This window comes from Vibrio sp. 10N.222.55.C7 (assembly GCF_041473335.1).
Taxonomy (GTDB): Bacteria; Pseudomonadota; Gammaproteobacteria; order Enterobacterales; family Vibrionaceae; genus Vibrio; species Vibrio crassostreae_C.
Genome location: NZ_JBFRSC010000021.1, coordinates 76,319 through 191,661 on the forward strand (window position 1 = coordinate 76,319; position 115,343 = coordinate 191,661).

Sequence of the window (115,343 nt, forward strand, 5' to 3'; positions counted from 1 at the left end):
ACGAGATACGAGATACGAAGGTATAGAGTGCCTCTAAATTTGTTCTTCAGTATCCATAAATGAGAAAGGTTGACGAATATCGTCAACCTTTTTTGTTTTCATCTGTTGTAGAAGATCCCCAAGTCGCTCGTTCCTCGCTCTTGAGGATGACGACTTTTTAAAATCACGCTCTATATCATTAGTTGGTTAGATAAAATTGCGTGTTCCGCCATTCCCTAGACTGACGAAGGAAGGAGTAGGGATCTCTAACAAAGAGAGCGTATCCGTTATAGTACACCCATTCCTTGCGCTTCTAACATATCGACTAGATCGATCAGCGGTAAGCCGATCAAAGTATTTGGGTCTTTCCCTTCCATCTGTTTAAACAACGCGATGCCTAACCCTTCACACATAAAGCTACCTGCGCAGTAATAAGGCTGCTCTTTCTCAACATAACTCATGATCTGTTGCTTAGTTAAATCGCGGAAATGCACTACAAAGGTGTCGAGACGCGTGTCAGCTTCATTGGTTTCGTTGTTCCAAACCGAAAGCCCAGTATAAAAAGTAATGTTCTTGCCGCTTTGACGAGATAACTGCTCGATCGCTTTTTCTCGAGTGTGAGGCTTACCAATGATCTCTCCATCAATTACGCAAACCTGATCAGAACCAATGACTAAGCTAGGTTGCTCCACAACACAAGACTTAGCTTTGGTCTCAGCAAGGCGCATCACCAACTGTTGTGGTGTCTCTTCTGGAAGCGGCGTTTCATCGCAGTCTGGCTTGGCTGTAATGAAGCTTAACTGTAGTTTTTTGAGGATCTCTTGCCTAAATGGTGATGTAGAGGCTAAAACTAGTTGGTAATTTCTCATTTTAATTTACAATTCAAGGAAGCATTTATCTCAGGATAACGTAACTTGTCCTGCTATTCATAATGCTCTGAATAGGAAAGGCAGGAAAGTACATTTTTTTTGCCATTTCCTTTGACTAAACACGATTTGGAAGATAAGATTCGCGCCCTATGCAAAAGGAAAAAATACCGCGTACAGTTGATCCGGCAAGAACGGCTCAAAAACGACTCGATATGGATGGTATCATCCAGGTCAGTCTTTTGAAGCGTTTAACTGAAGCAACTGAAGGCGTAAAACGTGACGCGCAAGTCTCAATGTCATTTGGGCTTGATGAACAACGATTAGTCGTTATCTCTGGTAAAGCTAACGTCGAAGTCGATTTAGAGTGTCAACGTTGTAATGAGGTTTTCGCACATGAGTGCGATGTCCAATTTACTTATACTCCTGTTTACAGTGAGAAAAGTGAAGAGGAAGCACCGGAAGAGTACGATTTGGTAGATCTGAACGAGTACGGTGAGTTAGACCTGATTCAATTAGTTGAAGACGAGTTCATCCTTGGATTGCCACAAATAGCAATGCACGACGATGCGAAATGTAGCGTTAACTCAAATAACTTGGTGTTTGGTGAACTTCCTGAAGAAATTGAGGAAGACAAAAAGCCGAATCCATTTGATGTTTTAAAAAGCTTAAAGAAGTAATTGCTTCTTTAAGAATTTACATAGGAGTAGGGTCAATGGCCGTACAAAAGAGCAAGAAATCACGTTCAATGCGTGGCATGCGTCGTTCACACGATGCGCTAACTACAGCTGCACTTTCTGTAGACGCAACTTCAGGTGAAACTCACCTACGTCACAACGTGACTGCCGAAGGTTTCTACCGCGGCAAAAAGGTTATCAACAAGTAAGGTTGACCTTTGCAAAATCTAACCGTTGCGCTTGATGCAATGGGCGGGGACTTCGGTCCTCGTGTAACAGTGCCTGCCGCCGTGCAGGCACTGTCGTATTTCCCAGAGCTAAAAGTCATTCTAATAGGTGATCGAAACGCGATCACATCTCAATTATCTTCATTAGGTCGAATGCCTGATTCTCGTTTGAGTATCCAGCATTGTGATCGAGTCATTTCCAATTCTGAAAAACCTTCACTAGCCTTACGTAATAGTCAGGGTAGCTCTATGCGTGCCGCTATCGATCTGGTTGCCGAATCACAGGCTGATGCTTGTGTGAGTGGTGGTAACACTGGCGCATTGATGGCTTTATCCCGTTTCAGACTCAAGCTTCTTCCCGGTATTGATAGGCCTGCATTGGTTTCAGCTTTGCCTACTGCATCCGGAAATCGCACATGGATGCTTGATTTAGGGGCGAACGTTTCTAGTGACGCAGATTCACTGTTTCAGTTTGCTGTCATGGGCAGTGCATTAGCAGAACAACATTTAGGTCGCGCACCACGTGTCGCTATCTTGAATATCGGTGCAGAAGAAATTAAAGGCAATGACCTTGTAAAACGATGCGCTGAAATGTTGTCTAATACTCAGTCTGTGAACTTCATAGGCTATATTGAAGGTAATCAATTACTTCAAGATGCTGCTGATGTCGTCGTATGTGATGGTTTTGTGGGCAATGTTTGCTTAAAAACGTGCGAAGGTACGGCTCAGCTCTTTATTGATAAGCTAAAAACGCGCATGATGGCTTCAACAATAAAGGGTTGGATAGCCAGAATGCTGTTTTCTGAGCTATTTACTGAATTAAAAACCTTGAACCCCGACCAGTATAACGGCGCAAGTTTGTTAGGATTGCGCGGCATTGTCATTAAAAGTCATGGAAGTGCTGATGTGTCTGCAGTCGTCAACGCGATTGGTGAAGCAGTACACGAGGTCAAACGACAAGTCCCCAGCCGCATTAGCGATCGTTTGGAAGCGGTTTTACTCGAGAGGCATTATTAGTCTTCATGTATAGCAAAATTTTAGGTACTGGCAGCTACTTGCCATCTCAGGTGCGTACTAACGCAGACTTAGAGAAAATGGTAGAGACTAGCGATGAGTGGATCGTTGCTAGAACTGGTATTAAAGAGCGTCGTATTTCAGCGGAAAACGAAACCGTTGCTGATATGGCGTTTTACGCTGCTGAAAATGCCATTGAAATGGCAGGTATCGACAAAGAAGAGATTGATTTAATCATCGTTGCGACAACCAGCAGTAGCCACACATTCCCGTCTTCGGCATGTCAGGTACAAGGCAAGCTTGGTATCAAAGGCTGCCCTGCGTTTGATTTGGCTGCAGCGTGTTCTGGTTTTGTCTACGCACTGTCTGTTGCTGATCAACACATCAAGACTGGCATGTGTAAGAACGTTTTGGTAATTGGTGCTGATGCACTGTCAAAAACCTGTGATCCGACTGACCGCTCTACTATCATCCTATTTGGTGATGCAGCAGGCGCGGTGGTTGTAGGCGCAAGCGAAGAGCCAGGTATTTTGTCTACTCATATTTACTCTGATGGTAAATACGGTGAGCTTCTAAGCCTAGAAGTACCAGAGCGCGGCGGTGATGCAGACAAATGGCTGCACATGGCGGGCAACGAAGTATTTAAAGTGGCGGTAACTCAGCTTTCTAAGCTAGTTAAAGACACCTTAGCGGCGAACAATATGGATAAGTCAGAGCTTGATTGGTTAGTTCCACACCAAGCGAACTACCGTATTATCTCGGCAACCGCTAAAAAGCTGACGATGTCGCTTGATCAAGTAGTGATTACTCTTGATAAGCACGGCAACACGTCAGCAGCTACCGTACCAACGGCCCTAGATGAGGCTGTTCGCGACGGGCGAATTAAACGTGGTCAAACGCTTCTACTTGAAGCATTTGGCGGCGGCTTCACTTGGGGTTCTGCGTTAGTTAAATTCTAACCCTAAGCGATAATCAACAAACAAGGCACATAACTTATGTGCCTTATTCAATTTTTTGCTTTGCTTAAAGGAAAATTACAATGAGCAAATTTGCTATCGTATTCCCAGGCCAAGGCTCTCAAGCTATCGGTATGCTTGCTGACCTAGGCGAACAGTATGATGTTGTTAAAAAGACATTTGCTGAAGCTTCAGAAGCACTTGGTTACGATCTATGGGCATTGGTTCAAGATGGTCCTGTAGAAAATCTAAATGAAACTTTTCGCACTCAACCGGCTCTATTAACAGCGTCTGTTGCAATTTGGCGTGTATGGCAAGAGCTTGGCCTAGAGCAACCTGTAAATCTAGCAGGTCACAGCCTAGGTGAATATTCTGCTCTTGTATGTGCCGGCGTTATCGACTTTAAAGAAGCGATCAAGCTGGTTGAACTACGTGGTCAACTGATGCAAGAAGCGGTTCCTGCAGGTGTTGGTGCAATGTACGCAATCATCGGTCTAGACGATGAAGCGATTGCTAAAGCGTGTGAAGAAGCTGCGCAAGACGAAGTTGTGTCTCCAGTTAACTTTAACTCTCCTGGCCAAGTTGTTATCGCGGGTAACAAAGCTGCAGTAGAGCGTGCTGGTGCACTTTGTAAAGAAGCGGGCGCTAAGCGTGCACTTCCGTTACCTGTTTCTGTGCCGTCTCACTGTGCACTGATGAAGCCAGCAGCAGATAAGCTAGCAGTGGCTCTAGAAGCTCTAGAGTTCAACACGCCAGCATTGCCTGTTATCAATAACGTTGATGTTATTGCTGAAACAGACCCTGCAAAAATTAAAGACGCACTTGTTCGTCAGCTATACAGCCCAGTTCGTTGGACTGAAGGTGTACAAGCGATGAATGAGCAAGGCGTTGAGAAGCTACTTGAATTAGGCCCTGGTAAAGTTCTTACTGGTCTAACAAAACGAATCGTAAAAACTATGACAGCTGCTGCAGTTAATGATACTGCATCACTAGAAGCTGCTAAGTAAATAACCACTTAATAGAGAAGTTATGATGAATTTAGAAGGCAAAGTTGCACTAGTTACAGGCGCAAGCCGTGGCATCGGTCGTGCAATCGCTGAACTTTTAGTTGAGCGTGGTGCTAAAGTTATCGGTACTGCGACATCTGAAGGCGGCGCAGCTGCAATCAGCGAGTACCTTGGTGAGAACGGTAAAGGTCTTGCTCTTAATGTAACGGATACTGACTCAATTGCTGCTACACTGAAAACCATCAACGATGAATTCGGTGCGATTGACATTCTAGTTAACAACGCAGGTATCACTCGTGATAACCTACTGATGCGTATGAAAGACGACGAATGGAATGACATCATCGATACTAACCTAACTCCTATCTTCCGCATGTCTAAAGCTGTATTGCGTGGCATGATGAAGAAGCGTCAAGGTCGTATAGTAAACGTTGGTTCTGTAGTAGGTACAATGGGTAACGCTGGTCAAGCTAACTACGCAGCTGCAAAAGCAGGCGTAATTGGTTTTACTAAATCAATGGCTCGTGAAGTTGCGTCTCGTGGCGTTACAGTGAACACTGTAGCTCCTGGTTTCATCGAAACTGACATGACTAAAGCGCTAAATGATGACCAACGTGCAGCAACTTTGGCGAATGTACCAGCAGGTCGACTAGGTGACCCTCGCGAAATCGCTGAAGCTGTGGTATTTTTGGCGTCACCTGCGGCAGCTTATATCACAGGTGAAACACTTCACGTCAATGGCGGTATGTACATGGTGTAAATTATGTGCAACATTTGTGCATGATTTAAGTCAAGATCATACGTAATTTCGGTTAAAATCGTGAAAATTGTGGTTTGACCAGAAAAGTTGACCTTGCAACTTTCAATAGATTGAATAAACTACGGAAAACATCGCATAAAGCGAACTCTGTAAAGGAAAAGAAAAAATGAGCAACCTCGAAGAACGCGTAAAGAAAATCATTGTTGAACAGCTAGGTGTAGACGAAGCTGAAGTTAAAAACGAAGCTTCTTTCGTTGATGACCTAGGTGCAGATTCTCTAGACACAGTAGAGCTAGTAATGGCTCTAGAAGAAGAATTCGACACTGAAATCCCAGATGAAGAAGCTGAGAAAATTACTACTGTTCAAGCAGCTATCGATTACGTAACTAGCGCTCAGTAATAATCTCTCCCAGGCGGTCACCTCGACCGCCTGTGTTTTATCTAACTCATCTATCCTCATCTTAAATCACCTCAATCCCCGGAGTGTAAAATCGTGTCCAAGCGTCGTGTAGTTGTCACTGGCATGGGTATGTTGTCACCGGTAGGCAACACTGTAGAATCTTCTTGGAAAGCCCTGCTAGCTGGTCAAAGTGGTATCGTTAATATCGATCATTTTGATGCAACCAATTTCTCAACTCGTTTTGCAGGTCTAGTTAAAGACTTTAACTGCGAAGAGTATATGACTAAAAAAGATGCTCGTAAGATGGACTTGTTCATCCAGTACGGCGTCGCAGCAGGTATTCAAGCTTTAGATGATTCAGCCCTAACTATTACTGAAGAAAACGCTCCACGTGTGGGTGTTGCTATCGGTTCTGGTATTGGTGGTCTTGGTTTGATCGAAGCCGGTCACCAAGCTCTAACTGAAAAAGGCCCTCGTAAGATCAGCCCGTTCTTCGTACCGTCGACGATCGTGAATATGATTGCTGGTCACATGTCTATCATGCGTGGCCTACGCGGTCCAAACATCGCGATTTCTACTGCATGTACGACTGGCCTACATAACATTGGTCACGCGGCTCGTATGATTGCATACGGCGATGCAGACGCAATGCTAGCGGGTGGTGCTGAAAAAGCATCAACTCCACTAGGTATGGGCGGTTTTGGTGCGGCTAAAGCACTTTCTACTCGTAACGATGAGCCTCAAAAAGCTTCTCGTCCATGGGACAAAGGCCGTGATGGCTTCGTTCTTGGCGACGGTGCAGGCATGATGGTTCTTGAAGAGTACGAACATGCGAAAGCTCGTGGCGCTAAGATTTACTGTGAGCTAGTTGGCTTCGGTATGTCGGGTGACGCTTACCACATGACATCTCCAAGTGAAGATGGCTCTGGTGGCGCACTAGCAATGGAAGCGGCTATGCGTGATGCTGGCATTACTGGTGAACAAATCGGTTATGTAAACGCACACGGTACTTCGACTCCTGCAGGTGACGTAGCGGAAGTTAAGGGCATCAAGCGTGCTCTTGGCGAAGCAGGCAGCAAGCAAGTATTGGTTTCTTCTACGAAATCAATGACAGGCCACCTTCTAGGTGCTGCTGGTTCTGCTGAAGCTATTATCACGGCAATGTCTCTGGTTGACCAAATTGTTCCACCAACAATCAACCTAGATGATCCTGAAGAAGGCTTAGATATTGACTTAGTACCTCACACTGCGCGTGAAGTTAGCAACATGGAATATGCTGCATGTAACTCATTCGGTTTCGGTGGTACAAACGGCTGTTTGATCTTCAAAAAGATTTAATCATCTTATTAAAGACGTAAACACTCGTAGATAGTCACAATTAGACTTGTTTTTAAACGGCTTGATGCTTTAGCATTGAGCCGTTTCTTTTTATGGGGAAAAACATGTTTTGGGTTGATGGAGAAAGCCAGCAAACTATCGATATTTTGGATCGCTCGTTTCAGTACGGAGACGGCTGTTTTACGACAATGCTCGTGAGTGATGGTGAGATACAACATCTTCACGATCATCAGCACCGTGTCGACGAGTGCCTTAAAGCGCTACGCATTTCTGCTCTTGATTGGGATGTTGTTAGTCTTTGGCTCGATACTGCGCTTCAACACATCCAACATAACGCTCTTCATGGCACAAAGAGCCTTGATGGTTCAAAGAAGCTCCATAACGCCAACAAGCCTCATAATCAAAAAGCAGGGATCAAGCTGCACGTTAGTCGTGGAGCGGGTGGGCGTGGCTACAGTACCAAGAATATCGCCAAGCCGACAATCACCATCAGTACCTTTGATTACCCAAGCCATTATTCAGCGTGGCAAGACTCCGGTGTTGAACTCGGTATCTGCCATCAAGCGCTAGGTTTGAGCCCACTACTGGCTGGCCATAAGCACAATAATCGCCTTGAGCAGATTTTGATGAAAGATGAAATGGATCAAGCTAATGAAGTGGATGGTGTGGTTCTTGATATATCGGGCAATGTGATTGAAACCACCATGGCCAATCTGTTCTGGCGCAAAGGTCAGTCGATATACACACCTCAACTCACTCAAAGTGGTGTCGCGGGGGTTATGCGTAAGCAAGTGTTAACCGCGCTGAATCAGGCTGAACTTTCCGTTACAATTAGTGACTACTGCTTATCTCAACTCATGCAAGCTGATGAGGTTTTCATGACAAACTCCATTTTAGGGGTTGCCCCAGTTACCCGTATTAGTGATACCCAATTTAACATTGGAACCGTTACTCGTAGCCTTCAAGGACAACTAAACTCGTGATCAAAAAGTTATTTATTTTTATTATCTTGTGCTTAATTGCAGCCGGTGCTGCTGGTTTTTATGTTTACAACCAAGCGCAAGATAACCTGAAACAAGTTATTCAATTAGAAAAACCACAAGTCGTGACTGTTGCTTCAGGTAGCAGCTTTAACCGCGTTCTAGCCCAGTTGATTAACGAGGGGCTGTTTGAGGCTTCTCCTTACGAGAAATTAATCCGTAAGTTACATCCTGAGCTTGTAGACGTAAAAGCGGGTACTTTCCTGCTTGAACCGGGTTTAACCTTAGAGCAAGCGCTACAGGTGCTTGTAGAAGGGAAAGAACACCAGTTTACTATTACCTTTGTTGAAGGCAGTCGTTTTGACGAATGGCTTGTTCAGCTAAAAGACAACGAATTCATTCAACAGACATTGGATGGCGTTTCTGAAAAAGAGATCGCTGAAAAGTTGGGTATTGAAAACGAAAAGCTAGAAGGTCTCTTCTTAGCAGAAACGTATCACTACACCTACGGCACCACTGATTTAGATTTGTTGAAGCGCGCGCATCGAGACCTAATGAGCGTGGTGAATGAAGAGTGGGAAAATCGAGCGGATAAGCTGCCTCTTAAATCGCCATACGAAGCGTTAATTCTTGCATCTATCATTGAGAAAGAGACCGCTGTTGCGTCAGAACGTGAGCGTGTTTCTTCTGTGTTTGTTAACCGTCTAAACAAGCGTATGCGTTTGCAAACTGACCCAACGGTTATCTATGGCATGGGTGACAGCTACGATGGCAACATCCGTAAGAAAGACTTACGCACGCCAACGCCTTACAACACCTATACAATGAGTGGCTTGCCACCGACACCTATCGCTATGGCAGGCAAAGCGTCTATCAACGCGGCGTTGAATCCAGAGAAGAGCAACTACTTGTATTTCGTTGCGAGTGGAACAGGTGGGCACGTATTTTCAAAGAGTTTGACTGAGCATAACCGTGCAGTGCGAGCTTACTTAAAGCAATTAAGAAAAAACAGATAAAGAAATAATTATGAATCAGTCGAAATTTATCGTGGTTGAAGGCCTTGAAGGCGCTGGCAAAAGCACAGCAATCAATGCCATCGTTGAGACATTAAAAGCATCGGGTGTTGAAGATATTGTTAATACTCGCGAGCCGGGTGGTACTGTCTTAGCTGAAAAGATGCGTTCATTGGTTAAAGAAGAGCACGAAGGCGAGAAGCTTCAAGACATGACTGAATTGCTGTTGATGTATGCAGCACGTGTTCAATTAGTCGAGAACGTCATCAAGCCGGCACTCGCCAATGGTCAATGGGTATTGGGTGATCGTCATGATATGTCTTCACAGGCATACCAAGGTGGTGGTCGCCAGATCGCGCGCACGACTATGGAATCACTGAAAGCAACCACGCTAGGCGGCTTTAAACCCGATCTAACGCTATATTTGGACCTAGACCCTAGAGTAGGGCTAGAGCGTGCTAGAGGCCGTGGTGAGCTTGATAGAATTGAAAAGATGGACATCTCATTTTTCGACCGCACGCGTGAGCGCTATCTAGAAATTGCAGAACAAGATGATTCTGTACTTGTGATTAACGCGCAGCAAGAAATTGAGCAAGTAGCCGCTGATATTAAAGTCGCGCTAACTGCTTGGCTCGACAAACAGTAGGTAGTCATGGCTGAAGTGTATTCTTGGCTCACACCGGTATGGAGTGAGTGGAAAAAAAGTCTCGATGCGGAGCGTTTTCCTAACTCTGTGATTGTTAATGCACCGGAAGGGCTCGGCGTTGATGCTTTGATTAGCCAACTTACCGACGCATTGATGTGCACGAACTATGAAAGCGAGTCGTGCGGGTTTTGCCACAGCTGTGAGTTAATGAAGTCGGGCAGTCATCCTGATTTTCATGTGATCTCACCCGAGAAAGAAGGTAAGTCGATCACGGTTGATCAAGTGCGTGCCAGTAACCGCTGGGCTCAAGAGTCTTCTCAGTTAGGTGGTTTGCGCGTTATTTTGCTTAACCCTGCTGAAGCAATGAACGAATCGGCTTCCAACGCACTATTGAAAACTCTGGAAGAGCCATCAAGCAAGTGCATCTTCATTCTGTCTACTCGTAACAGTAATCGCTTAATGCCGACTATTATTAGCCGTTGTCAGCAATTCAATGTGGTTAGTCCGCAGTTAGAGACAGCATCAGCGTGGTTAGATGGTGAAGTGGGCAAAGCGGTACCGCAGTATATTTTAGCACTCAATGACAACGCGCCTTTAAAAGCAAAAGCGATGTTTGAGCAAGGTGGCGTTGAAGCTTCAACAAAAGCGCTCGATGGCTTTGTGAATGTGATAAAAGGCACTCAACCTGACATGCTAAAGTTCTCTACAGAGCTTAGCAAAGACCCTTTGATTCAACTTGGCTGGCTTTGGCATCTATTGTCAGATGTACAGAAGCTGCATTTTGGTTTGGCGAATCAGGCTTTCACTCCGAGTGCGAAAGCACTGTGTGAGGCGATGTCTTATCAAAGTGCTTATGCAGCATCGAATAAACTGCTGACATTGATTGAGCAGTTAAAGCAACACCCTGGGCTCAATACGGAGCTACTCATAATGAATTGGCTGATAGCCACTTGCGAGGAAACATGTTCGTAGATTCCCACTGTCATTTAGACAAACTGGATTACCAAGATTTACACACCAGCGTAGAAGATGTGGTTAACAAGGCGAAGGCTGCTAACGTAGACCAATTGCTTTCTGTCGGTGTGACACTCGATTCGTTTGAAAATATGCTCGAGATGATCTCGCCGTTTGATAACGTTAAAGCCTCTTGTGGCGTTCACCCTCTCGATGTTGAAAGTGATTTCAGCCTAGAGACAATGCGTGAATACGCGAGCAACCCTAAGGTTGTGGCGATTGGAGAGACAGGTTTAGATTATCACTACCAACCAGAGACGGCGGAGCTGCAACAGCTACGATTTAAGCAGCATGTTGAGTTAGCCGTTGAGCTGAATAAACCTTTGATCATTCACACTCGTAACGCACGTGAAGACACATTAGCTATTTTACGTGATGGCGGAGCTGAGAAGTGTGGTGGTGTGATTCACTGCTTTACCGAAGATCAAGCGTTCGCTGAAGCAGCAATGGAACTAGGTTTCTATATCTCAATTTCAGGCATTGTGACCTTTAAGCAGGCTACAGAACTTAAAGAAGTTGTTAAGAACCTACCGCTAGACAGGTTGCTGATCGAGACAGATTCTCCATATTTGGCGCCCATTCCATATCGTGGGAAGCAGAATCAGCCTGCATATGTCGTCGAAGTGGCGGCCTACATTGGGCAATTAAAAGGTGTGTCGATGAAAGAGGTTGCCGAACAAACGACCAAAAATTACCAAAAACTTTTTTTGCGATAAAAATCTAAGTAAACAAATAAAAGGGAGCGAAAGCTCCCTTTTTGTGTTTTTGATCACTAAAAATACGTTTTTTTTTAATGTTTACGAATTATGTTGAACTTGAGAGCGCTAATTATAACATTTGTAATTTTGTTACTAAAAATAACATTCGCTCCTATTTTATTTACTCAGTAAAATAATAGGACTATTGAAAAATACTTATATATTTCAATTGATTAAATGCTTGTAAAGGATTGCATTTCTAGATTTGACATGTGATCCAAGACGTGTTTTGAAACTAAATTTCGTAAGTGACTAGAAAGTTAGTTCCCCATCAATATATATTTAGCGGCAGAAAATATAATGCAATACATGGTTACATTTTCGCAGGGTGCTAACATATAGGCTACGGGGGTGTGCCGTTAGAACCCAATATAATTATTTTATCTTTATCAGGAGCATAAACATGTTTAAGAACCTTTTTGCTAGCCTGCAGAAAGTTGGTAAGTCTCTGATGCTTCCAGTATCAGTTTTACCAGTTGCGGGTATTTTGCTAGGTGTCGGTGCAGCAGATCTTCCTTTCATTCCAGAAATCGTTTCAAACTTAATGGAACAAGCTGGTGGTTCAGTATTCGGTCAAATGGCACTACTGTTCGCAGTAGGTGTTGCACTTGGCTTTACTAACAACGATGGTGTAGCGGGTCTAGCTGCTATCGTTGGTTACGGCATCATGACTGCTACACTTGGCGTAATGGCTGGTGTAATGGGCGTTGATAAAATCGATACTGGTGTACTAGGTGGTATCCTAGTCGGTGGTGTTGCTGCTTGGGCATTCAACCGTTTCTTCCGTATTCAACTACCAGAGTACCTTGGCTTCTTCGCTGGTAAGCGTGCTGTGCCAATCATCACAGGTTTCTCTGCGATTGGTCTAGCAATCCTACTATCTGTAGTATGGCCACCAGTTGGCGGCGCTATCTCTGCGTTCTCTGATTGGGCTGCTCACCAAAACCCACAAGTGGCGTTTGGTATCTACGGTATCGTTGAGCGTTCTCTAATTCCATTTGGTCTTCACCACGTTTGGAACGTACCTTTCTTCTTTGAAGCTGGTACTTGTGTAAACGCTGCTGGCGAAACTCAAAACGGTGTTCTTACTTGTTACTTAGTTGCTGATGACGCATCTCGTGCAGCGGGCAATGGCTTCGGTCAGCTAGCTGGTGGTTACATGTTCAAGATGTTCGGTCTACCTGCTGCTGCAATCGCGATTGCACACTCAGCTAAGCCTGAAAACCGCGCTAAAGTAATGGGCATCATGGCTTCTGCTGCGTTGACTTCATTCCTAACGGGTATCACTGAACCAATCGAATTCTCTTTCCTATTCGTTGCTCCAGTACTGTACGCAATCCACGCTCTACTAGCTGGTTCTGCATACGTTCTTGCGAACACTCTAGGTTTTGTACACGGTACATCTTTCTCACACGGTCTAATCGACTTCCTAGTTCTATCTGGCAACGCGTCTAAGATGGGCCTAATGGTTGTATGTGGTATTGCTTACGCTGCAATTTACTACATCGTATTCCGCACTGTGATTAAAGCTCTAGACCTTAAAACTCCAGGCCGTGAAGACGAGACTGAAGAAGAGTCAGTTGCGACTGGTTCTGAACTTGCTGGTGAGCTAGTTGCTGCATTCGGTGGTAAAGCGAACATCACTGGTCTTGACGCTTGTATTACTCGTCTACGTGTTGCAGTAGCTGATACAGCTCTTGTTGACCAAGACAAGCTGAAGAAACTAGGCGCTGCAGGTGTTGTAGTAGTAGCGGGTGGCGTACAAGCTATCTTCGGTACTAAGTCTGACAACCTTAAGACAGACATGGATGAGTGGATCCGTAACAACGGTTAATTCTCTGATTCAATAAATTGAAAGGAGGCCGAAAGGCCTCCTTTTTTGTTTTCTGCTCTATGAAAGATCTATTGTGCTTAATCTCCATTAACTCAGATACTTATCATTCAACTCGATCAGTTGATGGTTGCTCTTAAATTTTTCGTGTCTTTTATCTTTTACCCAGCGATGACACCTTTTGCTGAGATTCCAGTAGACTTCCGTTTTTTAAATACAGTCTGAGAATATTATGAAACATCGTTGCTTGATCGGCCTTATGTGCTGCAGCGGAGCCTCGTTTGCTCAAGCTTCTGAAGCTCCAGCTTTGGAAGTTGGACTCGCCATTGACCAAGACCTGAGTGTCGTTGTGGAATTTGATCAGAAATACCGTGCTACGATTGGCAATGACGGCGCTGCCTTTGATTACATTTTGAAGCGTGGTCAGTTCGAGACTGAAGCTCCGTTGAGCTGGTACGTCGGTGCTGGTGCTTGGGCTGAATGGAATGACGACTTTGGCTTACGCTTGCCGTTAGGCGTGAAAGTGAATTTCTACGAAGGTTGGAATGCTTACGCTCAAGTTCACCCTGAACTCGATATGTATAAAGGTGTTGAGTTGCAAGTGGGCGGCGCTTTAGGTGTTACCTATAAGTTCTAACCTGAACTAAAACCGTTTTAATAATGAAAAAACCAGCATTTAGCTGGTTTTTTAGTTTGGGCCGATCTTATATTTTTGCTTCATTGAGCCGCTTAGAAAGTAAAACTCAGTCCGACATTGGCTTGGAATTGGTTCATCCAGTCGGTATCAAAGCGAATGATGCACTCTTGCCCGTTATTTGGGATATTACAAACACCGGAGGTATCGTTGTCGACAACCGTGCCTAACCAACGTACTTGTGTGTTCAACGCTAGTCGGTCACTAAATTTGTACTCTAAGCCACCAAAGATAGAAGTTGAGAATCCATACTTATCTTTTGCCCAGTCTACATCGACGTAAGAAGCACCCAGGCCTAGCCCTAGATAACCCGACAACACAGGCGAAGCAGGGTAGTAGATGCTGCTTTGAAGGTGCAGGTATTGGATGGAGGAGCTTAGGTTAAGCGTTTCTAATTCCGAGCTCTGATTGGAGTAGAAGAAGCCGATGCGTCCTTTTTCAAGTGGCGTTTCAATGGCAAAGGTGTAATTTTCAGAGCCTTTCATGTCATAGGTTTTACCGTCCTGGTCTTCGACACTGCCACCGCCGGTATAACCTACCATAGGTGTAATGATGATCTCCGGCGAAGCATACGCGCTTGAAACGGAGAGAAGCGTAATCAGTGCCATCATATTTGCTTTGTTATTCATGAGTATATCCTTATCCATACACTTACTAATTGTGATGGTTACATCAATATTGTGCGACTAATTTCGACGATTCTTGAAGATACTTCACACACCTGATAGTACTTAAATAGAGACTCGACAAATTAATAATAAACCAGAGGTGTCTATGGACCATAATCTGAAAAATGCCCTACAAATTACCGTGTTTATCTACATGATCATTCTTTCATTTGGCTTTATTGCGATTGGTAGTTAATACCATCTATTGCGAGGCTGAGTTTTGATACTCAGGGAATAATGAATAGTGGGATTATAACCAATATTGATACAGCAATAGACTTGGATTATTACGCTAAGTTTATTGCTGGAAAAACAGCACTGGTCGCTCAAGGTGGCGGACAGAGAAGTATTTTTACTTCTGGAGTGCTGGATGCCTTTCTTCTCTCAAATTTTGACCCCTTCGACGAATTTTTTGGTACCTCAGCAGGTGCTCTAAACTTATGTGCTTATCTGTGCCGTGATAAAGGCCTTGGACGTTCTTTTGTTCTCGACCTCACAACCTCACCAGAGTTCTTCAATCTCTTTTCCTATATACGACACAGAAAGAACCTAGGATTAGAATGGGCGCTAGAACAAATCATGGCTTACCCATATAAGCTCGATCTGGATTTAGGGCGACAAACGCTAGGCGATCGCCACTTCTATGCGGCTGTAACGGATTCCAAAGACTTACGAGACCACTACTTCCCATTATTGGGCGAAGATTGGTACAAGGTGATGATTGCGACCTGTGCTATTCCTCGCTTGTACAATGACGAAGTCTTTATTGGTGACAGTGCTTATGTGGACGGTGGTGTATCGGCGTGTATCCCAGTTCAGGAAGCGTGGCGAAGACAAGCTCGTTCTATTGTGGTGATTCGTACTGAGCCAGTGGTGGAGGAAGGTAATACCCATTTGGTTGAAGCACCAGTTAAGGGATCTTCAGTCAAAGCGCCTAAACCTATATCTGCAGAAGAACTGGAGTGGTTCCGCGAATCTTTCGACAGTGTTCAAGGCCATTGGCAACAGAAAGTGGAACAGTGGAAAACCGACTGGACCTCTTTCTTCCAACAACAAATTATGCGCTCAAAAGAGCAGAAGCGTGACCGTGGGCATTTAGACCTGCTGAACGGTGGTCGCTGGCTATTTGGTGCAGATGATATTTATCGCTTAAGTCATTTAATCGGAGATAAGTTTGATTCAGGGTTGGCTGACATGCTGATGGTGCATTATCAGACCTACTCATTGACTCAGGATTTTTTGAATTCGCCACCAGACGACGCGTTTGTGGTTCAGATAGCACCTAGTCAAACGCTTAAATCGAGCTCATTAATGAGTCATAAAGATGATTTACTGCATGATTACGAATTGGGTTTAGAAGCCGGTTACCGATTTGTGGAGACCTATACCTCAACGGAAAACGCTCGCAACTCGCATATGCCACAGTTAGCCACCATTGCTGCGGGTAACTAATTCCCGAAGTTGATGAGCTAGCATGCTGTGAGCTCGTTATGCTGTTTAAGCAGATTTTAGTGAGTCGTGTTCTGAAATGAAAAAGGGTTATTGAACTTGGTTCGATAACCCTTTTAAGTTTTTGAGATTAGGCGAATCGTTTCGCCTTAAGGTCAAATATTAGGTGACAGGCAAGATTCTCATACAGTTGGTTGACCCTGCTACATCCATAATGTCGCCTTGAGTGACGATCACTAGGTCACCAAACTTAAGGTGTCCTTTCTCTTTCAAGCAAGTGAGTGTAGATAGTGCAATGTCAAAGCTGTCTTCGGCTTCTGTCTCGAAGTAGATTGGTGTCACACCTCGGTATAAGGTACAGCGATTAAGCGTTCCTTCGTTACGAGACAGCGCGTAGATCGGCATGTCGGCACTCAGGCGAGACATCATCAGTGCGGTGCGGCCTGACTCGGTGAGAGTGACAACGCCTTTAATGCCTTCCATATGGTTTGCAGAGTAGATGGTCGCCATCGAAACGGTTTCTTCGGCAGTAACAAAGGTGCGGTCAATACGGTAATTGGATTGGTTATTAATGCCTGCCATTTTTTCCGCACCAATACAGACTTCAGCCATCGATTTTACGGTCTCGACTGGGTAGTCACCAGCTGCAGTTTCACCAGACAACATCACAGCATCGGTGCCATCGAGTACGGCGTTGGCAACATCCATAACTTCGGCACGGGTTGGCATTGGCGCAGAAATCATTGATTCCATCATCTGAGTTGCGGTGATGACAGTTCGGTTAAGCGCTCTGGCACGGCGTATAAGCTGTTTTTGTACTCCGACTAACTCAGGGTCGCCAATTTCCACTCCGAGGTCACCACGAGCCACCATGACCACATCTGAGGCCATTATGATGTCATCCATGTTCTCAACTGTAGCTACTGTCTCTGCTCGCTCCACTTTTGCGACGAGGTGAGCTTCTAAGCCGGCTTCTCGTGCAAGCTGACGAGCATAGTGCATGTCTTCACCATTACGAGGGAAAGACACCGCTAGGTAATCCACTTTGATTTGTGCGGCGGTGACGATGTCGCGCTTGTCTTTTTCTGTTAGCGCTTCTGCGGAAAGGCCACCCCCTTTTTTGTTGATGCCTTTGTTATTTGAGAGTGGGCCGCCAATGATGACTTCGGTATGAACGCGACAGCCTTCCACTTTGGTTACTTTGAGTTGAACACGACCATCGTCAAGCAACAGTATATCGCCGGCGGATACGTCGTTAGGCAGTTCTTTGTAATCAAGGCCAACGGCTTCTTGATTGCCTTCACCTAAACCTAGGCTGCTATCGAGAGTGAACAGGTCGCCTACGGCAAGTTGGATTTTGCCATCTTTGAATGTCGACACACGAATCTTGGGACCTTGTAAGTCTCCGAGAATGGCGATTTGAGTACCGTGTCTTTTTGCTATTGCTCTGACTTTTTCTGCGCGTTGTATATGGTCGTCGCTGGTGCCGTGAGAGAAGTTCATACGAACAATATTGGCACCGGCTTTGATGATCTCTTCAAGCACGTTACCTTTATCAGTAGAAGGGCCTAGCGTTGTGACGATTTTCGTTTTTCTTAATTCGGCTGTCATGAATACTCCTAGAGTGAGGCCAAGTAATCTTTTAAAAGACTGAATTAAGTATATGCATTAATTGATAATTTATTGGGAGCTAGGAGGATATTTCTTGATTTGCCTTTAATTATTGAATTCAGGGCTCAAATGCGATGTTTTATTCTGAAAATTAAGTCGCAAATTATCGATGTGGGTGTTAATTTTCCTCGAACTATTTGACTCGATACACAAAGATTCATGTATATACGTGATACTGGTCACGGCGATATACCAAGTGACTTCACAATTACTTCGCAAAGTAAAAAAATTACCTCGTTGATGATTTCTGGAGCGTAAAATGTACATGGCTCAACCGGGCCATATTGATCATATCAAACAGGTCAATGCTGGTCGTGTATATAAACTAATTGACCTTAAAGGTCCTATTTCTCGTATCGATCTGTCCAAGCAAAGTGAGTTGGCTCCGGCGAGTATTACTAAAATTACCCGTGAACTCATTGAAGCTCACCTTATTCACGAAACGACGGTTCAAGAAGCCACGACTCGTGGGCGTCCTGCTGTCGGTCTGCAAACCAATAACGAAGGTTGGCAATTTTTGTCGATGCGCCTTGGTCGCGGATACTTGACGATCGCGCTCCATGAATTGGGCGGCGACGTGCTTATCGATACCAAGATTGATATCCATGAACGTGATCAAGACGATGTGCTTGCGCGTCTTCTCCATGAAATCGATGAGTTCTTCCAAACCTATGCCGAGCAACTCGACAGGGTGACGAGTATCGCTATCACACTGCCAGGTCTGGTGAATTCAGAGCAAGGTATTGTGTTGCAGATGCCGCACTATAACGTTGAAAACTTAGCGTTGGGGCCGGAGATCTACAAAGAAACCGGTTTGCCAGTTTTTATTGCCAATGATACCCGAGCGTGGGCATTAGCAGAAAAGCTGTTTGGTAACTCACAAGACAACGACAACTCTGTTCTTATATCGATTCACCACGGTTTAGGTGCCGGGATCATTCTTGATGGTCGCGTTCTGCAAGGACGTCACGGTAACATCGGTGAGTTGGGGCATATCCAGATCGACAAGGAAGGCAAGCTTTGCCACTGTGGTAATCGAGGCTGTTTAGAAACGGTGGCGAGTTCTCAGGCAATCCGTGAGCAAGTCAAAGAGCGATTGGTAAATGGTGAAGAATCAACGCTAACGGTGTTTGAAGACGTCACTATTGAACAGATCTGTGCTGCCGCTGCTAATGGGGATCCGCTGGCTGTCGAAGTGATTGAACAGTTAGGCCGTTATCTAGGTTCTGCGATTGCGATTGTGATTAACCTGTTCAACCCAGAGAAAATCTTGGTGGGTGGTGTTATCAATCAGGCGAAGAGCGTGTTATACCCGGCGATTCAAAAGTGTATCGAAGAGCAGAGTCTATCGGTTTACCATAAAGACTTAGAGCTGGTGGAATCTCGTTTTTATAAGCAGGCAACCATGCCAGGTGCTGCGCTCATCAAGCAGGCCTTATACGATGGCCAACTGTTAATGAAAGTTATTGAAGGTTAACCCCTTTTTCTCGTCTTGTAGCCTTACCTTGAACCTTTCCATGTACTTAAGCTTTGTATAACATCATTTGTTGTACTTAGTTTAAGCATTCTGTGCATTGGCGCTTTGCTTTAACCTATTGAAGTAGGCTATTGTAGCCACAGTTATTATTTGTCACTAAGGTGTTGTATGTCTGGCGTTTTAAATTCGGTTGATCAGAGAACCAAACTGGTCGGTGAAAACCGTCTGGAACTCTTGTTATTCAGCTTAAATAGTCGTCAACTATTTGCGATTAACGTATTTAAAGTGAAAGAAGTCCTCAAAGTGCCAGTACTCACTCGCTTACCGGGCTCTCATCATCATATTACGGGTGTTGCGTCTTTACGTGGTGAATCGGTGCCTGTTATCGATTTACGCAGTGCCATTGGCTTTCCGCCATCTCGTGCGGAGTCTCAAGAGAGCAACCTGATTATTACGGAATACAACCGAACCGTACAAGGTTTCTTGGTTGGGCAAGTTCGTAATATCGTGAACACGACATGGACAGAAATCCAGCCGCCGCCAAAGACAACAGGCCGTGCAAACTACCTAACCGCTATTACGCATATTCAAGAAGAAGAGCAGCACAAGATCGTCGAGATCATCGATGTTGAGAAAGTGTTGGCTGAGATCATTGATTACGATGTCTCGATCTCTGAAGGCGTTTTAGATGAACAATTAGCTCAGGAGATGATAGGACGCAATGTGCTTATCGTTGATGACTCTTCAACAGCGCGTAACCAGATCAAAGGCACCTTGTCGCAGTTGGGTTTGAACATTATTGAGTGTTGTGATGGCTTAGAAGCACTGACCTTACTTAAGGGCTGGTGTGATGAAGGCAAAGACATCAATCAAGAAATATTGTTGATGATCACCGATGCTGAAATGCCTGAAATGGACGGCTACAAGCTGACACACGAAGTACGTACTGACCCAAGAATGCATGACCTATTCATCACGCTAAATACTTCATTAAGTGGAAGTTTTAATGAAGCTATGGTTGAGAAAGTAGGGTGTAACCGCTTTATTTCTAAGTTCCAGCCAGACCTCTTGGTTGAAGTGACTCAAGAGCGAATGCGTCAGATTTTATAATTAATGCTGCTGTACGGTTTGTTTTGAGTGACCTTATAGAAAACGCTTGCTAATATTCACGCAGCATATTTTTCTTAACGAAATATGCTCAACTACTAGCGTAATTTTTCACACACAATCTAAGGTAGTTCCTCTTAATGATATGGTTAACGTCTAAAGTCGTCATGACTTTGAGCTTATTACTGTATAGGGAATTTAAGAAAAGACGTACGGAAGCTGAAGTTGAGTCATAACTCAACAACTGGAATTGAAGGGAAGCGGATGCTTCCCTTTTTCGTTTTTCTTTCTCTCTTTTCTTTAGCCAATGATCGATTGAGAACAGTTGGTACTTCGCTAATGAAAATCCCGAGATTTGGTTTTCAAGCCAACAATTTCATCGGTAATATCGATAAGTTTTCCCGCGATAACATGCACGACTTCACCTTCTTTTTCTAATATCCCTTGTACTTTTAACGCCTTGGCTGTGAGATAAGCTTGCTGTTGAGCGCGTGCGGTTGCTCCCCATACCACGACATTAATATTGCCAGTGCTATCTTCCAGCGTAACAAAGGTGACACCTGCCGCGGTGCCGGGAGATTGTTTACCTGTGACTAATCCGACAACGGTGACCATAGATTTGTGTCTTTGCTGTATTAAATCTTTCATGTGTGTGAATCGACCTAATCGTCCTGCTTCTTCGAGCAAAGTGATGGGGTGCTTGTTCAATGAAATTCCGACACTGGTGAAGTCTTCGAGTAGATCTTGCATCTCATTGGGCTTGTGCAGTACATGTTCGTCATGTCCTGCCTCAGCATCGTCATAGGCTTGGCTAAACAGAGGTAAATCCGACGCCGAGTCCATGATCGCCCAGCGAGTCTGGAAGCGGTCTCCAGAAACGTTATGTAGCGCATTGGCCGATGCCAGTAGCTCGATATCTTTCTTATTCATCGATAACTGTTTCACCTGACTAGGGTGGCGATAACCGGATGGTGGACGATTGGCGAGCACGCTTTGAATTCCATGCTCGCTGAATCCTTTGATTTGTCGCAGCCCTAAGCGAATCGCTAGACCATTCTGATGAGGGGCAACCGTGTGGTCGTTTTGAGAAGCGTTCACACATACCGGAAGTATCACCACATTGTGTCGTTGTGCGTCTTGTACCAACTGTGAAGGGCTATAAAACCCCATCGGTTGGCTATTCAACAGAGAAGCGTAGAAGCACTCTGGGTAGTAGCATTTCAACCAAGCGGAGCAATACGCTAACACCGCAAACGAAGCGGAGTGGCTTTCAGGAAAACCGTACTCGCCAAAGCCGCATATCTGTTTAAAGATCTGCTCAGCAAACTCTGTCTCATAGCCGCGCTTTTGCATTCCTTCGATGAGTTTGTTTTTAAACTTAAAGACGTTGCCATTTTTCTTCCAAGCGGCCATTGCCCGTCTGAGTTGATCTGCTTCTCCGCCTGTGAACCCTGCAGCGACCATCGCGAGTTTGATCACTTGCTCTTGGAATATCGGTACACCTAAGGTGCGCGACAGTACTGATTCCACGTCTTTAGATGGATAACTGATTGGCTCAATGCCATCTCGACGCTTTAAGAACGGATGCACCATATCACCCTGAATAGGACCTGGGCGTACGATAGCGATTTGAATCACCAAGTCGTAATAAGTCTTCGGTTTAAGCCTTGGCAGCATGCTCATTTGCGCGCGTGACTCAATTTGGAATATCCCGACTGTGTCTGCTCGCTGAATCATGCCGTAAACCTGAGGATCGTCCTTAAGGCGAGTGATCTCAGCAATGGTCAGTGATCGCCCGTGAATACGTTTGATCAGGTCGAAACATTTACGAATCGCAGAGAGCATACCCAACGCGAGCACATCAACTTTCAGCAAGCCTAAGGTTTCTAGATCATCCTTATCCCATTGGATAATGGTTCGATCGTGCATCGCTGCATTTTCGACGGGAACCAGCTCATACAAAGGCCCTGAGGATATGACAAAGCCACCGACATGTTGAGATAAGTGACGTGGGAAGCCGATAATCTCATTAACCAAGTGGATAAACTGCTGCCCCTTCAAAGAATCAGGTTGTAGCCCTAATTGAGTGAGCTGAGCCTGCCAACCTAAGCTTTTGTCCCTGCGATTGGTGTTCTTGATGAAGTAGTCGAGCTGAGTTTCTTGTAGCCCTAATGCTTTCCCCACATCTCTCACCGCACTTTTGAAGCGATAAGAGATGACTGTTGCAGCAAGTGCAGCCCGTTCTCTACCGTATTTTTTATAGATGTATTGGATGACTTCTTCACGACGTTCGTGTTCAAAATCGACATCAATATCAGGCGGCTCATCGCGCTCTTTACTGATGAAACGCTCAAACAGCACCGAGATCTGTCTTGGGTCGACAGAGGTGATTTCTAAGCAGTAACAGACCACGGAATTGGCCGCTGAACCTCGACCTTGGTAAAGAATGCCTTGGCTTTTGGCAAACATCACGATGTCGTGAATGGTGAGAAAAAAGAAAGGGTAGTCAAGCTCGTCAATTAATCCCAATTCTTTATCTATGATTTGTTGGATGTCGTCAGGTACACCTTGTGGGAAGCGAGCTCGTTTTCCTTTTTCGACCAACATGCGCAGATAACTCATGGGTGTCTCCCCTTGAGGAATCAGCTCACTGGGATATTCGTATCGCAAGCTATTTAAATCAAATTCACACAGCTCAGCGATACGGTTGCTCTCTTCTAGCCACTCCGCTTTGAAGATATGAGAGAGCTTATTGATACTCCGTAAACAGCGCTCGGCATTAGCGAGTAAGTGACTGCCCACTTCGGTAATGGGCTTTTGGTACTTTATCGCAGTGAGTGAGTGCTGTAAGGGTAAGCGGTTAGCATTGTGCATTAGCACGCCACCACAAGCTGTTATCGGCAGTTGATGATGTTGTGACAGCTCAACGCAGTAATCTGTGTACTGCTGGTCGGTTTGCTTTAGGTGTCTTTGTAAGCCGATCCAAAGCCGACCTGAATGGTGCTGAGATAGCCATTGCCCCCAGTGCGCGTCTTCATTTTTCTGTTGAGGAAGCCAAAGAATAAAGCAGTGCTTAGCCGACATGATATCCCACTCAGAGAGCTGATAATGTCCCTTACTGCTACGACGTCTCGCGTTGGTAATTATACGGCACAGCTCGGCGTAGGCTTGTCTGTTTGGGCATATCAAGATCACTTGGCACTCTTCATTTAACCAAAACATGCTCCCGACAATTTGCTTGAGTGACAGTTTATGTTGCTTGATTGCAGAGTGAACCTTAACGATGCCCGCGACTGAGCACTCATCAGTAACCGCGAGTGCTTTGTAACGTAAGAAGTCGGCCTGTAAAACAAGCTCTTCCGCATGCGAAGCTCCCTCTAGAAAGGAGTAATTACTTTGACAGAAAAGCTCTGAGTATTGCTGAGACATAATGTGATCTCACTTAACCATTGCGAGTGAACATGATTGAAAAGGGACGCTGAAATTGAATAAGTAGAACGGAGGAGCTAACAAAGTTTCTTGCTGACTTACGTTCTTACCGACTAGCTAAATAAGCCGTGCAAAAACCACTGTTTATCTGGCGTTTTAAATATCCAGAGCCACCGACCGTTTTCGCTGTGAGCAATAAAGTAGTCACGAATGACCTTCTCTCCGTCCCACCAGCCAGACACAATGCGCTCTGGGCCTTGAGATAAGGTGACGCTTTCGGTTAAGGCTTCGGGCTCTGGCAGTAAAATACTGGGCCTGAGCCGCTGTTGAACGACGCTGAGAGCTGTGGTTTGTTGCTCGCTCCTTGAGGGCGCTTGCCTTTTTGTCACAGACTTACTCAGTGTTGGGAGCGAATACTGATTGGCCTTTTCTGGCCTTGGGTCGTGCTGTATTTTTGGTGTTTGAATACAGGCTTGTCCAAGCTTTGCTTGCAGTAGTGAGAGCAAATCTAACGCGGCAAGTGTTCCGGTATTACCATCAAAAAGATCATGGTAGGCCATTTGGGGTTCTCCATGACGAACCAAGCTGAGGGTCAGTCCTTGAACCGGTGCGGTGAGCTTGAGTGACTCTAAGGTGAGATGAGTAAGGTTCGCCCATTTTTCAGCAAGGTAATCACCTTGTGCCGAATAAAAAGAGACAGGGTGATCGTCTTTATCTCTTAGGTGTAAAGTCAGAGTTAACTCGAAAGCCACTCGATCGCGTAGCTTCAAAAAACATTCGAGTTGATTCAGTAATTTCAGCAACGGCTTTTCGATAAATAGGATGTTTTCAATATCAAACAATAGCTCCAAATATTGCTGGAAATTCTCTGGTGGATGATAGAAATCAATCGGGTGCTTGAACTGGCCGTTAAGGCGACCGACATAATTCACCAAGTCGATATCAAAGCGGCGTGCGACCTCTTGCAAAGGCAGCTTTAATAAGTCTTCAACGGTATTGATACCGACACGGTTCAGGCGTTCCACTTGCTTGGTCGGTAGCTCACTGGAAATTAATGCTTGTTGATTGACCCAAGTTTTCATCTGCTCAATATTGTTTGTTGCTTGGTTGATCGCTTGCTTACCCAAAAGGATCGCAGAAAGCGGCGAATAACCCGTAGCGAAGCTGAACTGGATATTGAGCGTTTCTAAGTGGCTTTTGAGCTCATGCCAGTAGTTATCTAGCCCGTCGTAAAGTGACAGCATGTTAGAGGCTTTAATCAACAAACCATTAGGTGGCAATAACGCCATGTCGGAAGTGACCAGATACGCCCATTGAGCGATCTCTTTAAGCTTACTTTTCTCCAGTTCAATACTGTAAGGGTGGACGTGTAAGTTGTGGCACAAAGCTGCTGCAGACCCTAAGCCCATACCAAGCGAAATTCCCGATTGCAGCGCAGCTGGGTTTGCTTGCAGTACATGGTGATCTTTTTCATCCACGATGATAATAGGTTGTTCGCGTGAGTCTTCGCTCGAACCCAATTCATTAGAGTTAAACAAGGTATCCAACTGCAGAGATGGAAAGTGCAGATAAAGCCACAACATACGTTAGCCTTGCTTCGCAATAGGAAAAGCCAGCACAGTGTTACCAGACAAAGCGCGGTCTGAATTGTCTTCATAAACGACTTTCTCTGTGAGTAACGGCCAGTAGTGTGTCATGTCTAGAATAAAGCTGCCATACGACCAGCTGCCTTTTCTCTTAGTCACTTCAACCTTTAATCCCTGCGCGTGAGAAGAGAGTTTCATGCTTAAGGAAACGGGCAGGGATAATTGATTATGGCTGGTGGCTTTAAAGTGAAACTGCAGGCACTTACCGGTTTCACTGGCTGCTTGTAGGCGCTTTGTTTGGTGTATTTCTAGATCGGCTCCCCATAGCAATACAGAGTGACAAGCGCCGCTTTTGAGGCACTGCTCAGCTGCCCACAACGCATCGAGATCGCGTTGAGGCTGGATAACGAGAATGTTTTCTAATTCAATGCCTTGGCTGTTAAAAAACTCAGCACAGATCTTCCCTGGCGGGTTAATGAATATGGCCAGTTTTTGCGAGTTTTGTTGAGATAAATAGGGCGTCAGTAGGCGAAGCTCGCCGATCCCTTGTTGTGATTCAACTTCAATAACGCCGTGCGTCGGGAAGCCGCCATCAAGCTGTTTATCCAGTTGAGGATAGCCTGTTGAAGTGGTGCTTCCTTGCGTTGTTGATTGTAACCCTTTCCAGATTAGCTGGCGGTCTTGTAAGTTTTTTATTAGTTCATGCATAATTAAATACCTGTATATTTATACAGTATATTTAACAATGAAAAAGATGCAAAGAGAAATGATGAAAATTAGCGGCAGTAATAGTTGATTGATTTAGATACAAAAAAAGCCGCTATGGAAGCGACTTTTTACTATTGGTCAATGATATCAGTTACTTAGGTTGAGCATCGATACATTGGCCATTAATGTCTGTCACACTTGGGTTCATTAAGTGTAGGTACAGTGGGATGATGTCGAGTGGCGTTTTCAGCTTGTTCGCATCTTCACCTGGGTACGCTTTTGCACGCATACGTGTTTGAGTACCGCCTGGGTTGATCGCATTAACACGGATGTTTGTGTCTTCAAGCTCATCCGCTAAGATCTGCATCATCCCTTCGGTAGCAAACTTAGAAATCGCGTAAGTGCCCCAGAATGCACGGCCAGAGTGACCAACGGTAGAAGAGGTGAATACGATACGACCTGCTTCTGCTTTTTTAAGTGCAGGTAGCAGAGCTTGAGTCATCAAGAACTCAGACTTCACATTGATCTGCATAACATCATCAAAGGTTTCTTCATCAATCTGCTCAAACGGGCTCAGAGTGCCAAGAACGCCAGCATTATGAAGTAGGCCGTCTAAACGACCGAACTGTGATTGAATGGTTTCAGCCATATCAACGTAGTTCTGCTTTGTCGCACCTTTTAAATCCAATGGGATAATCGCAGGTTGTGGGTAACCAGCGCTTTCGATTTCATCGTAAATGAATTCAAGGTTTTTAACATTGCGGCCTAACAGAATGACAGTTGCACCATGTTGAGCGAAGCTTAGTGCTGCTTGGCGACCAATGCCAGCACCGGCACCTGTAACCAAAATTACTTTATCTTTGAGGGCATCTGTAGAGATTGGGTAATCCACTGTGCTTATCCTTCTTTCTTTTATTATGTTCGTCATTCCATTGATGTTTAATCACACAGATAACCGCAGGAATGATGAGAAATTCTTGGTAATCGTGACAAGATGGTTACAATACACTAATTCATACAATAGGGGATATGACATTGGAATTTTTGTTGGACTACGGCTTGTTTTTAGCCAAGATTGCGACCGTTGTAATCGCCATCATCGCAATTTTAGTGATTGCTAAATCTGTGGGTGGGAAATCAAGCGCGATTAAAGGTGAGCTGGAAATCACGAACCTATCTGAACATCATAAACAGACGATTGAACAACTAGAGCACCATCTACATGATGATGCTTTCATCAAAGCCCGTGATAAAGCAGAAAAGAAAGCGGAAAAAGAGAAAGTAAAATCACGCGGTAAAGAAGTGAAGAAAGCAGCGAAAGAGGGTGAGCTTGATAGTAAGCGTGAACCACATCTATTCGTTCTTGATTTTAACGGCAGCATTGATGCGAAAGAAGTGGCTTCATTACGTGAAGAGGTAACGGCGGTTCTGGCTGTGGCTCGTGAAGGTGATGAAGTATTGCTGAAACTTGAGTCTGGCGGTGGCATGGTTCACGGCTATGGTTTAGCGTCTTCTCAACTTGATCGTATCAAAGCGGCAGGTTTGCCTCTGACTATCTCGGTAGACAAAGTGGCGGCAAGCGGCGGTTACATGATGGCATGTATCGCAGACAAAATTGTATCTGCACCGTTTGCTATTGTTGGCTCTATTGGTGTTATCGCTCAACTGCCAAACTTCAACAAACTACTTAAAAAGCACGATATTGAGTTCGAGCAGCTAACGGCGGGTGAGTACAAACGCACGCTTACTATGTTTGGTGAGAACAGCGATAAAGCACGTGAGAAGTTTAAAGAAGAGCTAGAAGAGACACATGGCCTATTCAAAGACTTCATCCGTGACCATCGTCCTGCGTTAGATCTTGAAAAAGTAGCAACGGGTGAACACTGGTTTGGTACACAAGCACATGAACTTGGACTGGTGGATGAGATCAGCACTTCTGATGACTTAGTCGTAGCGGCATGTAAGGACAAAACGGTTCTAGCGATCCACTACGTACAGAAGAAAAAGCTTTCAGACAAACTAGCGGGCGTGGCAGGTAAATCTGCAGACAGCGTGTTGATGAAGCTGATTGAACGCGGTCAAAAGCCGATTGTTTAAGCTTATTGAGTTCTAGTTCTAGTTCTAGTTCTAGTTCTAGTTCTAGGCTTGGTGCCTTACGTTCATTTACAGACGTTTGAGCCTTAAAAAGAAAGCGCATAAGTCATCAGACTTATGCGTTTTTTTATTGCTCCACTTCCGAGCGGGTGACCACTATGTTGTAGGGGGAGCGGAGTTTTATACCAAACACTGACTTACTGTGATTGATATTAAATCTTGGCTCCATAATCATTACGTTTTGGACAAGTAGTCAGAATCTCTCTATGACCCGTATCTTTGAGCTCTTCCAAAATCACATCAAAGCCCCACAAGCGATAGAGATGCTTCATCACTTCGTCGTAGCCTTTATCAAGCGGGATGCGGTCGTGAGGCACATATTGCAGTGTCATTGAGCGGTCACCACGAACATCGACATTAAACACCTGAATGTTTGGTTCAAGGTTACTTAGGTTGTATTGCGCCGCAAGCTTCTCACGAATCAGGCGATAGCCCGGATCATCATGAATAGCACTCACCTCAATGGTATTTTTACGGTCGTCGTCGAGTACAGAGAACAGCTTAAAGTCTCGAATGATTTTTGGAGAAAGGTATTGGCTGATGAAACTTTCATCTTTGAAGTTGTGCATCGCAAAGTGCACCGCTTCTAACCAATCACTTCCGGCTAACTCAGGGAACCACTCTCTATCTTCATCGGTTGGCTCTTCACAGATGCGTCGGATGTCTCTAAACATCGCAAAGCCAAGCGCATAAGGGTTTATTCCGCTGAAATAAGGGCTGTTGTAGGCGGGTTGTGCGACGACACTGGTATGGCTGTGTAGGAATTCTAAGATGAACTTATCACTCACCAAGCCTTCGTCGTAAAGGTGGTTAAGAATGGTGTAATGCCAGAAGGTTGCCCAGCCTTCGTTCATCACTTGAGTTTGTTTTTGAGGGTAGAAGTATTGGCTCACTTTGCGAACGATGCGAACACACTCTCGTTGCCAAGGTTCAAGCAGTGGTGCGTTCTTCTCGATAAAGTAGAGAATGTTTTCTTGAGGTTCGCTAGGAAAGCGAATTTTGGTCTCTTTTTCCTTGTCTTGATTTTTAGGCACAGTTCTCCACAGCTCATTGACTTGAGATTGCAGATACGCTTCACGTTCTTCTTGCCTTGCTGTCTCTTCAGCTATGGAAATCTTCTCAGGACGTTTGTATCTGTCTACGCCGTAATTCATGAGAGCATGACAAGAGTCGAGAAGTTGTTCGACTTCGGCAACACCATATTTTTCTTCACAATCGGTAATGTATTTTTTAGCGAATAATAGGTAGTCGATGATGGAACTGGCATCGGTCCAGGTTTGGAATAGGTAGTTGCCCTTAAAGAAAGAGTTATGGCCGTAACAAGCATGAGCCATTACGAGCGCCTGCATCGTGACCGTGTTCTCTTCCATCAGATATGCGATACAAGGATCTGAATTGATCACGATTTCGTACGCTAATCCCATCTGACCATGCTTGTAGTTTTGCTCGGTTTGAATGAATTTTTTGCCAAATGACCAGTGATTGTAATTGATCGGCATACCGATGCTCGAGTATGCATCCATCATCTGCTCAGAAGTAATCACTTCAATTTGGTTCTGGTAAGTATCTAAACGGTAATGCTGCGCCACACGCTTAATTTCTACGTGATATTGTTCCAAGAGGTTGAATGTCCAATCTGGACCATCAGGCAGCATCTTGTCGTTTTTCTTTTTTGCAGCTTTGTTTTTCTCTGCAACGTTTGATTTCGCTGTCATGGCAAACTCCCTTACGCTGTCTCTTTCTGGAACAGTTCTCTAAACACAGGAAAAATATCATCCACCGTTTTAATGTTTTTCATGGCGAAGTTGTCAAAGCTACTCTCGAGTTTTTCGTATTCGTGCCAAAGTGTTTGATGAGAGCGGCGTGTTATTTCGATGTAAGAGTAATATTGGCAAGTTGGCAGAAGCGTATTGACCAGTAACTCTTTACAGCGAGGAGAGTCATCAGCCCAGTTATCGCCATCAGAGGCTTGTGCTGCATAGATGTTCCACTCATTAGCAGGGTAGCGGTCTGCGACAATTTCCTTCATCAGTTTCAGTGCGCTCGAAACAATGGTGCCACCCGTTTCTTGTGAGTAGAAAAACTCATGTTCGTCGACCTCTTTAGCCTGAGTATGGTGACGAATAAACACAACATCGACGTTTTCGTAGGTGCGATTTAAGAACAGATACAGAAGAACATAAAAGCGCTTCGCAATATCTTTTGTGGCCTGATCCATAGAGCCCGATACATCCATTAGACAGAACATCACGGCTTGGCTAGATGGAATAGGGCGCTTCTCGTAGTTTTTAAAACGTAAGTCGAAGGTGTCAATGAACGGCACGCTTTCAATCTTTTTACGTAACTCGGCAATCTCTTCTTTGAGGCGACCTTCCTCAAAAGGTTGTGCCGGCTCCGTCATTTTAACTTGGTCAAGCTGTTCCATCAGTAGGTTAAGCTCGCGCTTTTTACCTGCTGTCATCGCGGTTCTACGAGCCAGAGATTGCTGTAGTGAACGAACGATAGCGATGTTGGATGGAATCCCCGCGCTTTGGTAACCAGAGCGGTGAGTTTTCCATTCGGTGATTTTGTTGACCTGATTTTTCTCTAGATTAGGTAGAGCTAAATCTTCAAAGAGAATATCAAGATACTCATCTTTTGAAATTTGGAAGGTAAATTCATCTTGGCCTTCGCCATCAGGGCTTGCGTCGCCTTGGCCTGAGCCACCACCTTGACCACCACCTTTAGGGCGTTCGATTTTATCGCCAGTGATGAACTGATCATTACCTGGGTGAACGCGCTCTCTTACGCCGCCTTGACCTTGGTGAAAGTTCGGCTCTTTGATGTCTTTATGGGGAATAGTGACGTCTTCACCTGTTTCTGTATTGGTGATTGAGCGTCGGTTAACTGCATCGGCCACAGATTCTTTGATTTGCTCTTTATGGCGTCGTAAGAAACGCTGTCTATTCACAGCACTCTTATTTTTGCCATTGAGCCTCCGATCGATAAATTGTGCCATAAGAACTCCCTCTCAGCTGATGTCGCGATCCTACTTTTTATTCGGGTATAAGAGTTATTGATTTACTAAGGTATAAAAGTTATTGGTTTATACGAGCTGCTCAGTTGAGCAGCTCAATACCGTTTAGTTATGAGGATTTACGAACTCTTAGATACCACTCAGATAGCAGTCTCACTTGTTTCTCGGTGTAGCCTTTTTCCATCATACGAGCAACGAAGTCGTCATGTTTTTTCTGATCATCCGTTGAGGTCTTAGCATTGAACGAAATAACAGGAAGTAGCTCTTCTGTGTTAGAGAACATTTTCTTCTCAATCACAGTGCGCAGTTTCTCGTAGCTCGTCCACACTGGGTTTTGACCGTTATTGTTGGCTTTGGCACGAAGCACAAAGTTCACAATCTCATTTCGGAAGTCTTTAGGGTTACTGATACCGGCGGTTTTCTCGATTTTCTCTAGCTCACCATTCAGAGAAGCACGGTCAAATAGCTGGCCTGTTTCTGGATCGCGGTACTCTTGGTCTTGAATCCAGAAGTCTGCGTAGGTGACATAGCGGTCGAAGATATTCTGACCGTACTCAGAGTAAGACTCTAGGTAAGCGGTTTGAATTTCTTTACCGATGAACTCTACGTAGCGTGGCACTAGGTATCCTTTCAAGAACTCTAGATACTTCTCGGCGGTCTCTTGAGGGAACTGCTCCCGTTCGATTTGCTGCTCAATAACGTAGAACAGGTGCACTGGGTTCGCGGCCACTTCGGCTTGGTCGAAGTTAAACACACGAGATAGGATCTTAAAGGCGAAACGCGTTGATAGCCCAGACATGCCTTCGTCAACGCCAGCATAATCTCGGTACTCTTGGTAGCTCTTCGCTTTTGGATCGGTGTCTTTTAGAGTCTCACCATCGTAAACACGCATCTTAGAGAATAGAGATGAGTTTTCAGGCTCTTTTAGTCTCGAAAGAATGCTGAATTGCGATAGCAGATCGAGTGTGCTTGGTGAGCAAGGCGCTTGGGATAGCTCACTGTGCTCAAGCAGTTTCTTGTAGATCTTAACTTCTTCAGACACACGCAGACAGTAAGGGACTTTTACAATGTACACACGGTCGAGGAATGCTTCGTTGTTTTTGTTGTTACGGAAGGTCTGCCACTCAGATTCGTTCGAGTGAGCGAGAATCATACCGTCAAATGGCAGTGCAGAAAGCCCTTCGGTACCGTTGAAGTTACCTTCTTGTGTTGCCGTAAGTAGAGGGTGTAATACTTTGATTGGCGCTTTGAACATCTCCACGAATTCCATCACACCTTGGTTGGCTTTACAAAGCGCACCAGAGTAGCTGTAGGCATCAGGATCATCTTGAGAGAAGTGTTCAAGTTTACGAATATCAACTTTACCAACCAGAGACGAGATATCTTGGTTGTTTTCATCACCTGGCTCCGTTTTCGCGATCGCAACTTGATCGAGAATAGAAGGGCGCAGTTTGATGACTTTGAATTTGGAAATATCACCGCCAAAATCGTGTAGACGTTTCGCTGCCCACGGAGACATAATTGAGCGAAGATAGCGTTTCTCAATGCCATATTCGTTCTTCAATAAGTCGCCGTCTTCGTTAACGTCGAATAGACAGAATGGGTGATCGTTTACTGGGCTTCGTTCACCGTCAGCAGACAATACATAGATTGGTAGTTTCTGCATCAGGGCTTTGAGTTTTTCAGCGAGAGAAGATTTACCACCGCCCACAGGGCCAAGTAGGTAAAGGATTTGTTTACGTTCTTCTAAACCTTGCGCAGCATGTTTTAAGTAAGAAACAATCTGTTCAATCGCATCTTCCATACCGTAGAAATCTTTAAATTCGCTGTAGCGTGAGATGACACGGTTCGAGAAAATACGACTCAGTTGAGGGTCTTGAGCAGTGTCAATAACCTCTGGTTCGCCAATGGCTAGTAATAAGCGCTCGGCAGCATTAGCGTAAGCACTTTTATCGTCTTTACACAGCCCTAAGAACTCTTGCAATGTCAGCTCTTCTTCCTTGGCTGCTTCATAACGTGATTGATAGTGGTCAAAGATACTCATAGTCACATTCCCCTTGTTAACCAGTCAAAACTGACGAGCGATTGAAAAATAGGCTCTCCCTACATTTTAAGGTTAGACCCGCTTCCACAATTTTGCTTAACAATTATGTATTTATTTACAATTTTGCGTGTGAAAAACGTGGCGAGCGCAATAGGCAACTTGAGGCGCGTAGAATCAAATTATTTTCCATTCGAGGGGATCTGGTCGTTTGTTTTGAGATTTTAGGTTGCTTAATAATACCCGTGCTGGATTTATGTATGTTAGATACATAGCCGAGCCTTATTGATAATCTTGCATGATGAACGGTCTAATGCGCTTGGCTATCAGAAAATAACAAGAGAATGTGAGAATGGTTTATCAAAAAAGTCGTTATTGATTCTCATTATGTTTGAAATGGTAAATTGATACTCTAGAAGGTTACTGCGTTATTTGACGCTGCTTGCGTTTTCTAGTTGCTTTGGTTTTTCTCTTTGTGTGCGAACATTAAAAAAAGGGTTACTCATGATGAGTAACCCTTTTTCTTGAAACTTTTTAAAAGTTATCGCTGATCTATTAACGAATTAAGCGCTAAAGATTTGAGATAGCTCTGTCGCACATAGGTGGTACTGACGAGGGCAGTTGCGCCATGTTGTTAGCATGCGACGGTACTTCTCTAGCATTGGCATCTGGCTATTGAAGTGGTGATCGGCTTTGTCGAATTGAGGGTAAAGACCTTCAGAATCAACAAGGAAACGCACGTAGTGTACGATCTGCGCTTCAGAAGCGATATCAAAACCTAAGAACTGCAGGCGACGTTGGTCTACTTCAGCACGCTCTTGCTCTGCAAGCATTTTGTTCGACTCTTGCATTGCATGGTACATCTCCATGATGTCGATAATTTCGCGACATTCTGCTTCAGTCAAACAACCAAACTCTTTGTTAAGCTCACGCATTTGGAGTTCGTAACCACGTTCTACAATCGTTTGTAGACGTTGGTATTTAGCGGAGTTCTCAGGATCCATTTGAGACATTAGGTAGTATTGATTTGATAGAATTAGACGCTGAGCATTGGTCATTTCCATGGGAGGAGCCTCACTAAAAAACTAAATGTTGTATTCTTTTGTTGCAGTAAGAGTAACAGCATTCCTACGAGTGGAAACATGATCTCAACACGGATTTAATATGATTTTTTGAATTGATAAACAAAAGTTGTAAAGAAAAGTGAAAGGATTGTTTGGCTCGAAAAGAAAACGCCCCAATCGAAATTGAGGCGCTTGAAATCACTATGAACGTCAGTCTAGATTAGTATTTTACGTTTGAATGGTACTGGCTAAGAACAGCAACAATCTCATCCATTTTCTCTTTGCTTGGCGGATTTGTACCTTCAAGAGGGTAGTCAAAACCAAGTGCTTCCCACTTATGTGCACCCAGCTTATGGTATGGAAGCAGCTCTACTTTCTCGATGTTATCCATGTCTTTGATGAATTCGCCTAGCAGATGAGCATCTTCAGGTGTGTCCGTGTAGCCAGGGACAATCACATAACGAATCCACGTCTTCTTACCGATTTTGTGTAAGTAGCGTGCGAAATCCAGAGTACGTCTGTTTGATACACCAATGAAATCGTGGTGAATCTCATCTCGCATGTGCTTAAGATCCAACATAACTAGATCAGAGGCTTCTAGGACTTCATCAACCACTTCAGTGTGCTTACGAATGTAGCCATTAGTATCAAGACAAGTGTGGATGCCTTCAGCTTGAGCTGCGCGGAAAAAGTCACGAACAAACTCAGGTTGTAGCATCGCTTCACCACCAGAACAGGTGATACCACCGCCCGATGCTTTCATGAAATGACGGTATGATTTTGCTTCGTTGATGATCTCTTCGACCGTTACTTCCTTTCCGTCATGAAGATCCCATGTATCACGGTTATGACAGTACATACAACGCATTAAGCAGCCTTGAAGAAACACAATAAAGCGGATACCAGGGCCATCGACAGTACCACAAGATTCGAATGAGTGAATGCGACCAGTTGTAGACATGAGCTATTCTCGTAGAGGAATTTATACCGTTTATTTTATTACAAAAACGGTACATAAAATAGGGTCAAATGGTAACGAGACCTTTAAAAATAAAGGCAACCACCTGTGAAGATGATTGCCTTTATTAAACTTGAAAAGTAAAGGACGAAAGCCCTTACTGGTGGCTAGAAGAAAGCAAACATTGTGATACCGCCAGTGGTGTACACTGACTCTTTCGCTTCTTCGTAATCCGGTGTTTTTGCGGTTAGCGCTAAAGAGGCACCAACGTATCGGTTATACCAAGCGACACCCAATACAGCAGTTGCTTGAATGTTCTCTAAAGTCACATCGTAGATCGCTGGATCTTCGTTGTTTTTATTAGCGTACTCATCAACACCTGAGCGATCGCCTTCGATAGTCAGGTCGTTGAATCGGTAGCGACCTTCGAGGCCTGCATAGGTAAACCAACCAGCGTTTGATGCGCCGATCATGCCCGGTTTGAATGGGTTTTCTGTGGTGATGTTAGCTGCACCAAAGTTACCGCCTAAGTCTGTACCCCAACGAAACATGAAGCCCGTTGAAATGTCACTTCTAAAGTTACCGACGTTGATTTCAGAAACGTTAGAGATTTCGTAGTCAGTATTCGCAAGAGCTTGATTACGCATTAGGTTGAAATGGCTTAGGTAACCAACGCTTCCCGCCCATTCATCATCGACTTGGTATTCCCAACCCATCGGCTCATCCGACTTAGTGATTGAGTGAACCAGCTTTTGAGCATCTTCAGACAGTGCACGTTCGCCCGTAGTACCAAACGTGATATTAAAACGCTGGGCTTGCTGTGGGTTTAAGCTGATGTAATTGAATTCAGTGTGAAGGTAACCTGCGTATGGGCGATCATTAGGCGATGGCGTTTCTAACTCAATGTCAGAAGGCGTATACATCTTGTGGCCAATGGTGATTTCCCACTTGTCTAGAGAGCTTGCGCCCCAGTAGGAAAGACTCAATGGTTTTACCCAGTTATATGGCGTAATACTTGATGATGTGTAACCCAGAAATAAGCCGTTGGTATAGTCTTGGTCGACACCAAAAATACCATCATTATCTAAAGCAAAAGTTAACGTAGAACGCTCAGAGGCTAAAGATGAGAAAGAGAGAAGAATCAGGGGTAAACAACGCAGGTATTTCATGGAGCAGTTACTCTTAAATTATGAACCGCGATATTACCGTAATTTGACAGAATTTGTGGAAAAAAAGTGAATGGCAGGGTGCTTTTTTGCTCAACCTAACATTTCGCGGGATAGGTGAGTGTAGTGCGATTTATTTCAGATATAAAAAAGCCCCGCACATTGGCGAGGCTAATATTATTTACTGTCTATTGAGCGTGAGCTTATAGAGACTCAGTAAATGTACGTGCGATTACGTCAGCTTGTTGCTCTGCAGTTAGAGAGTTAAAGCGAACAGCGTAACCAGATACACGGATTGTTAGCTGAGGGTATTTCTCAGGGTGCTTAACTGCGTCTTCAAGAGTTTCGCGGTTAAGAACGTTAACGTTAAGGTGTTGACCACCTTCAATGCCAGCTTCGTGGTGGAAGTAACCATCCATTAGGCCTGCAAGGTTAGCACGTTGGCTGTCTTGTTCTTTACCTAGTGCGTTTGGCACGATAGAGAACGTGTAAGAGATACCATCTTGTGCGTCAGCAAACGGTAGTTTACCTACAGACGTTAGTGAAGCTACAGCGCCTTTCTCATCACGACCGTGCATTGGGTTTGCACCAGGAGCGAAAGGAGCGCCAGCACGACGACCGTCTGGAGTGTTACCTGTTTTCTTACCGTAAACCACGTTAGACGTGATAGTAAGAACTGACTGTGTAGGGATAGAGTTACGGTAAGTCTTAAGCTTACGGATCTTGTTCATGAACGTAGAAACTAGTTCACAAGCAATATCATCTACACGAGAGTCGTTATTACCGTATTTAGGGTAATCGCCTTCAATTTCGAAGTCAGTTGCAATGCCATCTTCGTCGCGGATTGGTTTAACAGTCGCGAACTTGATTGCAGACAGTGAGTCAGCTGCAACAGATAGACCAGCAATACCACAAGCCATTGTACGACGAACGTCACGGTCATGAAGAGCCATTAGAGACGCTTCGTAGCTGTACTTGTCGTGCATGTAGTGAATGCTGTTTAGTGCAGTCACGTATTGCTTAGCTAGCCAGTCCATGAAGTGATCTAGACGGTCCATTACTTTATCGTAATCAAGAACAGCGTCAGTCATTGGAGCTTCTTTAGGACCAACTTGCATCTTAAGTTTTTCGTCCACACCGCCGTTGATTGCGTAAAGCATTGTTTTCGCAAGGTTAGCACGAGCACCGAAGAACTGCATTTGCTTACCAACGATCATTGGAGATACACAACAAGCGATAGCGTAATCATCAGACTCAAGGTCAGGACGCATTAGGTCATCATTTTCGTACTGGATAGAAGAAGTATCGATAGATACCTTCGCACAGAAACGTTTGAAGCCGTCAGGTAGTTGCTCAGACCAAAGAACAGTGATGTTTGGCTCTGGAGAAGGACCCATAGTGTATAGAGAGTTTAGGAAACGGAAGTTCGAACGCGTTACTAGCGTACGACCGTCGATACCCATACCACCCATAGACTCTGTTGCCCAGATTGGATCGCCAGAGAACAGCTCATCGTACTCAGGAGTACGTAGGAAACGAACCATACGCAGTTTCATTACGAAGTGGTCGATCATTTCTTGTGCTTGTTCTTCAGTGATCTTGCCAGCAGCGATATCACGCTCGATGTAGATGTCTAGGAAAGTCGAAGTACGACCTAGAGACATTGCAGCACCGTTTTGAGATTTAACAGCAGCTAGGTAGCCGAAGTAAGTCCACTGGATAGCTTCTTGAGCTGTTTGAGCTGGCTCAGAGATATCGAAACCGTATTTCTCAGCCATTTGCTTGATTTGACCTAGAGCACGATGTTGCTCAGAGATCTCTTCACGCAGTTGCATTGTTTCTGCTAGGTTTTCACCGTTTTCGAATTGCTCTTGAAGAGAAGCAAATTGAGCTTGCTTGTCTTTCATTAGGAAATCAATACCGTAAAGTGCAACACGACGGTAGTCACCAATGATACGACCACGGCCGTAAGCATCAGGAAGACCAGTCAGAACACCAGACTTACGACATTTTAGGATATCAGGAGTGTAGATATCGAAAACGCCAGCATTGTGTGTTTTGCGGTATTCTGAGTAGATTTTTGAAACCATTGGGTCAAGAGTTTCACCGTATGCTTTACAAGAACCTTCAACCATACGTACACCACCGTTAGGGATGATTGCACGTTTTAGTGGCTTCTCAGTTTGTAGACCAACGATAGTCTCAAGATCTTTCTCAATGTAACCTGCATCGTGAGCAGTAATGGTAGAGATAACAGAAGTATCGAAATCTACAGGTGCTTTAGTTGCGTTTTCCTGTTTGATACCTTCCATTACCGAAGACCAAAGCTTGTTAGTTGCTTCAGTACCCTCAGAAACTAGGAAAGACTCGTCGCCTTCATACGGCGTGTAGTTCTTTTGAATGAAATCACGAACGTTTACTTCGCTTTGCCACTCACCTGCAGCAAAATCTTCCCAAGCTTTAGCAAATTGCTCTGCCATGACATACCTACCTTTTTAGTAGAAAAAATACGTACATTAACACTGTTGAGCCAGCGCCCCTCGTAAGGGTAGTACACTCTTATTAATAACAATATATATGAGCATATAAGCATCATATGGTTATATATATTGTCACTACCTTTTATATGTTGTCTTTACTCTATGTATTCAAGACTACGCTAAAAAATTTCTGCAAACCTTAAACTAAATCAATAAATGCCAAAAAAAGTTGAAAAAATTTGAGTGGCAGGGGTTGCCACCCAAACTTTTTTTTAATCCTAATACTACTTTTGTGTAGTAAGGACTATTATAGCCAAGCTTTTAGACCATACTGACCTTCTAGCATACCAACTGCAAGCATTGCCACTAGACAGATAACTAAAACGCCAACAGGGATAACAATCTTATCTACAAATGATAGACGCTTTGCACGCTCTTTATCACCAATTAGACCATTATTATCAAGAAGCATAGTTAGTGCCCATGCTAATACTGGGTTAACAACCGCTGAACCAAAGATACAGATACCAGCCGCTTGAGAATCTTTTGAATCCTTAACCATTTGCATACCTGCTTCAAGTAGAGGTAGAGATACACCTACAAGTAGCGCAACACGCATCACTGGTGGCCATACTGCTACGTCCATCGGGAAACCAAGAATCGCAACAATAATACATAGAGAACCAAGCAAGATTGCGCCGCCAGGAATTGGACGTTTCGCGATTGCTGCTGGGATCATGTAAGTACCCCAAGAAGATGTGATGTTACCACCACCAACTGCAGTACCTACCATTTGACGAACAGAACACATAGTCATTGTGTCATCAACATCCATCAGAACTTTTTCAGAGCGTTTAGGGTAGTTCAGTTCTTGGAAGATACGGTGACCTAGGAAGTCAGGAGACCACATTGCTACAGCAAGGATTGCAAATGGTAGAGATGCGATGAAGTGTTCAACGTTTGGCAAGCCAAGCATCCAACCTTCAGAAGTAGAACCCCACCAGTAAACTGGGTTTAGGTTTGGAATACCCATTTCAGTTTCGAATACGATGTCGAAACCAGCACCTAGAACTAATGCAATAGCAAGGCCTGTGAATGCACAAACAGGGATAGCTAACCAACGCTTGTTCACTTTTGCTAAGAAAGCGTAGATAGCAATAGTAATAGCAAGAACGATTAAACCAACGTAACCCATGCTGCCCGCTTCAACGGTAGAAGATTGAAGACCAACCGCCCACTCTTGAATTGAGTTGATTTGGCTCATGGTACCGGTTAAGCCTAAGAATATGAGCAAGCCACCTGCTGTACCTTCAGAAGTTAGGTTAACAAGTTTAGATCCGCCTTTTAGGAAACTTAGGATGAGACCGAACACACCGATCAGGATGGCCAATGCAAGAGGGTGAGCACCAGCGAGAGCGATGGTACCGATAAGAGGGATCATTGGGCCGTGGTTGCCGGCAAGGTTTGCTTTAGGGTTAAAGAAACCAGAAGCAAGGATACAAAACAGTAGTGCAGGAATAAGCATTTCTACACGAGCGACTTCAATTGCGAAGTCTTTACCTAGGTTTACGTGATCCCAAGCTTGAGTTAGGCCATCAGCCCACGACATCATTACTGCAGAGTACATCGCAATGATACCAATAGTACCAGCAAGTGCAGGAACAAGATCTTCAAGTTCAAAGCGGAAGTCACGACCTGGAAGGTTTAAACCGAAGCGGCGAGGCTTCATGATTTGAAGTTCGTGATCTAGATAATCTGAGCGGCTCTCAAATTCAGAAGCAGGACGGTGTAGCTCTTTATAGCTTTTCTCTTCTACTTCAGAGTTCGCATTATTGACAACGTCTGACATAGATTCCTCATATTTTTTGTTAGTAATTCTAAAATTGAATTCTATAAGTTCGCGTAATTGCGTAATTGCGTTATTTCTTAGTTATAACTCATTAACATTATGTTGCACGGTTTTGCTGTGCTTTATGCAGCTAAGTTAAAAGAAATGTTTGGCATTTTTAATGCCTTATTCTTTGCTGAGGAGTCTAACAAGCTTACCCTTTAGGGTGATTGATCTTGATCACTTTATGAGTATATGTGAAAGAAAGCTACAAAACGCAGCGATTCATTAACTTCCCATTGATGAATCGTGTAATTAGTTTTCACAAATTGACGTTTACCTATCTTCTTCGAGCCTTTGTCGTCATGGCTCGAGTTCAATACTCAATTCTTACTGAGTTATTTCACTATTACTTGCTTCCCAACTGTTCCGAGTAAAATACTCACAATGTAATAACCTTAAAATAATTGTGTCTTATGGTGAGGTTGGTGTGCTGAATGCATGCGCTATATTTTGTCGACAGTAATGTTTATAAGTTCACAAAACGTGTTTTTCTTGTGAGACATCCAGCTACGAGAATCTCATTTTGATTAACTTTATTTAAACAATGCAAGGGGTGTAATTACAGCTTATTGATAGAACCCATTCATTAAATTGAGGCGAAAACGCTACCTTTTGCATAATAAGTCAGAGTGAATCGCTATTTATTCCAAATTATTAGGTTAATAATTTGTTGCATGTTATTCCGTGTGGTGCTAGTTTGTATCGCATGAAAAGGTCGGAGTACCTTGCATTTTCACAAACTTGGGAGAGAAAGCGCATGAAAGATGTACCAGCGCTGGACATAAAGGATCTACACAAAACGTTTGGTCAAAATGAAGTTTTAAAGGGAATTTCACTTTCTGCGCATAAAGGCGATGTAGTATCGATTATCGGATCTTCAGGGTCGGGTAAGAGTACTTTCCTTAGATGTATCAATCTTTTAGAGACACCTACTGCAGGCGAGATTTGGGTTAATGGCGAATTAATTCAAATGAAAAACAACCGCCAAGGTGTTTCTGTTCCTGCCAATGAAAAACAAGTACAGCGAATCCGCTCTCGTCTGGCGATGGTTTTTCAGGGTTTCAATCTGTGGTCTCACCTGACCGTTCTTGAAAATGTTATCGAAGCGCCTGTTCACGTCTTAGGTGTACCTAAAGCACAAGCGATTGAAAATGCAGAGCTACTACTGAAGAAAGTCGGCCTGTATGAGCGTAAAGATTACTACCCGGGTCATTTGTCTGGCGGCCAACAACAGCGTGCTGCTATTGCGCGAGCGCTAGCGGTTGATCCTGAAGTTATGTTGTTTGATGAACCTACATCAGCATTAGACCCTGAGTTAGTAGGCGAAGTGCTTGGCGTAATGCGCGATCTAGCAGAAGAGGGCAGAACCATGCTCGTGGTAACGCACGAAATGGCTTTTGCTCGTGACGTATCTAACCATGTGATGTTCTTGCATCAGGGGTTAGTGGAAGAACAGGGCGATCCAGCTAAACTGTTTACGGAACCTGAATCTGAGCGTTTACAACAATTTATCTCATCGATTTACTAATCAGAATTGAAATGCCGTTGCCAAGGTAAACAGCGACGGTGTGAACAATAAAACACAACAAGTAAGTTAATAAGTAGCAACAAACACAATATTAAAACTAGCAAAACATAAAAACCTAAATCACAGGAGTAGGGATATGAAAAAGTGGTTATTAGTCGCGGCACTTGCTGCAACTGCTGCAACGGGCGTAGCTCAAGCAAAAGAATGGAAAACAGTACGTTTCGGTATTGAAGGTGCTTACCCTCCATTTAGCTGGACAGAAGCTGACGGTTCACTGAAAGGCTTCGATGTCGATATGGCTAACGCGCTTTGTACTGAAATGCAGGTGCAGTGTAAGATCGTTGCACAAGATTGGGATGGTATTATTCCTTCTCTACTTGCTCGTAAATATGATGCGATCATCGCGGCAATGTCTATCACGGAAGAGCGTAAGAAAAAGATCGACTTCACTGGTAAATACGCACTTATCCCAAACAACTTCATCGCTAAGAAAGGTGCAGACCTTAACTTTGATGACCTAAGTGGTAAAAAGATCGCCGTTCAACGTGCAACAACGCACGATAAGTACCTAACAGACAACTACGGTGACACTGTAGAAATCGTTCGTTACGGTTCATTCGATGAAGCTTACCTTGATCTAGCTAACGGTCGTGTTGCTGCTGTACTGGGCGATGCATCTGCTCTAGAAGAAGGCGTACTAAACAAAGCTGGTGGTGAAGACTACGAGTTTGTTGGTCCATCACTAACAGATCCTAAGTGGTTCGGTGAAGGTTTTGGTATTGCTCTACGTAAGCAAGACAAAGATCTGACTAAGCAATTAGATGCTGCAATCCTTTCACTACGTGAAAAAGGCATCTACCAAGAGATCGCTGCTAAATACTTCAACTACGACGTATACGGTGAGTAATCTCTAGCATCACTTCTTAAGGGAGAGGTTCTCCTCTCCCTGTCTTACCAACTTTTTCGCAGTTCTGTTGGAATCCATTATGTTTGATTTACAAGGATATGAAGCGTCGATCCTGAAAGGGGCGGTGCTCACAATCGAAGTTGCCTTGCTGTCGCTAATTTTAGCTATGGTTCTTGGTATGCTAGGTGCCTTAGCAAAACTCGCGCCTTATCGCTGGGCTCGTGCTATTGCAACCCTCTACACAACCGTCATTCGAGGCATTCCAGATCTCGTACTGATGATGTTGATTTTCTTTGGTGGACAAATCCTTTTAAACAACAGTTTGTATTCCATCAACGAGTGGCTCAACGAGTGGTTTGCATCCAGTGATCCTAACCACGAATGGACCGCTTACTTACCTGATTATATTGATGTCAGCCCATTTGTTGCTGGTGTCTTAACCATAGGCTTTATTTTCGGTGCCTATATGGCAGAAACGTTCCGTGGTGCCATCATGGCTGTCGACAGCGGTGAAATGGAAGCGGCAAAAGCTTATGGTATGAGCCCTGTAAAGGCGTTTCACCGCATACTGCTACCGCAGATGATTCGTCACGCATTACCGGGTTTTGGGAATAACTGGCTGGTATTACTTAAAACCACTGCGCTGGTTTCGATTATTGGCCTAGAAGACATGGTACGTGTTAGTGCACTGGCGGCGGGTTCAACCAAAATGCCATTCACTTTCTACATGACTGTGGCGATTATCTTCTTATTCTTCACCAGTGTTTCAACGGGCTTACTTAAGCTGGTTGAACGTAAATTCAGTATCCACGCGAGGTAGTTATGGACTTTTCATTGATAATTGAAAGCCTGCCGATTTACCTTGGTGGTTTATGGACAACGGCTTGGATGGTTTGCGTTGCTTTGATCATTGGCTTATTCGTCGCCATACCACTAGCTATCGCTCGTAACAGTCCAAATATGCTGATTAATGCTCCGGCTTGGTCATTCATCTATTTCTTCCGTGGTACGCCATTACTGGTTCAGCTGTACCTGATTTACTACGGTATGGACCAATTCTTCCCAGTGAAAGACACATTATGGGAAAACGCGTGGTTCTGTGCTTTGGTGGCATTCATTCTTAACACGTCAGCTTATACTGCTGAGATCATTCGCGGTGCGATTAATGGCTTACCGAAAGGTGAAGTGGAAGCAGCAAAAGCTTACGGCATGAGCACACCTAAGACTTACCGTCGTATCATCTTACCAAGTGCTCTACGTCGTGCATTACCGGCTTACAGTAACGAAGTTATCTTCATGCTTCACGGCTCTGCGGTAGCTGGTATCGTAACCATTATGGATCTAACCGGTGCAGCTCGTTTGGTTAACTCTCGTTACTATGCCCCATTCGAGTCTTTCCTAACGGCAGGTCTGTTTTACATGGGGTTGACGTTTATCATCATTGCGATTTTCAAATTCGCAGAGAAGCGTTTCCTTGCTTATCTAAGACCCCTTAGCTAATTGCACGGTATTCACACAGTTAACAAAACGGCGCTCATTGAGCGCCGTTCTTATTTAGGGTTTGTATAGGAATTAGTTGAGTAGCTCTTTGAAGCAAAAAGGACTTATTACACAAGCAATAAGTCCTTTAACTTTGTTTCTAATTTACTAGTTCAAAAAGCAATTAAACTTCATTAACGCCAATGAAATCACCATCAAAGGATGCATCAGTGTAGATGATGACTTCTTTGCCTCCTTTGGTGAAGCTATAAGCGGTAATCGTTTCAGTTCCATCGAGTCCAAGTTTATCTTGCATATCTTGGTCTAGCGTCACTGATGTTGCGGTTTGGTATTGGAATCCTTGAAGATGACTTGCGTCGATATCTTCAATTCCTAAAGCAAAGAATTCAGCAACTTGGTCGTCGTTCTTTGCTCTATTACCATCAAGGTCATGGTTTTGATTGAAGGTTTTACCTAGAGAAATAGTCAGTTTGTCATTAGCTGAGTCTCCCCCTATGACTGCTTCAAACCCATTGATGTTTGACCCCTTCGACATGTCGATATCGACACCACCAGGGTCATTGGCGACCAGTACATCGAACCCTTTACCACCATGAATTAGAGTATCCTCTGCATCAAAGGCTACTGTATCGTTGCCTTTACCAGCACGGATTTCGTCTGCACCACCACCACCAATGATGATGTCATCGCCTTTACCGCCTTTGATATGGTCGATTCCGTCTCCGCCATCAAGCCAATCATCGCCTTTACCACCAAACAATTGCTCTGGTTGGTCGTCGATTTCAACGGTGGTTACCACATCATCGAAGTCACCATCACCGCCAGGGTTGTCATTCCAGAACTGATTTCCGAGTTCTGTACCCGGATTGAAGTTGTTAATGCCGCTAACATCTAAGGTAAGGTTGCCGTTACTACCGACTAAATCTTGTACGCCCAGCAAGAAGGGGTGGTCACTATTGTTAGAGCTGGTCGCTTGTTGAGTGTTTAAGTCAATTGCGATACTTTCGCCTGAGACGAAACCGTCATTCCCGCCATCTGGGATAATGAAGAACCCGAGCGTATCAACGCAATCATCACAGTGCCCCAAATCGAGACTAAAGCTGTTGCCAGCTTCAGAGTTTGGAAGGTGATCTTTCACATTCCCCCAAATGACTTCAGCGTTTACATTGCCTTCACTGTCTTTTGTGAAGTAACCAAACGAATTTTCGAAGCCCGCTTCGGTGCCTTCCATAGTGACGTCAATAGTCCCTCTGAAGCTACTTACATCGTAGTAACCCGTCTCAGGATCGAGTTCAGGTATGCCACCTTTGGCGTTGTCACCACCAAGAATGACATCGTCCCCACGACCACCGCGCAATATATCGGTTCCGTCACCCGTTAGGCCATCGGTGGTAACAGAAGTGACGTAGTAGTCACTTGAATCGGCATTAGCGTTTCCGTTTTTGTCAAATGCAGGACCAACGGCAGTAAACTGAAGTTCATCAAAGGCTTTAAAGCCAGTGTCATCAGGACCGATGTTTAGATAACCGTTGTTGTTATTGCCATCCGCTAAATCGCTCGCAATGAAATCGCCCTCAGCGACCAGAATACCTTCCCGATATGCTGCCCAATGGCCTGCCTCATCTACGCCATTGTCGCCTTCATTTAAGTAGAGGTTGGAAATGCCGACTTTAGCAATCATTGTATGTTCGTCTAAGCTGACGGAAAACATCTCTGATGCACCTTCACCGGTAACGCCGTCGTAGCTGAAGCCAATTTGAGCAAGCACGCCAGCCTCTGCTGCGCCATCTACCCCATAACCTGTACCGCCAGAGCTTGCATTACCTGTATCAACGGTGCCGACAGAACCATCAGCGTTGTAGGCGGTTGAATTTGCTGATAGGTCGACGGATGTCGTTGGATCTGCTAATTCAAACTCGCCGGTTCCTTCGTTAAACGACAGCGCTTCAAAGTTATCGCCGATAATTACGTCATTCCCTTTACCGCCTCGAATCAAATCGTTCCCAGCAGCGCCTTCATTTGCAGCGTCTGGTCCGTTATCACCAATGAGCACATCGTTATGCAGTACTTGCTTCAATGACACATTGTCAATCAGAGCCCCAAAGGTATCTTCTGCACCGTCGGCAATAAAATTGAGTGAGTAATTTCCTGAAGAGAGATCGACATCTTCGCTAAACAGATCCCAATCATCATCTACGCCGTCAATGTCTTGGAAAGACTTTTCGAATACAACGTCGGTGCCTGCCATTATTTGAACTGTGAAAGGAGCAGTGGTGCTATCGCCTCCTTTATTACGAAAAGCGTAGGAAAAATCGAGTTGATATATACCGTCGTCATCGACCGTAAATGTTTGGGAGACGGTTGAATTTGAATTCGCGCCATGCGAGTCTAATTCTAGGAAGTGACCACTGGCGATATCAGTCCCGTAACCATCAGCTGGGACACCGCCATGCAGTTGTTCTTGAATCTCGATACTGCCAAACTCGGCGTTCCATGCACCGGCGCTTGGCGCTGTTCCCCACGTATTGCCAAGGTCAAAAGCTTCAAAGTCACCATCGCTGATTAGGTTTTCGCCAAATTCTGCACCAGCGCCTCTGTCACCATAAATAATGTCATTGTTCGCACCGCCTTCAACGTAATCATCACCGGCACCTGCAACCACAATGTCGTCAACACACTCTTCTCCTAGCGCTTCTAAATCTTTATCGCGTGCCGCGCTTAAATCGCGGTTAACGCCGGCTTCATCACCAGCATTGAGCGAATGATTCCAAGCTTCAACCACATCGTTTCCGGCTCCAGCTTTAATTGTGTCCGATCCACGTCCAGCAGCGATAAAGTCATCGCCGCTGCCGGCATGCACAATGTCGTCGCCTTTACCGGCTCGTACTTCGAGGTTATCGCCGCTGAGGTTAGAAAGGTCATTGTTGACATCTCTAGATTCTGGGGTGGGGAGGTTAGGACCATCTACTAGTATATTGGTATCATTGCTACCATTACTTTTCAGTCCTGCTGCTGTATTGGTTACTTCTGCCATCGTTTTTTCCTCACATATCATTCGATACATAGAGGCAGCCCAGCCATCTCGCTTCATCCTTGAGATCTGCGGCTTTCCGTCCTCACCTCACGATGAGTTTGGCTTTTTCTTCTCGCGCTTGGTTAAATTTCTCTCATTGCCTTATAGGCGCTCACAGAGAGTGGATTGAGTAGATACTCGAGCGGTGTTTGTTGCTCAAGTAAAATCATCACTTCTGCGGGCATGCCCGGATACAATGAGATGTTTTCTAATGCTTCTAGCTCAGACTTATCTAACGATACTCTCGCTAAGTAAGCAGAAGATCCTGTGGCTTGATCACTAATGCGGTCAGCCGAAATATGGACTAACTTTCCACGAATCGGTGGTGTTTTACGGAAACTGTATGCGGTCAGTCTTACTTGGGTATCCAACCCAATTCGTAAGGCTTCAATGTCTTCTGGCTTGACTAACGCTTCTACAATCAACTCGTCATTTTGCGGAACCAATTCCATTAAGGTTTCACCGGGTGGAACAATGGCATTTTCGGAGACCACATTAAGTCCAACCACCACACCACTTTGAGGTGCTCTTATTTCAACCCGGGTAAGAATATCTTGAGCATTGACCATAGCTTCTCTGGTTTCATTCAGCTTTCGTTCTAAATCTTGTATCTCTTCGCCGAGCGTTTTGGCGTAAGTATAATCCGCGTTGATCAGCTCTAATTTCGCTTCGGCGATGGTGCGCTTGGCGTGTCCGATTCTAGCTTTGAGGTCAGCAACGTTACCTTGTAATTGAGAGCGTTCTCGCTGTAAATCCAATAAGCGAGATTTGGATGTGTTACCGGAAACAAGCAAATCTTGGTGCATTTGTACCTGTTCTTCTAAATACTTCAGGCTTCGATTTCCGGCTAAGAATCGTTGTTGGAAGCCTTGCAGATCAAGTTTTGATTGCTCGACTTTTTGCTGTAACACATCGGATTCACCGGATTTTAACGATTGTCTTTTGCTGAAAAGTTTACTCTGCGTATCAAGTAAGCTTGATACGTTTGGGTCACTCATAAGGGAGAGTAATCTCATATCAAATTGAATTTCTTGATGACTCGCTAACTCTGATTGTAAGCGGTTCAGCCGCGCTAAATCACTTTGCCACTGAGCTCTTAGCCTTAGAAGCGATGCTTGAGCTTGTGTGTGACTTAACGTGATGAGCAGTTCGTCTTTTTGAACATGGTCGCCGTCAGAAACATGGACGATTTCTACAATCCCGCCTTCTAAGTGCTGAATGGGTTTTCGCTTTGATTCTACGATAATCACGCCTGGCGCAATGGCAGCAGAAGAAAGCGGGGCTAGGTATGCCCAAGCAGCAAAGCCACCAAGAGTAGTCACAAGAACTAACCAGATGAACACCTGTATTTTGAATGTAGAAAAGATCAGTTTTCTACCATCGTCGAAGTGAATACCTTTATCGTCATGATGAATACTAGCCATTCGACACCTCCGAGGAAGCGACATTGAAGAGCGACCGAACCACTTTACTCGCTTCGCCTGCTTGTGTTATCTGGCCGTTTTTCAATTCAACAACCCAATCGACATGTCTGAGTAAGCTTGGGTTATGCGTTACCATCACGACAGAAATGGATTTCTCTTTCGCCAATTGTAATAGCGAAACAAGAAACTCTTCGCCTTCTTTGTCGAGATGGGAATCAGGCTCATCAAGCACGAGTAGCTTAGGTGAGAAAACCAATGCTCTTGCGATGGCAAGTTTCTGGGCTTGTCCACCAGATAACTGATGACCAAAAGAACCTATAATCGTTTCATATCCATTCGGTAAGGCGACAACAGCGTCATGCACACCGGCTTGAATAGCGGATCTGACGATTTGGCTATCCGTAACGTTGGAATCAAATCGGGCGATATTTTGTTTGACAGTGCCATGCAAAAAGTCGATGTGCTGAGGAACATAACCGACGGTGTGTTTGAACTGATTCTGATTCCACAACTCGACATTGAGTCCATCGATAGAAATGCCACCTTTTGAGGGTGATATGCCGTTAGTGATCATTTTGCAGATGGAAGACTTGCCTGACCCGCTAGGGCCTATCAATGCAACTCGGTTTCCAGATTCCAGTCTTAGCTTCAAACCATTAAGAGTCGGCTTGTTAAGGTTTTCAGAGGCGAACCATGTGACGTTGTCGATGACCAGATCACCTTTAATGGTTTCTAACTCGGTTCGCTCGGTATGTTTAGTATGAGAAGCAAATTCCTTAGCTAAGCGTTTGTTTGCATCCAAACCAGTTTTCCATGCTTGAATACCACTAGAGAGCATCTCAATTGGCTGAAGTGCTCTCGCCATTAGGATCGATCCCGCAATCATTCCACCAGCAGACATGGCATTTTGAATGACTAGACTTGCTCCGACAGCCATGATGATGAGTTGAAGGACCATACGTATGTAACGAGAAAATGCACTCAGTGAGCAGGTGGATTGATCTAAATGGCTTCGAGACCAGCTCTTTTCCGCCAATATTTCTTGGTAGGTCTGACTTAGACCTTGTTGTTGATGTTGGCTAAAAATCGTGGCGTGTTTTTGAAAGCACTCGTCGTTTTTTCTTTGTGTTGCGAGCTGGCTTAAATAAGTGGTCTTAAAGTGCTTAGATTTAACCCAATGAGAAAGTAATGTTGTCATGAGAATAAAAACAACGGCACCCACACCGACTAACCCTATATATGGATGAATCGCAAACATAATGATAAGAAACAGGGGAGTGAACGGCAGATCAAACATGACAAAGTAGGCTGGAGAAGAGAGTAGGCTCTTTACCTCGCTGATATCATTGAACAGATGCTTTTCTTTTGATTTCGATGAGAAGGAGGTTTGCTCAAAGAGCTGCTGAGACGCGATAAATTCAAATTTGATCGCTTTCTTTTGTGCATACTTGGCTCTAGACGCGTCAAGGAACGCTTGGGCTGTAAGTAGGAACACAGCAATGAAAGCCAAGAATAGAAGCGTATCTAAACTTTGGCTTGAGAGGACTCGATCAAACACTTGAAGGCTGAATAAGGGAACGACTAACATCAATACGCTGATCGCTCCGCTGACCACCATCATCGGAAGTAAACTACGCAGATTAATTGGATTTATACCGGCCCAAGGCTTTGCGTCCATACAAAACTCTCTCCATTGGTTGTCCAAATAGTATAGATGGGCAGAGGCGAGAATGTGAACTATCTCAAGCTTTTTGAGTGGATTTGAGCTAAGTAAAAAAAATGCACAAGCTAAACAAAAGCTTGTGCATTTTTGATTTGAAATTTAATTTGGATTTTATTTAAACGTTGACCAAATCGGAGCGTGATCTGACGGTTTTTCAATGCCGCGTAGCTCGTAATCGATGCCAGCTTCAGTACACTTATCAGCAAGCTTTTGAGTCGCTAGGACTACATCAATACGCAGGCCGCGGTTGTCTACGAAGCCTTTTGAGCGGTAATCAAACCACGAGTATTGATCATTCACTTCAGGGTGCAGCAAGCGGAAGCTGTCTACAAAGCCCCAATCCATCAATGTTTTCAACCATTCGCGCTCTTCTGGTTGGAAAGAACATTTACCAGTTTTTAACCAACGTTTCGCATTAGGTTCACCAATGCCGATGTCTGCGTCGATAGGGCTGATATTAATGTCGCCCATCACTATCACTTGCTCATCTTTGTTGTGATAATCGTTTAAGTAAGTCATTAAGTCTTTATAGAACTGGCGTTTGTACGGGTATTTTGTTTCATGCTTGATGTTATCCCCTTGAGGGAAGTAGCCATTTAGCACGGTAACCTTTTCACCATTTTCATCTTCAAACGTCGCCATGATCATGCGTTTTTGATGGTCTTCATTATCTGTTGGGAAACCCTTCTGCACAGAGATAGGCTCTTGCTTACACAACATTGCCACACCGTAGTGGGCTTTTTGACCGTGGAAGTAAACCTTATAGCCCATTGCTTCAACATCAGCAATTGGGAAGGCTTCATCGTGCACTTTTATCTCTTGCAGACCAATCACGTCGGGTTGGTGTTTGTCGATAATAGCTTGCAGTTGGTGAAGGCGGGCTCTAAGACCGTTGATGTTGAAGCTAATTACTTTCATTTGTTTTTATACCTCTCGTAAACCTTTGTCACTACTTGTTTTTAAAGGTTTTTGATTTGGTGGATTTCATGGTTCATCGTATTTAACCATGCTTAATAATTTCTGTCGCCACTTTGTAGAGACAAAATGGCGACATTAAATGATGTGAATACTTACAGTTACGTAGAATCTATTGAGTCTTAAGTAAATCCAAAAAGAACGCGTATTCAAGTGCGTCTTCTTTTAATCGTTTAAATCGGCCAGAAGCGCCACCGTGACCGGCTTCCATATCGGTTTTGAACAGCAATACGTTGTTGTCTGTTTTCATTTCACGCAGCTTCGCAACCCATTTCATTGGCTCAAAGTACTGCACCTGTGAGTCATGCAGGCCTGTCGTTACCAACATGTTCGGGTAGTTTTGTACCTTAATGTTGTCGTACGGTGAGTACCCCAGCATGTAATCGTAGTAGGCTTTATCGTTCGGGTTACCCCATTCGTCATACTCATTGGTGGTTAGAGGGATCGATTCATCGAGCATGGTTGTCACAATGTCTACAAACGGAACATGTGCACCAATACCACGGTACAGTTCTGGTGCTTGGTTGATGATTGCTCCCATCAATAGACCGCCAGCAGACCCCCCAACGGCGAACACTTTATCTTTCGCGCCGTAGCCTTCTTCAACAAGCTCTTTGGTTACATCAATAAAGTCGTTGAACGTGTTTTGTTTGGTCAGTTTTTTGCCATCTTCATACCAAGGGCGACCAAGCATTTCTGAACCGCGGACATGTGCGATGGCATAAACAAAACCTCTATCCAGTAGGCTTAGGCGAGTTGAGCTGAAGGTAGGTTCAATCGTAGAGCCGTAAGACCCATAGCCGTATTGGTAGATTGGGTTAGTGCCGTCTTTCTTAAATAAGTCTTTACGATAAACCAAAGAGACAGGAACTTGCTTACCATCGCGAGCCGTAACCATGATTCGCTCTGATTGGTAGTTATCCGCTTCGAAATCACCTAATACGGGTGTTTGCTTCATGAGCTCGAATTCACCTGTACTTAGGTCGAAATCATAGTAAGTACCTGGCGTGGTTAAGCTGCTGTAATAGATACGAACTTTTGCGTTATCTAATTCATAGTTACTCGTTAGGTAAGCGGCAAATGCGGTGTCGTTAAATTCAAGTGGAAACTCGTGGCCTGTTGAGAGTTGGCGAACTTTCACTGTAGACAAGCCATCCGCGCGTTGCTCGTAGACAAGATGGTCATCAAACAACTCGAAATCTACAAGCTGAGTATTATCGTCCGCTGGGATGACATCGACCCATTTTGAGCGATCATGCATCTCTTCGGTTGTGACTTTCATTAAACGGAAGTTGACCGCTTGGTAGTTGGTGTAGATGTAATACAAATCACCTAGCTTAGCGATGCTGTACTCTATGCCGCTCTCTTTTGGGTAGAAAGCCTCAGCTGTAGCCTTTGGGTTGTTGGCATCGATGACTGAGACACCGCTGGTTTCTGTGCTCGAATGCCAAATGTAGACCTGTTCTCCATCTTTGCTTTTACTCAAAGAGGTGTAGTAAGCGCTATCGGCTTCTTCGTAGATTAACTGATCGCTTGCCTGAGCTGTGCCTAACACGTGGCGGTAAACTTGATAACCCAGCAATGTTTGTGGATCTTTTTTGATGTAGTAGAAGGCTTGGTTGTCGTTTTGCCACGCGATAGCACTTGAAGCGCCTTCAATTTCATCTTTTAGGTATTCACCTGTTGTGAGGTCTTTGATCTTGATGGTGTAAATGCGGCGGCTTAGCGTATCTTCGCCATAGGCCAACAAGTTTTCGTCTGGGCTGATCGTTAAGCCACCAATACTGAAGAATTCATGCTCTTTTGCTAGCTCGTTTACATCTAAGATGACTTGCTTGTCTGTGCCTAAAAAGTTTTTTTCACGCAGGTGAACTGGGTATTCGTTGTCGCCTGTGACCTTATTCGAGTAGTAGTAACTGCCTTTGCGAACCGGTACCGAATTGTCGTCTTTCGCGATTCGGCCTTTAATCTCTTCAAATAATTGTTTTTGTGCTGCTTCTGTATGTTTCAACACCGTATCTGCGTACTGATTCTCTTGCTCAAGTTGTTGCAATATCTCTGGATCTTGGCGTGCATCATCGCGCATCCAATAGTAATCATCGATTCGGGTTTCACCATGAATCGTCATTGCGTGAGGGACTTTCTTAGCAACGGGTGCTTGGGTTTGTTGAGCGACGAGTTGTGATTGAGAGTAGTGGTTCATGGTTGAGATTCCTTGATTGCTGCATCCGGCGAAAAGCGCTATTGATACGGCTAATGTGGTTAAAGCGATACGCATCTATATATCCTTAGTGTGCACCTTACTCTTTTTGATGCCAGCATCCTTTGTTGGTTGGGTATCTTCCAGTGATATTATTTATAATTGGATTCTGGATATGCACCTTCATCGTAAGTGTCTGTTATTGTTTTCAAAAAATCAAAGTAATGTTAAATGAAATTACTGATACGTGAGAGTGGAAGGAATAAATGTGCAACAAAAAGGGACACACTTTTCAGTATGTCCCTTTCCTTTGTTTAGCAAGATTCGAGTTTTACGTTAAATAGCCAATGGCATTTCGTTTGAGTGGTCAGGTTTACGATTAACCCAACGTAAACCAAGCATAGCGATGAATGACATAGCAATCATCAGGCAACCGAGTGGCAGTTGGTCTTGAGCTGGGAAGAACGATGCCAATAGTGTTGCGATGCCAGCACCTAGATTTTGCATACCACCTAAAATCGCACCTCCAGTACCAGCGTGGTACGGGAATGGCGAAAGTGCCCCTGTTGTTGCTGCTGGGAATAATATGCCAGCGCCCAAGAAGTAAATTGTGGCACCGCCAATCAAAGTTAATGCTGTTGTTTGACCAAACAGACCCGGTATCAATACCACTGTTGAGCCTACCAATATCGCAACCAGACCAACATTCAATGCACGGCGCTCAGAGCGACGTTGTGCGATGTAACTAGATAAGCCTGCACCGACTAAGTAACCTGGAATAGGCAAGACAAACAGCAAGCTTACTGTGGTTGCCGGTAAGCCAAGTACGCCACCAAGCAACACACCTGCCGCTGCTTCAAATACGGCTACACCAGCAAAGGTTGCGACTAATACCAATAAGAAACCTTGGAAACGTTTATCAGACAGAACGAACTTGTAGCTGTTGGCAACCGATTCATGCTTGCGTCGTTCTTTCGGCAGTGTTTCCATCATGCTCGTCATCATAGTGATCACAACAGCAATACCAAACAGCGCAAGGAATAAGTAGCTAGAACGCCAGCCGAAAACTTCTGTTAGGTAACCACCCAGTACAGGAGCCATCAATGGTGAGAAAATCACACACATGCTAATCAAGCTGTTTGCACGGTGCAGCTCTGCGCCTTCAAAACAGTCGCGAGTCAATGTACGAGACATCGCACCACCACAACCGATGCCCAAACCTTGGATAAAGCTGCCCGCTAAGAACCATTCATATTCGTGAGCGAACAATGCCACCAAAGTACCGATGATGTAGATGATCAAACCAATCACGATGATCGGTTTACGACCTAGGCGATCTGAAAGTGGGCCGTAAACAAATTGCGACAGACCATAAGGGATCAAGTAACACGCCATCACTGCCTGCAGTGAAGATGCCGAAACTAAGAACTCACCTGCCATATGACCGATAGAAGGCACGTACATCGTTTGAGTCATTTGACCTACGGCAGTCAGAATAGCGATTAAAAAGGTAAGTTTCGCTAATGGAAACGAGGCGGACATTTGCGTATCTCTCCAAAAATTAAGACGTAAAAAGCCTTAGCGCTCCATTAAAGGAGAGCCAAATGAATAAAGTGTTCAGGGAATCTAGGCGCGAGATATTAGAGCTTGATTGCGGGCTTAGCAATCAAAAAGTGTGAAGTTGAGTAAGATAAAAATCTATGACTTGGATTATAAAAACTAATCCGAAATTGCTGCATTTTAAAGAGGGAGAGGGTGGAGTGGGCTTCCTTTAAATATCGATGTTCTGGCTATGTCCAAAGCGCTAAAACCTAAGCAACACAGCCAATGATTATATGAGTACATCATTTTAAATCACAGAAAAAAGGAAGAAAACACGCTCTATTAACATTTGTATAAACTTTCGTTTTATATGTAAGCAATTTGTGCTGTAATTATCCGCTAAGCTATTCGTCTAACTTGTTTACATTTTGTACAGCAATTCGTTGTCGATGTGATAGTTATGGTTATGGAAGTCTTTTGGCTTAAATAAGGATATTAAATGCGCTCTCTATCGGTACAGTGGAAAATAACCCTCTTAGCAGGTTGTTGTTTAATCATTACGTCACTGTCTCTTATTGGTTTCTCGATCTACAACGCGACGAGCAATCAACAAGTCATCAAATCTCAAAGTTCAGAATCAGTTATCAATAAAACTCAGCAGTTGCTGGCGTCTGTTTCTCAGCTTAATGCTCAAGAAACTCAACGTTATGTAGACGAAGCTATTTACCGCGCAGAAATGCTTGCGGCCAGTGCTCAGTTTCTAAAAAACAATGCAGACGAAAACTTTACACCAAGTGAAGAGCTTCGTACCGCCTTGGATGAAATGGTTCGTCGCTCGGTTTTAAACTTCGACTCTATTCAAGGAGCGTATCTAGTTTTCAAGCCTGACTTGCTCGATAGTGAAGATGCGAATTATGTCGATGCTGATTATGTTGGTTCTAACGAAAAAGGTCGTTTTGCTCCTTACTGGAAGGTGGCAGATAACGGTGAAAATGTTCTAGCGAACGTTCTTTCAGAATCTATCTTGAATGATGACAGCAATAGCGAACGTTTTTACTGTCCTTTGTCTTCAGGGCAAACGTGTATTAGTACGCCGAGAGTCGTGAACAGCGGTGGTGTAGCACTACTTACGTCCTCTATTTCAGTCCCTATTTTGGTTGACGACGTTGCTATTGGTTTTCTTGGTATTGATCTAAGACTTGATGGTTTAACGAGTGTGATTACTCAATCTGACCAGAGCTTGTTTAACGGTGCGGGTAAAGCTTACGTGGTTAGTCTAGATGGTTCGGTCATCGCTTCTGATGATTCAAGCATTGCAGTCGGTTCAACTTTCCAAAGTGGCAATACAAACAGTGATTTAATGACCGACTTTATCTTTGGTGGTGAAGTGACAACGCAATGGAGCGAGAACGGTGAGTGGTTACTTGCCTTTGCACCTGTTGTTGCAGCTAACCAAACTTGGGGTGTGTTGTTCGAGATTCCAAGAGAGAGCGTCGTCGCTGATGCCAACAAATTGGATTCCATCATTAGTACTAAGCTAAGTGAAGGCATCAAGACGGAAGTAATTGCAGGTACCGTATTCATTTTGTTCGGCTTAGCCATCATCGCATTTGCTTCCCTTTCAATTGTGAAGCCTATTCGACAAGTGGTTGAGCGACTTAATGATATTGCTTCTGGTGAAGGTGATTTGACACAGCGTTTGGAAGTGAAATCTCAAGACGAAATTGGTCAGCTATCTAAAGGGTTCAACTTATTCTTAGACAAGTTACAACACACGATCAAAGAAGTTATTCACACCACTGAACAAGTGGCGAGTACGACAAGCCAGGCTAAAGCATCGGCATCAAGCACCAGAGAAAGCAGTGAATCTCAATTTAAAGAAGTCGATCTTGTGGCGACAGCGGCCGAAGAGATGACTCAAACTGCGGGCTTAGTGGTACAAAATGCAGAAGTGGCCGTTGATGCAGCGTGCGAAGCGAATCGTTCTGCTCAACAAGGGCAACAAGTCATCGAACTTTCAGCCGGTGAAATGAGAAAGCTGGTGGAGCGTATGTCGAGTGCTGTTCCTATTGTTGAAGAATTGGCAAAAAATAACGGAAACATCACAGAGATCTTAAGTGTGATTGAAGGGATCTCTGAGCAAACTAACTTACTGGCATTGAATGCGGCGATTGAAGCGGCTCGTGCTGGCGAACAAGGTCGTGGCTTTGCGGTTGTTGCGGATGAGGTAAGAAACCTCGCAAGTCGCACCCAGTCATCGGTTGGTGAGATCAGAGCGGTGATCGACAAGGTTCATGCTGGAACTCAAGATGTCGTTGAAGCAATACAAGAAGGCAATATCCTAGCTAACGATACAGCATTACACGTTCAGAAAGCAGTTGAAGATCTGGGGTCGATCTTTACTTCTATTGAGGCGATCAGTGATATGAACAGTCAGATCGTTCGAGCAGCCGAAGAGCAACAATCGGTTTCCGGTGAAGTAAATCAAAGCGTGGTTAATATTCGCGATTTGAGTGCGAAGATCTTGGAGCAAGCCGCGGCTTCTGAGCAAGTCGGCAATGAAATTGACCAACTGTCTCAACAACAACAGAAGTTGGTCAATCAGTTCAAGGTATAAGCATTAAGCCTTAACCAGTTCTTGAATAGAAAAAGGGACAAATGAAGATTTCATTTGTCCCTTTTTTAATTGTTTATTTAGAGGCTAGGCAATAACCAGCGGTTGACGCTGCTTACTCTTCGATAAACCAGTAGCCTTTGTTGACCAATTCAGTCACGACAGTTATGCCCGAAGGAGATAGGGCAGTAGCCGAGGTAATCATGGTCTCATCGCAAAGTATGTTGAGTAACGAAGAATCCGCTTCATCAACCTTAACCACTTCGCCATTGATGTAAGCAGTGTTGCTTTCATTTTCGTGGTAGAGCGCCTTTAAGCCTGATACTCGGTGAATCTCACCTTCAGACTCTAAGTGTTGAGCGATCTCTTCTTGAGTCCATAGTGGCTCTGGAGCAACGATATCAAGCTGGTGGCGTGATTGGCTTAGCAGACAACCCATGAATTCACTGATGGTTTCAGGTTGCTCTAGTGCAGATTTCAACATGTCTGTGAGATTGCTTAAATCCGATGAACGAATTTTTCCGTAGCCATCTTGCGTTTTGAATTCTGGATCGTGAAGATGAACGTCACCCATATCATGTGCAAGTACAAAATCGGCAAAGTTGCTGATCAGTTCTTGTTCTTTAGGCGAGCGGTAGCCAATAGAGTAGCTCATTGACGGCTCTAACGTGTTCCCTTCATGTGGGAAACCTGGTGGGATATAAAGGATATCGCCCGGCTCTAAAGTTTCATCGATGATTGGGTCAAAACCTTCAATTTGACGAAGTGCAGAAGCTTGGACAGTCTCTTTATATTGGCCAACATCTTTAGCGCCAACCTTCCATTGACGTTTGCCTTGACCTTGAATGATGAAGACATCGTATTGATCAATATGTGGGCCTACGCCGCCTTCAGGTGCTGAGTAGCAGATCATGAGATCGTCGAATAACCAGTTTGGTAACGCTTGGAACGCCTCAGTCAGTTGATTTGCGCCTTGGTGCCAGTGGTTCGCTGCTTGAACGATCAGCTGCCAATGAGTTTCGGTTAACTCGCCAAATTTTTCTTCAGAGAATGGACCGTGTTCTGCAGTCCACTGATTGTCGAGGTTAGAGACAAAGCGAGAATCCACTTCTTCTTCCATCGATAAACCAGCAAGTTCTTCCGGCGAAATTGGGTCGACGAAGTTTTGGAAGCCACCCTTTAAGATGGTTGGTTTTTTATGCCAGTAGTTTTCAAGAAACTCGGGCATAGAAAAGCTAAGTTGGTACATGTGAATCCTGTATATTTTTATGCTAGATGCTAGATGCTAGATGCTAGATGCTAGATGCTAGATGCTAGTTTGGCTTGTAAATCTTGCTGGACAATTTTGATTGCTTCTAACGCGACTTTTGGATCGATTTCGTTGCTTTCGAGCAGATAGATCAGGTCGACAGCTAATTTAACTTCTTCTGGTGCGTTATCCAGTGGTGATGGTGTGTTATCAGTGTTCATTTCGCTTAGGGTTCTCTAAGTTAATCAGTCTCTCAATATTTTTCATTGAGTCTTCACAGCGTTCTAATCGCTCTTTTGCTAACTGCCAAGCCTCTTCCGCTTTTTTCTTACTGTGGCGAGGCGCAGAATCAAACGCTAACTTTCTTACTCGGACTAAATCGATCAATCGCTTTTGCCAGTCTTGGTGCTGAGCGAGTTCGTTGTATAGGTCGTTAAGGGTTTTCCCTGACTTACTTTTTCGGTCCAAGCGTAAATCGTGGTTGGCTAACTCTCTTTGGATTGCTGCAATCTGATTTGTCAGCTTTTCTGTCAGGTAGTTGGCTCTGGATGCGGTCAGTTGATTTGTGGTTTGTTCACGTACAATGGTGCGGTACGTTGCCTGAGTTTCAAGTGCATAGGGAAGCAAAACAGAGGCGCCACATTTAAATAAGGCTCGGTCAAACAAGGCTTGATGATAAGCTCCTCGAGATTTATCAACCTGCGAGCAATGGCCAATCAAGGTATCAATGACACTTTTTAGCTTTGAAAATTGATTCATCTCACTCCCCGTTGGCTATTGCCTATAAGTTCACAAACCAAGCTTCATATGCCAGTTTAATTGCAAGTACGCTTACTACGGTAACAAACACAGGTCGTATAAATGTAGCACCGAAACGAATAGCAGAGTGAGCGCCAACGAACGCTCCAGCCATCAAACAAAGGCCCATGGTTAAACCTAGAACCCAATCAATATGACCAAGAATCGCGAAGGTCACCAAAGAGGTAAAGTTACTGGTAAAGTTCATGGCTTTGGATAGACCAGAGGCAAGTAAGATGTTTAAGCGATAAAGCGCCATAGAGCTTACCGTCCAAAACGCGCCAGTTCCTGGGCCAGCAACCCCATCATAAAAGCCAAGAATGAATCCTTGGTACTTTTGTTTTCTCTTAAGCACAGGGCATGGCTTAGGAGACACATTATGGCTCACATCTGGAGTCTTATGAAAAATGGTATAGACCGCTGCGGCAAGAATGACTAACGGCAATACCTTCTCTAACCACTCGGTGCTAATGGCATCAACAGTGAGTGTGCCGATGGTCGCACCTATTAAAGTAGATATGAATGCATTGACCCAACACTCAGGCTTGAACAGCTTTTTACGGTAGTAAGTGAATGCAGCTGTAGATGAAGCAAACGTTGCGGCCAGCTTATTAGTTCCGAGTGCAATGTGTGGCGGCAGGCCAAGCGATAGCAAAGCTGGAACGGTTAACATCCCTCCGCCACCTGCGACAGCATCAATAAAGCCTGCTGCAAATGCAACCAGAGCAAGTATGACCAACATGGTTGGCTCAATCATTTCCATAAATAGCTAGTGTTCTCGTTATCGGCTGATAGGGCAGCCACATGAAAAACCGATGGATTAGTCATGTTGGGTTGTGAATGCAAGGGCCTAGCGATGAAGGCCCATAACTACCTCAAGGGCAGGGGATATTAGTATTTTATTGTTCTTTTAAAAGGCGGTAGTGAATCGAGTAGGGACTTTCCGTATCGCTTCGTTACTATGCGTCTATCAAGGATCGTGACTTTACCAGAATCTCTTTCCTTACGCAGTAGTCTACCCACAGATTGAATAAGCTTTTTACTCGCATCTGGAACAGTAATCTGCATAAAAGGGTTACCACCGCGTGATTCAATATATTCTGAATGTGCTTGCTCTACGGGAGAGGTAGGAACACCAAAAGGAATCTTGGTAATAACGAGGTTTTCAAGAAGCTCACCCGGTAGATCAAGACCTTCAGAAAAGCTGCCAGTTCCAAAAAGAACGCTGGTTTTACCTTGGTCTATTAGCTTTTTATGTTTTTTTAGAATTTCAGTTCGTGAAGTATCGCCTTGAACCTGCAATGCCCACGACTTTTTAACGAAATCTGTTGTTAAAGCCTCTGCAACTTTGTTCATTTGCCAGTAAGAAGAGAATAGAACGAGATTGGCTTTTTTGTCTTCTATTACCTTAGGCAAAATTTCAATAAGATATTCGGTAAACTGAGGTGCTTGTGGTTCGTACTTCATTGCCGGAACGATCAGCTCAGCTTGATTCTGGTAATCAAACGGTGATGCCAAAGCCAAAAACTGTACGCCATCTTCTGCTTTTTGGCTGATACCGGCTTGATGACAGAAAAAGCTGAAAGAGTTGAGCGCCCTCATGGTCGCAGATACTAATACGGCACCCACACAGCGGCTCCAGATTTGTTGATCCAGTTGCCAACCTACCTCTAGTGGCGAAACATTCACAACGAAATCGCCTTCGCTTTCTTTATTCAGTTCGAGCCAACGAGCCAAAGGAGCGCCTTTTTCTCTCTTCGGTTCAGCCATTAAGCGCCAAACTTGAGCAAGGTTCTCTGTTCTTTGTATATAGAAGCCAATTTCTGCCAGTGCCGGCTCTGCAAGTTTTGCTGAAAGCTCGCCGTCTTTAACTCGTTCTGCAATTAGGTCTGCAATCTTCGCAACGGCTTGGCTCGCTTTTTGCGTGAGCTGCTTGAGATCTTTAGATTCATTCTCAAGCCACTCTGGTAAGTCGCCATGTTCGAAGCGATACAAGCCGTCTTCAAAGTGGTTAGCGTCAAACTGTTTACTCATTTGAGTCAGGGTAGGGATCAGCTGTTGCACTGAGTCTTGCAGTTCATTTCGAAACCGGTGGACACGTTTCTCGTCAGCGAGGCCTGAAAGCTTAGTGATGGATTGGTTTAAACGCTCTAACCATGAAGCGGCACCCTTTAGACTTGCCGCCGCAGAAGAGTGATCTCTGGCTACATGCGGTAAATGGTGAGCTTCATCGAATATATAGATGCTATTTTCTGGCTCAGGCAGTATCACACCGCCGCCTAAGTCAGCATCTGCCATCACTAAACTGTGATTGGCGATAATCACGTCTGCTTTATCTAGCTCTGAGCGCGCTTTTTGGAAAGGGCAGTCTCTATGAGTAGGCATACTGTTATTACAGCTGTGCTTATCACTAACAATCATCTGCCAAATCATGTTGTCGATGGGTTTTGGCCACGAATCGCGGTCACCATCCCATTTACCTTGGGTTAGGCTACGATACATGGTTTGAAGTTGGTCGATATCCTTCTTCTTTGGCTTAGATTCGAACATGGCCATTTGTCCGCCATCAACCCCGCAGGCAGCGGCTAGCTTTTCGGAACAACAATAACGCTGTCTGCCCTTCGCTAATATGAAAGAAAACTCTCGATCAGTCAGTCTTCTATATAGAGGGAGATCTTTATTGACGAGCTGTTCTTGTAGCGCAACCGTCGCCGTTGATATGACTATTTTTCGGTTATTGAGCACAGCGACAGGAATAGTTGCCATTAAATAAGCCAGTGATTTCCCGATCCCGGTTCCCGCTTCTGCAACAATCATGCGATTACTTTTGTGGTATTGACCACAAAGTGTCTTCGCTATTTCTGCAACAAGGTAATTTTGAGCACGTCGAGGTACAAAGTTGTCCAACTGATCTTGGAGGTTTTGATAACTGGTGCGAATAGATTTTTGAATTTTAGTAGTTAGCATACTGTGACCTACGTAACGGAGCGAGGATAGTAGCACATATCACTAGTCGGTACATTTACGGTGAAATAGCTTGCTTTTGAATCAAAGGTAGATCTTGTTCACAAAAAAAAACTGAACCATCAGGAACTTAACTATTTTATTTATGTTGTGAAATATAAATATTAAAAAAGACTTGCTTGTAGGTGTTAAATCCTGAGATGTGGCGTTTTTACAAGTTGTTTGTGGTGTTAAATGCTGTTTTGTTCTTTTTTGGGATTATTATATTTCCTGATAAAACTAAGGATAAGCTGCTCGTAAAACAATGAAAAAAAATGTAAGTGGTTGATTTTGATTGCTTTGTGTTTTTTTTAGGTCTGTTTTTAGTTTATTTGACACGCAGGATAATCTTTTGCAATCTAGACCTCGAAATTTAGTGACGGTGATTAACCAACAAAGAGTGGTAATGACCAGTCATAAAAATAAAAGGGAACCGGGCAAGGATCTCCCATTCTTAGAAAAGGCAGTGGATTTATTATGAAAAAGACTCTATTAGCACTAAGTGTTATGTTTGCAGCAACATCGGCACAAGCAATCGAAATTTACAACCAGGAAGACTTATCTGTTAACCTAAGTGGCGACATCGAAGTTGTTTACGTTAAAGGTTTTGCAAAAGATTCAGAATTCCAGCAAGAAATTCAAGATGCTGACTTTGGATTTGATGTTCGTTATGCGCTTAATGACGAGCTAACTTTTGGCGGTTATTGGGAGTTTGATGGAGCATCTGGTGAAGTAACTGGCGGTTCTTCTACATCTGCAGATGTTGGTGATGTCTATGTGGCTTTATATACTCAAAACTACGGTTCTGTGAAGGTTGGTCGTACGTGTGGCGCGCTAGACGATGCTGGTGTTGGTTCTGATTACCAGTTTGGTGTGAGCTCTTTCTTCGAAAATGGTAGTGAGTTCTGTCAAGATGAAATGATTCGTTATGATATCGATACAGGGACATTCTATGCTACAGCATCTCTTGCTCAAGATGAGAATGACAGCACAGATGCTCTTGGCAAAGATGGAGCGTATTACGATCTTAAACTTGGTGGTCGTGTAGCTGATTTTGATTTCACTGCATACTATGGCTACGCAGAATTGGAAAAGATGGCGCCTGGCGCGGACGACGCTATTTGGGCATTAGAAGCTCGTTTCTCTGGCGTTGAAAGCTTGAATCTTGAGTTGGGCTATTACGCGACAACAATGGATACAGGAGTTGTAAAAGTAGATGCAGATACTATCGCTTTTGCTGCTGATTACACTATTGATGCAGTAACTATCGGTGCTGGCTACAGCACTTCTGATAGTGACAACAATGACAATGACGCCGACAACTGGTTTGTAAATGCTGGTTACGGCTTTGCTCCGAACACTACGGCTTACATTGAAGTTGGTGGTACAGACCAGAAAAACACGGACACTGGTGTTGCTGTAGGTGTTAAAGCTAGCTTCTAATTGAGTTTAGTTAAAAACTTTCTTATAAAGCCACCTCAGGGTGGCTTTATTTATTTTTACAGTTTAATATTTCATATAATAATTACTTAATTATTTTTGGCAACGTGCCTGATGAAAGGAGTCAATCTCTGTGATGTTTAAAAAGCAATTATTCTTTGTTTTAACTATGCTTGCATTTTCTGCACATGCTATAACTCTGGTTCCTAGCAAAGGTGTCTCTGTTCTTTACATTAATGGTGTAGAGGCTGATTCTAAATTGGGGACGAATATAATAAGAAATGGTACGACTCAAGTTGTTGTCCGAATGGACAAAGAAGTTGGTCGTGGTAGTGGTAATAGCGTATTTACTTCTAAGCCATATTTATTAACGTTTGAAGCAGGTGGGAATGAAATTAAATTGGATCACCCGGTTGCTCGAAGTAAAAGCGAAGCGGAAAAAGCTTTCAGAAAGCAAAACCCCGATTGGCGTTTAACTCAAGACGGTAACGAACTTGTCTATCAACAAGAGTTACTTCAAGGCAAGAAAGGTCTACTTCCATTTATGGGAATGGACAAGCTTGTAAAAGAACATAACGATCAACGAGGAATCACGTTTGTCGATGGTGCGTTAGTCACTGCCACGACTACTGCGATAGTTCCCTCTCCAGTTACAACTCAATCGGATACTCCGAAACTAGATCTTAAAACTGCCCCAAGCGTTGTGGGAAGTGTTACTCAAAATGTCGAGCAATTGAAAGCTTGGTATCTAAAAGCTTCTAAAAAAGAGCGCAAAGAATTCCGTAAGTGGATGATTGATCAAGAGTAATCAATCTTCATGTGTAAAAAAGCGAGATATAATAAATATCTTGCTTTTTTATATTGCTATGAGTTAAATCTCTTTCCACTCACCAGGCTGTAGCTGCCCCACATTCATGTTGCCCATTGAATAGCGGATAAGACGTAGGGTAGGGAAGCCGATATTGGCTGTCATGCGTCTTACTTGGCGGTTACGTCCTTCAATGATTGTAATAGCCAACCATGTTGTCGGTATCGCGGCTCTGAAGCGGACTGGAGGATTTCTATCCCACACTTCAGGTTCTTGCATCACTTCTACTTTAGCCGGTAGTGTCATGCCGTCTTTTAGTTCGACACCTTTTCTCAATTTATCTAAATCTTCCTCAGAAGTTGCGCCTTCAACCTGTACCCAGTATGTCTTTGGGGATTTTGAGTTTGGTTGAGTTAACTTAGCTTGAAATATCCCATCATTGGTTAAGACCATTAACCCTTCGCTGTCGCGGTCAAGGCGACCTGCAGCATAAACGTCTTTCACTGGAATAAAGTCCGCTAGCGTTTTTCTCCCTTCGCCATCTGTAAATTGGCTTAGAGTATCGAAAGGCTTGTTGAACAGAATTACTTTGCGATCTTCGAGCGCAACCTTAGGTTTTGCATTGGTAGGCTTGCCTTTATATCGGTGCTTGCTTGAGTGAGATTTGTTGTGCGAATTGCCAGTGTTATTCTTATCACTGCTTCGGCTTTGTCTATTACCGCTTTGTTTTAATGTTGCACCAGAACGAGCCGGTTTGTCTGAACGAGATGCGCTGCGTGAGCGAGTAGACATGTTAACTACCTTGCAAAAATGTAAACGAAGTGTGCTGAAAAGTTTTCACTGAAACGGAATTGAGCTATCATTTGCGCGCCTAAAAGACACAAAATAGAACAAGTTGATGGACTCTTAAGCCTGATTTGTTTAATTATACCTTCGTGTTTTATTATAACAACGCACTCACGGATTTGGTTCATGCTGTCATCAAGATTGTATGAAAAATAAGATAGAGTACGACTATCGAGTAAGCAGTTTTCACTCTTAGAGTGGCTTACTGGTCAATTTATAACACGCTCACTACTTTAAATGAGCTTGTAAGAACTATAGGGAAATTTCATGCCTACTGAAAAACCAACGATCATCTATACCATTACAGACGAAGCTCCGGCGCTAGCAACATACTCTCTGCTGCCTATCATTCAATCTTTTACAGCTTCTTCTGGTATTAACGTTGATACTCGCGACATTTCACTTGCAGGGCGTATTATTGCCAACTTCCCTGACTATTTGAACGAAGAGCAACGTATTGGTGATGCATTAGCAGAACTAGGTGAATTGGCTAAGACACCAGAAGCAAACATTATCAAGCTTCCAAACATCTCTGCATCTGTACCTCAGCTTCAAGCAACAATCAAAGAGCTACAGTCAAAAGGTTACGCACTTCCTAATTACCCAGAAGAAGCAAACACTGACGAAGAGAAAGCAGTAAAAGCGACTTACGACAAAATCAAAGGCAGTGCAGTAAATCCAGTATTGCGTGAAGGTAACTCGGATCGCCGTGCTCCACTTTCAGTTAAAAACTACGCGAAGAAGAACCCACACTCAATGGGTGCTTGGTCTGCAGATTCTAAGTCGCACGTTTCAAGTATGGACGACAAAGACTTCTTCGGTAGTGAAAAGTCAGTAACCATTGAAGGTGCTACAGAAGTTAGCATTGAATTCGTTGGCAAAGATGGTGCGAAGAAAACATTGAAGCCAGCTTTTGCACTGCAAGATAAAGAGATCATTGATGCGTCAGTGATGAATAAGGCCGCTTTGGTTGCGTTCTTCGAAAAAGAAATCGCATCGGCTAAAGAACAAGGCGTACTGCTTTCTCTTCACATGAAAGCGACGATGATGAAAGTGTCTGACCCAGTGATTTTTGGTCATGCGGTTAAGGTTTACTACAAAGACGTGTTCGCTAAGCACGGTCAACTGTTTGAAGAGTTAGGTGTTGACGTAAACAACGGCATCGGCGATGTATACGCAAAAATCGCTGCACTTCCTCAAGATCAGAAACAGGCAATCGAAGCTGACCTACAAGCAGTATACGAAACTCAGCCTCCACTAGCGATGGTTGACTCAGACCGTGGCATTACTAACCTACACGTTCCAAGTGACATCATTGTGGATGCATCTATGCCTGCAATGTTGCGTTCTTCTGGTCAAATGTGGGATCCAGAAGGTAAGCAAAAAGATACCAAAGCAATGATCCCAGATCGTAGCTACGCGAGCATTTACCAAGCGGTTATTGATTTCTGTAAAGAGAACGGCGCGTTCGATCCAACAACGATGGGTAGCGTACCAAACGTTGGTTTGATGGCTCAAAAAGCGGAAGAGTACGGTTCTCATGATAAGACTTTCATCCTTGAAGCTGCTGGTCAGGTTCAAGTTGTTGACGCTTCAGGCGCTGTGCTTCTTGAGCAAGACGTAGAGGAAGGCGATATCTTCCGTATGTGTCAGGTTAAAGATGCACCAATCCAAGACTGGGTTAAGCTTGCGGTAACGCGTGCTCGTGCATCGGGTGTTCCAGCGGTATTTTGGCTAGATGCGTCACGCGCACATGATGCTCAGCTTATCAAGAAAGTTGAAGCATACCTTCCTGAATACGATACCGATGGTCTTGAAATTAAGATCCTTGCTCCACTTGAAGCGACTCAATACTCACTGGTTCGTATCAAAGAAGGCCTAGATACTATTTCGGTTACTGGTAACGTATTACGTGATTACCTAACTGACTTGTTCCCGATTTTAGAGCTTGGTACATCAGCTAAGATGCTATCGATTGTTCCACTAATGAACGGTGGTGGTCTGTTTGAAACAGGTGCTGGCGGCTCTGCTCCTAAACATGTTCAACAAGTAGAGAAAGAAAACCACTTGCGTTGGGATTCTCTAGGTGAATTCTTGGCACTAGCGGCATCTCTAGAGCACCTGAGCGTAGTAACAGGTAACGCTAAAGCACAAGTTCTAGCTGATGCGCTTGATAAAGCGACGGGTGAGTTCCTTGATAACAACAAGTCTCCTTCACGTCGAGTAGGTGAGCTTGATAACCGTGGTAGCCACTACTATCTAGCGGCATACTGGGCTAAGGCGCTTGCTGAGCAAACGGCTGACGCTGATCTTGCTGCTGAGTTTGCAGGTGTGGCAAGTCAACTGGCTGAAAGTGAAGAAGCGATCGTTGCAGAGCTGAACAACGCTCAAGGTGTGGCTGGCGACTTAGGTGGTTACTACCTACTTGACGATGCATTGGTTTCAACACTAATGCGCCCAAGCTCAACGCTAAACGCGTTTATTGATGCATAGTGATTGGACTCATCGTTAGTCACTCATGAGCGTGATTTGCTAACGAGTTGCTTAGGCTGATAGCTAAGTTATAGATAAAGTCAAAACGAAAGACGCTTTAACGATAATGTTAAAGCGTCTTTTTTCTGTCTAATACTTCTTAAGACCTAGCTTAAGGGGAGTAGCTCTTCGAGCTCATTGTCCAGTGAGCAACTTTAGAGCCCCCAAAACGAAAAAAACCGCTCACGTAATCCTGTGTTACAGGTATTAAATGAGCGGTTTCAATATTCTGTTTACCTGTCAGCCGTTAATGACGACTGATGGAGGTTAACATGAGTTTGCATTCGCCTATTTTGCGGCGCTGCCTTCTACAGGAACAACGGAGCTAGCATGCGAGCCTTTAGGTCCACTTTCTACTTCATAGTCGACCTGCTGACCAGCCTTTAAGGTTCGATAACCTTCCATTTGTATTGTGGAGTAGTGCGCGAAAATATCGCCGTCTTCACCTTCTGGACAAATAAAGCCAAACCCTTTGGCATTGTTAAACCATTTTACTGTACCTGTAGCCATGCTATACATCCCTCATGCATTTTGTTACTAACGTTGTTATATCAATTGTTGTAAGTGCGATTGATATCATTCCTACCAGCTAAAGAATTTCAGCTAATAGCTTGAATCTCGTACATTGCTTACGGAAATTAACGCTACCCTGCGTAATTATTCCTTATTGTTAATTTTTGAAGCGTGTTACTGATTTTAATTCATGTTGCAAAAGTGTATTAAAAAACCTTTTAGCTCCAATGTAGCTAATGATTGAGCACAGTCAATAGTAAATTGGTATAAAAGTGATCAATTTTAATAACAAATCACATTCGAGATTAACCGCAAACTATTAACCAAATAGTAACTTAGCGGTAATCTTATCGTTAGTATCAATAGTTATGGCGTCTTTTTAATCAATCACATATGTTAATCTTGTTAATCGAGATCTTTTATTTGCAGCGATGGAAATGGTGGATTAGGCTCAGTATAGAGGAATATTTTTTGGTACTGTTTCTAGGTGCAGTTTCTTAGTACACGGTAAAGCGTGAATGTGGTAAATTTGAGTTAGGTAAACACTCACGACTTCCGAAAAATAACCCTTAGCAAAGCGATATGAGCAGAAACTTTGAATGGGCATCTCCAGGCTCAGATTTACTGGAGAAAGAAGCAACAAAAGTAAAGCCACCGGCGATGTATAACGTTGTGTTGAATAACGATGACTACACGCCCATGGACTTTGTAATCGAGATCCTAGAGCGATTCTTCTCACTAGATATCGAAAAAGCAACGGAAGTGATGCTCAAGGTTCATTATGAAGGTAAAGCTATATGCGGCACATACAGTGCTGAAATAGCGGAAACAAAGGTAGCGCAGGTCACGATGTACTCAAAGGAAAATGAGCATCCGCTACTATGTACAATGGAGCAAGTATAAATTGCTCGAACAACACTGTTGTTCCCTTAGGAGGTACTTATGCTAAATAAAGAATTAGAGACGAGTTTAAATGGCGCATTTGCTCGTGCGCGAGACAAGCGACATGAATTCATGACTGTCGAACACCTCCTACTAGCATTATTAGAAAATGATGCGGCCAAGGAAGCGCTCCAAGCTTGTCAGGCTGATCTCGATGCTCTTCGCAATGAGCTCGATATTTTTATCGATCAAACGACCCCACTTATCCCTGAAAGCGACGAAACTCGCGAAACTCAGCCTACGTTGAGCTTCCAACGAGTACTTCAACGCGCTGTTTTTCATGTTCAATCTTCAGGTCGCAGCGAAGTAACAGGTGCTAACGTACTTGTGGCTATTTTTAGTGAGCAAGAATCTCACGCGGCATATCTTCTCAAGAAAAACGACATTAGTCGCTTAGATATTGTTAACTTCATCTCACACGGTATTACCAAAGCGAGCAACGAAGGCGACAGTCCTTCATCATCCGATTCATTTGGTGGTGCAGAAAATGCTGAAGAAGCTAACTCTGAAGACCGTTTAGAAAATTTTGCTACTAACCTTAACGAAGTCGCAAAGCAGGGCAATATTGACCCACTAATCGGTCGTGACAAAGAGCTAGAACGCACTATCCAAGTTCTGTGTCGTCGTCGTAAGAACAACCCTCTGTTAGTGGGTGAAGCGGGGGTAGGTAAAACTGCCATCGCGGAAGGTCTTGCATGGCGCATCGTTGAAGGACAAGTGCCTGAAATCATTCAGAGCAGCGTAATTTATTCTCTAGATATCGGTTCACTGTTAGCCGGAACCAAATATCGTGGTGACTTTGAGAAACGTTTTAAAGCGATTCTTAAGCAACTGGAGAAAGAAGAAGACGCGATTCTGTTCATCGATGAGATCCACACCATTATCGGTGCCGGGGCTGCATCGGGTGGTCAGGTTGATGCGGCAAACTTAATTAAACCACTACTAAGCAGTGGCAAATTACGTTGCATCGGTTCAACAACGTACCAAGAGTACAGCAGTATTTTTGAGAAGGAGCGTGCTTTAGCTCGTCGCTTCCAGAAAATAGATATTATTGAACCATCGCTAGACGATACGACCAAGATCCTGATTGGCTTGAAGCCAAAATACGAAGCTCACCACGAAGTGCGCTACACCAACAAAGCGTTGCGTGCCGCTGTGGAACTGTCAGCTAAATACATTAATGAACGCCACCTTCCTGATAAGGCCATTGACGTAATCGATGAAGCGGGCGCTCGTAGTCGTTTGGCACCTGCAAGCCGTCGTAAGAAAACGGTAAGCGTGGCTGATATTGAGTCAATGGTTGCGAAAATGGCGCGTATTCCTGAAAAGTCAGTATCGTCTTCAGACAAAGATACACTCCAGAAACTGGATGAGCGCATGAAAATGTTGGTATTCGGACAAGACCCTGCAATCGATGTATTGAGTGAAGCGATTAAGCTGACCCGTGCTGGATTGGGTGCAGACAATAAACCTGTTGGTTCATTCTTGTTTGCTGGTCCTACTGGTGTCGGTAAAACAGAGGTGACTGTTCAGCTGTCTAAGTTGATGGGTATTGAGCTTCTGCGCTTTGATATGTCTGAGTACGGTGAGCGACACTCAGTGAGCCGCTTGATTGGTGCGCCTCCTGGTTATGTTGGTTACGACCAAGGTGGTTTGCTAACGGATGCCGTAATCAAGAACCCGCACTCTGTTGTGTTACTGGATGAAATCGAGAAAGCTCACCCAGATATCTTTAACTTGCTACTGCAGGTAATGGATAACGGCACGCTAACTGACAACAATGGTCGCAAAGCGGACTTCCGTAATGTGATTCTAGTGATGACGACCAACGCAGGTGTGGCTGAAACCGAGAAGAAATCGATCGGCCTGATCCAACAAGATCATGCGCCAGATGCGATGGGCGAAATCAAGAAGGTATTTACTCCTGAGTTCCGTAACCGTCTTGATAATATCATTTGGTTCAACAGCCTTGACCCAAGTGTGATTAGCCAAGTAGTTGATAAGTTCATTGTCGAGCTTCAGGTTCAACTGGACGCTCGTGGCGTGTCTTTAGAGGTTTCTGAGGATGCTCGTCACTGGTTAGCTGATAAAGGCTATGACAAGACCATGGGTGCTCGTCCAATGGGACGTGTTATTCAAGAGAAGCTTAAGAAACCACTTGCTAACGAGTTACTGTTCGGTAGCTTGGTTGATGGCGGTACGGTTAAAGTATCCCTGAAAAAAGACGAATTGGATTTCATCTATGTTGGTGCTAAAGAAGAGGTCATGCACTAACGAAGTGATTGATAAATCAAAGGCTTAAATATAAAACGCATGACTTAGGTTGTGCGTTTTTTTATGCTTGCGAGATGCGAGATGCGAGATGCGAGATGCGAGATGCGAGATGCGAGATGCGAGATTGATGTGCTTGTGTAGTAAAAAGCTCAGGCAATAAAAAACGGAGCCTTAAGCTCCGCTTCTTATTGTATTCGCTAATTAAAAATTAACGAGCACGGAAGACGATGCGGCCTTTAGAAAGGTCGTATGGAGTCATCTCAACAGTTACTTTATCACCAGTAAGAATACGGATGTAGTTCTTACGCATTTTACCAGAGATGTGTGCTGTCACTACGTGACCGTTTTCAAGCTCAACACGGAACATTGTGTTTGGTAGAGTATCAAGGACAGTGCCTTGCATCTCGATTACGTCTTCTTTAGCCATCTAATCCTCTTTCGAAATTTGGCGGTTTTCAACGGCTTGATTGTGCCGTTAAAATCAAAATATGTAAAGTTGTCGCGTATTCTACCCTTGCCACCGCTGATTTACTAGCCTTTGATGACGTTGAAATCGTACTTTATAGTTCATCGCAGGGCATTCATCGATTTGATAACCCAAATATAACCATTGTTTTTGTTCTTTCTGGGCATGTTGGATCTGAAATAGAACGCCAAGTGTTCCCATCGAAATGTCTATATCAGGAGCGAAGAAGGTATAAAACGCGCTCGTACAGTGAGCCATGATGTCGGTTACGGCGATACCAACCAACTTGTTCTCATCATAGATGTGCATGAACTTTGTAGTAAGCCACTCATTTTTAGAGAATTGTAGAAACTCTTCTTTCTTGGGTGGGTACATGGTTCCCGAACGGTGACGAGCGGTGATATAGCGACTGTATAAGTCAAACCAGTTGTCATCCATCTCATCTTTCAGTTCCCAACGTAGTGATTTTCCTTTGTTAAGGATCCGTCGTTGGCTTTTGGAAAGCTTAACCTCAGGAATTGAAAGCCGAATCGCTTGGCATGCTGAGCAATTATCGCAATGTGGCTTATAAATGGTTGAACCACTGCGGCGAAATCCATTCGCAAGCAGAACTTCATAGTTATCTGAGGTGTGCATGTGTTCGTCAAGCGTGACCGCCACTCTCTCTTCGAAGTGAGGTAAGTAGCTGCAAGCGTGATTGTCTGTTAATCCAATTCTGATTTGTTGTAAATCTGGATTCATTAAGGCATTTCCTTTAGCCATTGGGTTTTAAAGCATGCATCGTCAACGGAGAACTCTTTGAGTAATTGCAGAGAGCCTAGGAATTCATCCCTATCAACCTCGATAGCGCCCAAGGATTCCAAGTGAGGGTTCATGACTTGGCAATCAATCAGTTGTCCGCCGAATCGGGTAAAGTGTTTACAAAAGTACCACAGCGCAATTTTAGAGGCATTGGTCTTTAGGCTGAACATCGATTCACCGCAAAAGACTTGGCCTCTTTGTAAGCCGTAAAGTCCACCGATCAGTTCATCATCTTGCCAAACCTCAACCGAGTGGCAGAAACCTAATGAAGCGAGTTTGCGGTAGGCTGACTGCATGTCGCTGTTTAGCCAGGTTTCTTCTTCGGGTCTTAGTGAAGAGCAATAACCAATTACTCTGTCCGTCGCTTGGTTGATGCTGACTCGGTAATTGTGCTTTCTTTGAAACTTTTTAAGACTTTTTGACGGTTCGAATGTCTTAGGATTAAATACCGCTCGCGGTGCAGGGCTCCACCAAAGTATAGGCTCACCTGGGCCATACCATGGAAATATACCTTGGCTATAAGCGTTTAAAATTCGCATTGGTGATAAATCACCACCGAAGGCGAGCAGACCGTTGGGGTCATCAAGCGCGTCGAAAGGCGAAGGAAACTCTATACTAGTAGTATCAAGTTCGGTTAGGTATATAGTCATAAGTACCGCATTACAGATTAATCACTGACCAAGAGGTCTTTAGGAGTTTTACCATGAAGAAGTTGCTTTGGATTTTACTTGTTTTGCCCATGTTGGCAAATGCAGCTTACAACAGAAACCAAGCTCGACCAGTAAACGAGGTGGTTTATGGTGAGATTGATACGGTCAGATACATCACTCAGCAAGAGATCGTTGAGTCGAAAGCGAATGGTTGGGAAACCTTGTTAGGTGCGGCGATTGGTGGCTTGATTGGTAACCAGTTTGGCGGCGGCACTGGTAAAGAAGTGGCGACAGCTGTAGGTGCAGTAGCAGGTGCGGGTATTGCTCGTAACCGAGGTAACACACAATATAAAGTAGAGTACAAACTGGTCGAGTTATTGGTCAAAACCAAAGACGACAAGTTGGTCAACATTATCCAAGATGTCGATAACTCGATGCTGTTCAACCGAGGCGATGATGTACGAATTCTCTATTTTTCAGATGGTGTTCGAGTCGATCTCGTGTACTAGTATATAAATACGATTGATTGGCTAATTAATCACCGGTTTGGGCCGGATTAGCTCTGGAGTTCGTTGGAAAAGTTCGTTAGTCTGCAAGTACGAAGAATTATTCATCACCCGAAAATAAATACGCACCAGTGACTTCGGGTGGTACAAGGACTATAAGATTTAATGGAAAGCCTTACGTTACAACCAATTCAAAAAGTGAACGGGGAAGTTAACCTACCTGGTTCAAAAAGCGTTTCCAACCGTGCACTTCTTTTGGCTGCACTTTCTACGGGAACCACTCGCCTAACAAACTTGCTAGACAGTGATGATATTCGTCATATGTTGAATGCATTGACTCAGTTAGGTGTTGATTATCAGTTGTCTGCAGACAAAACCGTTTGTGAAGTGACAGGTGTTGGTGGTGCATTCTCAAGTGACAAAGCCCTAGAGCTTTTCTTAGGTAACGCGGGTACGGCGATGCGTCCGTTGGCGGCTGCACTATGTTTAGGTCGCGGTGAATACGTTCTTACTGGTGAGCCTCGCATGAAAGAGCGCCCAATTGGCCACTTAGTAACAGCACTACGAGAAGCCGGTGCCGACGTTGAATATTTAGAGAACGAAAACTACCCGCCATTGAAGATCACAGGTACCGGTTTGAAGAGCGGTACGGTTTCTATCGACGGTTCGATCTCTAGTCAATTTTTGACGGCATTTTTGATGGCTGCGCCTTTAGCTGAAGGTGAAGTGACCATTAAAATTGACGGTGAATTGGTTTCTAAACCTTACATCGATATTACGCTGCACATCATGAAGCAATTTGGTGTGGACGTGATCAATAATGATTACCAAGAGTTTGTGATTCCTACCGGGCAATCTTACTCGGCACCGGGTGATTTCTTGGTTGAAGGTGATGCATCATCTGCGTCATATTTCCTTGCAGCCGCTGCTATCAAAGGTGGTGAGATTAAGGTCACTGGTATTGGTAAAAACAGTATCCAAGGTGATATCCAATTCGCTGATGCGCTTGAGAAAATGGGTGCGGAAATCGAATGGGGTGACGACTACGTTATTTCTCGTTGTGGCGAGCTGAAAGGCATTGATATGGACTATAACCATATCCCAGATGCTGCGATGACTATCGCGACAACCGCATTGTTTGCGAAAGGCACAACGGCAATCCGTAATGTCTACAACTGGCGTGTGAAAGAGACAGACCGCTTGGCTGCAATGGCAACAGAGCTACGCAAAGTCGGCGCTGAAGTGGAAGAGGGTGAAGATTACATTATTGTTAACCCTGTGGCTGAACTGACTCATGCGGCGATTGATACTTACGATGATCACCGTATGGCGATGTGTTTCTCGCTGGTTGCTTTGAGCGATACGCCTGTGACGATTAATGATCCAGGTTGTACGTCAAAGACATTCCCTGATTATTTCGACAAGCTGAAAATGCTAAGTCTATAAAAATGCTTAGTATGTAAAGGTTTAGGAACAAAAAAGCTTGCCTAAGTGGCAAGCTTTTTAATTATTGCTGAATTGTAAATTCTTTCGAAAGGTGGTGCGCTAAGTATTTAAACATGTTAAATACCGCGGTTGTATTCTCTGTCGGCATTCCATTGCTGTCTAAGAAGTATTCACCTTTGAAGACGAGTACATCGTCTTTTTCTACTACGCTGTTTGCGCGCATGCCTTCAATGTAGTCATCATGTGATTGGATAATTTGGTTTGCGATAAGCAGTAAATCAAATTCTGCTATTACTTTCTTTGTCATGAGTTTATCTCTGATAACTGAATATAACGTTGAGTTTATGGTGTCGAACTAGAAATTCAATGATTTCACAACCGATTAAGAGAGTCTTTTCAAACATCCACAATTTATTTTGTGATTTACGGCAAAAATAATTGAATGGGGCTCGCGTTAGATTCGCGGACAAGCTTAGTATGAGCCCGTTTAGACGTAATGCCTGATGAATAGGCTCTTGCAAGTATTCTTAGTGAGTACTTTATAGCTTCTTTATATTGTGACCCTTTTATCTATGAGTCGTCGAATTGTCGAGCGATCAGATCCAATTTTGAAAAAAGCGGTTGATCTTCTAGTAATCTCGCACAATAGTAAAAAAAGAAGCAATGAATTTAGAATATCATGCGTAAAAGCCCACAAGCTAAATTGTTGGTGCTGAAGCATCGTGATTAAGGACGTTAGAGTCAATATGGGTAAATCGCTCGTTATAGTGGAGTCGCCAGCCAAGGCTAAAACTATCAATAAATATCTTGGCAAAGACTTTGTCGTTAAGTCGAGTGTAGGTCACGTACGTGATTTACCAACGGCAGGTCAAAGTACTGGTCAAAAGGCTGCTGCAGTTTCAACCAAGGGTATGAGCCCAGAAGACAAAGCTCGTATCAAAAAAGAAAAAGATCGCAAAGCTCTTATCAAAAAGATGGGTATCAACCCATATAAAGAGTGGGAAGCGAACTATCAAATCCTACCTGGTAAAGAGAAAGTCGTCGCTGAATTGCAAAAACTGGCTGAGAACGCAGACCATGTTTATCTCGCAACCGATTTGGACCGCGAAGGAGAAGCTATCGCATGGCACCTTCGTGAGATCATCGGTGGCGATGAAACGCGATACAAGCGAGTGGTTTTTAACGAAATCACCAAGAATGCTATTCAACAAGCTTTCGAAACTCCAGGTGAGCTAAATATTGATGGCGTAAACGCACAACAAGCACGACGTTTTATGGACCGTGTTGTTGGCTTTATGGTGTCACCTCTGCTTTGGAAAAAAGTAGCACGAGGCCTGTCCGCTGGCCGTGTTCAATCAGTAGCGGTAAAACTACTGGTAGAGCGTGAGCGCGAGATCAACGCCTTTATCCCTGAAGAGTTCTGGGATGTGCATGCTGATACTAAAACAGCAGAGAAAACCGACTTTAGACTGCAAGTTGCACAGAAAGACGGTGTTGCGTTTAAACCTGAAAATGAAGCGCAAACACAAGCTGCTGTTAGCGTTTTAGAAAAAGCGCAATACGAAGTATGTAAACGTGAAGACCGCCCAACAAAGAGTAAGCCGTCTGCACCTTACATCACGTCGACGCTGCAACAAGCGGCGAGTACGCGTCTTGGTTATGGCGTAAAGAAAACCATGATGCTGGCTCAACGCCTGTATGAAGCGGGTTACATCACTTATATGCGTACTGACTCAACCAACTTGAGTTCAGAAGCTGTAGAAGCCGCTCGTGAATACATTGGTTCTGAGTACGGCGCGCAATACCTTCCACCTAAAGCACTTGCATACGGCAGCAAAGAGGGCGCTCAAGAGGCCCACGAAGCGATTCGTCCTTCAAGTGTAGATGTTAAGTCGGAAGATCTAAACGGCGTAGACGCAGACGCACACAAGCTTTACTCGCTAATTTGGAATCAATTCGTAGCGTGTCAAATGACGCCAGCTCAATACGATTCAACGACAGTAAGCGTTAAAGCAGATGAGTACACGTTGAAAGCGAAAGGTCGTATCCTTAAATTTGATGGTTGGACTCGTGTTCAGCGTCCAATGGGCAAGAACGAAGATACGATCCTTCCAGCAGTACAGATCGGCGATAAGCTTGATCTGATTGCGCTAGACCCTAAACAGCACTTCACTAAGCCACCGGCTCGTTTCACTGAAGCGGCGCTAGTTAAAGAGCTTGAGAAGCGTGGTATTGGTCGTCCTTCAACATACGCATCAATCATCTCAACGATTCAAGATCGCGGTTATGTAAAAGTTGAACAGCGTCGTTTCTATGCTGAGAAGATGGGTGAAATTGTTACTGACCGTCTAGATGGCAGCTTCAATGACCTAATGAACTACGACTTCACTGCTCGTATGGAGCAGAAGTTGGACCAAATCGCAGAAGGCGAAGCAAGCTGGAAAGGCGTGCTAGATAACTTCTTCGAAGACTTTACTGGCGATTTGGAAAAAGCAGACTTAGACGAAGATGCGGGTGGCATGAAGCCAAACCACATCGTAGAAACTGATATCGAGTGTCCGACTTGTGGTCGTAAGATGGGTATCCGTACTGCTTCGACAGGCGTATTCCTTGGCTGTTCTGGCTATGCACTTCCACCAAAAGAGCGTTGTAAGACAACAATCAACCTTGGTGATGAAGAAGGCATTATCAACGTGCTTGAAGAAGACGTTGAAACAGCAGCACTTCGAGCTAAAAAGCGTTGTCCTATTTGTGAAACGGCAATGGATGCCTATCTAATCGATGATAAGCGTAAGATGCACGTATGTGGTAACAACCCGAACTGTGAAGGTTATGTGGTTGAGCACGGCGAATTTAAAGTGAAAGGCTACGATGGTCCACTTGTTGAGTGTGACAAGTGTGGTTCTGACATGGTTCTGAAGAACGGTCGTTTTGGTAAATACATGGACTGTACGAGTGAAGATTGTAAGAACACTCGTAAGATTCTGAAAAATGGCGAAGTTGCGCCACCAAAAGAAGACCCGGTGCATTTCCCTGAACTTCCGTGTGAAAATTCAGACGCGTACTTTGTTCTTCGTGATGGTGCTTCTGGTCTATTTATGGCTGCGAGCAACTTCCCTAAATCACGTGAAACACGTGCACCATTAGTGGAAGAGCTGGTTCGTTTTAAAGACCGTATCTCACCTAAGTTCCAATACCTAGCATCAGCGCCAGTTGCTGACCCTGATGGTAAGCCGACAGTGGTTCGTTTTAGTCGTAAGACCAAAGAAAACTACGTGCGTACTGAAGTAGATGGAAAACCGTCCGGTTGGACTGCGTTGTACATCGACGGTAAGTGGGAAGTTACGGATAAGCGTAAAAAGCCTAAAGAGAAATAACTGAACGTTATTGATGAAAAAGCAGCCTAATGGCTGCTTTTTTTGATCTCAATATGACTAAATATGCAACTTGTTGAGCTGGTGTTTCGTCTGCGAGAATTTATTAAATTCACATCGTAAAATAAATAATGGCAATTAATCAGATTTTCTTATGCAACTTTAACGAGAATGTAACTTAATTAAAATATTGTAACTCACAGATCAGCGTTTAGTTGTATACCTGATGTGTGTCGGGTGTTAATGTAATGTTTCGTCTGGACGGTGTAATGTGAGCTGCTTTAAGTCTTGGGAAAGCAATCAGCTTACGTACCACAGAATGGCGTATTAAAAATTGAATTCGGCCGAAAAGTCGATAACGTATATAAAACCAAGTGCAAAGAATAGTGCACACATAACAACGTTTGGCTTAGGATATTGTCACTGTATGTGAATGGATATTCGCTAAATACCGAAATAAGTGTTGGTGCTCATCCCCCAGAGGAAGATACCTCTACGAGTACTAACATCGACAAGCTATAGATATATGGAGAATAAAATGGCTGGTGTATTGGGAATGATTCTTGCTGGTGGTGAAGGCTCTCGCTTAAGACCTTTAACTGAATCTCGCAGCAAACCCTCGGTTCCTTTCGGTGGTAGTTACCGCTTAATTGATTTCGCTTTGAACAACTTCGTTAATGCTGATCTAATGAAGATCTACGTATTAACACAATTTAAGTCACAGTCACTGTTCCACCATATGAAAAAAGGCTGGAATATCAGTGGCATAACAGACCGTTTTATCGACCCAATTCCTGCGCAAATGCGTAAAGGAAAGCGTTGGTATGAAGGCACAGCAGATGCGATCTACCAAAACATGGGCTTTATGGAGTTGGAAGAACCTGATCAAGTATGTATTTTTGGTTCAGACCATATCTATAAGATGGACATCAAACAGATGCTTGATTTCCATAAAGAGAAGAAAGCGGCTCTAACAGTATCAGCATTGCGCATGCCGCTTGCTGAAGCATCAGAATTCGGTGTTATTGAGGTTGATGCTGACGGCCGTATGATTGGCTTTGAAGAGAAACCTGCAAATCCGAAGTCGATCCCGGGCGATCCAGAATCAGCGCTCGTTTCAATGGGCAACTACGTGTTCGAAGCGAAAGAGCTTTTTGCCGAACTAACGGAAGATGCTGATAGAGAAGGTTCGACACACGATTTCGGCAAAGACATTATTCCAAACATGTTCCCACGTGGTGATGTGTTTGTTTATGATTTCAGCACCAACCGTATTACTGGTGAGAAAGAAGAAGTTTACTGGCGCGATGTAGGTACGATTGACGCGTACTGGCAAGCGCACATGGACCTTCTTAAGAAAGATGCGCCATTCTCGCTATACAACCGTAAATGGCCTCTACACACTTATTACCCGCCACTACCACCAGCTACGTTTACTGATTCGGCAAATGGTCGAATTCAGATCATTGATAGCCTTGTGTGTAGCGGTAGTTATGTACGTGGTTCGCGTATTGAAAAGAGTGTACTGGGCTTCCGCAGCAATATCGCATCAGCGTGTGATATTAGCGAAAGTATCTTACTCGGTGATGTAAAAGTGGGTGAGGGTTGTATCTTGCGCCGCGTTATCATTGATAAAGACGCAGATATCGCACCGGGTACACAGATTGGTGTAAATCTGACAGAAGACAAAAAGCATTACCACGTATCTGACGATGGTGTCGTAGTGATTTCTAAAGGAGCACGAGTTGGTTACTAAGACTCTCTCGGTACTTTTTGTAGCGTCTGAAGTTGAAGGCTTGATTAAAAGTGGTGGCTTGGCTGATGTAGCCAAGGCACTGCCGAAAGCGTTGCAAACACTCGAACAGGACGTTCGAGTGACTATCCCCGCATATAGAAACATTCCAAACATTGATTCAGCAGAAGTTATTTTATCGACTGAACTCGATCATTGGCCTCATACGGCTTATCAAGTTAAAAAACTGAGCGTAGAAGGCGTTCCTGTTTTTGGTATTGAATGTGCCAAGTATTTCGACCGCCCGGAAATGTACGCAGAAAACAATCAAGCTTATGCTGATAACGGAGAGCGCTTCTCGTTCTTTAGTGCAGCCTGTCTTGATATGCTTCCTAAGCTTGGTTTCCAACCGGATATCATTCATGCAAATGACTGGCATACTGGTTTCGTTCCTTTCTTGCTTAAATCGCGTTATCAACAACACGATTTCTTTGAAAATACGCGCAGTGTTATTTCGATTCACAATGCGGTTTTCAAAGGTGTGTTCGCCTACGATGAACTTCAATTCCTGCCAGAGATGCACCGTTACCATGCGCCTGAAGCTTCAGTGAGTGACACTCATGTCACTATGCTAAGAGCTGGAGTGATGTGTGCGGATAAAGTGAACGCAGTAAGTCCTACCTATGCAGAAGAGTTGAAAACGGAATTAGGTAGCCACGGTATGGCTGCAGAATTCCAACACAGATCTGCTGATCTGTTCGGCATTTTGAATGGGTGTGATTATGGGGCTTGGAATCCGGAAACTGATGCTTTCCTTCCTCGTAAATACAAAGCGACCAAGCACAGCATGGCTCGCGGAAAATCAGCTTGTAAGCAAAAACTGCAACAAGATGTAGGTTTACCCGTTGCCGATTGCGCGGTTTATGGCATGGTTTGTCGCTTGACGAATCAAAAAGGTGTTCATTACTTACTGCCTATCATCGAACAGTTTTTGAAAAATGATCTTCAGATCGTGATTGTCGGTACTGGCGATCCGGTTTTGGCGAGTCAATTGAAAGAGCTATCAGCGCTTCACTCAGATAAGTTCTCGTTCGTAGAAGCGTACAATAATGAACTTGCGCACTTGGTTGAAGCAGGCTCTGATTTCTTCTTGATGCCTTCGGAATTTGAACCGTGTGGCTTAAACCAAATCTACAGCATGGCTTACGGTACTTTGCCGATTGTTCGTTCTGTGGGAGGTTTAAAAGACAGCGTGAATGATTACGATGAAGATCCTGAAGTCGCGACTGGGTTTGCTTTTGAAGAGCCAACACCGCAGGCGTTATTGATTGTGTTACATCGTTCATTACTGCTTTATGCACAAAACCCATCTGAAATTAAGCGTGCTCAGCTTTATGCGATGCAGCAAGATTTTAGTTGGGAAGATGCGGCTAAAGAATACCTAGCTATGTATCATTCAGCATTTTAACTTGTTGACTTAGCTTTAAAATTAGCGGGCGGGCAACAACAGCTCGTAATAAATGAAGGCGCTCTAATTGTTGAGTGCCTTTTTGTTTCCTGGTCAGAGCACATCACGTTTACGAAGACAAAGCTTGCAAACTCATTTTTGTCAGGTAGAAAAGGTGAGGTAGGTATTCACATGACTAATGATATGTTTGACACTATTATCACTTAAAGTTCTTAATAGCGTGGTATCCTTAGTCATCGCCTCGTGATGAGGCATAGCTCCATTCCAATAATTAAAGCGATAGGTATGTCTGAGAGTTTACTATTTCATAAAACATTTACTCACCCTACGAGCGATGAGTGGGTTGTATTTGTGCATGGCGCAGGAGGCAGTTCCTCCATCTGGTTCAAGCAGATCAAAGCGTATAAACAGCATTTCAACTTACTTCTCATTGATCTGAGAGGGCACGGTAAATCAGACAATATACTTAAAGGGCTGATTTCGAATCGTTATACGTTCAAATCGGTGACGCTTGATATTCTTAAAGTGTTAGACCATCTTAAGATCCGTTCTGCACATTTCGTTGGCATGTCTTTGGGCACGATTATTGTGCGTAACGTTGCCGAACTGGCGGCTGGCCGTGTACGTTCAATGGTACTGGGTGGCGCTGTCACCAAGCTAAACACTCGCTCTCAAGTGTTAATCAAGTTGGGTAACCTCAGCAAGCACATCATTCCTTACATGTGGTTATACAGCCTTTTTGCTTATGTTGTGATGCCACAAAAAAGCCAAAAAGAGTCTCGTCACCTTTTTATCCGCGAAGCCAAAAAACTGTGCCAGAAAGAATTTAAACGCTGGTTTATCTTAACGGCTGATGTAAACCCCTTGATGAAATATTTTAAAGATAGAGAGCTACCAATACCGACTCTTTATTTGATGGGTGAACGTGACTACATGTTTATTAAGCCTGTAAAAGAAATGGTTGCAGCGCATGAATCGAGTGAGCTAGTAGAAATCCCGAATTGTGGACACGTGTGTAACGTGGAAAACCCTGAAGAGTTTAATCAGCGTTCGATTGCGTTTATTCAAAAACAAATTCAGTGATTTTCTAGGCGTGAAATCAAAGATGATGAGTTAATCGAATTGAAATAAAAACGGGAAGCTAACTTTAGCTTCCCGTTTTTAATTGGAGGAGGTATCTGACCGAATCGTTCTATCAGGTCACTGAAACCCTGCTATTCAGGTGAGGCAGCACCGCACTGCCAGCAAGAGCCGAATTGCGCTTCGTTGACTTCATGACACTCACCACAACGCCACTCTTCATAGATGATCGAATCTTGCTGCTTTTGGTAGTCATTGACGAGCATGCGAGCTTTACTGGCCAATTCTGGCTCATATAACCATACGTAAGGGTCAGTTTCTTCAGTGAATGGGATTTCCCCCTTTAATCCGAACAACCCCTCACCTCGGACTTCACAGGCAATATTCTCGCTTTCTAACAATCCACAGATGATATGAGCTTCTGTCGGATTCGATGCACTGAAGATTTTCATTGAAATAGAACCTTATTCGGCTATCTGTGTTATTTAGATATTATAAACTATTCTGCTATATACATTATTCAGCTACGGGTGCTGAGCGAAACTTACCCATCAACCATTTAGCCACTATTGGGAATATCCCCAATAATGCAAATGACAATAGTACTGAAGGGGAGACGATGCCCGAAAGTGAATCAATTTCTGCGAGCTGAGTACCAGCATTCAAGAAAACCGCCGTCCCCGGTAACATCCCGATTTGACTCGTAATGTAGTAACGACTCACTGACATCGGTGTTAGACCCATCAATAGGTTGATAAGGAAAAATGGAAATACAGGAATCAGACGCAGAGAAAACAGGTAAAATGCGCCGTCTTTTTCAACCCCCTTGTTAATCGTCGCCAATTTGTCACCAAACTTGGTTTGAATCCAGTCACGCAACAGGTAACGGCTACTTAAGAAAGCTAAGGTCGCACCGATCGCACTTGCGAAAGATACCAGTAGCAAGCTGTTCCAGAAGCCGAATAGCGCGGCCCCTAATAAGGTTACAACAGCGGCACCAGGAATGGAGAAAGCCGTAATCATGACATACGCGATAAAATAGATAGCGGCAGCCGCAATAAAGTTGCTGTCAATGTAGTCATTTAACACAGCTTGTTGGGCCTTAGCATTTTCAAGCGTTAAGTACTGGCCGAAATTGATGCCTAACAAGACGATGGTTACGACCAACACAATACCCAATATCATTTTCTTACTCATTGATACTTCCTCTAAATTTTCAATGCATACCGATAGTATAGATAGACAGGCAAAGCATAGATTAACTTTCACCAGATATAAAAAAAGCCGCAGTAAATGCGGCTTAGTTATGTATATAGATTGCACTGACAATGTTAATTGACGCGATTGATAAGCTCTTCACGACGCTGCTGCGGTATAACAGACCAATGTGTGCCATTGATCGCGCCTTCTAGCGCCCAAAGTAGTTCAATACTAACAGAAGACGCATGTGATTCTTTGATGGCGTTAAATGCGTTTACAGAGCCAGATTCATATAAACGTTCTACAGAATCGATCCCTGCCTTTTTCAACATACGCTCGGTAGCGAGTCGAAGATTAGGCAGATCTTTGAGTCGGGTCGGCTTAGCAGAAGACTGCTCAGCTTTTTCTTCTTTAGCAAAACCTAGAGACGTGGTTGCAAGCTGCAAGATTTTCTCTTGGTCTTGCCAGAGGCCTTCAGGTAAAGCGAAATATTTAGTAACGACAGGGAACCCACGTTTTTTGTAGACGTACGGTTGAAACCCTTGTTGTTCGAATTGTTTAGTTGTGCCTTTGTCTGCGCGTATGTGCAACTGGTCATTTACAACCAGAGCAAACATAGTGTCATCAGCAAAAAGACCGAAGCCACCAAACATTGAGCGTGATTTTATTTTTCCTAGGGACTCAAATAACTTCATCGAGTCCTTTAGTATCGGTTTATCCATGTTATTTATCTCGGTGTATTTGAACTACGCCACCAAATAAGCAGGTCCGAGAGATTAGCAAAATGTTGCAATTAAATTGTCAATAAGCCGTAAATTACTAAATTATTAGTAGTTACTGCATTTTGCCATCGGTAACCCCGCTACCATACCAACGAGTGGTTTAGGCCGGAAGCTTTGCGTCTCACTCTTTCGAGTGGTTTGCCCTGTGCGTGACTGATTGAATAGAATAAAGTTTTTGTTGAATGAAGCTCACACTTGATATTTCAAAATGTGATACTGCTTCAATTAATGATCTTTCCGTTGTGCATCTGGGTTCATTATAGTTGCTGATAAAAAAAGCGCACCTAAAGGTGCGCTTGATGAAATTAAACTCGAATTATCAATTAATTTAACGTCTTAACTGTACTTCGTTCAACAATTTCAGGGTGCATTTCGAAGACGCGTTTTTCGTGGTCTTTGTCTTTGATGCGCTCCAATAGAATTTCGAATGCATTCTTACCAACACGACGTTTTGGTTGGTGAACTGTCGTTAACGGCGGAGAGAAGTATTCAGCGAGTTCGATGTTGTCGTAACCGATCACTGAGATATCTTCAGGAATGCGGATGCCTTTTTCTTGCAGTCGGCTCATTAAGCCGAGTGCCATTGTGTCGTTAAAGCAGAATACCGCCGTTGGACGATCTTCCATCTCAACGATTTGTTCTGCAGCAAGAACAGCCGTATCACACTCGAAGTTGCCTTCGATGATCATATTGTCATCGGCAGAAATTTTAGCTTCGTTAAGTGCGCGCTTGTAACCGGCAATACGTTCAACACATGCTGCTTTGTCTAAGTGGCCACTTAAACATGCAATCTTAGAGTGACCGCGTTCAATAAGGTATTTGGTCGCTAGGTAGCCACCTTCTTCAGAGTTATCGATGATCTTATCAGCTTGAGAACTCTCTGGGCCCCAGTCCATAATAACTTTAGGGATGTCAGCGTGACGGTCTAACATCTCTCTTAGTTCTTCAGTTAGGTCAGAACACATAACTAAGATGCCATCTACACGTTTCTCTGCAAGCATTCGAATGTAGTCACGTTGCTTCTCATAGATACCGCCCGTATTACACAGGATCAAAGTGTAACCTTGACGGTAGCAGTAGCTCTCAACACCATCGATAACTTCAGAGAAGAATAGATTAGTTGATTGAGTCACTAGCATGCCGATGGTGCGTGTTGTATTACACTTCAAGCTACGAGCAACAGCACTTGGTGCATAGTTCAGTTCATCTACGGCTTTGTTTACTTTTTCTTGCGTTGCTTCTGCAACAAAGCGAGTTTTATTGATTACGTGAGAAACGGTTGTTGTTGATACGCCGGCTAAGCGAGCGACATCTTTTATAGTGGCCATGGTTTTATCCTATTAGAAGCTACTTTCCCAAAGTACGGAATAAAGTAGCCGTTAAGCTACCTAACTAAGAGCTTAAATTTGTAGGGCTCTTTGGGTACTAAAAGTGCTAAAAAACAAAAAACCGCTATTGAGCGGCTTGTCTTAACACCGAAATGCTCAAAACTATAATAAGCATAGCATTTCGTGAATGTTTCATATTTTATCGTTTGCGGTCACAATTTTAGACTGACTAGAAATTACTCGCAATAAAATTCACCCGGAAATCCGGGTGAATTGTCACATTCTTCTGAATTTATTTAACGAGTCATCCAATAAGCTATTCACCAGCTAAATATTGAGTGTCTAATTGACAGAATGCGAGTAGCAACGATGAGACGGAGGCGTAGAAACCGAATTCATCAACGTCATGACATTTCACGTTGAACTTTGGTAACCAAGTCAGCAGTTGTTGTTCGATAAACTGCTGTTGAGCGGCAAATGAATTCTCTAGTTCTTCTTCAATATTCGTTTCGTTTGAACGAATGATCAAGTTACCAAGGAAATCGAGTTCGATAGCAATGTGGTCTGCTGGCTCTTTTAGATCTTGGTTCACAACTAAGTTGTGCTTAGCCATGATCTCTTCCATATCTTTTGCTGGCTTATCATTCAAAAGGCCAGTTTCGCCGATATACATTGAAGCGTAAGGAAGAGCGCCGTGCTTATCTGTCTTTAAGAAAAGATCGCAAAAGTCTGCAGACAGTTCTAGCTGAGCATCTTCACGAGTTTGTAGGCGGTTCAGCGCATCCACTAACTTATCAATCGCTGGCTTTAGTGTCTCATTTTCGCCTAAACCAGTTAGGAAAGAACGAATTTCAACAGAGTGGTAGTGATCGAGTTCTTCTTGAGTGAGCTCTTTGGCAAATAAGCTTGATAGCCACCAGTATATTTCTGCTCTTTGCTCGTTGAACGCTTTCGTATCTTTCATTTGTTAGATCCTGACTTAGTCTTGTGATGTTGCTTATATGCATCTTGAAGTCACTTGGGCATAAGCACACCAAGGCTGAATAACAAGGTTATTTGCGAAACGCAAAGTTACTCGTTAGTAGTAATGCCTATATTGAATTGCGATGGACGATAAATAGCAAGGTTTAAGATTGTCTTGTATCAAAAAAAATCCATGTTTCTGGCTTTTATCTTCTGTACCACTAGAATTGTTACTAGTTATGAATAGAATAGTCACTGAAACTATTAAATAAGAAAAGTGGTGTAGATGAGCTATCACGTATTAGTCGTAGAAGATGATGTGGTAACCCGCAGTAAACTGGTTGGATACTTCCAGAACGAGGGTTACACAGTGAGCGAAGCAGAAAGCGGCGCTCAAATGAGAAACGTGTTAGAAGAAAACAATGTTGACCTCATTATGCTAGACATCAACTTACCAGGCGAAGATGGATTGATGCTAACTCGCGAATTACGCAGTCAATCAGACATTGGAATTATTTTAGTTACTGGACGCACGGATAGCATCGACAAGATCGTAGGCCTTGAAATGGGCGCTGACGATTACGTTACTAAACCCTTCGAACTTCGCGAGTTATTAGTTCGAGTTAAAAACCTACTTTGGCGTATCTCTGCTGCTCGTAAAACAGCAGCGGGCGCTGTAGAAGAAACATCAGATGAGTCTGTGGTTCGTTTTGGTGAGTGGACATTTGATATCCCTCGTCGTGCGTTAAGCAAGAACGGCGAACCAGTGAAACTGACCAAAGCAGAATACGAACTGCTAGTGGCTTTGTCTTCTTGCCCTAATCAAGTATTAAGCCGCGAACGTATTTTGAATATGATTAGCCACCGAGTGGACGCGCCTAATGACCGTACTATCGACGTGCTGATTCGTCGTATGCGTGCAAAAATGGAGTTCGATCCTAAGAACCCACAAATCTTTGTGACGGTTCACGGTGAAGGTTACATGTTCGCTGGTGATTGATTTCCTTCGGGAGTGATTAATTAACAACGACATTTAAACGTAAAAAGCCGAGACATCATTGATGTCTCGGCTTTTTTATTACTCAGCTTTTACTGTTAACAACCAGAGAATCTACAAATACTTGGCGACTCTGTATGCTTAAGATGAGTTTAAAGATTCAATGGGCTTATTGAGGCTGAGCCGCGGAAACTTCACCGTCATCTTCAATTAAGCTGGAAGCTTCTGGAATAACAGGCTCTTCAACAATGTCATTGCTTGTATCTAGCCAATCACGCAGGCTTTGCCAAACCAATCCCATGGTTTCGTGCCAGTAACGCTCAGTCTGCTCAAGGTATAGCGCTTTCGGCATGTACTTTTCCCACGGCTCAACTATACCTTCTTGTGCAAGGTAGTTAGTTGGTGCCGGCAGTGGTTTCATTCCAGCAGCATTGAATTCGTTCAGTGCGCGAGTCATATGGCTCGCTGAAGTCACCAACACCATTCTTTTATTCTTAACGAACGCAGCGGCTTGGCGGGCTTCTTCCCAAGTGTCTTTTGCGGTTTCAAGCAGAATGATGTCGGGCTTTGCTACGCCAAGTGCTAAAGCCACTTTAGCCATCATTCTTGCGTTACTTACTTCAGTGCCTGCGCCATAGCCAGACAAAATGAGTTTTGCACCAGGGTAGAGGCGTAGAATACGAATCCCTTCACTTAAACGCATCAGGCCGGTGCGGCTAAGTTCTGATGTCGGTGGAATTTGGTCGTCTACGACGTGACCACTTCCAAGAACCATCACGTAATCGACGGTTTCATCGACAGGTAAAAATGCGGTGTGTTGCCTTTCCATTGGCATTAAAAGTTGACTAGAAACTGGCTGGAAAGCGATTAGGAAAATACCACATAGGGCTGAGAGGGTGATTAGGCAACCAGTCTTCCTTTTGGTAGTAAACATCACTAGGGCTAAACCCAGAAAAGCGAGAATTAACATTGCTGGCAGTGGCATCAATAGCGAAGACACTACTTTTTTCAGCTCAAACATATCCGAATAGTCCGAAAAAACATCACTTAGTAGTAAAAAGAGACATCGCCTCTTTATTCCTGAAATTCCTGTGACAGAATAGCAGGCACGATAGGACATAATAACTCAAGTAGCCGTGACTGAAGACCGTAATTTCGACGATATTGCCCACAAATTTGCAAAAAATATTTACGGCTCTGACAAAGGAGAGATCCGTCAGATCATCGTATGGGAAGATTTAGAACAAGCTTTGAGCAAGTTTGAGCAATCAGCTTCGCCGCTGCATGTGCTTGATGCTGGAGGCGGCCTTGCGCAGATGTCGCAAAAAATTGCGTCGCTTGGGCATAACGTTTCTCTGTGTGATCTCTCTTCTGAAATGCTGAAGCTCGCCGAAGAAAGTATCAGCGAAGCGGGTTTGCTAGAGCAATATCGATTTATTCATTCACCGGTACAAAAAGTCGCAGAACATCTCGATGAGAAAGTCGATTTTGTGATGTTTCATGCCGTAATGGAATGGTTAGCCGATCCTAAAGAGGCGCTTGATTTATTGCTTGAACAAGTTAAGCCAGGTGGTGTTGCCTCGATAATGTTTTACAACCACCACGGATTAGTCCTGAAAAATGTGATTTGTGGCAACATTCCTCATGTATTGAATGGGATGCCACATCGAAAACGGTTTAAGCTGCAACCACAAAAAGGCTTGAAGCCGGAAGAGGTTTATCAATGGATAGAAGACGCTGGTCTAGAAATCTGTGGTAAATCAGGCATTCGCTCTTTCAGTGACTACATAGGTAATATGGAGTACATGGGCGATTACCAATTTGAAGATGTATTGGAACTGGAAAAACAGCTATGTCGCCAAGAGCCATATCTGTCACTAGGCCGTTATATTCACGTTTGGGCTCAAAAACCTGCGCAATAACAGCGGTGAATGTGGTAAAAGAAGCCACAACATGCGCTATGCAATCGTAAGAAGCCCGCGTCATAAAGAAATAGGCGTCATATCTAATACATTCGATATGACGAAGAACAGTAACAGGAACCACAATGAGTGAAATGACTCAAACTGCCGAAGAGCAGCCAATTGATGAGTTGGTGGGCTGGGTCAAGCAGCATGATTTTTCATTAAACTTGCCACCAGAGCGCTTAGCATTTTTGATTGCTATCGCAGTACTAAGCAATGAAAGGTTCGATGAAGAGTTGGGCGAGGGTGAACTGCACGATGCATTTACCATCGTCACTCGACTGTTTGAAGATACTGGCGAAGCGTCCGCGTTTCGTGCCAACAATGCCATCAACGAGTTAGTTAAACAGAAGTTGATTAGCCGCTTTACCAGCGAAATCACCGATGGTGCGAGTATTTATCGCTTATCACCATTGGCGATTGGTATTTCAGATTATTACTTACGCCACCGTCAGTTCTCTAAGTTAAAACTGTCTATCCAGCTTTCTATGGTTGCGGACGAGATGGCAAAAGCCATTGAAGCAGCACAAAAAGGCGGAACTCCAGGACATTGGAGAAAGAATGTTTACGGCGTGCTCAAGTATTCTGTTGGTGAAATTTTCGATCAGATTGATCTTAACCAACGTGTTATGGATGAGCAGCAGCAAACCGTTAAACAGCAAATTGCCGACCTTTTAAACAAGGATTGGCGAGAGGCGATTAACAACTGTGAAACCTTGCTTTCAGAAACCTCGTCCACACTAAAAGAATTGCAAGACACCTTGCAAGCGGCGGGGGATGAACTGCAAACACAGATCCTCGATATTCAAGAAATTGTTTACGGTGACGATGAACTCGAGTTCGTTGGCGAAACCCTGTTCGGCTTGCAGATGAAGCTAGACCGAATCACCAGTTGGGGCCAACAAGCCATCGATTTATGGATCGGCTACGACCGCCATGTTCACAAGTTCATCCGTACCGCGATTGATATGGATAAAAACCGCGCCTTTAGCCAGCGCTTGCGTCAGTCAGTCACTGACTACTTTGATGCGCCTTGGTTATTGACCTACGCCGATGCTGAGAAGCTGACGGATCTTCGTGATGAAGCGCTCGTGCTTCGTGATGACGAAGTGATGGGACAAGCACCAATCGACGTAGAGTACGAAGAATTTGAGCAAGTAAATGACCTGCTTTCAGATCGAATTGCAGAGATGTTAAAAGCTCACAAACAGCAAGGCGCGCCAATTGATCTTGGCCTTGTGTTACGCGATTACCTCGCTGCACACCCTCGCACACACCATTTTGATTTAGCCAGAATTGTTGTCGACCAAGCCGTGCGCTTAGGTTACTCAGAGTCTGACTATCAGGCTATTCAGCCAGATTGGCAGGCAATTAACGATTTCGGTGCAAAGGTACAAGCAAATGTCATTAACAAGTACTGATGATTACATGCCAGAGAAACTGGTAAAAGCGATAGCGAACCCACTGTTCCCTGCGCTAGATAGCATGCTGCGTTCAGGTAAGCATGTTTCAACAGAAGACCTAGATAACCACGCGTTGCTGTCTGATTTTGAAGTTGAGCTCCAGCATTTCTATCAACGCTACAATACGGAATTGGTAAAAGCGCCGGAAGGTTTCTATTACCTGCGTCCGCGTTCTACGTCTCTGATTGGTCGTAGTGTGTTGTCTGAGCTCGACATGTTGGTTGGCAAGGTGTTGTGTTTCTTATACCTAAGCCCAGAACGTCTTGCTCATGAAGGTATCTTCACCAACCAAGAACTGTTTGATGAGTTGATGTCGTTAGCGGATGAGAAAAAACTCATGAAGCTAGCAACCAACCGTGCGTCTGGTTCTGACCTAGATAAAGAAAAGCTGTTCGAAAAAGTACGTACTTCTCTACGTCGCTTACGCCGTATCGGTATGTTGATTGCGATTGGTGAAACCGGCAAGTTCCGTATCAGCGAAGCGGTATTCCGTTTTGGCGCTGACGTTCGTGTTGGCGATGATATGAAAGAAGCGCAGTTACGTCTTATCCGTGATGGTGAAGCTGTGGTGCATACCCAAGAGCCTAACCAAGGTAGCTTGTTGAATGAAGAACAAGCGGAAGCCACATCAGAAGTAGATGCAGACGTAGACGAAAACGGTCAACAAGACATTTTTAACGATCAAGCTGACTTTGACCTTGAGTCAAATGCTGGCGAACAAACAAAAGTAGAAGGTGAAGCATGATTGAAAGAGGTAAGTATCAATCATTAACCATGGTCAACTGGAACGGCTTCTTTGCGCGTACTTTTGATATTGATGGATTGGTTACAACGCTTTCTGGCGGTAACGGTGCGGGTAAGTCGACCACAATGGCGGCATTCATCACAGCACTGATCCCTGACCAAAGCCTTCTGCATTTCCGTAACACAACGGAAGCGGGTAGCTCACAGTCATCTCGTGATAAAGGCCTTTACGGTAAGCTTCAGCCAGGCGCATGTTATGCCGCACTAGATGTTGTGAACTCTCGTAATCAGCGTCTATTGTTTGCAGTAAAACTGCAGCAAGTCGCGGGTCGTGATAAGAAAGTCGACATTAAACCGTTCGTTATCCAAGGCCTTCCAAGCCATGTGAAACCAACGGATGTGTTGATTCAGAACGTTTCAGACAGCCACGCTCGCGTATGTCAGTTGAACGACGTGAAAGCGGCGGTTGCACAATACGAAGGCACGCATTTTAAGGCCTTCTCTTCGATTGTTGATTACCACTCGCAAATGTTTGAATACGGTGTGGTACCGAAGAAACTACGTAACAGCAGCGACCGTTCTAAGTTCTACCGCCTAATTGAAGCATCACTTTACGGTGGTATCTCAAGTGCGATTACGCGTTCTCTGCGTGATTACCTGTTACCGCAAAATGGTGGTGTGAAGAAAGCGTTCCAAGACATGGAATCAGCACTACGCGAAAACCGTATGACGCTAGAAGCGATCAAAACGACTCAGTCGGATCGTGATTTGTTTAAGCACTTGATCACTGAATCTACGAACTACGTGGCAGCAGATTACATGCGCCATGCTAACGATCGTCGCAACAAGCTTGATCAAACCATGAAGTTCCGTGGTGAGCTGTTTGGTTCTCGTGAAACCTTGCTTGATCAAAACAACTTGTTGAACCGCGTTCAAGAAGAACTAGAGTTACTTGTCGATCAAGAATCAGCACTAGAGCAAGATTACCAAGCGGCTTCGGATCATCTGCAATTAGTTCAAACTGCACTTCGTCAGCAAGAGAAAATTGCCCGCTACAGCGAAGATCTAGAAGAGCTTAACGAGCGTCTAGAAGAGCAAATGATGGTGGTTGAAGAAGCTCAAGAGCGAGTACTTCTTGCTGAAGAGCAGGCAACCATCACTGAAGAAGAAGTGGATAGCCTGAAAACTCAGCTTGCTGACTACCAACAAGCGTTGGATGTTCAGCAAACGCGTGCACTTCAATACCAGCAAGCGGTTCAAGCATTAGAGAAAACTAAGCAGTTGCTTGGTGATGAATCTATTACGGCAGAAAGCGCACTAACTCTGGTTTCAGAGCTAAAAGCACAAGAAGAATCAAGCACTCAAACGCTACTGTCGACGAAGCATAAACTAGACATGTCTTCTGCTGCTTCTGCACAGTTCGACAAAGCGCTCGCTCTTGTTAAAAGTATTATCGGTGACGTTGAGCGTAAAGAAGCGTCTAGCAGCGCTAAGCAAGCTTTAGAAAAAGGCCGTAACGCAAAACACGTTGTTGAAAATGAACAGCAGTGGCGTGCTCAACACCGCGATATGGCTCGTGATGTGGCTCAGCAGCGTCAAGCAAAAGAGCTTGCGACTGAATACCAAAAGCAACACAACATCTCACTGACTGACGAAGCGGTTTTCGATGAAGAACGTGAACGTCACGCTATGCAGATCGAATCTCTTGAGTACGCTCAAGAAGAACTGCGTGAAGCGAAGAGTGAGCAACGTCGTGTGCAACAAAACCACGACCAAGAGATTCAAAAGCTTGAGTCCATTGCTCCAGCGTGGATCACGGCAAACGATGCGCTTGAAGCATTAAGAGATCAAACCGACGCTGAGCTAGAAGATAGCCAAGCGGTGATGACTCAAATGCAGCAAGTGCTTGAAGATGAGAAATCTCAAGCGGTAGCAAAAGATCAGTTGGCTACGCGCCGAGCTGAACTTGAGCAAGAGATTGAGCGTTTAGCTTCGCCAGGTGGCTCTAACGATCCTCGTTTGAAAGGTCTGGCGGATACGCTTGGTGGCGTGTTGCTTTCTGAGATCTACGATGACATCACGATTGGTGATGCGCCGTACTTCAGTGCGATGTACGGCCCAGCTCGTCACGCAATTGTGGTTTCTGATCTTGATGGTATTAAAGAGAAGCTGGTGGATCTTGATGATTGTCCAGAAGACCTTTACATCCTAGAAGGCGATGTCGACGCGTTTGATGACAGTTCATTTAATGCCGATGAGCTTGAAGGCGCAGTATGTGTTCAGCTGAACGATCGCCAAATGCGTTACTCACGTTTCCCTGAGATCCCACTGTTTGGCCGTGCGGCTCGTGAACAACGTCTAGAGAAATTGCGCGAAGAGCGTGACGTTGTTGTTGAGAACCACGCGAAAGCCGCGTTTGACTCTCAAAAGCTGAATCGTCTATATCAAGCATTCAACAGCTTTGTTGCGAAGCACCTGCACGTTGCGTTTAACGCAGACCCAGAACAAGCACTTGCTGCGATTCGTGATAAGCGTAATCAAATTGTTCGTTCTCTGGCTGAGCTTAACTCTAAAGAGCAGCAGCAACGTAGCCAGCTTCTACAAAGCAAGCAGGCACTCGGTGCGCTAGATAAATTAGCTCCAATGGTTCGTATTTTAGAAGACGAAACATTGGCTGAGCGCTTAGCTGAATTAGAAGCACAACTAGAACGTCTGAGTGAAGCTAAGTCTTACTTGAATACGCACGGCAAGGCGCTTGCTTCTCTAGAACAGATCGTATCTGCACTAGACGCTGACCCAGAGCAGTTCGAAGCTTTGGAAGCCGAATATCGTCAATCTGATAACGCGCTACAAACGCTAAAAGGCAAAGTGTTCGCACTGTCTGATCTGATTGAGCGTCGTCACTACTTTGCTTACGCAGATTCTGTTGATTTGCTTAACAAGAGCAGTGAACTGAGCGAGCAATTAAAAGCGAAACTGGTTCAAGCTGAACAAGCAAGAACCAAAGGCCGCGATGGTTTGAAGCAAGCTCGCGAACAGATGAACCAATACAACCAAGTATTGGCGGCACTGAAGAGCTCACATCAAGCGAAGCAAGAAACGGTTCAAGAGTTCAAACAAGAGCTACAAGAGTTTGGCGTAAACGCTGATGAAGGCGCTGAAGAGCGTGCTGTACGTCGTCGTGACGAGCTTCAAGAGCGTCTGCACACATCTCGCAGCCGTAAGAGCGAATACGAGCGTACGATTACGTCAACAGAACTTGAGATGAAAGCCCTAGCTAAGCGTCTTAAGAAAGTTCAGAAAGAGTACACAGAACTTCGTACTTTCGTTGTTGCAGCAAAAGCAGGCTGGTGTTCAGTACTTCGCTTAGCTCGTGAAAATGATGTTGAACGTCGTTTGCACAAGCGTGAACTGGCTTACCTAACGGCGGGCGAGCTTCGCTCTATGTCGGATAAATCACTGGGTGCGCTACGTCTAGCTGTAGCTGACAATGACGACCTACGTGATTCGCTGCGTCTATCTGAAGACAACGCACATCCAGAGCGTAAGGTTCTGTTCTATATTGCGGTTTACCAACACCTTCGCGAGCGTATTCGCCAAGACATCATTCATACGGATGATCCGGTTGAAGCAATTGAAGAGATGGAAGTTGAGCTCGCTCGATTAACAGAAGAACTGACGCAGCGTGAAAACCGCTTGGCGATCAGCTCTGAGTCGGTAGCAAGCATCATCAAGAAAACGATTCAGCGCGAGCAGAACCGTATTCGAATGCTGAACCAAGGGCTGTCGAACATCTACTTTGGTCAGGTTAAGGGCGTACGTCTGAACGTTAAGATTCGTGAAAGCCACGAGATCTTGCTATCAGGGCTAGCGACTCAGCAAGAGCAACACAAAGACTTGTTTGAATCAACACGCTTTACCTTCTCAGAAGCGATGGCGAAGTTGTTCCAACGTGTTAACCCACATATCGATATGGGTCAACGTTCTCCACAAGTTCTAGGTGAAGAGCTACTGGATTACCGCAACTACCTAGAATTAAGTGTTGAAGTTAACCGTGGTTCAGACGGTTGGTTACAAGCGGAATCGGGCGCACTGTCTACGGGTGAAGCGATCGGTACTGGTCAGTCTATCCTACTGATGGTTGTTCAGAGCTGGGAAGAAGAGTCTCGTCGACTTCGTAGCAAAGACATCGTTCCATGTCGTTTGTTGTTCCTTGATGAAGCAGCTCGTCTGGATGCGAAATCTATCTCTACCTTGTTCGAACTGTGTGACCGTTTAGGTATGCAACTTTTGATTGCAGCACCAGAGAACATTAGCCCTGAGAAAGGCACAACCTACAAACTGGTTCGTAAGGTCTTTAAAGATCACGAGCACGTACATGTTGTTGGCCTGCGCGGTTTTGCTCAAAACAAACCGGCATCCCCAGTTCAAGAGCTTATTGAAGAAGCTGAGCAATAACCTTGATAGCCGAGTCATAGCCTTGATAGCCGAGCAATAAGCTTGATAACTGAGTTATAAGCTCGAAAGCGACTCAATGATATTTGTACAAAGCCCCTAATCATTAGGGGCTTTTTTGTACCTTGAATCTAATTTCTTATTCCTTATTTCTACAGCAGAACACCTTCCGCCTAATTCTCTCGTCGATACTGATAGACCACTCATGCCTTATGGTTATTATCAATGGAACTTGTTTGAGGTCACACGCACAAAACCACAAATAATGTATGGTAATGACATAGATTTAATAATATTAATAATATTGTATTACTTAAATTTTAATTATTGATAACTCGCGTGTGCGAAAGGTAAAGGTAGGACTTAGGTATGATTCAAATCGTGATTGATGGGAAATATCGAATCGTCGAGCAAGGACAAACCGTTCTTGAAGCGGCAAAAACATGTGGTTTGGAAATCCCATCTTTATGTGGTTTGAACAAAACAGCGGATAAAGTGCCGTGTGATTTGTGTGTCGTTGAAGTTGATGGCGTTGGTGTTACTCGCTCTTGTGAGCTTGAAGTGTCTAATGGGTTGAATATTACCACTCAGTCAAAACAGTTAACGAATCATCGACAAGAAGCGTTGAATCGCATTATGACCGATCACTACGCTGACTGTGAGGCGCCATGCCAAACAGCCTGTCCTGCTGGGGTCGACATCCAATCTTACCTGCACCATATTGCTCAAAATGGTCACATCAAAGCGATTGAGGTGATCAAAAAGACATTACCAATGCCGCTTTCAATTGGTCGTGTGTGTCCTGCTTTCTGTGAAACCGAATGTCGTCGTAACTTGGTTGATGAATCCATCGCGATTCGCCAACTCAAACGACACGCTGCCGACGCGGATTTAGCGGCTCAAGAGAGCTACATGCCAGCTAAGAAACCGAATAAAGGCAAGAGTATTGCAATTGTCGGTAGTGGCCCCGGTGGGCTTACGGCGGGTTATTACCTATCTAACGAAGGCTATGATGTCAGTGTCTATGAGTCGATGCCGCAAGCGGGTGGTTGGCTGCGTTACGGTATCCCTGAATATCGCTTACCTAAGTCGATTCTAGATAAAGAAATCGAGTTGATGTGTCGCAACGGAATGGTGGTTGAGTGCGGTAAAAAACTCGGTGTTGATTTTACACTGTCTGATTTAAGTAACGATTTTGATGCGGTTTGTTTAGCCGTTGGTGCATCGCAAGCGGTCGAGATGAATTACCCGGGTAGCGAACTCGGAGGTTGTTATTTGGGTGTCGATTATCTGAAAGATTACGTGACCGACCAGCAGTACGTCACTGGTAAAAAGGTTGCCGTGATCGGTGGCGGTAATACAGCGATTGACTGTGCTCGAACCGCAGTTCGTGATGGCGCGGATACTACGCTGATTTATCGTCGTACTCGAGATGAGATGCCAGCAGAAGATTACGAAATCGAAGAAGCTGAACATGAGGGTGTGAAGTTCCACTTCTTAACCAACCCTGCAGAAAACATAGCCGATGAAAATGGTCATGTATCAGAAATACGATTAGAACGAATGGCTTTGGGTCCTGCTGATGCTTCAGGCCGCCGCAGCCCTAAACCAACTGGCGAGTTCTTTGTTGAAGCGTTTGATACGGTTATTGCTGCCGTGTCGCAAAAGCCTGATCTGAGCTTTATGGACAATGAAGCGATTGATATTCCTCTTACTCGTTGGAATACCGCAGATGCTGATCCACAAACCATGCATACCGGAACCGGAAATATTTTCAGTATTGGTGATTTCCGACGCGGCCCTGCAACCGCAGTCGAAGCGGTGGGGGATGGGCGTATTGCTGCACAAGCGATCGATCGCTTCTTCCATGGTGATATGGAAAATATTCCGGCTAAACCGTTTAACTCAAGAAAGCACAAACAGCTCAAAGCGGTGGATCCTGAGCAATACAAATCTATACAACGCATGGCGCGCAAGATCATGCCTGAGCTAACGCCCGAACAGCGTGAACAAAGCTTCGATGAAGTAGAAACAGGGTTTGATAATGCCGATGCAATCGCTGAAGCTGCAAGATGTCTAGAGTGTGGCTGCCAAGCTAATACAGATTGCGACCTACGAGACTACTCGACTGAATACAAAGCAACGCAAACCCATCCTGAATACAAAATCGATGTGGCTTCGAATGAGAGTTGGCAGGCGATTCGTGCTGAAGAAGCGAAGGTCGGGTTAACAAGACAAAAATTTTCGGTCGATGACAGTTCTGAGTTCATTATCTTTGACGCCAACCGCTGTATCAGTTGTGGCCAGTGTATCCAAGCCTGTCGCGAACAGAATGTTCATGGCGTTCTAAGCTTCATGAACCAATCCGATGGCAAACCTGCATCAAGACCCGAATGTCGCCCTAACTTTGGGGCGGACAAGACCTTAATGGGCGACTCAAACTGCGTTCAATGTGGATCGTGTATTCAGGCGTGTCCAACCGGTGCAATGGTGGATGCTCGCGACAGAAAGCAGGGAGACACAGACGTACTCAAGAAAGTCGATACCATCTGCACCTATTGCGGTGTCGGCTGCAAGCTAACCATGCATATCGATGAGCAGAAAAACAAAATCCGCTATATCGAAGGCGGAGACTCTCCGGTTAATGAAGGCATGTTGTGTGTTAAGGGACGATTTGGCTTCGATTTTGTGGGCAGCGATGCGCGTTTAACCACACCATTAATTCGTAAAGATGGCTGGTTGCAACCTGCAAGTTGGGATGAGGCAGTTAAGCTTATTGCCGAGAAGTTTACTGCGATTAAGCAAGGCTTTGGCAGTAACGCTTTAGCGGGGTTCTCGTCGGCGAAAACCACCAATGAAGATAACTATGCCTTCCAAAAATTCATACGTCGTGAACTCGGTACCAATAACGTCGATCACTGTGCGCGCCTTTGTCACGCATCTACTGTTACTGGTTTAGAGGCTTCGCTAGGTAGCGGGGCGATGACCAATGATATTCCAAGCATCAAGCACTCAGATGTGATCTTTATTATTGGCTCCGACACCACGTCAGCACACCCAATTATTGGCTCGCATATCAAGCAAGCTGTGAGACATGGTGGAGCGAGATTGATCGTTGCCGATCCAAAACGAATCGATATTGCTGACCATGCTGAACTTTATTTAGCGCACCGACCGGGTACTGATGTAATGTTGATCAATGGTGTGATGCAGCAAATCATCAAACACGGTTGGTACGACCAAGAGTATATCGAAGACCGTGTGGATGGCTTTGATACCTTGCTTCAAGAGGTAATGTCACCAAGTTATTCACTAGACAAAGTGGAGCTGGTAACTGGCGTTAAAGCGGAAGACATCTTCGCAATGGCGCGATTGATTGGTACAGCAGAGCGTACAGCGGTGTACTACTCGATGGGCATTACGCAACATACCACTGGTCACGATAACGTTCGATCAATCGCTAACCTACAGCTCTTGTGTGGCAATATCGGAATTGAAGGCGGCGGTATCAACCCATTACGTGGTCAATCCAATGTTCAGGGTGCGTGTGACATGGGCGCATTGCCAAATAACCTTCCGGGTTATCAGAAAGTGTACAACCCAATGGTTCGTCAAAAATTCGCGATGGAGTGGGGTGTTTCTGACCTACCGGCTGAAACAGGCTTAACGTTGACCGAAATTATTGATGGAGCGTGTCATCGAGATGTTCGTGGTCTGTACGTAATGGGCGAGAACCCAGTGCTGAGTGATCCGAACCAAGCGCATGTGATTGAAGGTCTTGAAGCGTTAGATTTCCTCGTGGTTCAAGATATTTTCTTAACCGAAACCGCTCAATATGCCGATGTGGTGCTACCGTCTTGCTCGTTTGCTGAGAAGTCTGGTCATTTTACTAATACCGAGCGTCGTGTTCAGCGTATTAACCCGGCGGTATTGCCTCCAGGTGAAGCGAAAGAAGATTGGGTGATTATCCAAATGTTGGCTAATGCGATGGGCGGCAATTGGGAATATGACTCGGTTGCTGATATCACCAATGAGATAGCGCGTGTCACGCCACAGTATGGTGGTTTACGTTGGGAGAACATTACGGTGAACGGCGTGCAATGGCCAAGTAATAAGAACAACCCTGATGGCACACGTATCATGCACCAGACCCAATTTACGCGTGGGCGTGGTCAAATGGAGGCGATTCCGTTTAGATACGCTGCTGAGCTACCGGATGCGGAATACCCGTTAGTATTAACGACAGGCCGTATTCTAGAACAGTTCCACACCGGAACCATGACACGTAAAACAAAAGGGTTGGATAACTTAGCAGGGCCGCGTGCCATGGTGAGTGTTCATGATGCTGAAGCGCTAGGTATCTCGAATGGTCAGATGCTTAAGGTCTCAACACGTCGTGGTGAAATCGAAATCGCGGCCTTTGTGACTAAACGAATGCAAAAGGGTGTGGTATTTATTCCATTCCATTTTGTTGAATCACCAGTTAACCGTTTGACTACCACAGCGACTGATCCACACGCGAAGATCCCTGAATTTAAGGTGGCGGCTGTGCGTATTGATCCTATTCGTGAGCCTGAGTGTGAAGTAACAGAGGCTTAATCATATTAGCTCGGTGAAGACGGCTGGCATTAAAAAGCCGCGTAACTCTCAGAGTTATGCGGCCTTTTTATCGAGCTAGATTCAGTATCAATAACTGAGTCGTTTCGCTTTGATTTAGATGAGCTTAGTTTTGAACAATTTCGCTACCGTGAACACCAAATTGCTTAGCAGCGTAGGCAACGCGCTCTGCTGGTTTTGGGTATTCAGCCGGTGTGCCCAGGTTTTCAATATGATGCAAGCGAGGTAATAAACCTGCGCCGTTTGCAATCTGTATTGCTAATCCAGGGCGAGCGTTTAGCTCCAGTACCATCGGGCCTTCTTCTTGGTCTAAAACCATGTCCGTACCCATGTAACCAAGGCCTGTCATTTCCCAAGCACTTGATGCAAGTGTCAGCAGCTTTTCCCAATGGGGTACTTGTAGTAGCGCCAACTCTTTACCCGTATCTGGGTGGTGAGTCACTGGGTGGTCAAATTGAACCGCACGAACGGCTTTACCCGTAGCGATACAAATACCTACGCCCACAGCACCTTGGTGCAAGTTAGCTTTACCATCAGAAGCCGAAGTCGATAGACGCATCATCGCCATTACAGGGTAGCCCTTGAATACAATGATTCGTACATCTGGTACACCCTCGTAACTGAAGCCGTCAAAACACTCGTCAAACTTGATGAGGTTTTCAACTACAGCAACATCGTTCTTACCACCGAGTGAGAAAAGACCCGCGAGAGCGTTACTGATGTGGCGCTCTACGTCTTCTTCATTGATAGTCGAACCCGATGGCTTGGTGTAAACGCCGTCCTTGTGAGAAGTCACAACAAGGATACCTTTACCACCACTGCCTTGAGCTGGCTTGATTACGAAACCCGGCCACTCTTTTACCATCTTGTGGATTGTTTTTACTTCAGCTTGATGACCAATCACGCCAATCAGTTTTGGTACAGTAGCACCAGCCTGTTCAGCAATGATCTTCGTCTTAAGCTTGTCATCAACGAGTGGATACTTGGAACGATCATTGTAGCGACCAATATAACTATGGTTACGCTTGTTCATTCCCATTATGCCTTTGTCTTTCAACCTAAACGGTGAAGTAAACTGATCAAACATAACTTAGTCCTCCGCTAGCGGTTTAAAGCGACGAAGCTCGGTTAGACGGTATCCTGTGTAGTTACCTAGTAGCAAGATGGTCGCTAGAATAACAAGTTGTAAACCAATAAAGTTAAACGTTAAGTGCTGAATGAACGGGTTAGTCATGCCTAAGTAAACAAGAACCGCAGTGAATAGAGAACCACCACCTTGCAGCATTACTTCTTTCGCGCCTTCTTCTTCCCATAGGATAGACATACGTTCGATAGTCCAAGATAGGATAATCATAGGGAAGAACGTAATAGATAGACCTTCAGTCAGACCCACTTTAAACGCGACTACAGTAAACACAGAGATAATCATGATTACCGTGATGATTACGGCGGATATCCTGGCTACCAAGAGCAAGTTGAGTTTGGACAAGTAACTTCGAATAATCAGACCCGTACCTACAATAAGCAGGAAGCCAACAATACCCGTTACCAGTTGTGTTTGTACAAAGGCTACCGCAATCAGTACTGGCATGAACGTACCAGACGTTTTCAGGCCGATGATGACACGTAGGAACACAACAATCAGAGCACCGATAGGAATCAGCATGATGGTTTTAAACATCGCTTGCTCTTCTAACGGTAGGCTGTGAATTGAAAGGTTTAACAGTTGATCAGCAGAGACTTTACTATTGGTTGCTTCCGTTGGTGAAACCTCTTGAGCAATCATAGAGAAGTGAACTTTACTGTTCTGACCGCCAACAACATCCAGTAGAGAAACGTTTGATTCGTCCCAGATGAGTAGGTTTGGTTGGACTTGTTGTTCGCTTGATTCAGGAGAGAATAGAACCCACTCGTCGTTATCCCAGATCTGAATCATGTTTTGAATCGACTGACGACGACGACCATCTTCTAGCTCGATAACACCAACCACTTTGTTGTGTATTTTCGCCGCTGAAAGTAGCTTGTGTGTCGCTTCCACTTTGGTCATGTTGTTCAGAATCAGCGCTGAGTTTTGGCTGTCTGGATCATTAAGTGTTTTGATGAGCTCACGGGTAAAAGTGATATTGTCTGCAGAACGTTTTGTCGCTCTATCAATCAATGCAAGAGAAGCCGCTTCTTCAGGGCCGTCGAAGCTTGGTTGCGAGACTTCACCTTCTGGTGCGATAGCATCAACTTTTGCTTGGTTGTCGACTAGGAATTGTGTTTTGTAGTAGATGGTTTGAGGGCCATCTGCGTATCGAATAGACCACTCTGCGCGGCGACCTGATTCGGTATTCAAGTAAGAGATACCGTAACCCGGCGATGAAGCCGATTCGCCGATAAGTGTGTAGTTAGACTGAGTATGAGGAGCCGCTAAGGAAACTTTTGCTTCTTTGCCTACTGCGTTGAACTCGATGCGAGCTTCAACGTCCCAAACCTGTCTGGTTTCCCCTGGAGTCCAAGGTACACCGTAGGTCGTATGTCTGAACATACTCAGTGTTATACCTGCCACAATAAGCAGGAATATAGAGATATAAAATGGAATTCTTGACGTCATAGCTTACCCTACTATTGTTATTTAACTTCCGTTTGTACGTACTTTTTACTTACATCTACTAGCGCTATGTCTTTGATAAATTCGCGCCCTAGTAACACAGGGTGACTCATTTGAGAGCGATCCGCCAATGTAAATTGCGCTTTTTCATGGATTTTTCCAACTTTCACCCATAATTCGATCACAGCTCGACGTTCTGCTTGATCATTGGTTGATTGACGGATTTTTACATAACGTACAACAGGCGCTTCAATCCATTTCTGGTCTTCTTTAGCTTGGGCTTTGTCGTCTAGGTGAAATTTAACCCAGTTCTTGCCGTTACGTTCGAATTCTTTGATATCGACAGCGTTTAAAGAAGAGGTGGTTGCACCTGTATCAACACGAGCATCAAAGCTTTGCTTGATAGAGTCGATAAACACTTTTTCGATGCCGCCAAGGATAGTCGGTTGTGATATAGGAGCGATAGGAGCAACGGCAATAGCGACCGGTTCCTCTTCCTCTAGCTCTTCAATAACCTTGTGTTCCATGCTCGTTAGATGGGTATCTAATTGACTAGAAAGGGTAGTAATTTCTTCTTCTAAGCTTTCAATATAGTCACTTTGATTGCTTAGTTGCAGTTCAAGATTTTGAACCTTATTTGCGATGTTTGTCTCTGAGCGGGAAATAGCGTCGAGAGTTTCTTGGTGGTAGGTAGCACCATTTGTAAGAGTACAACCAGAGAGCAAACCAACCGCCACAATAGGCGATAATCGCTTAAACATAAAAAAACCTTTGAGAATTAGAGAATAGTTCAGACTATTTAGAAGTTTAGCCCACAAAAAAGGATGCGTGAAGCATCCTATTGTAAGAGTCTGGTCATATTGAATCGCAATGTGAGCGCTACGCCAATTATTGCTATTTGGAATAGCTCACTTATTAAACACAAGTCAATTTTTGTTCAATTCTTAAGCTAAGGAAGCAAGGTTCACCGCGAAATTAACAGTGGCTTTTTGACCATGCAAGCAATTGTTTTGCTGCCTTAATAGGCTTGTGCTTTATTTACTCAATATGCCACTGCTTTGTGGGCAGTAAATCTATGGCTTTGTTGCTACCAGAATCGCACGTCTCGGTGCAGGGTGACCTTCAACCGTTTTACTTGGATCGTTCGGATCGAGGTAATCTGGAAGAGAGTTGTGTGTCATCCATTCTGTGGTGCGTTGTTCACCAATTGTCGTGACATTTTCGTCAACGATTCGTACGTCTTCAAAACCAACTTGTTCTAGCCAGCGTTTCAGTGCGCGAGCTGAAGGGAAGAAGTAGACGTTTCTCATTTGCGCGTAACGGTCAACCGGAACTAATACTGCGTTCTCATCGCCTTCAATCACCAAGGTTTCAAGAACCAGTTCACCGCCAGACACCAATTGGTCTTTCAGTTGAATCAAGTGGTCCAGTGGTGAACGACGATGGTAAAGCACGCCCATGCTGAATACCGTGTCGTAGGCTTCTAGCTTTGGGAGCTGCTCAATACCTAGAGGTAATAGGTGAGCTCGTTGGTCATCGCCCATCAACTTACGAATTGCTTCAAACTGAACCAAGAATAGGTGGGAAGGATCGATACCAACCGTTAAGCGAGCACCTTCACCCAGCATGCGCCACATGTGGTAACCATTGCCACAACCTACATCGAGAACCGAACGGTTTTTTAATGGAGATATATGTGGAAGCACACGATCCCATTTCCAGTCACTGCGCCACTCTGTATCGATATGGATGTCGTGAACCGTATAAGGACCTTTTCTCCACGGGTGGAAAGTCTTCAATAAGCTTTCTAGCTTTTTCAGTTCGCCTGTGTGGTATGGCGTAGAACTACCAATCGTCACTGAATTTTTCAGGTCAACTTGATCTGGCACGTCTTGTGGAATCTTGTTTAGTGCACGTAGCCAGCGGTCAAAGTCACCGTGCTCTGCATTTTGCCAATCGGTCAGTTGCTGTGGCAGGACATTTAGCCACGGCTGAAGGCGAGTATCTTGGGCAATAAGTTGATAAAAATTGGCAAAATTAAACATAGGTTTTCACTGAGTTGGTGGTGTAGAAATTAAATTTGTCACTCCATTAAGAGTGTGGACAAACATGCTAGGGAATCTCGTTTATCGTGTTTGATAAGAGATCCCCAATTCGTTTGTTCCTCGCTCTTGAGGATGACATTTTAGTACGTGCTAACGGTGTCGCGACGGTTACGTAATCTAAAATGTTTACTTTATCGCGAACATTGAACCAAAGTTGAAACATTGGAACCAGACTTCGCTGCTTGAGAAGCCAATCTTATCAAATCGCTCTCTGTGAACAGGGATCGAATCCGGGCGCATCACGTTTTCAATTGCGCTACGTTTCTGACTTACTTCTAGCTCGCTGTACCCGTTAGCACGTTTGAAATCATGGTGCAGGTCGATAAGCAGTTCATTTGAGCTTTCATCTTCGAATACGTATTTTTCTGACAGGATTAAGATCCCGCCTGGGCGCAGGCCAGCATGAATTTTCTCAAGCAGAGCGTATCGATCGTCTGGAGAAAGAAATTGCAGCGTAAAGTTAAGCACCACAACAGAAGCGTCTTTGATTTCCACTTCACGGATGTCGGCTTCAATCACTTCTACCGGTGTGTCACTGCGGTAAGCATTAACGTGCAATTTGCAGCGCTCAACCATGGCTTCTGAATTATCGATCGCGAAAATCGTGCAGCCTTCTTGCTGAATGTGACGACGCATAGAAAGTGTCGCAGCACCAAGCGAGCAGCCAAGGTCGTAAATATTTGAGTGTGGCTTTACAAAGCGCTCAGCCAGCATGCCGATTGCAGAGATGATATTGCTATAGCCAGGCACCGAACGTTGAATCATATCCGGAAATACTTCAGCAACCCTTGCATCAAAGGTGAAGTCTCCAATTTTATCAATAGGAGCGGAAAAGATATTGTCTGTGTTGCTCATAGCATTTTCTCTCGACAGTCAGCGTAATTGGCACAAAATTCATACCAAATAAAAGGGGACGTATTTTACGTAAAAAAAGCGCCACTGTCACGAAAACTGAGATTTAGCTCAAGGTTCGAAGTTGCTGATAGGTGATGGGTTAAAACATCGAGATTTGATTATTGCCTTTCTGAGCCGGAAACTGAGCCAGATCAGGTAATAATAATGATGTACTTTCAGACACTTGCTTTTGTAGCCTCTTATAAATAGCAATCGCAAGTTCAGGTGCGTGGTTATTGTCTGGGGTGTGGATCATTAAATAGGGCTGCTTGCCTTCATTAAGCCAGTTTGGGATTTTGGCAAACCAAGGCTTAAAAAACTCAATATTAGGTTCTTGGTCTGGGTGGCCAATAAATCGAATCATTGGGTTATTGGCGGTCGCAATGGCATGAACAGGAACACGGGGTTTTTTCTGGTGTGCATCGATCACCGCTTCTGTGGTTGGTGGCGCAGAAAAAACGGGGCGGCTGTCCATAATGATGCGATTGATGCCTTCCTCTACCAGCCATTGATTGAAGCGCTTTTCCGCATCGCCTTTATCAAAGAACCCCAAGTGGCGAACTTCGACGCCAAGCTGCATATCTTTTGGGAACAAGGTACAAAACTTTTGTAGGGCAGGCAGCATGCTGGGTTCAAAACTGTGTGGTAGCTGAATCGTCCATTGACCAATGCGATCATGCAGTGGCGACATAGTCATTAAGAACTCTTTGAGTTCTGCTTGGCAGTGCCTGAGTTGTTGCTGGTGGGTGATGAATTTAGGTAGCTTGAAAGTGAACTTGAAATCATCATGACTGGCGGCTTTCCAGTTATGAACTGTCGACATACTTGGCGTCGCGTAAAAGGTCGTGTTGCCCTCAACGGTATGAAAAACTTGCGCGTACTTCTCTAAGCGTTCAGCAGGCTTTGTTCCTTTTCCGTAGAACTGACTTTGCCACTCAGAATGAGACCACATGGTTAATCCAAGTCTTAGAGGTAAAGTGTCCATCGTTTTTGCACCATTGGTCATCACATTACTGCTTTTAATCGAAATGAAAATCTACTGTACGAGAGTTTTGCTGATTAAGGTACTTTCGAGATATAATTATCGCAATTTTTTCGGTTTTGATGAATCTTTGCGCACTTGATGGGCTAAAAAGCAGCAAAGCCAGATAAAACACAATAAATTCGAATGTGGAAGGTCGATTTTAAGCGAGTTTCCGCGTATAAATGTTCCTTTGCTCTGTTGTGTGGAATGACCACTGACAGCCTGGAAATTAGTAAATTATTAAGAGATTGGGAAATTCATTATGCGTACCCATTACTGTGGTAACCTGAACAAGTCCCTGGCGGGACAAACTGTAGAATTGTGCGGCTGGGTAAACCGTCGCCGTGATTTAGGCGGTCTTATCTTTATTGATATGCGTGATCGTGAAGGCATCGTTCAGGTTGTTGTCGATCCAGATATGAAAGATATCTTCCCGATCGCTAACCAACTGCGTAATGAATTCTGTATCAAATTTACTGGTGAAGTACGTGTTCGTCCTGATAGCCAAGTAAATAAAGACATGGCTACTGGTGAAGTAGAGCTTTACGCGACTGGTCTAGAGATCATCAACCGTTCAGAAGCGCTTCCACTAGACTTCAACCAAACGAACTCTGAAGAACAGCGTCTTAAGTACCGTTACATCGATCTTCGTCGTCCAGAAATGAGCGACCGTATCAAGCTTCGTGCACGTGCTTCTAGCTTCGTTCGTCGTTTCCTTGATGAGAACCTATTCCTAGACATCGAAACACCAGTACTAACGAAAGCGACACCAGAAGGTGCTCGTGACTACCTAGTACCAAGCCGTGTTCACAAAGGCAGCTTCTACGCACTTCCTCAATCTCCTCAGTTGTTCAAGCAACTGCTGATGATGTCTGGTTTTGACCGTTACTACCAAATCGTTAAATGTTTCCGTGATGAAGATTTACGTGCTGACCGTCAGCCTGAATTTACTCAAATCGATATCGAAACATCTTTCATGACTTCTCAAGAAGTACGTAACGTGACTGAGAAGCTTGTTCACGATATGTGGAAAGAACTTCTAGATGTTGAACTAGGTCAATTCCCAGTAATGCCTTTCTCTGAAGCGATTCGTCGTTTCGGTTCTGATAAGCCAGATCTACGTAACCCACTAGAGCTAGTGGACGTTGCTGACTTGGTTAAAGATGTTGAATTCAAGGTATTCTCTGGCCCAGCTAACGACGAAAAAGGTCGCGTAGCAGTTATCCGTGTTCCAGGTGGTGCTAAGCTAACTCGTAAGCAAATCGACGGCTACGCTGAACACGTAAACATCTACGGCGCGAAAGGCCTAGCTTGGATGAAGGTTAACGACCGTGCTGCAGGCATGGAAGGTATTCAATCTCCAGTTGCTAAATTCCTAAGCGAAGACGTAATCAACGGTATTCTAGATCGTACTCAAGCTGAATCTGGCGATATCATTCTGTTCGGCGCAGACAAAGCGGGCATCGTTGCTGAAGCAATGGGCGCACTTCGTCTTAAACTAGGTACGGATCTAGAGCTAACAGACACATCTGCATGGGCTCCACTGTGGGTTGTTGACTTCCCAATGTTCGAAGAAGACGGCGAAGGTAACCTACACGCAATGCACCACCCATTCACATCACCACTAGGTGTGAACGCGGAAGAGCTAAAAGCGAACCCAGCAGCAGCAAATTCTGATGCATACGACATGGTAATCAACGGCTACGAAGTAGGCGGCGGTTCTGTACGTATCCACAACGCAGAAATGCAAACAGCGGTATTTGGTATCCTAGGTATCGAAGCACAAGAGCAACAAGAGAAGTTCGGCTTCCTACTTGAAGCGCTTAAGTACGGCACGCCACCGCACGCTGGTCTAGCATTCGGTCTTGACCGTCTAGCAATGCTGCTTTGTGGTACTGAGAACATCCGTGACGTTATCGCATTTCCGAAAACAACAGCTGCAGCATGTCTACTGACAGACGCGCCAAGCCTAGCGAACCCAGCATCACTGGAAGAGCTAGCAATCGCAGTTAAACTAGCGAAGAAAGAAGACTAATCAAGCGATTAGCCTAACTTTCTACTGAAGCTTTGAGTTTTCGATAGAGCTAAATTTTGTAGTAGAACAATAAAATGCCCGTTAATTTGACGGGCATTTTTTTTTGCGTTCGATATACTAAGCTCATAAAGCATGTATAAATAATCAGTATTTGAAGTTATGTCTATTATCTTAGGGATTGACCCTGGCTCACGCATTACCGGTTACGGTGTTATTCGTCAAAATGGCCGCCACCTATATTACTTAGGGAGTGGTTGCATTCGCACCTCAGAAAAAGAGTTGCCGGGTCGACTCAAGCAGATCTATGCAGGTGTGAGCGAAATTATTACTCAGTTCCAACCGGATGTGTTTGCGATAGAGCAGGTCTTCATGGCTAAGAATGCAGACTCAGCGCTTAAGCTTGGGCAAGCTAGGGGCAGCGCGATCGTAGCGGCTGTAAATGCGGATTTGCCTGTTCATGAATACGCGGCTCGTTTAATCAAACAAGCGGTGACAGGCAATGGTGGTGCAGATAAGTCGATGGTTCAGAACATGGTGATGAGCATGCTTAAGTTACCCGCTAAACCACAGGCCGATGCTGCCGATGCTCTAGGCGTAGCGATCACTCACGCCAACACCAATAAAACCTTGGTAGCTCTTGCTGGTAAAGCGACAGGCGCGAGAAAAGGGCGCTACCGTTAATCCCATCCCTCTATTTTCTAATAGCTTGCATTACATGAGCCTTACGCCTCGTTTGGCTCAGTTCAAAACAATACGCCCCTAAATCCTTGATGAAATGAGATCTTTCGAACACAAACCAAATAATAACATTGCGCATCATTTAACATGTTATTAACATTGGTCAGAGGTCTAACAAGTTAATCAAGGATGATCACTGATGAACCCTATCAAGCTGTGGCGCGCGTTGTTTTTACCCAAAAGTAATGGGTGGAGTAACAACCAAGTCAGACAAGCCGATATCTTATTACTCTTTACCTTTATCGCCTTCTTTGTGGGTGTCTACAGCTTAATTAAATGGACAAAGCACGAAGAGCAACTTCTGATCACCACATCTGTATTCCTTATCGTGTTTGAACTGATCTCCGCACTGCTGTTGCGTGTTACCAGTAAACCCAGCCTTGCACTTAACTTTGGTTTTGTCGGGATGGCAGTACACGCTTTGAACATCATCTACCAAAGCGGTGGTGTGGTGGCGTCAACACAGGCTTATTGGGTGCCGTTGTTAGTGGTCGCTTTTTTCTTGTCGGGAACTCGAATTGTCGCCCTTGTATGGAGTGGGTTAGTGATTGGCGTTTCTTTGGTGATGACTTCAGCTCATCTTGATGGCTTTGAATTTCCGCAGTTAGTACTTACTCCGGAAGCGGTAGTGGTTGAAACGTGGTCTGGTGTGATCATGCCGATGGTGGTGATTTGCATTGCTCAAGCGTTTACCGCTAAGCAAAAAGAGGTGGCGATTGAAATGGCAGAAGATGCGATCTCGGAAAGCCAACAGATTGCCAATCAAGCGACGCAAAGTGAAGGTCGACTTTCTATTGTCCTAGACCAAGCTAACTCAAACTCTGAAAGCTTACAGGGCGTATCTGTCCATTTAGATCAGCAGTCTCAAGACCTGCATGCTCAAGTTGAAGTGTTGAACATCAATTGCGAATCTCAGGCGAGTGCAGCAGAACAGATGAGCCAACAACTGCATCAAATGACTCAAGGCATCGAAGAATCTAATTCATTTGTGGGTGAGCTAAAAGAGCGCAGCGAAGCGGTCGGAATGAAAGCGCAAAAGAGCTCAGAATCACTAGAAGCCTCAACCAGTGCAATCAGCCAGATCATTCAAAGTAATCAAGAAATCATGAAAGTCGCTGATTTGATTACCTCGGTTGCCGAGCAAACCAACCTATTAGCACTCAATGCAGCTATAGAAGCGGCTCGTGCCGGTGAGCAAGGACGAGGTTTTGCGGTAGTTGCAGACCAAGTGAGAGAGCTATCGGCGAAAAGCAGCCATTCCGCGATAGAAATTCGAACCTTATTAGACCGAAGTAAAGAAGAAGTGGAGCATGGCAGAGCCATCATTGAAACTACGGCCAATGAAATGAACGGCATTATCTCTGAGGTGCAAACCATCTCGACCGATGTTAATCAGCTCACCAATATTATGGCGATGCAGATGAGCTCATTGAAAGAACTCGATCTCGCCAGTTCAGAAGTGGCGCAGAGCGTTGCAGAAACCAAATCCGTGTCAAGTTTAGTCGCTAATTATGGTTCTGAACTGACCGGGCATGTCACCTCAGTAAAAGAACTGGTCGAAAGCTTAAACAGCGTGGTTTCCCAAGCTAAGCAAGCTTAAATAAATCATCCTAATAAACACAAAGAACTGGATAAGCATCCAGTTCTTTTATATTCTGTCCCTCAAATTATATTCCATCAAGAGAGTGAATTGTGATCGGACGTCTACGCGGTACATTAATAGAAAAACAGCCACCAGAATTACTAATCGAAGTGAGTGGCGTTGGCTATGAAGTTCAAATGCCAATGAGCTGTTTTTACGAATTACCAAACGTGGGCGAAGAGGCAATCATCTACACGCACTTTGTTGTACGTGAAGATGCGCAGCTACTTTATGGTTTTAACACGGTTAAAGAGCGTGCGCTGTTCCGTGAAGTGATCAAAGCGAACGGTGTGGGCCCTAAGCTAGGCCTTGGCATTCTTTCAGGCATGACGGCTAGCCAGTTTGTTCAAAGTGTTGAACGTGAAGACATCTCGACGCTGGTTAAACTTCCGGGTGTGGGTAAGAAAACCGCTGAACGTCTGGTTGTTGAAATGAAAGACCGCCTGAAAGGGTGGGGCGCGGGTGACTTGTTTACTCCAGCGACAGATGCAGCTCCGATTGATTCTATGCCAACCGTTCACGACGCGGAAGAAGAAGCGGTAAGTGCGCTACTTGCATTAGGCTACAAGCCGACTCAAGCTTCCAAGGTGGTTTCTCAAGTGGCTAAAGATGGCATGACCAGCGAACAGTTGATTCGCGAAGCTCTGAAATCGATGGTTTAATACCCAATATACTTGTTCGACAAAATAGACTCATTCACTTTGCCTTTACACAGAGTCAAGAAGCGCAGAGTCAACAAGAGCATAGTTAGGAATAGCAGAATTTATGATTGAAGCCGATCGCCTTATTGCACCGGATAACCCAGTATTCAAAGATGAAGATGTCATTGATCGTGCAATACGCCCTAAAGCACTGGCTGACTATCAAGGTCAGGATCACGTTCGTGGCCAGATGGAGATTTTCATCAAAGCGGCACAACTGCGTAACGAGGCGCTCGACCATCTGTTGATATTTGGCCCTCCAGGCTTGGGTAAAACCACGTTGGCGAACATTGTTGCCAATGAGATGGATGTCAACATTCGTACGACTTCAGGCCCTGTTCTAGAAAAAGCAGGCGACCTAGCGGCGTTACTGACCAATCTCGAAGAAAATGATGTCCTGTTCATTGATGAGATTCACCGTTTAAGCCCTGTGGTTGAAGAGGTGTTGTACCCTGCAATGGAAGACTACCAATTAGATATCATGATTGGTGAAGGCCCAGCGGCACGCTCTATCAAGATTGACCTTCCTCCTTTTACTTTGATTGGCGCAACCACTCGTGCTGGCTCACTGACATCGCCGTTACGTGACCGTTTTGGTATTACTCAGCGTCTTGAGTACTACAAGGTTGAAGATCTACAAAACATCGTTCAGCGCAGTG

91 protein-coding genes and 2 riboswitches (1 of these 93 cut by a window edge) are annotated in these 115,343 nt (G+C 44.4%); of the genes, 47 read left to right on the forward strand and 44 right to left on the reverse strand.

Annotated elements, in window-relative coordinates; genetic code table 11:
* Positions 1-266: 266 nt before the first annotated feature.
* Positions 267-848, reverse strand: a complete 582-nt coding sequence (locus AB4482_RS07700; RefSeq protein ID WP_372132059.1) for a nucleoside triphosphate pyrophosphatase — start codon at positions 846-848, stop codon at positions 267-269.
* Between the two features lie 149 nt (positions 849-997).
* Here AB4482_RS07700 and yceD point away from each other — a divergent pair, with 149 nt between their 5' ends.
* The 15 genes from yceD to AB4482_RS07775 all read left to right on the forward strand — a co-directional run bounded on the left by yceD (position 998) and on the right by AB4482_RS07775 (position 14,103).
* The gene (gene yceD, locus AB4482_RS07705) at positions 998-1,525 is read left to right on the forward strand and encodes a 23S rRNA accumulation protein YceD (RefSeq protein ID WP_017062153.1); all 528 of its coding nucleotides are present in this window, start codon (positions 998-1,000) and stop codon (positions 1,523-1,525) included.
* A gap of 35 nt (positions 1,526-1,560) precedes the next feature.
* Positions 1,561-1,731, forward strand: coding sequence for a 50S ribosomal protein L32 (gene rpmF / locus AB4482_RS07710; RefSeq protein ID WP_004737376.1), 171 nt, complete (start codon positions 1,561-1,563; stop codon positions 1,729-1,731).
* A 9-nt stretch (positions 1,732-1,740) separates the two neighbouring features.
* Complete coding sequence (gene plsX / locus AB4482_RS07715) at positions 1,741-2,766, forward strand: phosphate acyltransferase PlsX (protein ID WP_017062152.1); 1,026 nt, start codon at positions 1,741-1,743, stop codon at positions 2,764-2,766.
* A 5-nt stretch (positions 2,767-2,771) separates the two neighbouring features.
* Positions 2,772-3,722 (forward strand): beta-ketoacyl-ACP synthase III, encoded by a 951-nt coding sequence (locus tag AB4482_RS07720; protein ID WP_017054985.1) that lies wholly within the window; start codon positions 2,772-2,774, stop codon positions 3,720-3,722.
* An 80-nt stretch (positions 3,723-3,802) separates the two neighbouring features.
* Positions 3,803-4,726 (forward strand): ACP S-malonyltransferase, encoded by a 924-nt coding sequence (gene fabD, locus AB4482_RS07725; RefSeq protein ID WP_017063479.1) that lies wholly within the window; start codon positions 3,803-3,805, stop codon positions 4,724-4,726.
* 25 nt (positions 4,727-4,751) lie between these two features.
* On the forward strand, positions 4,752-5,486 hold the full coding sequence (gene fabG / locus AB4482_RS07730; RefSeq protein WP_029235138.1) for a 3-oxoacyl-ACP reductase FabG: 735 nt from the start codon (positions 4,752-4,754) through the stop codon (positions 5,484-5,486).
* Positions 5,487-5,652: 166 nt separating this feature from the next.
* Positions 5,653-5,886: an acyl carrier protein gene (gene acpP, locus AB4482_RS07735; RefSeq protein ID WP_004737381.1), complete on the forward strand. Its 234-nt coding sequence runs from the start codon at positions 5,653-5,655 to the stop codon at positions 5,884-5,886.
* Positions 5,887-5,979: 93 nt separating this feature from the next.
* Positions 5,980-7,224 carry a beta-ketoacyl-ACP synthase II gene (gene fabF, locus AB4482_RS07740; protein ID WP_010437291.1) on the forward strand — a complete coding sequence of 415 codons (1,245 nt, stop codon included), beginning with the start codon at positions 5,980-5,982 and terminating at the stop codon, positions 7,222-7,224.
* Positions 7,225-7,328: 104 nt separating this feature from the next.
* Positions 7,329-8,207, forward strand: a complete 879-nt coding sequence (gene pabC / locus AB4482_RS07745; protein WP_065583975.1) for an aminodeoxychorismate lyase — start codon at positions 7,329-7,331, stop codon at positions 8,205-8,207.
* On the forward strand, positions 8,204-9,220 hold the full coding sequence (gene mltG / locus AB4482_RS07750) for an endolytic transglycosylase MltG (RefSeq protein WP_017062149.1): 1,017 nt from the start codon (positions 8,204-8,206) through the stop codon (positions 9,218-9,220). The genes pabC and mltG overlap by 4 nt, the downstream gene beginning before the upstream one ends.
* A 10-nt stretch (positions 9,221-9,230) precedes the next feature.
* A complete protein-coding gene (gene tmk / locus AB4482_RS07755; RefSeq protein WP_017062148.1) occupies positions 9,231-9,863 on the forward strand; it encodes a dTMP kinase in 633 nt (210 codons plus the stop codon).
* Positions 9,864-9,869: 6 nt separating this feature from the next.
* The gene (locus tag AB4482_RS07760; RefSeq protein ID WP_017062147.1) at positions 9,870-10,835 is read left to right on the forward strand and encodes a DNA polymerase III subunit delta'; all 966 of its coding nucleotides are present in this window, start codon (positions 9,870-9,872) and stop codon (positions 10,833-10,835) included.
* A complete protein-coding gene (locus tag AB4482_RS07765; protein WP_017067206.1) occupies positions 10,826-11,593 on the forward strand; it encodes a TatD family hydrolase in 768 nt (255 codons plus the stop codon). The genes AB4482_RS07760 and AB4482_RS07765 overlap by 10 nt, the downstream gene beginning before the upstream one ends.
* A 445-nt stretch (positions 11,594-12,038) precedes the next feature.
* Entirely contained in the window at positions 12,039-13,469 is a 1,431-nt protein-coding gene (ptsG, locus tag AB4482_RS07770; RefSeq protein ID WP_017062145.1) for a PTS glucose transporter subunit IIBC, read from the forward strand.
* A 229-nt stretch (positions 13,470-13,698) separates the two neighbouring features.
* Positions 13,699-14,103: a hypothetical protein gene (locus AB4482_RS07775; RefSeq protein WP_102398088.1), complete on the forward strand. Its 405-nt coding sequence runs from the start codon at positions 13,699-13,701 to the stop codon at positions 14,101-14,103.
* Between the two features lie 92 nt (positions 14,104-14,195).
* Here the strand turns inward: AB4482_RS07775 and AB4482_RS07780 are convergent, their stop codons facing one another.
* Positions 14,196-14,789, reverse strand: a complete 594-nt coding sequence (locus AB4482_RS07780) for an outer membrane beta-barrel protein (protein ID WP_017067207.1) — start codon at positions 14,787-14,789, stop codon at positions 14,196-14,198.
* 145 nt (positions 14,790-14,934) lie between these two features.
* On the opposite strand from AB4482_RS07780, the gene AB4482_RS07785 reads away from it, so the two are divergent.
* Together AB4482_RS07785 and AB4482_RS07790 are read left to right on the forward strand one after the other, a co-directional pair.
* Positions 14,935-15,024, forward strand: coding sequence for a YnhF family membrane protein (locus AB4482_RS07785; protein WP_100214626.1), 90 nt, complete (start codon positions 14,935-14,937; stop codon positions 15,022-15,024).
* Between the two features lie 41 nt (positions 15,025-15,065).
* The gene (locus AB4482_RS07790) at positions 15,066-16,280 is read left to right on the forward strand and encodes a patatin family protein (RefSeq protein ID WP_017063485.1); all 1,215 of its coding nucleotides are present in this window, start codon (positions 15,066-15,068) and stop codon (positions 16,278-16,280) included.
* A 159-nt stretch (positions 16,281-16,439) separates the two neighbouring features.
* On the opposite strand, the gene pyk is transcribed toward AB4482_RS07790, so the two are convergent.
* The gene (pyk, locus tag AB4482_RS07795) at positions 16,440-17,888 is read right to left on the reverse strand and encodes a pyruvate kinase (protein ID WP_017062141.1); all 1,449 of its coding nucleotides are present in this window, start codon (positions 17,886-17,888) and stop codon (positions 16,440-16,442) included.
* Between the two features lie 319 nt (positions 17,889-18,207).
* On the opposite strand from pyk, the gene AB4482_RS07800 reads away from it, so the two are divergent.
* Both AB4482_RS07800 and AB4482_RS07805 read left to right on the forward strand, forming a co-directional pair.
* The gene (locus AB4482_RS07800) at positions 18,208-19,425 is read left to right on the forward strand and encodes an ROK family protein (protein WP_017062140.1); all 1,218 of its coding nucleotides are present in this window, start codon (positions 18,208-18,210) and stop codon (positions 19,423-19,425) included.
* 168 nt (positions 19,426-19,593) lie between these two features.
* Positions 19,594-20,535, forward strand: a complete 942-nt coding sequence (locus AB4482_RS07805; RefSeq protein WP_017062139.1) for a chemotaxis protein CheV — start codon at positions 19,594-19,596, stop codon at positions 20,533-20,535.
* Between the two features lie 333 nt (positions 20,536-20,868).
* On the opposite strand, the gene AB4482_RS07810 is transcribed toward AB4482_RS07805, so the two are convergent.
* The 4 genes from AB4482_RS07810 to AB4482_RS07825 form a co-directional block, all read right to left on the reverse strand.
* Positions 20,869-23,961 (reverse strand): error-prone DNA polymerase, encoded by a 3,093-nt coding sequence (locus AB4482_RS07810; protein WP_372180765.1) that lies wholly within the window; start codon positions 23,959-23,961, stop codon positions 20,869-20,871.
* Between the two features lie 113 nt (positions 23,962-24,074).
* Entirely contained in the window at positions 24,075-25,544 is a 1,470-nt protein-coding gene (locus AB4482_RS07815) for a DNA polymerase Y family protein (RefSeq protein ID WP_017067210.1), read from the reverse strand.
* Between the two features lie 3 nt (positions 25,545-25,547).
* A complete protein-coding gene (imuA, locus tag AB4482_RS07820; protein WP_017063488.1) occupies positions 25,548-26,255 on the reverse strand; it encodes a translesion DNA synthesis-associated protein ImuA in 708 nt (235 codons plus the stop codon).
* Between the two features lie 151 nt (positions 26,256-26,406).
* Positions 26,407-27,147 carry a YciK family oxidoreductase gene (locus AB4482_RS07825; RefSeq protein WP_017062135.1) on the reverse strand — a complete coding sequence of 247 codons (741 nt, stop codon included), beginning with the start codon at positions 27,145-27,147 and terminating at the stop codon, positions 26,407-26,409.
* A 143-nt stretch (positions 27,148-27,290) separates the two neighbouring features.
* On the opposite strand from AB4482_RS07825, the gene sohB reads away from it, so the two are divergent.
* Positions 27,291-28,352, forward strand: a complete 1,062-nt coding sequence (gene sohB, locus AB4482_RS07830) for a protease SohB (RefSeq protein ID WP_009849001.1) — start codon at positions 27,291-27,293, stop codon at positions 28,350-28,352.
* A gap of 209 nt (positions 28,353-28,561) precedes the next feature.
* On the opposite strand, the gene AB4482_RS07835 is transcribed toward sohB, so the two are convergent.
* The 8 genes from AB4482_RS07835 to AB4482_RS07870 all read right to left on the reverse strand — a co-directional run bounded on the left by AB4482_RS07835 (position 28,562) and on the right by AB4482_RS07870 (position 40,983).
* Positions 28,562-30,124, reverse strand: coding sequence for a SpoVR family protein (locus AB4482_RS07835; protein WP_372180767.1), 1,563 nt, complete (start codon positions 30,122-30,124; stop codon positions 28,562-28,564).
* 11 nt (positions 30,125-30,135) lie between these two features.
* Positions 30,136-31,407: a YeaH/YhbH family protein gene (locus AB4482_RS07840; RefSeq protein WP_017062133.1), complete on the reverse strand. Its 1,272-nt coding sequence runs from the start codon at positions 31,405-31,407 to the stop codon at positions 30,136-30,138.
* Between the two features lie 127 nt (positions 31,408-31,534).
* Positions 31,535-33,469 carry a PrkA family serine protein kinase gene (locus AB4482_RS07845; protein ID WP_017062132.1) on the reverse strand — a complete coding sequence of 645 codons (1,935 nt, stop codon included), beginning with the start codon at positions 33,467-33,469 and terminating at the stop codon, positions 31,535-31,537.
* Positions 33,470-34,029: 560 nt separating this feature from the next.
* The gene (locus AB4482_RS07850) at positions 34,030-34,530 is read right to left on the reverse strand and encodes a YfbU family protein (protein WP_017066932.1); all 501 of its coding nucleotides are present in this window, start codon (positions 34,528-34,530) and stop codon (positions 34,030-34,032) included.
* Between the two features lie 220 nt (positions 34,531-34,750).
* The gene (pflA, locus tag AB4482_RS07855) at positions 34,751-35,491 is read right to left on the reverse strand and encodes a pyruvate formate lyase 1-activating protein (protein WP_010437353.1); all 741 of its coding nucleotides are present in this window, start codon (positions 35,489-35,491) and stop codon (positions 34,751-34,753) included.
* Between the two features lie 164 nt (positions 35,492-35,655).
* A complete protein-coding gene (locus tag AB4482_RS07860; protein WP_017063491.1) occupies positions 35,656-36,657 on the reverse strand; it encodes a lipid A deacylase LpxR family protein in 1,002 nt (333 codons plus the stop codon).
* A 200-nt stretch (positions 36,658-36,857) separates the two neighbouring features.
* Positions 36,858-39,134 (reverse strand): formate C-acetyltransferase, encoded by a 2,277-nt coding sequence (pflB, locus tag AB4482_RS07865; RefSeq protein WP_372180768.1) that lies wholly within the window; start codon positions 39,132-39,134, stop codon positions 36,858-36,860.
* A gap of 307 nt (positions 39,135-39,441) precedes the next feature.
* Positions 39,442-40,983 carry a DUF3360 family protein gene (locus AB4482_RS07870; protein ID WP_372051810.1) on the reverse strand — a complete coding sequence of 514 codons (1,542 nt, stop codon included), beginning with the start codon at positions 40,981-40,983 and terminating at the stop codon, positions 39,442-39,444.
* Between the two features lie 799 nt (positions 40,984-41,782).
* On the opposite strand from AB4482_RS07870, the gene AB4482_RS07875 reads away from it, so the two are divergent.
* The 4 genes from AB4482_RS07875 (at position 41,783) to AB4482_RS07890 (ending at position 44,960) form a co-directional block, all read left to right on the forward strand.
* Complete coding sequence (locus tag AB4482_RS07875; protein ID WP_004736532.1) at positions 41,783-42,553, forward strand: ABC transporter ATP-binding protein; 771 nt, start codon at positions 41,783-41,785, stop codon at positions 42,551-42,553.
* A gap of 136 nt (positions 42,554-42,689) precedes the next feature.
* Positions 42,690-43,460, forward strand: coding sequence for an ABC transporter substrate-binding protein (locus tag AB4482_RS07880; RefSeq protein WP_017066930.1), 771 nt, complete (start codon positions 42,690-42,692; stop codon positions 43,458-43,460).
* 79 nt (positions 43,461-43,539) lie between these two features.
* On the forward strand, positions 43,540-44,280 hold the full coding sequence (locus AB4482_RS07885) for an ABC transporter permease (protein WP_017062124.1): 741 nt from the start codon (positions 43,540-43,542) through the stop codon (positions 44,278-44,280).
* 2 nt (positions 44,281-44,282) lie between these two features.
* A complete protein-coding gene (locus AB4482_RS07890) occupies positions 44,283-44,960 on the forward strand; it encodes an ABC transporter permease (RefSeq protein WP_017063494.1) in 678 nt (225 codons plus the stop codon).
* 163 nt (positions 44,961-45,123) lie between these two features.
* On the opposite strand, the gene AB4482_RS07895 is transcribed toward AB4482_RS07890, so the two are convergent.
* The 6 genes from AB4482_RS07895 to emrD all read right to left on the reverse strand — a co-directional run bounded on the left by AB4482_RS07895 (position 45,124) and on the right by emrD (position 55,897).
* A complete protein-coding gene (locus AB4482_RS07895) occupies positions 45,124-47,994 on the reverse strand; it encodes a hypothetical protein (RefSeq protein WP_372132069.1) in 2,871 nt (956 codons plus the stop codon).
* 30 nt (positions 47,995-48,024) lie between these two features.
* Positions 48,025-48,107: riboswitch (cyclic di-GMP riboswitch) on the reverse strand.
* A 9-nt stretch (positions 48,108-48,116) separates the two neighbouring features.
* Complete coding sequence (locus AB4482_RS07900; RefSeq protein ID WP_017070029.1) at positions 48,117-49,457, reverse strand: HlyD family type I secretion periplasmic adaptor subunit; 1,341 nt, start codon at positions 49,455-49,457, stop codon at positions 48,117-48,119.
* On the reverse strand, positions 49,450-51,135 hold the full coding sequence (locus AB4482_RS07905) for a type I secretion system permease/ATPase (protein WP_372132071.1): 1,686 nt from the start codon (positions 51,133-51,135) through the stop codon (positions 49,450-49,452). Before AB4482_RS07905 ends, AB4482_RS07900 begins: the two co-directional genes overlap by 8 nt.
* A gap of 156 nt (positions 51,136-51,291) precedes the next feature.
* Entirely contained in the window at positions 51,292-52,098 is an 807-nt protein-coding gene (gene xthA / locus AB4482_RS07910) for an exodeoxyribonuclease III (protein WP_010437369.1), read from the reverse strand.
* A 169-nt stretch (positions 52,099-52,267) separates the two neighbouring features.
* Positions 52,268-54,358 (reverse strand): S9 family peptidase, encoded by a 2,091-nt coding sequence (locus AB4482_RS07915; protein WP_372132083.1) that lies wholly within the window; start codon positions 54,356-54,358, stop codon positions 52,268-52,270.
* Between the two features lie 333 nt (positions 54,359-54,691).
* Entirely contained in the window at positions 54,692-55,897 is a 1,206-nt protein-coding gene (gene emrD / locus AB4482_RS07920; RefSeq protein ID WP_017065927.1) for a multidrug efflux MFS transporter EmrD, read from the reverse strand.
* 499 nt (positions 55,898-56,396) lie between these two features.
* On the opposite strand from emrD, the gene AB4482_RS07925 reads away from it, so the two are divergent.
* Complete coding sequence (locus AB4482_RS07925) at positions 56,397-58,514, forward strand: methyl-accepting chemotaxis protein (protein ID WP_050643783.1); 2,118 nt, start codon at positions 56,397-56,399, stop codon at positions 58,512-58,514.
* Between the two features lie 112 nt (positions 58,515-58,626).
* Here AB4482_RS07925 and AB4482_RS07930 read toward each other — a convergent pair whose 3' ends face one another.
* The 5 genes from AB4482_RS07930 to dinG form a co-directional block, all read right to left on the reverse strand.
* Positions 58,627-59,760, reverse strand: a complete 1,134-nt coding sequence (locus AB4482_RS07930; RefSeq protein WP_102319680.1) for a cupin domain-containing protein — start codon at positions 59,758-59,760, stop codon at positions 58,627-58,629.
* A 50-nt stretch (positions 59,761-59,810) separates the two neighbouring features.
* On the reverse strand, positions 59,811-59,981 hold the full coding sequence (rsmS, locus tag AB4482_RS07935) for a pleiotropic regulatory protein RsmS (protein ID WP_017055021.1): 171 nt from the start codon (positions 59,979-59,981) through the stop codon (positions 59,811-59,813).
* Positions 59,971-60,519 carry a primosomal replication protein gene (locus AB4482_RS07940; protein ID WP_372097852.1) on the reverse strand — a complete coding sequence of 183 codons (549 nt, stop codon included), beginning with the start codon at positions 60,517-60,519 and terminating at the stop codon, positions 59,971-59,973. Before AB4482_RS07940 ends, rsmS begins: the two co-directional genes overlap by 11 nt.
* A gap of 22 nt (positions 60,520-60,541) precedes the next feature.
* Complete coding sequence (locus tag AB4482_RS07945) at positions 60,542-61,321, reverse strand: TSUP family transporter (protein WP_017062114.1); 780 nt, start codon at positions 61,319-61,321, stop codon at positions 60,542-60,544.
* Between the two features lie 128 nt (positions 61,322-61,449).
* Positions 61,450-63,525 (reverse strand): ATP-dependent DNA helicase DinG, encoded by a 2,076-nt coding sequence (dinG, locus tag AB4482_RS07950; protein ID WP_136978344.1) that lies wholly within the window; start codon positions 63,523-63,525, stop codon positions 61,450-61,452.
* Between the two features lie 513 nt (positions 63,526-64,038).
* Between dinG and AB4482_RS07955 the strand changes: the two genes are divergently transcribed.
* The gene (locus AB4482_RS07955) at positions 64,039-65,004 is read left to right on the forward strand and encodes a porin (protein WP_372082689.1); all 966 of its coding nucleotides are present in this window, start codon (positions 64,039-64,041) and stop codon (positions 65,002-65,004) included.
* Positions 65,005-65,137: 133 nt separating this feature from the next.
* Positions 65,138-65,809 (forward strand): DUF2057 family protein, encoded by a 672-nt coding sequence (locus tag AB4482_RS07960; protein WP_372116047.1) that lies wholly within the window; start codon positions 65,138-65,140, stop codon positions 65,807-65,809.
* Positions 65,810-65,872: 63 nt separating this feature from the next.
* On the opposite strand, the gene AB4482_RS07965 is transcribed toward AB4482_RS07960, so the two are convergent.
* Positions 65,873-66,601 (reverse strand): pseudouridine synthase, encoded by a 729-nt coding sequence (locus AB4482_RS07965; RefSeq protein WP_372126119.1) that lies wholly within the window; start codon positions 66,599-66,601, stop codon positions 65,873-65,875.
* Positions 66,602-66,922: 321 nt separating this feature from the next.
* Between AB4482_RS07965 and AB4482_RS07970 the strand changes: the two genes are divergently transcribed.
* Positions 66,923-69,148 (forward strand): NADP-dependent isocitrate dehydrogenase, encoded by a 2,226-nt coding sequence (locus tag AB4482_RS07970; protein ID WP_372180770.1) that lies wholly within the window; start codon positions 66,923-66,925, stop codon positions 69,146-69,148.
* Positions 69,149-69,475: 327 nt separating this feature from the next.
* Here the strand turns inward: AB4482_RS07970 and cspD are convergent, their stop codons facing one another.
* A complete protein-coding gene (gene cspD, locus AB4482_RS07975; RefSeq protein ID WP_004736548.1) occupies positions 69,476-69,697 on the reverse strand; it encodes a cold shock domain-containing protein CspD in 222 nt (73 codons plus the stop codon).
* A gap of 585 nt (positions 69,698-70,282) precedes the next feature.
* On the opposite strand from cspD, the gene clpS reads away from it, so the two are divergent.
* Positions 70,283-70,603 carry an ATP-dependent Clp protease adapter ClpS gene (gene clpS, locus AB4482_RS07980; RefSeq protein ID WP_004737430.1) on the forward strand — a complete coding sequence of 107 codons (321 nt, stop codon included), beginning with the start codon at positions 70,283-70,285 and terminating at the stop codon, positions 70,601-70,603.
* A gap of 39 nt (positions 70,604-70,642) precedes the next feature.
* Positions 70,643-72,916, forward strand: coding sequence for an ATP-dependent Clp protease ATP-binding subunit ClpA (clpA, locus tag AB4482_RS07985; protein ID WP_017062108.1), 2,274 nt, complete (start codon positions 70,643-70,645; stop codon positions 72,914-72,916).
* A 208-nt stretch (positions 72,917-73,124) separates the two neighbouring features.
* Here clpA and infA read toward each other — a convergent pair whose 3' ends face one another.
* From infA to aat, 3 genes are all read right to left on the reverse strand, one after another.
* The gene (infA, locus tag AB4482_RS07990; RefSeq protein WP_001040192.1) at positions 73,125-73,343 is read right to left on the reverse strand and encodes a translation initiation factor IF-1; all 219 of its coding nucleotides are present in this window, start codon (positions 73,341-73,343) and stop codon (positions 73,125-73,127) included.
* 81 nt (positions 73,344-73,424) lie between these two features.
* Positions 73,425-74,123, reverse strand: a complete 699-nt coding sequence (locus AB4482_RS07995; RefSeq protein ID WP_017062107.1) for an arginyltransferase — start codon at positions 74,121-74,123, stop codon at positions 73,425-73,427.
* Positions 74,123-74,833: a leucyl/phenylalanyl-tRNA--protein transferase gene (gene aat, locus AB4482_RS08000; protein WP_017063504.1), complete on the reverse strand. Its 711-nt coding sequence runs from the start codon at positions 74,831-74,833 to the stop codon at positions 74,123-74,125. The genes AB4482_RS07995 and aat overlap by 1 nt, the downstream gene beginning before the upstream one ends.
* 53 nt (positions 74,834-74,886) lie before the next feature.
* On the opposite strand from aat, the gene AB4482_RS08005 reads away from it, so the two are divergent.
* Both AB4482_RS08005 and aroA read left to right on the forward strand, forming a co-directional pair.
* On the forward strand, positions 74,887-75,342 hold the full coding sequence (locus AB4482_RS08005; RefSeq protein ID WP_004736438.1) for a glycine zipper 2TM domain-containing protein: 456 nt from the start codon (positions 74,887-74,889) through the stop codon (positions 75,340-75,342).
* Between the two features lie 162 nt (positions 75,343-75,504).
* Positions 75,505-76,785 (forward strand): 3-phosphoshikimate 1-carboxyvinyltransferase, encoded by a 1,281-nt coding sequence (aroA, locus tag AB4482_RS08010; protein WP_017062105.1) that lies wholly within the window; start codon positions 75,505-75,507, stop codon positions 76,783-76,785.
* Positions 76,786-76,846: 61 nt separating this feature from the next.
* On the opposite strand, the gene AB4482_RS08015 is transcribed toward aroA, so the two are convergent.
* The gene (locus AB4482_RS08015) at positions 76,847-77,092 is read right to left on the reverse strand and encodes a YciN family protein (RefSeq protein WP_017062104.1); all 246 of its coding nucleotides are present in this window, start codon (positions 77,090-77,092) and stop codon (positions 76,847-76,849) included.
* A gap of 439 nt (positions 77,093-77,531) precedes the next feature.
* On the opposite strand from AB4482_RS08015, the gene topA reads away from it, so the two are divergent.
* The 4 genes from topA (at position 77,532) to AB4482_RS08035 (ending at position 84,442) form a co-directional block, all read left to right on the forward strand.
* Entirely contained in the window at positions 77,532-80,162 is a 2,631-nt protein-coding gene (gene topA / locus AB4482_RS08020; RefSeq protein ID WP_136982376.1) for a type I DNA topoisomerase, read from the forward strand.
* Between the two features lie 523 nt (positions 80,163-80,685).
* On the forward strand, positions 80,686-81,915 hold the full coding sequence (gene glgC / locus AB4482_RS08025; protein ID WP_080582251.1) for a glucose-1-phosphate adenylyltransferase: 1,230 nt from the start codon (positions 80,686-80,688) through the stop codon (positions 81,913-81,915).
* Complete coding sequence (gene glgA, locus AB4482_RS08030) at positions 81,905-83,359, forward strand: glycogen synthase GlgA (protein WP_136982375.1); 1,455 nt, start codon at positions 81,905-81,907, stop codon at positions 83,357-83,359. The genes glgC and glgA overlap by 11 nt, the downstream gene beginning before the upstream one ends.
* Positions 83,360-83,644: 285 nt before the next feature.
* Positions 83,645-84,442: an alpha/beta fold hydrolase gene (locus AB4482_RS08035; RefSeq protein ID WP_017062100.1), complete on the forward strand. Its 798-nt coding sequence runs from the start codon at positions 83,645-83,647 to the stop codon at positions 84,440-84,442.
* 131 nt (positions 84,443-84,573) lie between these two features.
* Here the strand turns inward: AB4482_RS08035 and AB4482_RS08040 are convergent, their stop codons facing one another.
* The 5 genes from AB4482_RS08040 to torD all read right to left on the reverse strand — a co-directional run bounded on the left by AB4482_RS08040 (position 84,574) and on the right by torD (position 88,713).
* Entirely contained in the window at positions 84,574-84,891 is a 318-nt protein-coding gene (locus AB4482_RS08040; protein WP_017062099.1) for a DUF2007 domain-containing protein, read from the reverse strand.
* Positions 84,892-84,955: 64 nt separating this feature from the next.
* Positions 84,956-85,636 carry a TVP38/TMEM64 family protein gene (locus AB4482_RS08045; RefSeq protein WP_052879034.1) on the reverse strand — a complete coding sequence of 227 codons (681 nt, stop codon included), beginning with the start codon at positions 85,634-85,636 and terminating at the stop codon, positions 84,956-84,958.
* 134 nt (positions 85,637-85,770) lie between these two features.
* Positions 85,771-86,361, reverse strand: a complete 591-nt coding sequence (locus AB4482_RS08050) for a TfoX/Sxy family DNA transformation protein (protein WP_019820997.1) — start codon at positions 86,359-86,361, stop codon at positions 85,771-85,773.
* Positions 86,362-86,488: 127 nt separating this feature from the next.
* A riboswitch (cyclic di-GMP riboswitch) is annotated at positions 86,489-86,574 on the reverse strand.
* Between the two features lie 170 nt (positions 86,575-86,744).
* Positions 86,745-87,749, reverse strand: a complete 1,005-nt coding sequence (gene purR / locus AB4482_RS08055; RefSeq protein WP_017063507.1) for an HTH-type transcriptional repressor PurR — start codon at positions 87,747-87,749, stop codon at positions 86,745-86,747.
* A 316-nt stretch (positions 87,750-88,065) separates the two neighbouring features.
* Positions 88,066-88,713, reverse strand: coding sequence for a molecular chaperone TorD (torD, locus tag AB4482_RS08060; protein ID WP_017062095.1), 648 nt, complete (start codon positions 88,711-88,713; stop codon positions 88,066-88,068).
* A gap of 285 nt (positions 88,714-88,998) precedes the next feature.
* Here torD and torR point away from each other — a divergent pair, with 285 nt between their 5' ends.
* A complete protein-coding gene (torR, locus tag AB4482_RS08065) occupies positions 88,999-89,712 on the forward strand; it encodes a two-component system response regulator TorR (protein WP_372180771.1) in 714 nt (237 codons plus the stop codon).
* Between the two features lie 166 nt (positions 89,713-89,878).
* Here the strand turns inward: torR and elyC are convergent, their stop codons facing one another.
* Entirely contained in the window at positions 89,879-90,730 is an 852-nt protein-coding gene (elyC, locus tag AB4482_RS08070) for an envelope biogenesis factor ElyC (RefSeq protein ID WP_102332487.1), read from the reverse strand.
* Positions 90,731-90,845: 115 nt separating this feature from the next.
* Here elyC and cmoM point away from each other — a divergent pair, with 115 nt between their 5' ends.
* The 5 genes from cmoM to fdhF all read left to right on the forward strand — a co-directional run bounded on the left by cmoM (position 90,846) and on the right by fdhF (position 102,934).
* Positions 90,846-91,631 carry a tRNA uridine 5-oxyacetic acid(34) methyltransferase CmoM gene (gene cmoM, locus AB4482_RS08075; RefSeq protein WP_017063509.1) on the forward strand — a complete coding sequence of 262 codons (786 nt, stop codon included), beginning with the start codon at positions 90,846-90,848 and terminating at the stop codon, positions 91,629-91,631.
* A 125-nt stretch (positions 91,632-91,756) separates the two neighbouring features.
* Positions 91,757-93,094 (forward strand): chromosome partition protein MukF, encoded by a 1,338-nt coding sequence (mukF, locus tag AB4482_RS08080; protein ID WP_017055049.1) that lies wholly within the window; start codon positions 91,757-91,759, stop codon positions 93,092-93,094.
* Positions 93,075-93,881 (forward strand): chromosome partition protein MukE, encoded by an 807-nt coding sequence (mukE, locus tag AB4482_RS08085; protein ID WP_017067527.1) that lies wholly within the window; start codon positions 93,075-93,077, stop codon positions 93,879-93,881. Before mukF ends, mukE begins: the two co-directional genes overlap by 20 nt.
* Entirely contained in the window at positions 93,878-98,338 is a 4,461-nt protein-coding gene (mukB, locus tag AB4482_RS08090; protein WP_372180772.1) for a chromosome partition protein MukB, read from the forward strand. The genes mukE and mukB overlap by 4 nt, the downstream gene beginning before the upstream one ends.
* 366 nt (positions 98,339-98,704) lie before the next feature.
* Positions 98,705-102,934, forward strand: a complete 4,230-nt coding sequence (fdhF, locus tag AB4482_RS08095) for a formate dehydrogenase subunit alpha (protein WP_372180773.1) — start codon at positions 98,705-98,707, stop codon at positions 102,932-102,934.
* A 124-nt stretch (positions 102,935-103,058) separates the two neighbouring features.
* On the opposite strand, the gene AB4482_RS08100 is transcribed toward fdhF, so the two are convergent.
* The 6 genes from AB4482_RS08100 to AB4482_RS08125 form a co-directional block, all read right to left on the reverse strand.
* Positions 103,059-104,039, reverse strand: a complete 981-nt coding sequence (locus tag AB4482_RS08100) for an alpha-L-glutamate ligase-like protein (RefSeq protein ID WP_029235672.1) — start codon at positions 104,037-104,039, stop codon at positions 103,059-103,061.
* 3 nt (positions 104,040-104,042) lie between these two features.
* Entirely contained in the window at positions 104,043-105,548 is a 1,506-nt protein-coding gene (locus AB4482_RS08105) for an inactive transglutaminase family protein (protein ID WP_029235905.1), read from the reverse strand.
* A gap of 17 nt (positions 105,549-105,565) precedes the next feature.
* Entirely contained in the window at positions 105,566-106,306 is a 741-nt protein-coding gene (locus AB4482_RS08110) for an ATP-dependent zinc protease (protein ID WP_372132234.1), read from the reverse strand.
* Between the two features lie 312 nt (positions 106,307-106,618).
* Positions 106,619-107,590: a tRNA 5-methoxyuridine(34)/uridine 5-oxyacetic acid(34) synthase CmoB gene (gene cmoB / locus AB4482_RS08115; RefSeq protein WP_017062084.1), complete on the reverse strand. Its 972-nt coding sequence runs from the start codon at positions 107,588-107,590 to the stop codon at positions 106,619-106,621.
* 186 nt (positions 107,591-107,776) lie between these two features.
* A complete protein-coding gene (gene cmoA / locus AB4482_RS08120; protein ID WP_017062083.1) occupies positions 107,777-108,505 on the reverse strand; it encodes a carboxy-S-adenosyl-L-methionine synthase CmoA in 729 nt (242 codons plus the stop codon).
* Positions 108,506-108,644: 139 nt separating this feature from the next.
* Positions 108,645-109,550 (reverse strand): DUF72 domain-containing protein, encoded by a 906-nt coding sequence (locus AB4482_RS08125; RefSeq protein WP_372180775.1) that lies wholly within the window; start codon positions 109,548-109,550, stop codon positions 108,645-108,647.
* A 280-nt stretch (positions 109,551-109,830) separates the two neighbouring features.
* Here AB4482_RS08125 and aspS point away from each other — a divergent pair, with 280 nt between their 5' ends.
* From aspS to ruvB, 5 genes are all read left to right on the forward strand, one after another.
* Positions 109,831-111,603, forward strand: coding sequence for an aspartate--tRNA ligase (aspS, locus tag AB4482_RS08130; protein WP_065585130.1), 1,773 nt, complete (start codon positions 109,831-109,833; stop codon positions 111,601-111,603).
* A 159-nt stretch (positions 111,604-111,762) separates the two neighbouring features.
* Positions 111,763-112,284 carry a crossover junction endodeoxyribonuclease RuvC gene (ruvC, locus tag AB4482_RS08135; protein ID WP_004736470.1) on the forward strand — a complete coding sequence of 174 codons (522 nt, stop codon included), beginning with the start codon at positions 111,763-111,765 and terminating at the stop codon, positions 112,282-112,284.
* Between the two features lie 196 nt (positions 112,285-112,480).
* Positions 112,481-113,941: a methyl-accepting chemotaxis protein gene (locus tag AB4482_RS08140; RefSeq protein WP_372073332.1), complete on the forward strand. Its 1,461-nt coding sequence runs from the start codon at positions 112,481-112,483 to the stop codon at positions 113,939-113,941.
* 92 nt (positions 113,942-114,033) lie between these two features.
* Positions 114,034-114,645, forward strand: a complete 612-nt coding sequence (ruvA, locus tag AB4482_RS08145; protein ID WP_017062079.1) for a Holliday junction branch migration protein RuvA — start codon at positions 114,034-114,036, stop codon at positions 114,643-114,645.
* Positions 114,646-114,748: 103 nt separating this feature from the next.
* Positions 114,749-115,343, forward strand: partial view of a Holliday junction branch migration DNA helicase RuvB gene (ruvB, locus tag AB4482_RS08150; RefSeq protein ID WP_017062078.1) — the 5' portion only. It continues 422 nt past the right edge of the window; 595 of the gene's 1,017 nt are visible here — the first part of the coding sequence; it begins with the start codon at positions 114,749-114,751; its stop codon lies beyond the right edge, outside the window.

What these genes read in the sequence shown, in the direction of transcription:
- AB4482_RS07700 (WP_372132059.1), bottom strand. Translation starts at nt 848, where the DNA reads ATGAGAAATTACCAACTAGTTTTAGCCTCTACATCACCATTTAGGCAA.
- yceD (WP_017062153.1), top strand. Translation starts at nt 998, where the DNA reads ATGCAAAAGGAAAAAATACCGCGTACAGTTGATCCGGCAAGAACGGCT.
- rpmF (WP_004737376.1), top strand. Translation starts at nt 1,561, where the DNA reads ATGGCCGTACAAAAGAGCAAGAAATCACGTTCAATGCGTGGCATGCGT.
- AB4482_RS07720 (WP_017054985.1), top strand. Translation starts at nt 2,772, where the DNA reads ATGTATAGCAAAATTTTAGGTACTGGCAGCTACTTGCCATCTCAGGTG.
- fabD (WP_017063479.1), top strand. Translation starts at nt 3,803, where the DNA reads ATGAGCAAATTTGCTATCGTATTCCCAGGCCAAGGCTCTCAAGCTATC.
- fabG (WP_029235138.1), top strand. Translation starts at nt 4,752, where the DNA reads ATGAATTTAGAAGGCAAAGTTGCACTAGTTACAGGCGCAAGCCGTGGC.
- acpP (WP_004737381.1), top strand. Translation starts at nt 5,653, where the DNA reads ATGAGCAACCTCGAAGAACGCGTAAAGAAAATCATTGTTGAACAGCTA.
- pabC (WP_065583975.1), top strand. Translation starts at nt 7,329, where the DNA reads ATGTTTTGGGTTGATGGAGAAAGCCAGCAAACTATCGATATTTTGGAT.
- tmk (WP_017062148.1), top strand. Translation starts at nt 9,231, where the DNA reads ATGAATCAGTCGAAATTTATCGTGGTTGAAGGCCTTGAAGGCGCTGGC.
- AB4482_RS07760 (WP_017062147.1), top strand. Translation starts at nt 9,870, where the DNA reads ATGGCTGAAGTGTATTCTTGGCTCACACCGGTATGGAGTGAGTGGAAA.
- AB4482_RS07765 (WP_017067206.1), top strand. Translation starts at nt 10,826, where the DNA reads ATGTTCGTAGATTCCCACTGTCATTTAGACAAACTGGATTACCAAGAT.
- ptsG (WP_017062145.1), top strand. Translation starts at nt 12,039, where the DNA reads ATGTTTAAGAACCTTTTTGCTAGCCTGCAGAAAGTTGGTAAGTCTCTG.
- AB4482_RS07775 (WP_102398088.1), top strand. Translation starts at nt 13,699, where the DNA reads ATGAAACATCGTTGCTTGATCGGCCTTATGTGCTGCAGCGGAGCCTCG.
- AB4482_RS07780 (WP_017067207.1), bottom strand. Translation starts at nt 14,789, where the DNA reads ATGAATAACAAAGCAAATATGATGGCACTGATTACGCTTCTCTCCGTT.
- AB4482_RS07785 (WP_100214626.1), top strand. Translation starts at nt 14,935, where the DNA reads ATGGACCATAATCTGAAAAATGCCCTACAAATTACCGTGTTTATCTAC.
- AB4482_RS07790 (WP_017063485.1), top strand. Translation starts at nt 15,066, where the DNA reads ATGAATAGTGGGATTATAACCAATATTGATACAGCAATAGACTTGGAT.
- pyk (WP_017062141.1), bottom strand. Translation starts at nt 17,888, where the DNA reads ATGACAGCCGAATTAAGAAAAACGAAAATCGTCACAACGCTAGGCCCT.
- AB4482_RS07800 (WP_017062140.1), top strand. Translation starts at nt 18,208, where the DNA reads ATGTACATGGCTCAACCGGGCCATATTGATCATATCAAACAGGTCAAT.
- AB4482_RS07805 (WP_017062139.1), top strand. Translation starts at nt 19,594, where the DNA reads ATGTCTGGCGTTTTAAATTCGGTTGATCAGAGAACCAAACTGGTCGGT.
- AB4482_RS07810 (WP_372180765.1), bottom strand. Translation starts at nt 23,961, where the DNA reads ATGTCTCAGCAATACTCAGAGCTTTTCTGTCAAAGTAATTACTCCTTT.
- AB4482_RS07815 (WP_017067210.1), bottom strand. Translation starts at nt 25,544, where the DNA reads ATGTTGTGGCTTTATCTGCACTTTCCATCTCTGCAGTTGGATACCTTG.
- imuA (WP_017063488.1), bottom strand. Translation starts at nt 26,255, where the DNA reads ATGCATGAACTAATAAAAAACTTACAAGACCGCCAGCTAATCTGGAAA.
- AB4482_RS07835 (WP_372180767.1), bottom strand. Translation starts at nt 30,124, where the DNA reads ATGACAGCGAAATCAAACGTTGCAGAGAAAAACAAAGCTGCAAAAAAG.
- AB4482_RS07840 (WP_017062133.1), bottom strand. Translation starts at nt 31,407, where the DNA reads ATGGCACAATTTATCGATCGGAGGCTCAATGGCAAAAATAAGAGTGCT.
- AB4482_RS07845 (WP_017062132.1), bottom strand. Translation starts at nt 33,469, where the DNA reads ATGAGTATCTTTGACCACTATCAATCACGTTATGAAGCAGCCAAGGAA.
- AB4482_RS07850 (WP_017066932.1), bottom strand. Translation starts at nt 34,530, where the DNA reads ATGGAAATGACCAATGCTCAGCGTCTAATTCTATCAAATCAATACTAC.
- pflA (WP_010437353.1), bottom strand. Translation starts at nt 35,491, where the DNA reads ATGTCTACAACTGGTCGCATTCACTCATTCGAATCTTGTGGTACTGTC.
- AB4482_RS07860 (WP_017063491.1), bottom strand. Translation starts at nt 36,657, where the DNA reads ATGAAATACCTGCGTTGTTTACCCCTGATTCTTCTCTCTTTCTCATCT.
- pflB (WP_372180768.1), bottom strand. Translation starts at nt 39,134, where the DNA reads ATGGCAGAGCAATTTGCTAAAGCTTGGGAAGATTTTGCTGCAGGTGAG.
- AB4482_RS07870 (WP_372051810.1), bottom strand. Translation starts at nt 40,983, where the DNA reads ATGTCAGACGTTGTCAATAATGCGAACTCTGAAGTAGAAGAGAAAAGC.
- AB4482_RS07875 (WP_004736532.1), top strand. Translation starts at nt 41,783, where the DNA reads ATGAAAGATGTACCAGCGCTGGACATAAAGGATCTACACAAAACGTTT.
- AB4482_RS07880 (WP_017066930.1), top strand. Translation starts at nt 42,690, where the DNA reads ATGAAAAAGTGGTTATTAGTCGCGGCACTTGCTGCAACTGCTGCAACG.
- AB4482_RS07885 (WP_017062124.1), top strand. Translation starts at nt 43,540, where the DNA reads ATGTTTGATTTACAAGGATATGAAGCGTCGATCCTGAAAGGGGCGGTG.
- AB4482_RS07890 (WP_017063494.1), top strand. Translation starts at nt 44,283, where the DNA reads ATGGACTTTTCATTGATAATTGAAAGCCTGCCGATTTACCTTGGTGGT.
- AB4482_RS07895 (WP_372132069.1), bottom strand. Translation starts at nt 47,994, where the DNA reads ATGGCAGAAGTAACCAATACAGCAGCAGGACTGAAAAGTAATGGTAGC.
- AB4482_RS07900 (WP_017070029.1), bottom strand. Translation starts at nt 49,457, where the DNA reads ATGGCTAGTATTCATCATGACGATAAAGGTATTCACTTCGACGATGGT.
- AB4482_RS07905 (WP_372132071.1), bottom strand. Translation starts at nt 51,135, where the DNA reads ATGGACGCAAAGCCTTGGGCCGGTATAAATCCAATTAATCTGCGTAGT.
- xthA (WP_010437369.1), bottom strand. Translation starts at nt 52,098, where the DNA reads ATGAAAGTAATTAGCTTCAACATCAACGGTCTTAGAGCCCGCCTTCAC.
- AB4482_RS07915 (WP_372132083.1), bottom strand. Translation starts at nt 54,358, where the DNA reads ATGAACCACTACTCTCAATCACAACTCGTCGCTCAACAAACCCAAGCA.
- emrD (WP_017065927.1), bottom strand. Translation starts at nt 55,897, where the DNA reads ATGTCCGCCTCGTTTCCATTAGCGAAACTTACCTTTTTAATCGCTATT.
- AB4482_RS07925 (WP_050643783.1), top strand. Translation starts at nt 56,397, where the DNA reads ATGCGCTCTCTATCGGTACAGTGGAAAATAACCCTCTTAGCAGGTTGT.
- AB4482_RS07930 (WP_102319680.1), bottom strand. Translation starts at nt 59,760, where the DNA reads ATGTACCAACTTAGCTTTTCTATGCCCGAGTTTCTTGAAAACTACTGG.
- rsmS (WP_017055021.1), bottom strand. Translation starts at nt 59,981, where the DNA reads ATGAACACTGATAACACACCATCACCACTGGATAACGCACCAGAAGAA.
- AB4482_RS07940 (WP_372097852.1), bottom strand. Translation starts at nt 60,519, where the DNA reads ATGAATCAATTTTCAAAGCTAAAAAGTGTCATTGATACCTTGATTGGC.
- AB4482_RS07945 (WP_017062114.1), bottom strand. Translation starts at nt 61,321, where the DNA reads ATGGAAATGATTGAGCCAACCATGTTGGTCATACTTGCTCTGGTTGCA.
- dinG (WP_136978344.1), bottom strand. Translation starts at nt 63,525, where the DNA reads ATGCTAACTACTAAAATTCAAAAATCTATTCGCACCAGTTATCAAAAC.
- AB4482_RS07955 (WP_372082689.1), top strand. Translation starts at nt 64,039, where the DNA reads ATGAAAAAGACTCTATTAGCACTAAGTGTTATGTTTGCAGCAACATCG.
- AB4482_RS07960 (WP_372116047.1), top strand. Translation starts at nt 65,138, where the DNA reads ATGTTTAAAAAGCAATTATTCTTTGTTTTAACTATGCTTGCATTTTCT.
- AB4482_RS07965 (WP_372126119.1), bottom strand. Translation starts at nt 66,601, where the DNA reads ATGTCTACTCGCTCACGCAGCGCATCTCGTTCAGACAAACCGGCTCGT.
- AB4482_RS07970 (WP_372180770.1), top strand. Translation starts at nt 66,923, where the DNA reads ATGCCTACTGAAAAACCAACGATCATCTATACCATTACAGACGAAGCT.
- cspD (WP_004736548.1), bottom strand. Translation starts at nt 69,697, where the DNA reads ATGGCTACAGGTACAGTAAAATGGTTTAACAATGCCAAAGGGTTTGGC.
- clpS (WP_004737430.1), top strand. Translation starts at nt 70,283, where the DNA reads ATGAGCAGAAACTTTGAATGGGCATCTCCAGGCTCAGATTTACTGGAG.
- clpA (WP_017062108.1), top strand. Translation starts at nt 70,643, where the DNA reads ATGCTAAATAAAGAATTAGAGACGAGTTTAAATGGCGCATTTGCTCGT.
- infA (WP_001040192.1), bottom strand. Translation starts at nt 73,343, where the DNA reads ATGGCTAAAGAAGACGTAATCGAGATGCAAGGCACTGTCCTTGATACT.
- AB4482_RS07995 (WP_017062107.1), bottom strand. Translation starts at nt 74,123, where the DNA reads ATGAATCCAGATTTACAACAAATCAGAATTGGATTAACAGACAATCAC.
- aat (WP_017063504.1), bottom strand. Translation starts at nt 74,833, where the DNA reads ATGACTATATACCTAACCGAACTTGATACTACTAGTATAGAGTTTCCT.
- AB4482_RS08005 (WP_004736438.1), top strand. Translation starts at nt 74,887, where the DNA reads ATGAAGAAGTTGCTTTGGATTTTACTTGTTTTGCCCATGTTGGCAAAT.
- aroA (WP_017062105.1), top strand. Translation starts at nt 75,505, where the DNA reads ATGGAAAGCCTTACGTTACAACCAATTCAAAAAGTGAACGGGGAAGTT.
- AB4482_RS08015 (WP_017062104.1), bottom strand. Translation starts at nt 77,092, where the DNA reads ATGACAAAGAAAGTAATAGCAGAATTTGATTTACTGCTTATCGCAAAC.
- topA (WP_136982376.1), top strand. Translation starts at nt 77,532, where the DNA reads ATGGGTAAATCGCTCGTTATAGTGGAGTCGCCAGCCAAGGCTAAAACT.
- glgC (WP_080582251.1), top strand. Translation starts at nt 80,686, where the DNA reads ATGGAGAATAAAATGGCTGGTGTATTGGGAATGATTCTTGCTGGTGGT.
- AB4482_RS08035 (WP_017062100.1), top strand. Translation starts at nt 83,645, where the DNA reads ATGTCTGAGAGTTTACTATTTCATAAAACATTTACTCACCCTACGAGC.
- AB4482_RS08040 (WP_017062099.1), bottom strand. Translation starts at nt 84,891, where the DNA reads ATGAAAATCTTCAGTGCATCGAATCCGACAGAAGCTCATATCATCTGT.
- AB4482_RS08045 (WP_052879034.1), bottom strand. Translation starts at nt 85,636, where the DNA reads ATGAGTAAGAAAATGATATTGGGTATTGTGTTGGTCGTAACCATCGTC.
- AB4482_RS08050 (WP_019820997.1), bottom strand. Translation starts at nt 86,361, where the DNA reads ATGGATAAACCGATACTAAAGGACTCGATGAAGTTATTTGAGTCCCTA.
- purR (WP_017063507.1), bottom strand. Translation starts at nt 87,749, where the DNA reads ATGGCCACTATAAAAGATGTCGCTCGCTTAGCCGGCGTATCAACAACA.
- torD (WP_017062095.1), bottom strand. Translation starts at nt 88,713, where the DNA reads ATGAAAGATACGAAAGCGTTCAACGAGCAAAGAGCAGAAATATACTGG.
- torR (WP_372180771.1), top strand. Translation starts at nt 88,999, where the DNA reads ATGAGCTATCACGTATTAGTCGTAGAAGATGATGTGGTAACCCGCAGT.
- elyC (WP_102332487.1), bottom strand. Translation starts at nt 90,730, where the DNA reads ATGTTTGAGCTGAAAAAAGTAGTGTCTTCGCTATTGATGCCACTGCCA.
- mukF (WP_017055049.1), top strand. Translation starts at nt 91,757, where the DNA reads ATGAGTGAAATGACTCAAACTGCCGAAGAGCAGCCAATTGATGAGTTG.
- mukE (WP_017067527.1), top strand. Translation starts at nt 93,075, where the DNA reads ATGTCATTAACAAGTACTGATGATTACATGCCAGAGAAACTGGTAAAA.
- mukB (WP_372180772.1), top strand. Translation starts at nt 93,878, where the DNA reads ATGATTGAAAGAGGTAAGTATCAATCATTAACCATGGTCAACTGGAAC.
- fdhF (WP_372180773.1), top strand. Translation starts at nt 98,705, where the DNA reads ATGATTCAAATCGTGATTGATGGGAAATATCGAATCGTCGAGCAAGGA.
- AB4482_RS08100 (WP_029235672.1), bottom strand. Translation starts at nt 104,039, where the DNA reads ATGTTTGATCAGTTTACTTCACCGTTTAGGTTGAAAGACAAAGGCATA.
- AB4482_RS08105 (WP_029235905.1), bottom strand. Translation starts at nt 105,548, where the DNA reads ATGACGTCAAGAATTCCATTTTATATCTCTATATTCCTGCTTATTGTG.
- AB4482_RS08110 (WP_372132234.1), bottom strand. Translation starts at nt 106,306, where the DNA reads ATGTTTAAGCGATTATCGCCTATTGTGGCGGTTGGTTTGCTCTCTGGT.
- cmoB (WP_017062084.1), bottom strand. Translation starts at nt 107,590, where the DNA reads ATGTTTAATTTTGCCAATTTTTATCAACTTATTGCCCAAGATACTCGC.
- cmoA (WP_017062083.1), bottom strand. Translation starts at nt 108,505, where the DNA reads ATGAGCAACACAGACAATATCTTTTCCGCTCCTATTGATAAAATTGGA.
- AB4482_RS08125 (WP_372180775.1), bottom strand. Translation starts at nt 109,550, where the DNA reads ATGACCAATGGTGCAAAAACGATGGACACTTTACCTCTAAGACTTGGA.
- aspS (WP_065585130.1), top strand. Translation starts at nt 109,831, where the DNA reads ATGCGTACCCATTACTGTGGTAACCTGAACAAGTCCCTGGCGGGACAA.
- ruvC (WP_004736470.1), top strand. Translation starts at nt 111,763, where the DNA reads ATGTCTATTATCTTAGGGATTGACCCTGGCTCACGCATTACCGGTTAC.
- AB4482_RS08140 (WP_372073332.1), top strand. Translation starts at nt 112,481, where the DNA reads ATGAACCCTATCAAGCTGTGGCGCGCGTTGTTTTTACCCAAAAGTAAT.